Annotated in this window: 109 protein-coding genes and 1 tRNA gene (2 of these 110 running past the window's edge); 41 read left to right on the top strand and 69 right to left on the bottom strand. The window is 62.7% G+C overall.

Annotated elements, in window-relative coordinates; all coding sequences use genetic code 11:
* On the top strand, positions 1–5 hold the 3' end of the coding sequence (locus DCG74_RS21250) for an FAD-binding oxidoreductase (protein ID WP_172786340.1). 1,471 nt of this gene lie to the left of the window's left edge; only the last 5 of its 1,476 coding nucleotides appear in the window; the start codon falls outside the window, past its left edge; the stop codon is at positions 3–5.
* Positions 6–101: 96 nt separating this feature from the next.
* Here the strand turns inward: DCG74_RS21250 and DCG74_RS21245 are convergent, their stop codons facing one another.
* The 3 genes from DCG74_RS21245 to DCG74_RS21235 form a co-directional block, all read right to left on the bottom strand.
* Positions 102–695: a hypothetical protein gene (locus DCG74_RS21245; protein WP_172786339.1), complete on the bottom strand. Its 594-nt coding sequence runs from the start codon at positions 693–695 to the stop codon at positions 102–104.
* Between the two features lie 217 nt (positions 696–912).
* Positions 913–2,472: an acyl-CoA carboxylase subunit beta gene (locus tag DCG74_RS21240; RefSeq protein ID WP_172786338.1), complete on the bottom strand. Its 1,560-nt coding sequence runs from the start codon at positions 2,470–2,472 to the stop codon at positions 913–915.
* Entirely contained in the window at positions 2,402–3,376 is a 975-nt protein-coding gene (locus tag DCG74_RS21235) for an IclR family transcriptional regulator (protein WP_172786337.1), read from the bottom strand. Before DCG74_RS21235 ends, DCG74_RS21240 begins: the two co-directional genes overlap by 71 nt.
* 95 nt (positions 3,377–3,471) lie before the next feature.
* Here DCG74_RS21235 and DCG74_RS21230 point away from each other — a divergent pair, with 95 nt between their 5' ends.
* From DCG74_RS21230 to glsA, 4 genes are all read left to right on the top strand, one after another.
* Positions 3,472–3,693 (top strand): biotin/lipoyl-containing protein, encoded by a 222-nt coding sequence (locus tag DCG74_RS21230; protein ID WP_036001120.1) that lies wholly within the window; start codon positions 3,472–3,474, stop codon positions 3,691–3,693.
* A gap of 167 nt (positions 3,694–3,860) precedes the next feature.
* Positions 3,861–5,027, top strand: a complete 1,167-nt coding sequence (locus DCG74_RS21225; protein WP_172786336.1) for a TAXI family TRAP transporter solute-binding subunit — start codon at positions 3,861–3,863, stop codon at positions 5,025–5,027.
* A gap of 243 nt (positions 5,028–5,270) precedes the next feature.
* The gene (locus DCG74_RS21220) at positions 5,271–7,481 is read left to right on the top strand and encodes a TRAP transporter permease (protein WP_172786335.1); all 2,211 of its coding nucleotides are present in this window, start codon (positions 5,271–5,273) and stop codon (positions 7,479–7,481) included.
* Between the two features lie 21 nt (positions 7,482–7,502).
* Positions 7,503–9,350, top strand: a complete 1,848-nt coding sequence (gene glsA, locus DCG74_RS21215) for a glutaminase A (protein WP_172786334.1) — start codon at positions 7,503–7,505, stop codon at positions 9,348–9,350.
* Positions 9,351–9,484: 134 nt separating this feature from the next.
* On the opposite strand, the gene DCG74_RS21210 is transcribed toward glsA, so the two are convergent.
* Together DCG74_RS21210 and DCG74_RS21205 are read right to left on the bottom strand one after the other, a co-directional pair.
* Positions 9,485–9,787 (bottom strand): nucleoside triphosphate pyrophosphohydrolase family protein, encoded by a 303-nt coding sequence (locus DCG74_RS21210; RefSeq protein ID WP_172786333.1) that lies wholly within the window; start codon positions 9,785–9,787, stop codon positions 9,485–9,487.
* 26 nt (positions 9,788–9,813) lie between these two features.
* Positions 9,814–10,341, bottom strand: a complete 528-nt coding sequence (locus tag DCG74_RS21205) for a carboxymuconolactone decarboxylase family protein (RefSeq protein WP_172786332.1) — start codon at positions 10,339–10,341, stop codon at positions 9,814–9,816.
* A 30-nt stretch (positions 10,342–10,371) separates the two neighbouring features.
* Here DCG74_RS21205 and DCG74_RS21200 point away from each other — a divergent pair, with 30 nt between their 5' ends.
* Positions 10,372–10,569, top strand: a complete 198-nt coding sequence (locus tag DCG74_RS21200) for a hypothetical protein (RefSeq protein WP_172786331.1) — start codon at positions 10,372–10,374, stop codon at positions 10,567–10,569.
* Positions 10,570–10,846: 277 nt separating this feature from the next.
* Here the strand turns inward: DCG74_RS21200 and DCG74_RS21195 are convergent, their stop codons facing one another.
* The 12 genes from DCG74_RS21195 to DCG74_RS21140 form a co-directional block, all read right to left on the bottom strand.
* Positions 10,847–11,206: a Zn-ribbon domain-containing OB-fold protein gene (locus DCG74_RS21195; RefSeq protein ID WP_172786330.1), complete on the bottom strand. Its 360-nt coding sequence runs from the start codon at positions 11,204–11,206 to the stop codon at positions 10,847–10,849.
* Positions 11,203–12,339: a thiolase family protein gene (locus DCG74_RS21190; protein ID WP_172786329.1), complete on the bottom strand. Its 1,137-nt coding sequence runs from the start codon at positions 12,337–12,339 to the stop codon at positions 11,203–11,205. Before DCG74_RS21190 ends, DCG74_RS21195 begins: the two co-directional genes overlap by 4 nt.
* Positions 12,340–12,527: 188 nt before the next feature.
* Positions 12,528–13,727, bottom strand: a complete 1,200-nt coding sequence (locus tag DCG74_RS21185) for a CaiB/BaiF CoA-transferase family protein (RefSeq protein WP_172786328.1) — start codon at positions 13,725–13,727, stop codon at positions 12,528–12,530.
* A gap of 123 nt (positions 13,728–13,850) precedes the next feature.
* Entirely contained in the window at positions 13,851–14,057 is a 207-nt protein-coding gene (locus tag DCG74_RS21180; RefSeq protein WP_018645722.1) for a hypothetical protein, read from the bottom strand.
* Positions 14,058–14,181: 124 nt separating this feature from the next.
* Positions 14,182–15,351 (bottom strand): acetyl-CoA acetyltransferase, encoded by a 1,170-nt coding sequence (locus tag DCG74_RS21175; RefSeq protein WP_172786327.1) that lies wholly within the window; start codon positions 15,349–15,351, stop codon positions 14,182–14,184.
* 60 nt (positions 15,352–15,411) lie between these two features.
* Positions 15,412–16,062: a bifunctional 4-hydroxy-2-oxoglutarate aldolase/2-dehydro-3-deoxy-phosphogluconate aldolase gene (gene eda, locus DCG74_RS21170; RefSeq protein ID WP_172786326.1), complete on the bottom strand. Its 651-nt coding sequence runs from the start codon at positions 16,060–16,062 to the stop codon at positions 15,412–15,414.
* A gap of 25 nt (positions 16,063–16,087) precedes the next feature.
* A complete protein-coding gene (locus DCG74_RS21165) occupies positions 16,088–17,056 on the bottom strand; it encodes a sugar kinase (protein WP_172786509.1) in 969 nt (322 codons plus the stop codon).
* 24 nt (positions 17,057–17,080) lie between these two features.
* Entirely contained in the window at positions 17,081–18,067 is a 987-nt protein-coding gene (gene denD / locus DCG74_RS21160) for a D-erythronate dehydrogenase (protein ID WP_172786325.1), read from the bottom strand.
* A 75-nt stretch (positions 18,068–18,142) separates the two neighbouring features.
* Positions 18,143–19,069, bottom strand: a complete 927-nt coding sequence (locus DCG74_RS21155) for a carbohydrate ABC transporter permease (protein ID WP_172786324.1) — start codon at positions 19,067–19,069, stop codon at positions 18,143–18,145.
* A complete protein-coding gene (locus tag DCG74_RS21150) occupies positions 19,062–20,015 on the bottom strand; it encodes a carbohydrate ABC transporter permease (RefSeq protein ID WP_172786323.1) in 954 nt (317 codons plus the stop codon). Before DCG74_RS21150 ends, DCG74_RS21155 begins: the two co-directional genes overlap by 8 nt.
* 65 nt (positions 20,016–20,080) lie before the next feature.
* Positions 20,081–21,400 (bottom strand): ABC transporter substrate-binding protein, encoded by a 1,320-nt coding sequence (locus DCG74_RS21145; RefSeq protein WP_172786322.1) that lies wholly within the window; start codon positions 21,398–21,400, stop codon positions 20,081–20,083.
* A 52-nt stretch (positions 21,401–21,452) separates the two neighbouring features.
* On the bottom strand, positions 21,453–22,520 hold the full coding sequence (locus DCG74_RS21140) for an ABC transporter ATP-binding protein (RefSeq protein ID WP_145658713.1): 1,068 nt from the start codon (positions 22,518–22,520) through the stop codon (positions 21,453–21,455).
* A 201-nt stretch (positions 22,521–22,721) separates the two neighbouring features.
* Here DCG74_RS21140 and DCG74_RS21135 point away from each other — a divergent pair, with 201 nt between their 5' ends.
* From DCG74_RS21135 to DCG74_RS21100, 8 genes are all read left to right on the top strand, one after another.
* On the top strand, positions 22,722–23,822 hold the full coding sequence (locus tag DCG74_RS21135; RefSeq protein WP_172786321.1) for a LacI family DNA-binding transcriptional regulator: 1,101 nt from the start codon (positions 22,722–22,724) through the stop codon (positions 23,820–23,822).
* A 123-nt stretch (positions 23,823–23,945) separates the two neighbouring features.
* Positions 23,946–25,775 carry an IlvD/Edd family dehydratase gene (locus DCG74_RS21130; RefSeq protein ID WP_172786320.1) on the top strand — a complete coding sequence of 610 codons (1,830 nt, stop codon included), beginning with the start codon at positions 23,946–23,948 and terminating at the stop codon, positions 25,773–25,775.
* Positions 25,776–25,907: 132 nt separating this feature from the next.
* The gene (locus DCG74_RS21125) at positions 25,908–26,639 is read left to right on the top strand and encodes an SDR family oxidoreductase (protein WP_172786319.1); all 732 of its coding nucleotides are present in this window, start codon (positions 25,908–25,910) and stop codon (positions 26,637–26,639) included.
* A gap of 18 nt (positions 26,640–26,657) precedes the next feature.
* Positions 26,658–27,404 (top strand): SDR family NAD(P)-dependent oxidoreductase, encoded by a 747-nt coding sequence (locus tag DCG74_RS21120; protein ID WP_172786318.1) that lies wholly within the window; start codon positions 26,658–26,660, stop codon positions 27,402–27,404.
* 7 nt (positions 27,405–27,411) lie between these two features.
* Positions 27,412–27,804, top strand: a complete 393-nt coding sequence (locus tag DCG74_RS21115; RefSeq protein ID WP_172786317.1) for a GFA family protein — start codon at positions 27,412–27,414, stop codon at positions 27,802–27,804.
* 213 nt (positions 27,805–28,017) lie between these two features.
* Entirely contained in the window at positions 28,018–30,045 is a 2,028-nt protein-coding gene (locus DCG74_RS21110; protein WP_172786316.1) for a hypothetical protein, read from the top strand.
* A 133-nt stretch (positions 30,046–30,178) separates the two neighbouring features.
* The gene (locus DCG74_RS21105) at positions 30,179–30,853 is read left to right on the top strand and encodes a site-2 protease family protein (protein ID WP_172786315.1); all 675 of its coding nucleotides are present in this window, start codon (positions 30,179–30,181) and stop codon (positions 30,851–30,853) included.
* Positions 30,854–30,915: 62 nt separating this feature from the next.
* Positions 30,916–31,338, top strand: coding sequence for a hypothetical protein (locus DCG74_RS21100; protein WP_172786508.1), 423 nt, complete (start codon positions 30,916–30,918; stop codon positions 31,336–31,338).
* Here DCG74_RS21100 and DCG74_RS21095 read toward each other — a convergent pair.
* From DCG74_RS21095 to DCG74_RS21070, 6 genes are all read right to left on the bottom strand, one after another.
* Complete coding sequence (locus DCG74_RS21095) at positions 31,326–32,138, bottom strand: energy transducer TonB (protein WP_172786314.1); 813 nt, start codon at positions 32,136–32,138, stop codon at positions 31,326–31,328. The two genes, DCG74_RS21100 and DCG74_RS21095, sit on opposite strands and share 13 nt — an antisense overlap.
* 9 nt (positions 32,139–32,147) lie before the next feature.
* Positions 32,148–32,603 carry a TonB system transport protein ExbD gene (gene exbD / locus DCG74_RS21090; protein WP_025035680.1) on the bottom strand — a complete coding sequence of 152 codons (456 nt, stop codon included), beginning with the start codon at positions 32,601–32,603 and terminating at the stop codon, positions 32,148–32,150.
* Positions 32,604–32,606: 3 nt separating this feature from the next.
* Complete coding sequence (gene exbB, locus DCG74_RS21085; protein ID WP_172786313.1) at positions 32,607–33,560, bottom strand: tonB-system energizer ExbB; 954 nt, start codon at positions 33,558–33,560, stop codon at positions 32,607–32,609.
* Complete coding sequence (locus tag DCG74_RS21080) at positions 33,557–34,246, bottom strand: Fe2+-dependent dioxygenase (RefSeq protein ID WP_172786312.1); 690 nt, start codon at positions 34,244–34,246, stop codon at positions 33,557–33,559. Before DCG74_RS21080 ends, exbB begins: the two co-directional genes overlap by 4 nt.
* Before the next feature lie 2 nt (positions 34,247–34,248).
* On the bottom strand, positions 34,249–36,645 hold the full coding sequence (locus DCG74_RS21075; RefSeq protein ID WP_172786507.1) for a TonB-dependent siderophore receptor: 2,397 nt from the start codon (positions 36,643–36,645) through the stop codon (positions 34,249–34,251).
* A gap of 204 nt (positions 36,646–36,849) precedes the next feature.
* On the bottom strand, positions 36,850–37,089 hold the full coding sequence (locus DCG74_RS21070; RefSeq protein WP_128916226.1) for a hypothetical protein: 240 nt from the start codon (positions 37,087–37,089) through the stop codon (positions 36,850–36,852).
* 34 nt (positions 37,090–37,123) lie between these two features.
* On the opposite strand from DCG74_RS21070, the gene DCG74_RS21065 reads away from it, so the two are divergent.
* The 4 genes from DCG74_RS21065 (at position 37,124) to DCG74_RS21050 (ending at position 42,411) form a co-directional block, all read left to right on the top strand.
* On the top strand, positions 37,124–37,345 hold the full coding sequence (locus DCG74_RS21065; RefSeq protein ID WP_172786311.1) for a hypothetical protein: 222 nt from the start codon (positions 37,124–37,126) through the stop codon (positions 37,343–37,345).
* Positions 37,346–37,462: 117 nt separating this feature from the next.
* Positions 37,463–38,644 carry an efflux RND transporter periplasmic adaptor subunit gene (locus DCG74_RS21060; RefSeq protein ID WP_172786310.1) on the top strand — a complete coding sequence of 394 codons (1,182 nt, stop codon included), beginning with the start codon at positions 37,463–37,465 and terminating at the stop codon, positions 38,642–38,644.
* Entirely contained in the window at positions 38,641–41,784 is a 3,144-nt protein-coding gene (locus DCG74_RS21055; protein ID WP_172786309.1) for a multidrug efflux RND transporter permease subunit, read from the top strand. The genes DCG74_RS21060 and DCG74_RS21055 overlap by 4 nt, the downstream gene beginning before the upstream one ends.
* Positions 41,785–41,844: 60 nt before the next feature.
* Positions 41,845–42,411 (top strand): invasion associated locus B family protein, encoded by a 567-nt coding sequence (locus DCG74_RS21050; protein ID WP_172786308.1) that lies wholly within the window; start codon positions 41,845–41,847, stop codon positions 42,409–42,411.
* A 10-nt stretch (positions 42,412–42,421) separates the two neighbouring features.
* Here the strand turns inward: DCG74_RS21050 and DCG74_RS21045 are convergent, their stop codons facing one another.
* A complete protein-coding gene (locus tag DCG74_RS21045; protein WP_172786307.1) occupies positions 42,422–42,784 on the bottom strand; it encodes a DUF1428 domain-containing protein in 363 nt (120 codons plus the stop codon).
* A gap of 270 nt (positions 42,785–43,054) precedes the next feature.
* On the opposite strand from DCG74_RS21045, the gene DCG74_RS21040 reads away from it, so the two are divergent.
* From DCG74_RS21040 to DCG74_RS21005, 8 genes are all read left to right on the top strand, one after another.
* A complete protein-coding gene (locus DCG74_RS21040; protein WP_172786306.1) occupies positions 43,055–44,443 on the top strand; it encodes a tyrosine-type recombinase/integrase in 1,389 nt (462 codons plus the stop codon).
* Positions 44,444–44,545: 102 nt separating this feature from the next.
* Positions 44,546–46,669, top strand: a complete 2,124-nt coding sequence (locus tag DCG74_RS21035; RefSeq protein ID WP_172786305.1) for a DEAD/DEAH box helicase — start codon at positions 44,546–44,548, stop codon at positions 46,667–46,669.
* On the top strand, positions 46,656–47,363 hold the full coding sequence (locus tag DCG74_RS21030) for a DUF2290 domain-containing protein (protein WP_172786304.1): 708 nt from the start codon (positions 46,656–46,658) through the stop codon (positions 47,361–47,363). The genes DCG74_RS21035 and DCG74_RS21030 overlap by 14 nt, the downstream gene beginning before the upstream one ends.
* 550 nt (positions 47,364–47,913) lie before the next feature.
* The gene (locus DCG74_RS21025; protein WP_172786303.1) at positions 47,914–48,558 is read left to right on the top strand and encodes an AbiV family abortive infection protein; all 645 of its coding nucleotides are present in this window, start codon (positions 47,914–47,916) and stop codon (positions 48,556–48,558) included.
* 657 nt (positions 48,559–49,215) lie between these two features.
* Positions 49,216–49,929: a recombinase family protein gene (locus DCG74_RS21020; RefSeq protein ID WP_172786506.1), complete on the top strand. Its 714-nt coding sequence runs from the start codon at positions 49,216–49,218 to the stop codon at positions 49,927–49,929.
* A 108-nt stretch (positions 49,930–50,037) separates the two neighbouring features.
* Entirely contained in the window at positions 50,038–50,556 is a 519-nt protein-coding gene (locus DCG74_RS21015; RefSeq protein WP_172786302.1) for a hypothetical protein, read from the top strand.
* A 211-nt stretch (positions 50,557–50,767) separates the two neighbouring features.
* On the top strand, positions 50,768–51,268 hold the full coding sequence (locus tag DCG74_RS21010; protein ID WP_172786301.1) for a hypothetical protein: 501 nt from the start codon (positions 50,768–50,770) through the stop codon (positions 51,266–51,268).
* A 628-nt stretch (positions 51,269–51,896) separates the two neighbouring features.
* Positions 51,897–52,652 carry a hypothetical protein gene (locus DCG74_RS21005; RefSeq protein ID WP_172786300.1) on the top strand — a complete coding sequence of 252 codons (756 nt, stop codon included), beginning with the start codon at positions 51,897–51,899 and terminating at the stop codon, positions 52,650–52,652.
* Between the two features lie 1,008 nt (positions 52,653–53,660).
* Here the strand turns inward: DCG74_RS21005 and DCG74_RS21000 are convergent.
* The 4 genes from DCG74_RS21000 to hsdR are packed head-to-tail and all read right to left on the bottom strand — an operon-like array spanning position 53,661 to position 60,640.
* Positions 53,661–55,076: a restriction endonuclease subunit S gene (locus DCG74_RS21000; protein ID WP_172786299.1), complete on the bottom strand. Its 1,416-nt coding sequence runs from the start codon at positions 55,074–55,076 to the stop codon at positions 53,661–53,663.
* Positions 55,073–56,560: an N-6 DNA methylase gene (locus DCG74_RS20995; protein ID WP_172786298.1), complete on the bottom strand. Its 1,488-nt coding sequence runs from the start codon at positions 56,558–56,560 to the stop codon at positions 55,073–55,075. Before DCG74_RS20995 ends, DCG74_RS21000 begins: the two co-directional genes overlap by 4 nt.
* A gap of 1 nt (position 56,561) precedes the next feature.
* On the bottom strand, positions 56,562–57,152 hold the full coding sequence (locus DCG74_RS20990) for a hypothetical protein (protein ID WP_246708870.1): 591 nt from the start codon (positions 57,150–57,152) through the stop codon (positions 56,562–56,564).
* Positions 57,149–60,640, bottom strand: coding sequence for a type I restriction-modification system endonuclease (hsdR, locus tag DCG74_RS20985; RefSeq protein ID WP_257187363.1), 3,492 nt, complete (start codon positions 60,638–60,640; stop codon positions 57,149–57,151). Before hsdR ends, DCG74_RS20990 begins: the two co-directional genes overlap by 4 nt.
* A gap of 231 nt (positions 60,641–60,871) precedes the next feature.
* Here hsdR and DCG74_RS20980 point away from each other — a divergent pair, with 231 nt between their 5' ends.
* The 5 genes from DCG74_RS20980 (at position 60,872) to DCG74_RS20960 (ending at position 64,706) form a co-directional block, all read left to right on the top strand.
* Positions 60,872–62,482, top strand: coding sequence for a tetratricopeptide repeat protein (locus DCG74_RS20980; RefSeq protein WP_172786297.1), 1,611 nt, complete (start codon positions 60,872–60,874; stop codon positions 62,480–62,482).
* Positions 62,479–62,793, top strand: coding sequence for a hypothetical protein (locus tag DCG74_RS20975; RefSeq protein WP_172786296.1), 315 nt, complete (start codon positions 62,479–62,481; stop codon positions 62,791–62,793). Before DCG74_RS20980 ends, DCG74_RS20975 begins: the two co-directional genes overlap by 4 nt.
* A gap of 18 nt (positions 62,794–62,811) precedes the next feature.
* Complete coding sequence (locus DCG74_RS20970; RefSeq protein ID WP_172786295.1) at positions 62,812–63,435, top strand: DUF1353 domain-containing protein; 624 nt, start codon at positions 62,812–62,814, stop codon at positions 63,433–63,435.
* Between the two features lie 62 nt (positions 63,436–63,497).
* Positions 63,498–64,232: a hypothetical protein gene (locus tag DCG74_RS20965; protein WP_172786294.1), complete on the top strand. Its 735-nt coding sequence runs from the start codon at positions 63,498–63,500 to the stop codon at positions 64,230–64,232.
* A gap of 171 nt (positions 64,233–64,403) precedes the next feature.
* On the top strand, positions 64,404–64,706 hold the full coding sequence (locus DCG74_RS20960; protein WP_172786293.1) for a hypothetical protein: 303 nt from the start codon (positions 64,404–64,406) through the stop codon (positions 64,704–64,706).
* Between the two features lie 113 nt (positions 64,707–64,819).
* Here the strand turns inward: DCG74_RS20960 and DCG74_RS20955 are convergent.
* The 6 genes from DCG74_RS20955 to DCG74_RS20930 form a co-directional block, all read right to left on the bottom strand.
* Positions 64,820–64,893: transfer RNA gene (locus DCG74_RS20955), tRNA-Gln, on the bottom strand.
* 154 nt (positions 64,894–65,047) lie between these two features.
* Complete coding sequence (gene rnz / locus DCG74_RS20950; protein ID WP_172786292.1) at positions 65,048–65,950, bottom strand: ribonuclease Z; 903 nt, start codon at positions 65,948–65,950, stop codon at positions 65,048–65,050.
* A gap of 52 nt (positions 65,951–66,002) precedes the next feature.
* A complete protein-coding gene (locus tag DCG74_RS20945) occupies positions 66,003–66,986 on the bottom strand; it encodes an antibiotic biosynthesis monooxygenase (RefSeq protein ID WP_172786291.1) in 984 nt (327 codons plus the stop codon).
* Between the two features lie 11 nt (positions 66,987–66,997).
* On the bottom strand, positions 66,998–68,395 hold the full coding sequence (gene guaD, locus DCG74_RS20940) for a guanine deaminase (RefSeq protein WP_172786290.1): 1,398 nt from the start codon (positions 68,393–68,395) through the stop codon (positions 66,998–67,000).
* 15 nt (positions 68,396–68,410) lie between these two features.
* Positions 68,411–69,628 carry a multidrug effflux MFS transporter gene (locus DCG74_RS20935; protein ID WP_172786289.1) on the bottom strand — a complete coding sequence of 406 codons (1,218 nt, stop codon included), beginning with the start codon at positions 69,626–69,628 and terminating at the stop codon, positions 68,411–68,413.
* A 436-nt stretch (positions 69,629–70,064) separates the two neighbouring features.
* The gene (locus DCG74_RS20930; RefSeq protein ID WP_172786288.1) at positions 70,065–70,670 is read right to left on the bottom strand and encodes a TetR/AcrR family transcriptional regulator; all 606 of its coding nucleotides are present in this window, start codon (positions 70,668–70,670) and stop codon (positions 70,065–70,067) included.
* Positions 70,671–70,868: 198 nt separating this feature from the next.
* Between DCG74_RS20930 and DCG74_RS20925 the strand changes: the two genes are divergently transcribed.
* Positions 70,869–72,113 carry an efflux RND transporter periplasmic adaptor subunit gene (locus DCG74_RS20925; protein ID WP_172786287.1) on the top strand — a complete coding sequence of 415 codons (1,245 nt, stop codon included), beginning with the start codon at positions 70,869–70,871 and terminating at the stop codon, positions 72,111–72,113.
* Positions 72,114–72,233: 120 nt separating this feature from the next.
* Entirely contained in the window at positions 72,234–75,422 is a 3,189-nt protein-coding gene (locus tag DCG74_RS20920) for an efflux RND transporter permease subunit (RefSeq protein WP_172786286.1), read from the top strand.
* Between the two features lie 50 nt (positions 75,423–75,472).
* Here DCG74_RS20920 and DCG74_RS20915 read toward each other — a convergent pair whose 3' ends face one another.
* The 7 genes from DCG74_RS20915 to DCG74_RS20885 form a co-directional block, all read right to left on the bottom strand.
* Entirely contained in the window at positions 75,473–75,985 is a 513-nt protein-coding gene (locus tag DCG74_RS20915) for a hypothetical protein (RefSeq protein ID WP_172786285.1), read from the bottom strand.
* A gap of 86 nt (positions 75,986–76,071) precedes the next feature.
* Positions 76,072–76,518 carry a MaoC family dehydratase gene (locus DCG74_RS20910; RefSeq protein WP_172786284.1) on the bottom strand — a complete coding sequence of 149 codons (447 nt, stop codon included), beginning with the start codon at positions 76,516–76,518 and terminating at the stop codon, positions 76,072–76,074.
* Positions 76,519–76,907: 389 nt separating this feature from the next.
* Positions 76,908–77,330 carry a hypothetical protein gene (locus DCG74_RS20905; protein WP_172786283.1) on the bottom strand — a complete coding sequence of 141 codons (423 nt, stop codon included), beginning with the start codon at positions 77,328–77,330 and terminating at the stop codon, positions 76,908–76,910.
* Positions 77,331–77,342: 12 nt separating this feature from the next.
* The gene (locus DCG74_RS20900) at positions 77,343–77,564 is read right to left on the bottom strand and encodes a hypothetical protein (RefSeq protein WP_007592399.1); all 222 of its coding nucleotides are present in this window, start codon (positions 77,562–77,564) and stop codon (positions 77,343–77,345) included.
* A gap of 113 nt (positions 77,565–77,677) precedes the next feature.
* Positions 77,678–78,493: a lytic transglycosylase domain-containing protein gene (locus DCG74_RS20895; protein WP_172786282.1), complete on the bottom strand. Its 816-nt coding sequence runs from the start codon at positions 78,491–78,493 to the stop codon at positions 77,678–77,680.
* Between the two features lie 121 nt (positions 78,494–78,614).
* Positions 78,615–79,418, bottom strand: coding sequence for a shikimate dehydrogenase (locus DCG74_RS20890; RefSeq protein WP_172786281.1), 804 nt, complete (start codon positions 79,416–79,418; stop codon positions 78,615–78,617).
* 5 nt (positions 79,419–79,423) lie between these two features.
* Positions 79,424–81,268 (bottom strand): NAD(P)/FAD-dependent oxidoreductase, encoded by a 1,845-nt coding sequence (locus DCG74_RS20885; RefSeq protein WP_172786280.1) that lies wholly within the window; start codon positions 81,266–81,268, stop codon positions 79,424–79,426.
* 201 nt (positions 81,269–81,469) lie between these two features.
* Between DCG74_RS20885 and DCG74_RS20880 the strand changes: the two genes are divergently transcribed.
* Positions 81,470–83,095: a long-chain fatty acid--CoA ligase gene (locus DCG74_RS20880; RefSeq protein WP_172786279.1), complete on the top strand. Its 1,626-nt coding sequence runs from the start codon at positions 81,470–81,472 to the stop codon at positions 83,093–83,095.
* A 23-nt stretch (positions 83,096–83,118) separates the two neighbouring features.
* Here the strand turns inward: DCG74_RS20880 and DCG74_RS20875 are convergent, their stop codons facing one another.
* From DCG74_RS20875 to DCG74_RS20855, 5 genes are all read right to left on the bottom strand, one after another.
* Complete coding sequence (locus DCG74_RS20875) at positions 83,119–84,027, bottom strand: amino acid ABC transporter substrate-binding protein (RefSeq protein ID WP_172786278.1); 909 nt, start codon at positions 84,025–84,027, stop codon at positions 83,119–83,121.
* Between the two features lie 134 nt (positions 84,028–84,161).
* Positions 84,162–85,595 carry an amidohydrolase family protein gene (locus DCG74_RS20870; RefSeq protein ID WP_172786277.1) on the bottom strand — a complete coding sequence of 478 codons (1,434 nt, stop codon included), beginning with the start codon at positions 85,593–85,595 and terminating at the stop codon, positions 84,162–84,164.
* Between the two features lie 16 nt (positions 85,596–85,611).
* The gene (locus tag DCG74_RS20865) at positions 85,612–86,637 is read right to left on the bottom strand and encodes an ABC transporter substrate-binding protein (RefSeq protein WP_172786276.1); all 1,026 of its coding nucleotides are present in this window, start codon (positions 86,635–86,637) and stop codon (positions 85,612–85,614) included.
* A 39-nt stretch (positions 86,638–86,676) separates the two neighbouring features.
* Complete coding sequence (locus tag DCG74_RS20860; RefSeq protein ID WP_172786275.1) at positions 86,677–87,453, bottom strand: ABC transporter permease; 777 nt, start codon at positions 87,451–87,453, stop codon at positions 86,677–86,679.
* Positions 87,453–88,316: an ABC transporter ATP-binding protein gene (locus DCG74_RS20855; RefSeq protein ID WP_172786274.1), complete on the bottom strand. Its 864-nt coding sequence runs from the start codon at positions 88,314–88,316 to the stop codon at positions 87,453–87,455. Before DCG74_RS20855 ends, DCG74_RS20860 begins: the two co-directional genes overlap by 1 nt.
* A 188-nt stretch (positions 88,317–88,504) precedes the next feature.
* On the opposite strand from DCG74_RS20855, the gene DCG74_RS20850 reads away from it, so the two are divergent.
* Positions 88,505–89,263: a GntR family transcriptional regulator gene (locus DCG74_RS20850; RefSeq protein WP_172786273.1), complete on the top strand. Its 759-nt coding sequence runs from the start codon at positions 88,505–88,507 to the stop codon at positions 89,261–89,263.
* On the opposite strand, the gene DCG74_RS20845 is transcribed toward DCG74_RS20850, so the two are convergent.
* On the bottom strand, positions 89,260–89,676 hold the full coding sequence (locus DCG74_RS20845; protein WP_172786272.1) for a nuclear transport factor 2 family protein: 417 nt from the start codon (positions 89,674–89,676) through the stop codon (positions 89,260–89,262). The genes DCG74_RS20850 and DCG74_RS20845 overlap by 4 nt on opposite strands.
* A gap of 148 nt (positions 89,677–89,824) precedes the next feature.
* On the opposite strand from DCG74_RS20845, the gene DCG74_RS20840 reads away from it, so the two are divergent.
* Positions 89,825–91,060, top strand: a complete 1,236-nt coding sequence (locus DCG74_RS20840) for an amidohydrolase family protein (RefSeq protein ID WP_172786271.1) — start codon at positions 89,825–89,827, stop codon at positions 91,058–91,060.
* A 197-nt stretch (positions 91,061–91,257) separates the two neighbouring features.
* Entirely contained in the window at positions 91,258–91,581 is a 324-nt protein-coding gene (locus DCG74_RS20835; protein WP_373569491.1) for a hypothetical protein, read from the top strand.
* On the opposite strand, the gene DCG74_RS20830 is transcribed toward DCG74_RS20835, so the two are convergent.
* The 6 genes from DCG74_RS20830 to DCG74_RS20805 form a co-directional block, all read right to left on the bottom strand.
* The gene (locus DCG74_RS20830) at positions 91,582–92,505 is read right to left on the bottom strand and encodes an NAD(P)-dependent oxidoreductase (RefSeq protein ID WP_172786270.1); all 924 of its coding nucleotides are present in this window, start codon (positions 92,503–92,505) and stop codon (positions 91,582–91,584) included.
* Complete coding sequence (locus DCG74_RS20825; protein ID WP_172786269.1) at positions 92,505–93,374, bottom strand: hypothetical protein; 870 nt, start codon at positions 93,372–93,374, stop codon at positions 92,505–92,507. Before DCG74_RS20825 ends, DCG74_RS20830 begins: the two co-directional genes overlap by 1 nt.
* A 24-nt stretch (positions 93,375–93,398) precedes the next feature.
* Positions 93,399–94,082 (bottom strand): 4-carboxy-4-hydroxy-2-oxoadipate aldolase/oxaloacetate decarboxylase, encoded by a 684-nt coding sequence (locus DCG74_RS20820; protein ID WP_172786268.1) that lies wholly within the window; start codon positions 94,080–94,082, stop codon positions 93,399–93,401.
* Entirely contained in the window at positions 94,079–94,792 is a 714-nt protein-coding gene (locus DCG74_RS20815; RefSeq protein WP_172786267.1) for a PIG-L deacetylase family protein, read from the bottom strand. The genes DCG74_RS20820 and DCG74_RS20815 overlap by 4 nt, the downstream gene beginning before the upstream one ends.
* 73 nt (positions 94,793–94,865) lie before the next feature.
* Positions 94,866–95,750, bottom strand: coding sequence for an amidohydrolase (locus DCG74_RS20810; protein WP_172786266.1), 885 nt, complete (start codon positions 95,748–95,750; stop codon positions 94,866–94,868).
* Between the two features lie 31 nt (positions 95,751–95,781).
* A complete protein-coding gene (locus DCG74_RS20805; protein ID WP_172786265.1) occupies positions 95,782–96,492 on the bottom strand; it encodes a TetR/AcrR family transcriptional regulator in 711 nt (236 codons plus the stop codon).
* A gap of 113 nt (positions 96,493–96,605) precedes the next feature.
* Here DCG74_RS20805 and DCG74_RS20800 point away from each other — a divergent pair, with 113 nt between their 5' ends.
* Positions 96,606–97,583: a tripartite tricarboxylate transporter substrate binding protein gene (locus DCG74_RS20800; RefSeq protein ID WP_172786264.1), complete on the top strand. Its 978-nt coding sequence runs from the start codon at positions 96,606–96,608 to the stop codon at positions 97,581–97,583.
* Positions 97,584–97,617: 34 nt separating this feature from the next.
* Here DCG74_RS20800 and DCG74_RS20795 read toward each other — a convergent pair whose 3' ends face one another.
* A complete protein-coding gene (locus tag DCG74_RS20795; protein ID WP_172786263.1) occupies positions 97,618–98,760 on the bottom strand; it encodes a mechanosensitive ion channel family protein in 1,143 nt (380 codons plus the stop codon).
* Positions 98,761–98,886: 126 nt separating this feature from the next.
* Here DCG74_RS20795 and DCG74_RS20790 point away from each other — a divergent pair, with 126 nt between their 5' ends.
* Positions 98,887–100,137, top strand: coding sequence for a DUF763 domain-containing protein (locus tag DCG74_RS20790; RefSeq protein WP_172786262.1), 1,251 nt, complete (start codon positions 98,887–98,889; stop codon positions 100,135–100,137).
* Between the two features lie 36 nt (positions 100,138–100,173).
* Here the strand turns inward: DCG74_RS20790 and DCG74_RS20785 are convergent, their stop codons facing one another.
* The 7 genes from DCG74_RS20785 to DCG74_RS20755 form a co-directional block, all read right to left on the bottom strand.
* Positions 100,174–100,416 (bottom strand): hypothetical protein, encoded by a 243-nt coding sequence (locus tag DCG74_RS20785; protein ID WP_172786261.1) that lies wholly within the window; start codon positions 100,414–100,416, stop codon positions 100,174–100,176.
* 45 nt (positions 100,417–100,461) lie between these two features.
* On the bottom strand, positions 100,462–100,725 hold the full coding sequence (locus DCG74_RS20780; protein ID WP_172786260.1) for a hypothetical protein: 264 nt from the start codon (positions 100,723–100,725) through the stop codon (positions 100,462–100,464).
* A 15-nt stretch (positions 100,726–100,740) separates the two neighbouring features.
* Positions 100,741–100,941, bottom strand: a complete 201-nt coding sequence (locus DCG74_RS20775; RefSeq protein WP_172786259.1) for a hypothetical protein — start codon at positions 100,939–100,941, stop codon at positions 100,741–100,743.
* A gap of 10 nt (positions 100,942–100,951) precedes the next feature.
* Positions 100,952–101,137 carry a hypothetical protein gene (locus tag DCG74_RS20770; protein WP_172786502.1) on the bottom strand — a complete coding sequence of 62 codons (186 nt, stop codon included), beginning with the start codon at positions 101,135–101,137 and terminating at the stop codon, positions 100,952–100,954.
* 147 nt (positions 101,138–101,284) lie between these two features.
* A complete protein-coding gene (locus tag DCG74_RS20765) occupies positions 101,285–102,556 on the bottom strand; it encodes a cytochrome P450 (protein ID WP_172786258.1) in 1,272 nt (423 codons plus the stop codon).
* A gap of 97 nt (positions 102,557–102,653) precedes the next feature.
* On the bottom strand, positions 102,654–102,977 hold the full coding sequence (locus DCG74_RS20760; protein WP_172786257.1) for a hypothetical protein: 324 nt from the start codon (positions 102,975–102,977) through the stop codon (positions 102,654–102,656).
* Positions 102,978–103,168: 191 nt separating this feature from the next.
* Entirely contained in the window at positions 103,169–103,942 is a 774-nt protein-coding gene (locus DCG74_RS20755; protein WP_172786256.1) for a ferredoxin--NADP reductase, read from the bottom strand.
* A 157-nt stretch (positions 103,943–104,099) separates the two neighbouring features.
* On the opposite strand from DCG74_RS20755, the gene DCG74_RS20750 reads away from it, so the two are divergent.
* Both DCG74_RS20750 and DCG74_RS20745 read left to right on the top strand, forming a co-directional pair.
* Positions 104,100–105,296 carry an amidohydrolase family protein gene (locus DCG74_RS20750; RefSeq protein WP_172786255.1) on the top strand — a complete coding sequence of 399 codons (1,197 nt, stop codon included), beginning with the start codon at positions 104,100–104,102 and terminating at the stop codon, positions 105,294–105,296.
* A 124-nt stretch (positions 105,297–105,420) separates the two neighbouring features.
* Positions 105,421–106,122: a hypothetical protein gene (locus DCG74_RS20745; RefSeq protein WP_172786254.1), complete on the top strand. Its 702-nt coding sequence runs from the start codon at positions 105,421–105,423 to the stop codon at positions 106,120–106,122.
* 4 nt (positions 106,123–106,126) lie between these two features.
* Here DCG74_RS20745 and DCG74_RS20740 read toward each other — a convergent pair whose 3' ends face one another.
* The 8 genes from DCG74_RS20740 to DCG74_RS20705 form a co-directional block, all read right to left on the bottom strand.
* On the bottom strand, positions 106,127–106,516 hold the full coding sequence (locus tag DCG74_RS20740) for a hypothetical protein (protein ID WP_172786501.1): 390 nt from the start codon (positions 106,514–106,516) through the stop codon (positions 106,127–106,129).
* Between the two features lie 161 nt (positions 106,517–106,677).
* On the bottom strand, positions 106,678–107,133 hold the full coding sequence (locus tag DCG74_RS20735; protein WP_172786253.1) for a MarR family winged helix-turn-helix transcriptional regulator: 456 nt from the start codon (positions 107,131–107,133) through the stop codon (positions 106,678–106,680).
* Positions 107,134–107,147: 14 nt separating this feature from the next.
* Positions 107,148–107,852: an ABC transporter ATP-binding protein gene (locus DCG74_RS20730; protein WP_172786252.1), complete on the bottom strand. Its 705-nt coding sequence runs from the start codon at positions 107,850–107,852 to the stop codon at positions 107,148–107,150.
* Positions 107,849–108,640 carry an ABC transporter ATP-binding protein gene (locus DCG74_RS20725; protein WP_172786251.1) on the bottom strand — a complete coding sequence of 264 codons (792 nt, stop codon included), beginning with the start codon at positions 108,638–108,640 and terminating at the stop codon, positions 107,849–107,851. Before DCG74_RS20725 ends, DCG74_RS20730 begins: the two co-directional genes overlap by 4 nt.
* Positions 108,637–110,526: an ABC transporter permease gene (locus tag DCG74_RS20720; RefSeq protein ID WP_172786250.1), complete on the bottom strand. Its 1,890-nt coding sequence runs from the start codon at positions 110,524–110,526 to the stop codon at positions 108,637–108,639. The genes DCG74_RS20725 and DCG74_RS20720 overlap by 4 nt, the downstream gene beginning before the upstream one ends.
* A gap of 175 nt (positions 110,527–110,701) precedes the next feature.
* Positions 110,702–111,904 carry an ABC transporter substrate-binding protein gene (locus DCG74_RS20715; protein ID WP_172786249.1) on the bottom strand — a complete coding sequence of 401 codons (1,203 nt, stop codon included), beginning with the start codon at positions 111,902–111,904 and terminating at the stop codon, positions 110,702–110,704.
* Between the two features lie 32 nt (positions 111,905–111,936).
* The gene (locus DCG74_RS20710) at positions 111,937–112,521 is read right to left on the bottom strand and encodes an amino acid synthesis family protein (RefSeq protein ID WP_172786248.1); all 585 of its coding nucleotides are present in this window, start codon (positions 112,519–112,521) and stop codon (positions 111,937–111,939) included.
* 27 nt (positions 112,522–112,548) lie between these two features.
* On the bottom strand, positions 112,549–112,838 hold the 3' portion of the coding sequence (locus DCG74_RS20705; protein WP_172786247.1) for a UPF0280 family protein. It continues 607 nt past the right edge of the window; only the last 290 of its 897 coding nucleotides appear in the window; the start codon falls outside the window, past its right edge — the gene reads right to left on this strand; it ends in the stop codon at positions 112,549–112,551.

The following is a 112,838-nucleotide window of genomic DNA, read 5'->3' as shown; positions in this document are numbered from 1 at the left end:
TGTGATCGAGTGCGAGCCCGGCGCCAACAATTGGTTCGGCGTTGGCGGGTCGCAAAGATGTTGCGACCCGCCCGCGATTCCCGGAATGCTATCCGCTGTCCTCAAGCTACCGAGCCGCCGCGCGGATTGACAACCGTGTACCCTCGCAACGAGCGCGCGTGGATTCGCGTCGTGCGCCCGCCCGAGTTGGCGTCATAGGCCATCCAGACGTCGCCTCCGAGGTGCTGCTCAAGGACGAAAACGTGTCCTCGTCGCGCAGCAACCATTCCCGGTGCGGGTGATGTCCTGGGAAAGCGGAGCCAGTTGGACGCAAGATTCAATTCCGGCACGATGCGGCCGAACACGCGCAGAGCCGCGCCGCAGCCGCAGAACGAGGAAGGGCAACCGGCCGGACGGCCGCCGACGACGCGAGCGCCGTGAGCACCGGAGACCGTCGCCGGCGTGGTCGTGCCCCCAGCATCAGTCACTGTCAGTTGTGCGGAGCGGTACGCTTGCAGCGTGGGGCTGGAAACCGGCGAAGATCTGGAAGCCAGTGAGGGCCTGGAAGCCCGCTCGCGTCGCGTCTGCGAAAACGAGAAGTCGCAGGGCATGGTGACGTTGCATTCAGGAGCTTGATGAGTTCGATAAGGGCGCGCTTCCGAAGCGACAGAACCCAAGGCAACGAAGACGCACGCAGAAAATACTCGCTTGAACATTGCAGGACTCCAAATGAGAGACCCTGCCCCGGGCAACGAGAAACCAATAACAGTTTGGCTGAAATGGGCCTAAACAGCGGCTGAAAGTGGTTGCGCTTGCGCGCAACAACTGCAAGATTTCATAGCCTACACGTAGCGCTGGGGATGATTAACTCGCAGCGCACGAATGCTCGATCAGCGCGTCAAGCTCGCGGCATGCAACCAATTCGGATCAATGCTACGGCCGGATCGTCATGTTCTCCGGCGGCCCCACTTTGCGTAGCGGCTCGGCGAGGCGGGCGAACTCGCACAACAGCGCACGCGTCTTCCTGGGATCAATGATCTCCTCGACCCAGAATTTTTCGGCCGAGCGGAACGGCGAGCGGAGCTTGTTGAGGCGCTCCTCGATCTCCTTCAGCTTGGCCGCCTTGTCCTCGGCGGCGTCGATGTCGGCGCGGTAGGCGGCTTCGATGCCGCCTTCGAGCGGGAGCGAGCCCCAATAGGCCGACGGCCATGCGTAGCGGATCGAGAAGCGGTCTGCCGGCTGATGCACGACGCCGGCAACGCCGAAGGCATTGCGCAGGATCACGGTACACCAGGGCACGGTGGTCTGGTTCACCGCCGCCATGGCGCGCACGCCGTGGCGGATGGTGGCCGCCTTCTCCGCATCGAGACCGATCATGAAGCCCGGGCAGTCCATGAGATAGACCACCGGCAGGTGGAAGGTCTCGGCGAAGTCGACCCAGCGCACCACCTTCTGGCAGGCATCGGCCGTCCAGGAGCCGCCATAGTGGAAGCTGTCGCTGGCGAGCAGCAGCACCGCCCGGCCCTCGAGCCGCGCGAGGCCCACGATGATCGGCTTGCCGAAGTTCTTCCCGACCTCGAAGAACGAGCCCTTGTCGACGACGGACTCGATGATGGGCCGCATCTTGTAGACCTGCTTGCGGTTGCGCGGCACCGCGTTCATCAACGCTTCGTCGCTACGCTCGGGGTTGTCGGTGCAGGGCAAGGTCGGCGGCAGCTCGTAGACCGATGACGGCAGGTAGGAGAGGAAGCGCCGCGCGCAGGCGAACGCTTCTTCTTCGGTGTCGACGGCGTGATCGACCGCGCCGGCGCGGGTCTGGATGTCGGCGCCGCCGAGCTCCTCCTTGGTAAGATCCTGTCCCAGCGCCTTCACCACCGGCGGGCCTGCGACGAACATCGCGGACTTCCGCGTCATGATGGAATAGTGGCTGGCGGCAAGACGCGCGGCCCCCAAGCCCGCCACCGAGCCGAGGCCGAGCGCGACCACCGGCACGCGCGAGAGGTTCTCCGTCGTGAAGCGATACCAGCGGGTGCCGCCAATGCCGCCCGGCAGATTGGCCGCGCCCTTGGTCTCGATGGTCTTGACCGAGCCGCCGCCGCCGGAGCCCTCGATGATGCGGACGATGGGCAGGCGGAAATCGTGCGCCATCTCCTCCGCCATGAGCGGCTTGGCCGAGATCGACGCATCGGCCGAGCCGCCGCGCACGGTGAAGTCGTCGCCGACCACGACCACGGTGCGGCCGTCGACGCGCGCTCGGCCGAACACGCAATTGGCCGGCGTGAGCTTCTTCAGATCGCCGCTGGAATCGTACTCGCCGATGCCGGAGACGGCACCGATCTCGTGAAAGCTGCCTTTGTCGATCAGCTTGTCGATACGCTCCCGAACAGTCAGCCGGCCCTGGTCATGCTGTCGCTTGACCTTGTCAACGCCGCCCATCTCCCGCGCGAAGGCTTCGCGCCGGGCGAGCTCGTCGAGTTCCGGCTTCCAGTTCATTCACTCCCTCCGAATGGATCGGCTTGTTATTGTTGTGCACGGCCATGGCGACCGGCTTACGCGAGATACGGTTGTTGAAGGCGTCGCCTTCCGCCCCTTCCATCAGGCTGCCGAGCGAGCGGCCAAGCTGGAGCATCAGCGGCGCGACTTCGTCGTGCAGACGCTGCTCGTCATACATCGCCGACAGAAGGCCGATCGTGATGACGACGAAGGTCTGGTACTGCGGCGACCAGATCGGCACCGCGAGGCCGTTGATGTGCGGGCTCCAGAGGCCGCAGGCCACGACATAGCCGCGCTCGCGCAACATCTGCCGGTTGGCCTCGATGCGGGGCTTGAGAATCTTGGCAGCCTCGGGAGCTTCGCGCTCCATGTCTGCGACGAAGGCATCGCCGACTTCCGGCGCCAGGGCCGCGGTGTAGGCCGCGCCTGCGGCGGTCGAGGCCATCGAGATGCGGCTGCCGGTGCCTTCGTGCAAGCCGAGCGCGGTCGGCGAACGCGCGAATTGGAGATAGACGAGATGGAAGCGGTCGGGGACGACGAATCCGACCGTGCCCGGCAGCTGCTCGGCGACTTCCTGCAGCCGCTGGCGAATCATGCTGCGCAGCTGCGCGCCCTTCATCATCGATGCGCTCATCGCCACCGCGCTCGGGCCGATGCGATACTTCTGATCGCGCGGGAGATACACGAGCTGACCCATGCGGGTCAGCGTGTGCGTGAGCCGCGAAACCGTCGAGCGCGGCAGACCGCAGCGATTTGAAATCTCGAGATTGCCGAGTCGCGCCTCGTGGCCCTCGAAGCATCGCAACACGTCGAACGCGCGCGACACCACCTGGATCACATCACCCTCACCGGCTTCACCAGCGAGCGCACCTTGCCTGCTCAACCGCTCCGAACGTCGTCCCATGATCCCTACCGTTATGTTCCGCTCTGCGGAATTAAATTCCACTTGCAGACGACGCTACCTCAGGCATTTTGCGACGACAACAAAAAGGCGATGGCATGCCAGAAATTAAGATCGTCACGGAGGTCGCGGGACGCATCTGCGCAACTCCCGTGCAAGTTGGAGGAACCGTCGCGGATGGCGATGACGTTGTGGTGGTCGAAGCGATGAAGATGGAGATCCCGGTGCCCTCACCCGCGAACGGCACGATCACATCGCTTCTGGTCAAGGTCGACGACGTCGTTGCCGAGGGACAGGCGATCGCGATCGTCGCGAGTTAAACACGTTGTCCGTTCGTTTCCGCGACAATCTGTCAGTCGCTATCCTGCGTGCGCGGTGCGGCGTTGCCATCGCTTGATCGCGGTGACATGATCGGTTTCAAACAAAACGTTGTTTCAAACAAAGAACGAAAATCCTCGCGCCAAAGCGAGGATCATTGGAGGGAAACATGCTTCGTGGGCTGCTCGTGCTCGCACCTGCCTTGGTGGCGGGCATTTCTTTTGCGTCTACACGCTATTCGTTTGCCGAAGACACCAAGCTGCCGGCGACATTGACGTTCACCGCCTATGACACCGGCACCGCCGGCTTCAACATCGCGGTCGGTGTCGGCAAGATGATGAAGGACAAATACGGCACCGACGTGCGCGTGCTGCCCGCAGGCAACGACGTTGCCCGCCTCGCGCCGCTGCGCGCCAAGCGCGCGGCTTCCGCAGCGATGGGATCGGGCACCTATTTCGCGCAGGAAGGCGTGTTCGAGTTCGGCTCGAAGGAATGGGGGCCGCAGCCGCTGCAGATCCTGCTCTCGTCCGTCGACTGCAATTGCGGCTCGCTCGCGGTCGCCGCCGACACCGGCGTGAAGGAGCTGAAGGACCTCAAGGGCAAGCGCGTCGGCTTCGTGGTCGGCTCGCCTGCGCTGAACCAGAACTCGCTCGCGGTGCTCGCCTTCGCCGGGCTGACCAAGAACGACGTCAAGGCCGTCGAGTTCGCGAGCTACGGGGCGATGTGGAAGGGCCTGATCAACAACGACGTCGATGCCGCCTTCGGCACCACCATCACCGGTCCGGCCAAGGAGGCCGAGACCTCGCCGCGCGGGCTGATCTGGCCGCCGCTGCCCGCCAAGGACAAGGAAGGCTGGGCGCGGATGCAGAAGGTCGGCTCGTTCTTCTTCCCGCAGCTTGCCACCTGCGGCGCCGGCATCTCGCCGGAGAAGCCGGTCGAGCTTGGCAATTATCCCTACCCGATCTTCGTCGCCTATGCCTCGCAACCGGCCGACCAGGTCTACGCCATCACCAAGGCGATGATCGTCAACTACGACGCCTACAAGGATTCCGCGCCCGGCGCCGGCGGGCTCGCGGCCGACCGCCAGACCAAGAACTGGGTGGTGCCGGTGCATCCCGGTGCGGTGAAAGCGCTGAAGGAAGCCGGACAATGGAGCGATGCGCAGGAGGCGCACAACAACCAGCTGATCAAGCGCCAGGAAGTGCTCGGCGCAGCCTGGACCGAATACGGCAAGTCCAATCCGCCGTCGGACGACAAGGCGTTCCTCGACGGCTGGATGAAGGCCCGCGCCGCGGCGCTGGCGAAAGCCGGCAAGCCGAATGGGTTCGAGGAATAGAGCGAGATGCTGTCGGGCTTGATCGCTGCCCCGCTAGAAGTGCGCTCCTTCTCCCGCGTGCGAGAGAGGGTTGGGGAAAGGGTGTCTCCACGGTGGGATTCCCCCAGAGGAGAAAGCCCTCACCCGGCGCTGCGCGCCAACCTCTCCCGCACGCGGGAGAGGTTGAGGAGCCTGCGGCGCGACCGCTTCAACCAACAATCGTTCGCCTAGTCGCGACTTTGCAGCCCACGTCCGGGATCGATCATGTCTGCTTCAATCTCCAGCGGCCCCCAGGACGAAGCCAGGCGCGTCGAATTCGCAGATCCGCATCTCGGCGCCGCCGCTGACTTGCAGGAGGCTGAGGTCACGCGCGTGCGCACCCTGAAGGGCGCGTGGCGCTGGGTGCTGATGGCGGCCACGGCGGCCACCATTCTGTTGTGTGTGAACCAGCAATTCTCGCTGCGGTTCTTCATCGACTACACCCAGCTCAACACCGAATATTTCTATCTGTTGATCGCGTTGATGCTGCCGTTCACCTTCCTGATCTTCCCGGGGTCGGACAAGGCGCCGCTCGACCGCATCCCCTGGCATGACCTTGCGCTGTTCGCGGCGACCTTCGGCTCGGCGATCTGGCTGATGCTCAATATCCGCAAGGCGGCGCAGCTCGGCTGGGAGTTCGACGGCGCGCCCACCAACGTCATCGCGGCCGGGCTCGTGATGTGGTTCGTGCTGATGGAGGCGCTGCGGCGCACCGGCGGCTGGAGCCTGCTGCTCAGCGTGCTGCCCTTCACGCTCTATCCGCTGTTTGCGGATTCGAGCTGGCTCGGGCCGTTCCGCGGCACGCAATCGACGCTGCAGCAGACGACCTCCTATCACATGCTCTCCGGCGAGAGCCTGCTCGGCATTCCCATTCAGGCCTTCGCCGATACCGTGATCGGCTTTTTGGTGTTCGGCACCGCGCTGATGATGACGGGCGCCGGAAAATTCTTCATCAATATCGCGTTCGCGATGTGCGGCACCTTCCGCGGCGGCGCGGCAAAGGTCTGTGTGTTCGCATCCGGCCTGCTCGGCACCGTCGGCGGCAGCATCGTCTCCAACGTGCTGACCGCCGGCACGATGACGATCCCCGCGATGAAGAAGACCGGCTTCACGCCGTCCTATTCCGGCGCGATCGAGGCCTGTGCCTCGACCGGCGCGGTGCTGGCGCCACCGGTGCTGGGCGCCACGGCTTTCGTCATGGCGCAGTTCATGAACACAGGCTATGCCGACGTCGCGCTCGCCGCGACCATTCCCTCGATCCTCTATTATGTCGGCCTGTTCGCGCAGGTCGACGCCTATGCCGCCCGCCACAAGCTGAAGGGCCTGCCGCGCGCCGAGCTGCCGCGGTTCTGGGATGCGTTCAAGGAGGGCTGGTACTATCTCTTCGTGATCGTCGTGCTCGTGGTGATGCTGCTCTACTTCAAGCGCGAGAGCCATGCGCCGTTCTATGCCTCCGTGCTGCTGGTGATCCTGCACCAATGGTCGGGTCCGGCGCGCTGGAAGCTCGGAAACACGCTCGTCCTCGCCGGCTCGATCGCGGCGACGGCCGCAATGTTCTGGTATGGCGTGCTCAACGCTGCGCTGTGGGGCATGTGCCTGCTGGCGGCGCTGAACGAATTCTTCCCCGGCAAGAATTGGGGCGGCGCGCGCTGGTTGCAATTCCTCGAGCTCAACGGCAAGACGTTCGTCGAGCTGATCGCGATCCTCGCCGGCTGCGGCCTGTTGATCGGCGCCTTCTCGCTGACCGGCGTGATCGCGAGCCTTGCCAACGATTTGCTCAGCATCGCGGGCGGCGATGCCTTCCTGCTGCTGATCATGTGCGCAATCACCAGCCTGATCCTCGGGCTCGGGCTGACCACGACCTCCTGCTACATCTTCCTCGCCATCCTGGTCGCGCCCGCACTGGAGAAGCTCGGGCTGAACAAGATGGCGGTGCACATGTTCATCTTCTACTGGGGCATGCTGTCCTCGATCACCCCGCCGGTGGCGATCGCCTCTTTCGCCGCGGCCGGCATCGCCGGTGCGCCGGCGATGAAGACGGGCTGGGAGAGCATGTGGGTGGGCAGCATCATCTACTTCATCCCGTTCTTCTTCGTGCTCAACCCGGCGCTGCTGCTCCAGGGCAGCAATCCTTATCTGGAGGCGCTTGGACTCACGGGACTTGCCTGTTTCGGCATCCTCTTCATCTGCGGCGGCATCCAGGGCTACCAGTCCTTCGTCGGCGACTTGCGCCGCGCCGGGATGCTGGAATGGCCGATCCGCGTGCTGCTCGTGATCGGCGGCTTCGTGGTCGCCACACCCGGCGGCGGCATCATGCCGTTGTCGCAGATGCAGGTGACGCTGCTGGGCCTTGGCATCCTGCTGCCGACGATCCTGATCGCGCTTCTCCTGGTCCGGCGCCAGCCTGTGATGCCGGACGGGTTGCGCGTGCCCTGATTGCGTTGCACAAGGGAGGCGATGAAACCGCTCTCGCCTCTCGCCACCGCCTGGACCCGTTCGAAGCCGCCCTTGCTGCGGTTTCTGGACAATTGCCTTAGCGAATTCTCGGCCGAGACGTCAGGCCATGTCGCCGATTACATCCCCGAGCTCGGCAAGGCCGATCCTGCCTATTTCGGCATCAGCCTGGCGACGCTGGACGGCCACGTCTATGAAGTCGGCGACAGCCGGGTGCCCTTCACCATCCAGTCGATGTCGAAGCCCTTCGTGTTCGCGCTGGCGCTGGACCTGCTCGGCGCCGGCAAGGTCGAAGGCGCGATCGGCGTCGAGCCCTCCGGCGATCCCTTCAACTCGATCCGGCTGAATTCCGAGAACCATCCGTTCAATCCGATGGTCAATGCCGGCGCGATCGCCTGCACCGGGCTGATCTACGACAGCAAGGGTACCGACGCTTTCGAGCAGATCCGCCTTGCGCTCAGCCGTTTTGCGGGACGCGATCTCTCTGTCGACGAAGCGGTCTATGCTTCCGAAAGCCAGACCGGCGACCGTAACCGAGCCATCGGCTATCTGCTCAAGACCAACGCGGTGATCTCGGACAATGTCGCGGGCGTGCTCGACGTCTATTTCCGCCAATGCGCCGTGCTGGTCACCGCGCGCGACATCGCGGTGATGGCGGCGACGCTCGCCAATCGCGGCATCAATCCCGTCACCGGCGAGCAGGTGCTGAGCGCTTACGCGATCTCGCGTACCCTTTCCGTGATGACGTCCTCGGGCATGTACGACTATGCCGGCGAATGGATCTACCGCATCGGCATCCCCGCCAAGAGCGGCGTCGGCGGCGGCATCCTGGCGGCGCTCCCTGCCCGCCTCGGCCTCGGCAGCTATTCACCGAAGCTCGACAAGCACGGCAACAGCGTGCGCGGCATCAAGGTCTGCGAGGCGCTGTCATCGCACTACGACCTGCACATGCTCAACCGCAGCGACGACGCGCGCAACGCCGTCATCGCGGATTACGATATCGGCAGGAGCCCCTCTCGCCGCGTGCGCCGCCCGCAGGAGCGCGAGATCCTGGCGGCCCACGAGCAGGAGGTGCGGATCATCGAGCTGGTCGGCACGCTGTCGCTGTCGGCGGTCGATTACGTCTCGCGCCGGCTTGCCGGACGACCGCGGCCGCAATTCGTGATCTTCGATCTCCACCGCGTGACCTCAACTACACGCGCCGGCGCACGGCTGGTGGCCGAAGCGTTCGAGGAGCTTGCGGCACTGAACGTGACCGTCGTGCTGTCAGGCGTCCGGCGCGCCTCCAAGGAATGGAACAGCTTGCGGGAATGGACCGCCGAGCTGAAGAACGTCCGCGACTTCTATTTGCTCGACACGGCGATCGAATGGGCCGAAGACCAGATCGTCTATCGCTACGGCGGCTCGATCGATTTTCACGAGACCACCGAGCTTGCCGAGCAGCCCCTGTTGACCGGGCTGAGCGAGGAAGAGCTGACCGATCTCGCCTCGCTCTGCACCATCAGGACCTATCAATCCGGCGCGAAGATTCTCACGGCCGGCGAACCCGCCGATGCCCTTTACTTCCTGCGCAGCGGCGCCGTGCATGTCACGCTGCCCGACGGCGTCAGGCTGGCGACGCTCACCGCCGGCATGGCGTTCGGCGAGATGGCGCTGCTGGAGCAGACCCGCTCCGCCGACGTGTTCGCCGACATGGCCGCGACGGCCTGCGAGGTGCCGCTGAAGGATTTCGAGCGCTTCCGCAAGCAGCACCCCCGCGCCAGCGAATGTATCATGCGCAACCTGGCCCAGCTCCTGGCCGACCGCCTGATCGTCGCCAACGCCAAGGTGGATATTCTGACCTCGACGTAATGAACGCCGACGTTGCTCCCCAAGAAGTCGTCATGCCCGGGCTTGTCCCGGGCATCCACGTTCTGCGTACCGCTTGGCAAGACGTGGATGGCCGGGACAAGCCCGGCCATGACGCCGGAGTTCCCAGCTCACGCTTACCGGCTCGCGGCTTCGCTGATACGTCGCTTGATCTTGGCGGCACTGGCATCGAGCAGCGCCGATGGCTGCTGGCCGGTGGCGGCGCACAGGCAGGCCCAATAGTAGACGACATCGCCGAGCTCTTCGACGAGACCCGCCTTGTCGAGCCAATCGTCACGCAAGAGCTTCTTGATGTGCTCGGCGACTTCGCCCGCCTCACCGGCAAGGCCGAGGCCGAGGTAGGACAGCCGCTCGTTGGACGGATGCTCTTCGACTTTGGCAATGGTTGCGGCCCAGGCCGCATATTCATCGATCGTCATCGGCATTCCCCGCCGCTTGCGTCGATTCAGCCCACCACTTCGGTGACGGGCTGAAGATCGATCTCGAAGGTCTCCAGGAACTTTGACGTCATGATGTAGAAGCCGACCGAGAGCTGGAGCTCGACCAGCGCGGCTGGCGTCAGCTTCGATGCGATCGCCCTGAAGGTCGCATCCGTCGGCTTCTTAAGATTCACGATCTCGTCGGTGAAGGCGAGCGCGGCGCGCTGCACCTCGTTGAAGCAGGATGCGGCCTGCCAGTTCTCGAGCGCCTCGTTCTGCTCGTCGGTGACGCCGACATTTTTGCCGATGCGCTTATGCGCGACGATCTCATAGGGTGCCTCGCACAGGATGCCGGTGCGGGTGATCGCAAGCTCGCGCACGATCGGATCGAGCTCGCCCTTGTGGCGGATGGCGCCGCCGAGGCGGCAATATTGCTCAAAGTAGCTCGGCGAATGCGCCATCATCCGGAAGATGTTGGCATGACGGTTCTTGTCGAGGATTTCGCGGGTGCGGTCGGATGCCTTGGACGGGTCGCTGTACTGAATGCGGGCCATGATTTTCCTGAAGTTTTCCCTGATCTTTTGATGCTTCTTGTCGCCATCGGCGCAGGTTTCCGCAGACTCTATTCGCGGGTGGACGCAGGAGCAACATCATCGAGTCAAATTGCCGCCGCATTGCTGATCGACCCTGACACAGTCGATATTCGCCGCGTGGGGACAAATCGCGGCGGATACTCGCAAGGGGTGTTCCGAGTAAAAACAATTGGCCGTCGTGTGCGCTAACCGCGCCACGATGAGTCACGCCCAAGTCTAGGGAGAAAACGGCATGAAGGAAGCCACCAAGGGGGCGGCCTCGGGAGCGCTCGCGCATATGCTGGCGGTGACGGCGATGCTCGTCATCGCCAGCATCTTGTTCTACGGGCGTTAGTTCGCGTTTTAAGAGTTTTCGTCATTCCGGGGTGGCTCTCCCTGGACCGCGCAACGCGCGGCCCTAGCAAGCCAAGCCCAGAATACCCGTTCCAGGCTCGGTCGTATGACCGCCCTCGAATGACGAATCCCACTATTTTTGTTTGGCGAAGAACGGCACCAGCCTGCCGGCAAAGGGCTTGAAGCACGCAACGACCGAATCGCCAATGGCGAGGTCGTTCTCGCCATGGGCCATCATGCGAAAACCCTCGGCGCAATCGACCAACAGGATATTGTAAGGCACGTGCGCGCGCATTTCCGGCGTTGCCGCGCGGCAGACCAGCGAGGTCGCGTACACCCTGCCCTTGCCGCTGGCGCGCGCCTCGCGCGGGTCCGCTTCGCCACAAGCCGCGCAGAAGGCGCGGTAGAAATACTGTACATGCCCGCATGAGACACAGGTCTGGTAGGTGATGGCCTCTTCGCCCGTGGTCCAGTCCGCCACACGCTCGCTCATCGCACCCGCTCCAGGAACATGCTCACGTGAGACGACAGCACGCCGCCGTCGCCATGCAGCAGCGCGATCGAGGCATCGCGCACCTGGCGGGTCGCCGCCCGCCCCGTCATCTGCAAATGCGCCTCGACCAGGTGCGCCATGGCGCCGCCGACGCCACAATGGCCGTAACTGAGCAGGCCGCCATGGGTGTTCAGCGGCATCGCGCCGTCGCGGCCGAAAAGGCCGGCGCGCACGCGCGCGGCCGCCTCGCCGCGGCCGGCGAGCCCGAGGTCTTCCAGCAGCATCGCGAGCGTGATCGTAAAGCTGTCGTAGATCGCGGCATAGCGCACGTCGGAAATCGCCAGACCCGTGGCCTGCTTCGCGCGGGCGATGGATATCTCGGCGCCGAGCTCGCTGAGGACGGGCGCTGCCGTGACATGCTGATGCGTGTGCGCCTGGGCGCAGCCGCGGATTCGCACGCCGGCCTCGCCCGTCCGCTCGCGGCTGACGACGAAGGCCGCGCCGCCGTCGGAGACCGGGCAGCAATCGAGCAGCTTGAGCGGCAGCGCCACCGGTTTCGAGGCCATGACGTCGGCGACCGTGATGGGATCGTGGAATTGCGCGCCGGAATGGCTGCAAGCGTGAGCACGCATCAGCACCGCAAACTCCGCGAGGTCCTCTTCGGTCACGCCGTATTCGTGCATGTAGCGCGTGGCGACCAGGCCGTAATAGGCCGGGATGGTCGGTCCCAGCGGCACCTCGTAGTCGGGATGACCAACCTGCGCCAGCGCCTGGATCGAGGCATCGCGGCTCTGCCCGGTGAGCCGGTTCTCGCCGGCGACGACGAGCACGTGTTTTGCGACGCCTGCTTCCACGAGATGATGGGCGAGCATGGTCATGGCGAGGCCGGTGGCGCCACCGACCTGCACGGCGTGGGCGTAGGACGGGCGGATGCCAAAATGCTCGGCGAAGACGGTGGCGAGCATGATGTGCGGGGAGACGGTGGAATAGCCGCAGAGGATGCCGTCGATGTCGGTACGCTTGAGGCCGGCATCGTCGAGCGCAAGTTGGGCGGCCTTGCTCATCAGGTCCAGCGAGGAGGAGCCCTCGTGCTTGCCGAAAGATGTGAGGCCGACGCCGGTGATGAAGCTCATGGCGGGCCTTCTCCTCTGTCATTCCGGGGCGCGCCCCTTGGCGCGAGCCCTGGTGCGCAGTTGCGCACCTGAGAATCCATACTCCCGATCGTGGTTATGGATTCTCAGGTGCGCAACTGCGCACCAGAGCTCGCGACTTCGTCGCGCCCCGGAATGACGGATGAGAGATTGCGCGCCATACCTTCCCCCTACTCCGGCGCTCCGCGCGTAACGCCGCCGCGCACCATGGCGGCGATCTCGTCGGCCGAGTATCCGATCTCGCGCAAGATCTCGGCGCCGTGCTCGTTGAGCCGCGGCGCCAGGCGTACCGGCTCTGCCTCTGTCTCCGACCAGGTCGCCGTCACCTTCATGCTGCGGATCGGGCCTTCGGTCGGATGAGTGACCACCGGGAAGAAGCCGGTCGCCTCCAGATGCTCGTCGTGCAGGATCGAGGCGAGATCGTGCATCGGCATGACCGGCACGTCGGCCTTCGTCAGCAGATCGATCCACTCCGCCGTGGTGCGCGTCTCGAAGATGCGGGCGAGCTCGGCATAGACGATGTCGATATTGGCGGCGCGGCCGGCAAAGGTTGCAAATTTGGGATCGGCGCGCAGGTCGTCGCGTCCCGTGGCCTTGAAAAAATTCTCCCATTGCTTGTCGTTGTAGACGATGACGCTGAGATAGCCGTCAGAGGTCTTGTACGGCCTGCGGTCGCGCGAGAGATGGCGGGCATAGCCGCCCTTGTCGAGCGGCGGCTCATAGGTCAGCCCGCCCATGTGATCGCCCATGACGAAGCCGGCCATGGTCTCGAACATCGGAATGTCGACGCGCTGGCCGCGGCCGGTGCGGTCGCGGTGCACAAGGCTGGCGCAGATCGCGCCGACCGCGGTGATGCCAACGATGCGGTCCACGAGCGCGTTCGGCACATAGCGCGGCACGCCGTCCCCGGTCTGCGCCATCAGCGCCGGCAACGCGGTGGCGCCCTGGATCAGGTCGTCGTAAGCGGGTTTTGCAGCATAAGGGCCGTCCTGGCCGAAGCCGAACACGCCGGCATAGACGAGGCGCGGGTTGATGGCGGAGACGACGTCGTAGCCGAGCTGCAGCCGCGCCATGGCCTGCGGGCGGACGTTGTAGACCAAGACGTCGGCGTCCTTCAGAAGCCGCAGCACGGCTTCGCGCCCCGCAGGCTTCTTCAGATCGAGGCAGATCGAGCGCTTGCTGCGGTTGGTGTTGAGGAACACCGGACCCATGCCGGCGTGACGCATCGGTCCGATCAGACGGGTGACGTCGCCGTCCAGCGACTCCACCTTGATGACGTCGGCACCGTAGTCCCCGAGCATCTGGGTCGCATAGGGCCCCATCAGCACGGTGGTCATGTCGATGACCTTGATGCCCTTCAGCGGCCCCATCGTTCGCTCCCGATTGCGCCGGGCTCAAATGCCCGGCGATTTCGGTCCAGCTAACGGCAGTGGCGCCGCGCGCGCAAGGGCGGCCGGCGTATGGCGGCATGCGCCGCGGAGCGACATCGGCCGCTATTTCTTCTGACGGGATTCCCGGATCTTCAGGAGCCGCTCGAGCTCGTCGTTCTGCTGGTTGATGCGGTCGGCGATGCGCGACTCGTTCTGCTCGCCGGAAGCGGCAGCGGCCTGCTCGATGAGCTGGCGGATATTGTCCTCGAGGATCGCGATACGATCGTTGAGTGCTTCGAGGGAGAGAGAGTCTTCGTAGGCATTGCTCATGATGCGCGTCTCGTCTTTCAATCAGGAGCCGTAGGGTGGGCAAAGCGCAGCGTGCCCACCATGATCTAGCGCAAGGAAAAAGGTGGGCATGGCGCTTTCGCGCCCTTGCCCACCCTACGAGAGCCTACTTGAGCGGCTCGAGCACCGAAACGTAGTTGGCGACGGCCGCCCCGCCCATGTTGAAGATGCCGCCGAGCTTGGCGTTCTTGAGCTGCATGCCCTCGGGCGCCTGGCCTGCGAGCTGCATCGCGGTCATCACATGCATGGAGACGCCGGTGGCGCCGATCGGATGGCCCTTGGCCTTCAGGCCGCCGGACGGATTGACCGGCAGCTTGCCGTCCTTCAGCGTCCAGCCTTCCTTGATGGCACGGGCACCCTGCCCCTTCGGCGTCAGGCCCATGGCTTCGTACTCGATCAGCTCGGCAACCGTGAAGCAGTCATGGGTCTCGACGAAGGAGAGATCGGACAGCGTGACACCGGCCTTCTCCAGCGCGCGCTGCCAGGCTACGGTGCAGCCCTCGAACTGCAGGATGTCGCGCTTGGACATCGGCAGGAAGTCCTGGGCATGCGCGGTGGCGCGGAAGCCGATCGACTTGGTCATGCCCTTGGCCGTCTCGGCATCGGCCAGCACCAGGGCGGCGGCACCGTCGGAGACCAGCGAGCAGTCGGTGCGCTTCAGGGGGCCGGCGACGTAAGGGTTCTTCTCGCTCTCGGCGCGGCAGAAGTCGAAGCCAAAGTCCTTGCGCATCTGGGCGAAGGGATTGGCGACGCCGTTCTTGTGGTTCTTGGCCGCGATCAGCGCCAGCGCATCGGACTGGTCGCCATATTTCTGGAAATAGGAGCTGGCGATCTTGCCAAACACGCCGGCGAAGCCGCCGACCGTGTCGCCGTCTTCGGGCAGGTAGGACGCCTTGAGCAGATTCTTGCCGATCTCCGGGCCCGGCGTGCGCGTCATCTGCTCGACGCCGACGACCAACACGATCTTGGCAGCCCCTGCGGCAATCGCGCGCAGGCCCTGGTGCACGGCGGCAGATCCCGTGGCGCAGGCGTTCTCGACGCGGGTCGCCGGCTTGAAGCGCAGCTTGGGGTCGGCCTGCAGCACCAGCGACGCGGTGAAATCCTGGGGCGAGAAGCCGGCGTTGAAGTGGCCGAGCACGATCTCGTCGACGTCGGAGGCCGAAATGCCGGCATCGGCGAGCGCCTCATTGGCGACGCGGGTGACGAGGCTTTCGACGGTTTCAGTGTCGAACTTGCCGAACGGCGTATGCGCCCATCCGACGATGCTGGCGGTCATGGTCGTCTCTCCCTGCAGGTCTTGTCCTGAGCTAAGTCTTAGCCCAGGGATGACAAGACTTCACGCGGCTTTCAGCGCCTTGAGGGTCCGCTCGCAGATGGCAGTTATGCCGGCCCAGTTCCCGGCCCGGATCTCCCCTGTCGGGCACAGCCAGGACCCGCCGACCGCAACGACATTGGGTTCGGCCAGCCAGGTCGCGGCATTGGCCTCGCCCACCCCGCCGGTCGGGCAGAACCGCACGTTCGGGAATGGCCCGCCGAGGGCACGCAAGCCCTTGATGCCGCCGGCCTGCTCCGCCGGGAAGAACTTTGCGACGTCGAAACCGTACGACAGCGCCATCATCAGCTCGGATGCCGTGGCAATGCCCGGCGCGAAGGGCAAGGAGCTGTCGGTCGCGGCCTTGAGGAGATCGGGGGTCAGGCCCGGGCTGATGCCGAACGCGACGCCAAGCTTCTCGACCCGGCTGAAGTCGGCCGGATTGAGAATGGTGCCGATGCCGACGACCGCCTCAGGGACCTCGTTCATCACCGCGCGCGCCGCCTCGATCGCAACGGGCGTGCGCAAGGTCACCTCCAGCGTGCGGACACCGCCGGCAACCAGCGCGCGCGCCAGCGGCACGGCGTCCTGGATGCGCTCGATGGTGAGGACGGGAATGACTGTCGCAGCCTTGAACAGCGCGACGAGATGGTTCTGTTGGGCAGCCGTGGTCATAGCTCTCGACTCATTTGGTCGCTGTTTACTTGCTGGCCTGGCGGGAGGCCGCCGGCCGGTGCCGCTTCTTCGGCGGCATGGCATAGCCCGGAATGATGGCGCCGGGATAGCAGATCACGAGGCTGGCGAGGCGATGTCCGGCCTCGGCCGCCTCGACCGGCTCGGCGCCGGCGAGCCGGGCCGCGATATAGGCGGCGGCGAAGCTGTCGCCGGCGGCGGTGGTATCGACCACGGGCTTGGTCATCGGCTCGGCGCGGACCTCGCTGGCGCCGCCGGGGTAGCGCAACAGGCTCACCGGCTCGGGCAGACGGAACACCAGCTCCGGGGTCGGGATGCGCGCCATCAGCTGGTCCTGACTTTCTCCGGGGTGCAGCGCGAGCAGGTCCTCGGTCGAGGTCAGCACGATGTCGGCGGCCGCGAAGGCGGTGGCAAACACCTCCCGCGCGATATCGCGGTCCGGCCAGCCGCGCGCGCGGAAATTGGTGTCGAACACGAAGCGGGTGCCGAGCAGGCGCGCGCGCTTGATCGCGCCGAACAGCCGATCGCGCCCGGCCGCGTCGTAGATCGAGAGCGTGATGGCGGAGAGATAGACGATGTCGTAGCTCATCAGCGAGTTGAGCAGCTCGTCGGTCTCCGGCAGGCTCATCAGCTGCCGCGCCGCCGCGCTGTCGCGCCAGTGGAAGAACTGGCGCTCGCCCCTGCCATCCGTCTGGATGATATAGAGGCCGGGCAGCTTGCCCGCGAGCCGCACGACACGCCGCGTGCCGACGCCTTCCGCATTCCAGGCCGCGACCATCTCATCGCTCAGGGCATCGTCGCCAAGCGCGGTGAGATAGTCGACCTTGACGTCCAGCCGGGCCAGATACACGGCCGTGTTGAGGGTGTCGCCGCCGAAGCCGCGTGAGTAGAGACCACCGCCCTGCCCGGCAGACGCGCCGCCTTGGGCCTGCCGGAGCTCGACCATGCATTCACCGATGCAAGCAGCGCTCGCCATCATCAGGGCCCGCTCTGTCGGAGGTCAGGCGACGAAATTGCCGCCGAGCTCGTCTTCGATGTGAATGCGGATGATATCGTCGAACGTCTTCTCGGCGGTGGTGAAGCCGAGCTCGCGCGACCGCCTGGCGTCGAAATTGCGCGGCCAGCCGCCGACGATGCCGACGATGAAGGGATCGGGCTCGCGCTTGATGCGCGCGGCGACCTTCTCGCCCGCAACCCGCTTCAAGGCGGCGATCTGCTCGCCGACCGTCGCCGACAGGCCGGGCATGGTCAGGTTGCGGCGCGGGCCGACGGTGGCGAGATCCATGGTGCCGGCGTGAAGCAGGAAGCCGACGGCCGAGCGCGGCGTGGCGTGCCAGTGGCGGACGTCCTCGGATACGGGAAGGACCGCTTCCTTGCCGGCCAGCGGCTCACGCAGGATGTTGGAGAAGAAGCCCGAGGCCGCCTTGTTGGGCAGGCCCGGCCGGATGCAGATGGTCGGCAGGCGGATGCCGATGCCGTCGAGGAAGCCGCGGCGGGAATAGTCGGCGAGCAGCAACTCTCCGATCGCCTTCTGGGTGCCGTAGCTGAGCAGCGGGGTATGGAAGAACTCATCGCCGATCGCATCGGGAAACGGCGCGCCGAACACCGCGATCGAGGACGTGAACACCACGCGCGGCTTGTAGCCGCCGCCCGCAAGGCGGATCGCATCGAGCAGCATCCGCGTGCCGTCGAGATTGATGCGATAGCCCTTGTCGAAATCGAGCTCGGCCTCGCCGGAGACGATCGCGGCGAGATGGAAGATCACGTCGGGGCGGCCTGCGATCAGCTTCTCGGCGGCGCCCGGGACGGCGAAATCGCCCGACACGGTCTCGACCGGGAAACCGGCCTTCTCCGGCTTCTTCGGCTCGACCACGTCGTGCATGGTCAATTTCGTGATGTCGCTCTTGCCGAGCCGGCCGTCGCGCAGCAGCCGTTCACAGAGTTTGCGGCCGACCATGCCGGCGGCGCCGAGAACCAGAATGTGCAAGAGCTCAACTCCTTCTTATTGGCCGGAGCGCGCCGCTCTTGAAACCCATTGGCGCACCCCCGGCAGGCCCCGCGATCATTCCTTCACGGCGCCGGTCATCGCCGACACATAATGCTCCACGAAGAAGGCGTAAAGGATCACGAGCGGCAACGAGCCGGCCAGCGCGCCCGCCATCAGCGAACCCCAGCGGTAGATGTCGCCGTCCACGAACTCGTTGACGATCGCGACCGGCACGGTCTTGTTGCTGGTCGATTGCAGGAACGTCAGAGCGTAGATGAACTCGTTCCAGCACAGCGTGAAGCAGAAGATGAAGGCCGAGATCAGGCCGGGAATTGCGAGCGGCAGCACGATCTTGATCAGGATTTGCCAGCGGCTCGCCCCGTCGATCAGCGCGCATTCCTCGAGCTCGAACGGGATGGTCTTGAAATAGCCCATCAACAGCCAGGTCGAGAACGGGATCAGGATGGTCGGATAGGTCAGGATCAGCGCCAGCGGCGAGTCGAACAGGCCGTACTGAAACACGACGGTGGCCAGCGGAATGAACAGGATCGACGGCGGCACCAGATAGGCGAGGAAGATCAGGCCGCCGACGAGATTGGCGCCCTTGTAACGCAAGCGCACGATGGCGTAGGCCGCGAGCACCGATGCGATGATCGACAGGATCGTGGCGCAAACCGCGACGTACATCGTGTTCCAGAGCCAGTGCGGATAATAGCTCTCGAACAGCAGCTTGTAGAAATGCTTGAACGTCGGGCTCCAGGTCCAGAACGGGTTGTACTTGTCGAGATCGAGCAGCTGCTCGTCGGGCTTCACTGAGGTCAGCGCCATCCAGTAGAACGGGAACAGCAGGACGACGACGATGATCGTGAGCGGCAGATACAGCGTCACGAGCCTGCGCGGCACCGACTGCAGATAGCTCATGCCCTCGCTGTGATCGGCCGTAGGCGCCGAGCCCGACAGCACATTCTTGAGATCGATGGATCTGGTGGGCAGGTCAGTCATTGCTCTCTCCCTGCTGCCACTTCCGGCGCTGCAATCCGAACCACGAGACCATGATGGCGGCGAGCAGGAACGGAATCATCGCGCTGGAGATCGCGGCGCCCTCGCCGAGCTGCCCGGCGATGATCGCGCGCTGATAGGACAGGGTCGCCATCAGGTGAGTGGCGTTGACCGGGCCGCCACGCGTCATCGCCCAGATCAGCTGGAAATCGGTGAAGGTGAAGAGCACGGAGAAGGTCATCACCACGGCGATGATCGGCGTCAGCAGCGGATAGGTGATGTAGCGGAAATTCTGCCAGCGCGTGGCGCCGTCGAGCGTCGCCGCTTCATAGAGCGAGGGCGAGACGGTCTGCAGCCCTGCGAGCAGCGTGATCGCCACGAAGGGCACGCCGCGCCAGATATTGGCGAAGATCACGCAAATGCGTGCCCAGGTCGTGTCGCCGAGGAAGTTGATGTTCTGGTTGATCAGGCCGAGATGCTTCAGCGACCAGGAGATGATGGAGAATTGCGAGTCGAAGATCCACCAGAACGCCAGCGCCGAGAGCACCGTCGGCACGATGAAGGGAATCAGGACCATCGCGCGCAGCATCGCCTTGAACGGCATGTTCTCGTTCAGCAGCAGCGCGAGGTAGAGGCCGATCGCGAATTTGAGGGCGCTGGCGACGAAGGTGTAGAGCAGCGTGTTGAACACCGACAGCCAGAAGATGGAATCGTCCCACAACCACTCATAGTTCTCGGTGGCGACGAAGTGCCCGACCCTGCCGATACGCGTGTCCGTGAAGGACAGCCAGATGCCGAGCCCGAGCGGATAGGCCAGGAAGAAGATCAGGAAGGCCATGGCCGGCACCATGAACCAGAAGCCCAGCCAGTTGCGATTGTGTTTGAGCTGGGTCCAGACGCTGTCCTCGCTCAACTGAGGCTTGGCCCGGGGAATTGCGACATCAGCCATGCCCGATATCCCTGATCGAAATGTTGACGAGCGGGCGGCCCAAGAGCCGCCCGCCCCGTGACCGTTCAGCGATAGATGCGCTTCAGCTGGCGCTCGGCTTCGGCCATCGCGCCCTTCGCATCCTTGGCGCCGGTGCAGTAATTGGCGAACATGTCGACGACGATGAAATCGGCGATCGCGGTCGCCGCCTTCTCGCCGACGGTGCCGATGCCGGACGCCGGCAGCGTGCGCTTGGAGGCCTGCGAGTACACGGCGTTCTTGGGATCGGCCGTCCAGACCGACGCCGATTCATAGGCGTTCAAGGTCTGCTGCAGATAGCCTTGCGCGCCGTCCAGCCACTTCTCGTAGTTCTCCTTCTCCAGCATGAAGGCGACGAAGGCCTTCGCCGCGTTCGGATATTTGGTGAAGTTGAAGGCGAGGATCGGCAGCGTAAGCTGCAGCTCGGTCGGCTTGCCGATCGGTCCGACCGGGTGCAGCGCGTGATAGGTATCTTCCGCCAGTTCCTTCTTGGTAGGATCGGTCTTGGCGGCAACATAGATCGAAATGCCGTTGAGGGTGCAATAGAGTTCACCGGCCAGGTACGCCTTATTATTGGATGAGTCGTTCCAGGAAGGCGTGCCTGGGATGAAAGTCTCGTAAAGCGCTTTGCAATACTCTAGCGCCTTTGCGGTCTCGGGCGAATTGATGCTGACCTGATCCTTCTCATTGACAGTCCACGCATTGTGGCCCCAGAGGATCCAGTGCAGCCAGCCGTTGGCATCGCCGCTCGCATGTCCGAGGGCAAAGCCGGCCGGCGTGTTGTTCGCCTTGAGCGCTTTGCACATCTCCAGGAAGCTTGGGAAATCTTTCGGGAATTCCTTGAAGCCCGCTTTGTCCGTCGCCGACTTCCGGTAGGTCATATAGCCGCCGTTGGTCGCGACAGGGATGCCCAGCCAGTCTTCGCCAAGCTTGCAGGTCTTTGCTGCAGCGTCCGTCCAGCCGCCATATTTCTTGCCGAGATAGTCGGCGACATCGTTCATTTTCAGGACTTTGGTCGGGAACAGCTGCGGCAATGTGTGCAGGCCCCAGGCGACGTCGAGGCCGGAGCCCGTGTTGGCTGCAACGGATGCCTTCGGCTGCACGTCCTCGAAGGACTCGCTGAATACGTTCATCTCGGTGCCGGTCGCGGCCTTGAATGCCGCCACCATCGCGTTGAACGCGTCGTCCTCCGCCGGCACGAAGCGCTTCCAGCGCATCACGGTCAGCTTGGCGCCGGGCTCGGCCTTCCAGGGCGCGCTCTGCGCCCAGGCCCTGGCGAAGTCGAACAGTGCCGGCCCCGTCAGCATGCCGGTTGCGGCCAGAGCGGTGCCGCCTTGGAGCAGAGACCGGCGGGTAAAGTCTTGCATGTTGTCCTCCCTGTGATGCTTTTTGTTGTCTTATGCCTTGTGGTCTGATGCGCTAGGCGTTCATGCGCTTGCCCGTCGCATCGTCGAACAGATGGACCAGCGACGGATCGGGCTTCAGCCGCACCTTGTCGCCCGGATTGAACTGGTGACGCTCGCGGAAGACCGCGACGACCTGCTCGCCGCCGACCTTGGCGAACACTTGCGTTTCCGAGCCGGTCGGCTCGACGACGATGATCTCGGCCTCGGCACCATCATCGGCGATGGTGAAGTGCTCCGGCCGCACGCCGTAGACCGCAGGACGGCCGTCGGAGCCGGCCGGCGCGCTCTTGAGCGGGAGCTTGACGCCGTTCGGCCCTTCGAAGGTCGCAACACCGTTGACGCGCACATGGCCTTTCAGGAAGTTCATCGCGGGCGAGCCGATGAAGCCGGCGACGAACTGGTTGTCGGGCTTGTCGTAGAGCTCGAGCGGCGTGCCCATCTGCTCGACGATGCCGTCATGCATGACGACGATCTTGTCGGCCATGGTCATGGCCTCGATCTGGTCGTGGGTGACATAGACGGTCGTCGTCTTCAGGCGCTGATGCAGCTCCTTGATTTCGGTGCGCATGGCGACGCGCAGCTTGGCGTCCAGGTTCGACAACGGCTCGTCGAACAGGAAGACCTGCGGATCGCGCACGATGGCGCGGCCCATGGCGACGCGCTGGCGCTGGCCGCCGGAGAGCTGGCGCGGGTAGCGGTCGAGCAGCGGCGACAGTGCGAGGATCTCAGCGGCGCGCTTGACGCGCTTGTTGATCTCGTCCGAGCCGGCATTCCGCAGCTTGAGCGAGAAGCCCATGTTGTCGGCGACCGTCATGTGCGGATAGAGCGCGTAGTTCTGGAAGACCATCGCAATGTCCCGCTCCTTGGGCTGGACATTGTTGACGACGCGGTCGCCGATCGAGATCGTGCCGGAGGTGATGTTCTCGAGGCCTGCGAGCATGCGCAGAAGCGTCGACTTGCCGCAGCCGGAGGGGCCGACCAGGACGACGAACTGACCGTCCTCGATCGGGATCGTGACGCCGTGCAGGACTTCAAAATTGCCGAACGATTTCCGCACGTCGCGGATTTGCACAGACGACATCTAGCTCCCTCCTCGAAAGTCCACGGCGCCTCTCGCGCCGCGACCGTCTTGTTTTTCGGACTTCACCGAACGAAGCCCGAGCTTAGCGGGCGACATTGTCGGTAGTTTGTGCGGTTTTGGCAATTTGTCTTTGGTTAGTCGTTGCTGGTAGCGCTGTCAACGTTCCTTTGTTTGCGGGACTGACTGTGTTAAGAGCAGCAAATGGGTCGAAAACGCACCAAGTCAGGCAAAATCCGGCTGGCCGAAGTGGCCGAGCTCGCCGGCGTCAGCCCGATTACCGCGTCGCGCTTTTTCCGCAATCCGGAGGCCCTGTCGGTCGCCAAGCGGACACGGGTCGAGAGCGCCGCCAAGGAGCTCGGCTATGTGCCCAATCTTGCCGCACGCGCCCTCGCCTCGCAACGCACCGAGGTCATCGGTGTCTTGATCCCATCGCTCACCAATAACGTGTTCTCGGACGTGCTGCGCGGCATCTACGACTCGTCCGAAGGCAGCCGCTACTCGATCCAATTGTCCAACACGCGCTACAGCATTCTCCAGGAAGAGAAGTTGCTGCGTCTGTTCCTGGCGCAGAAGCCGGCCGGGCTGATCGTCACCGGCATCGATCAGACGACGGAGTCCCGCGCGATGCTTCGAGCCGCGGACTGCCCGATCGTGCAGATCATGGAGATCGGCCCGGACCCCGTCGACATGATGATCGGCTTTTCACACTATGATGCGGCCCGCGCGGCGATCGCGCACCTGTTCGAGCAAGGTCACCGCAAGGTCGGCTTCGTTGGCGCGCGGATGGATCCCAGGGTGCAGCGGCGGCTGGACGGATATGTCTCGGCCATGAAGGACGCCGGATTGTTCGACCAGCGCCTGGTGGTCACGACGGCGACACCGACCTCGGTGACGCTTGGCGGCGCCCTGTTCACCGATCTGCTGGCGCGCGAGCCCGACATCGACGCGGTGTTCTGCGCCAATGACGACCTCGCGCTCGGCGTGCTGTTCGAATGCCGGCGCCGGGAGATCGCAGTGCCCGGGCAGATCGCCATCGTCGGCTTCAACGACCTCGAGTTCATGGCCTCCGCCGTCCCCACCCTCACCAGCGTCCGCACCAATCGCTACGAGATGGGGAAGACGGCCGCCACCATGCTGATCAACGCGATCGAGGGCCGGCGCCCGGAGCAGCCGGTGCTCGATCTCGGCTTCAAGGTGATCGAGCGGCAAAGCTCGTCGGCCCGGCGTTCGGAGAGCAGGCCACCCGTACCAGGCGGGGCTGCGGCGAACATAATGGTAGCGTTACCAAGCAGCCACGACTAGTATCGGAATTGTGAGGAAACGACCCGCCAGCGGGAAGGCAGATCCATCGCGCGCGCCGTTGGGCACCGCACATGCGGCCACCATGAGACGGACGCCAGTGCGTTTGCATTGCAGGAGAAACCAATGACAAAGAAACCAACCAACGGGCACGCCGCCGGCAGTAACGGTACCCGCCGCCATCTTCGCTCGCAGGAATGGTTCAACAACCCGCACAATCCGGGCATGACCGCGCTCTATATGGAGCGCTATTTGAACTTCGGCCTCACCCGCGCCGAGCTGCAATCCGGCAAGCCGATCATCGGCATCGCCCAGACCGGCAACGACCTGTCTCCCTGCAACCGCCATCATCTCGAGCTCGCGCACCGCGTTCGCGAAGGCATCCGCGAGGCCGGCGGCATTGCGATGGAATTCCCCACCCATCCGATCCAGGAGACTGGCAAGCGCCCGACTGCGGCGCTCGACCGCAACCTCGCTTATCTCGGCCTGGTCGAGATCCTCTACGGCTATCCACTCGACGGCGTGGTGCTGACCACCGGCTGCGACAAGACCACGCCGGCCTGCATGATGGCGGCGGCGACGGTCAACCTGCCCGCGATCGTGCTGTCGGGCGGCCCGATGCTGAACGGCTGGCACAATGGCGAGCGCACCGGCTCCGGCACCATCGTCTGGAAATCGCGCGAGCGGCTCGCCGCCGGCGAGATCGACTATGAAGAATTCATGGAGATCGTGGCCTCCTCGGCGCCCTCGGTCGGCCATTGCAACACCATGGGCACGGCCTCGACCATGAATGGGCTTGCCGAAGCGCTCGGCTTCTCGCTGCCGGGCTGCGCGGCGATCCCGGCCCCCTATCGCGAGCGCGGCCAGATCGCCTACGAGACCGGAAAACGCATCGTCGAGATGGTCTGGGAGGACCTGAAGCCCTCGGACATCCTGACCCGCAAGGCGTTCGAGAATTGCATCGTGATCAATTCGGCGATCGGCGGCTCGACCAATGCGCCGATCCACATCAACGCCCTCGCCCGCCATATCGGCGTCGAGCTGTCGATCGACGACTGGCAGAAGTTCGGCCACGACGTGCCGCTCCTGGTCAACATGCAGCCGGCCGGCTTCTATCTCGGCGAGGAATTCCACCGCGCCGGCGGCGTGCCTGCCGTGGTGCGCGAACTGATGAAGCACAAGCGCATCCATGAGGACGCGATCACTGTCAACGGCCGCGGCATCGGCGAGAACTGCAAGAACGCGCCCGCACCCGACAACGACGTGATCTGGGCTTACGACAAGCCGCTGGTGAAGGACGCCGGCTTCCTGGTGCTGAAGGGCAATCTGTTCGACTCCGCGATCATGAAGACCAGCGTGATCTCCAAGGAATTCCGCGACCGCTACCTCAGCAATCCGAAGGACCTCAATGCTTTCGAGGGCCGCGCCATCGTGTTCGAGGGCCCGGAAGATTACCACGAGCGGATCGACGATCCCTCGCTCGACATCGACGAGCGCTGCGTGCTGTTCATCCGCGGCACCGGCCCGATCGGCTACCCCGGTGGCGCCGAGGTCGTGAACATGCAGCCGCCGGCGGCGCTGATCAAACGCGGCATCCTGTCCCTGCCCTGCATCGGCGATGGCCGCCAGTCCGGCACCTCGGGCTCGCCCTCGATCCTCAACGCCTCGCCGGAAGCCGCCGCCAATGGCGGGCTTGCCGTCCTCAAGACCGGCGACAAGGTGCGCATCGACCTCAACAAGGGCAGCGCCAACATCCTGATCTCGGATGAGGAGCTGAAGAAGCGCCACGCCGAGCTCAAGGCCAGCGGCGGCTTCAAGCATCCGCCGAACCAGACGCCGTGGCAGGAGATCTACCGCAACACCGTCGGCCAGCAATCGACCGGCGCCTGCATGGAGCTCGCGACGCGTTATCAGAACGTCGCCGGCACGTTCGGTGTGGCGCGGGACAATCACTGACAGCCACACCGTCATTGCGAGCGAAGCGAAGCAATCCAGTCTGCCTCCGCGGAGAGCCCCTGGATTGCGTCGTCGCAAGAGCTCCTCGCAATGACGAACTAACAAACAGATCTTGGTGAGGAGAACAACAACATGGCAGACCGCCTCAAAGGAAAGCGCGCCGTCGTCACGGCTGCAGCCGCTGGCATCGGGCGCGCCTGCGCCATCGCATTCGCGCGTGAAGGCGCAACCGTCATCGCCACCGACATCAACGAGGCCGGCATCGCTAGCCTAACCAAGGAAGGCATCGCCGAGGTCGCCAAGCTCGACGTCCGCAACACCGCCGACGTCAACGCCTTTGCCAAGCGCATCGGCAAGATCGACATCCTGCTCAACGCCGCCGGCTTCGTGCATCACGGCACCATCCTGGACTGCTCGGAGGAGGATTTCGATTTCTCGTTCGACCTGAACGTCAAGTCGATGCACCGGACCATCAAGGCCTTCCTGCCCGACATGATCGCGGGGGGCGGCGGCAGCATCGTCAACATCTCGTCCTGCGCGGCCTTGCGGCCGCCGGCGAACCGCTACGTCTACAGCTCGTCGAAGGCGGCAGTGTCGCTGCTGTCCCGCGCGGTCGCGCTCGACTTCATCACCAAGGGCATCCGTTGCAACTCGATCTGCCCCGGCACCGTCGAGACGCCCTCGATGCTCGACCGCGCCGCCGCGCAAGGACCGCAGGGCAAGGAGATGTTCATCTCCCGCCAGAAGATGGGCCGGCTCGGCACCGCCGAGGAGATCGCGGCGATGGCGGTCTATCTCGGCAGCGACGAGAGCGCCTTCACCACCGGCGTCGACCTCGTCGTCGACGGCGGCTACATGCTCTGACGCGAGAAGGCCGCCGGCATGAACAAGATCGATCTCAACGGCCGCATCGCCATCGTCACCGGCGGTGCGCAGGGCTTTGGCCGCGCCATTGCCGAGCGCTTCGTCGCCTCCGGCGCCAAAGTCGCGATCTGGGACTTCGACGCCGCGCTGGCGGAGAAGACCGCAAAGGAGATCGGCGGCGAGACAAAAGTCTTCAAGGTCGACGTCACCGACACGGCCGCCGTCGAGCAGGCACGCGATGCGACGCTCAAGGCCTTCGGCAAGATCGACATCCTCGTCAACAATGCCGGCATCGCCGGGGTCAATAAGCCGGTCTGGGAGACCGACCTCGATGAATGGCGCAAGGTGCTGCGCATCAATCTCGACGGCCCCTTCATCGTCAGTAAGGCGATCGTGCCCGAAATGCTCAAGCAGAAATACGGGCGGATCGTGAACATCGCCTCGATCGCCGGCAAGGAAGGCAATCCGAACGCCGCGCATTATTCGGCCTCCAAGGCCGGCCTGATCGCGCTGACGAAGTCGCTCGGCAAGGAGCTCGCCGCCCACGACATCCTCGTCAACGCGGTGACACCGGCCGCGGCGAAGACCGCGATCTTCGACCAGATGACGCAGCAGCATATCGACTTCATGCTGTCGAAGATCCCGAAGGCACGCTTCGTCCTCGTGGAAGAACTCGCCGCGATGGTGGCCTGGCTCGCATCCGAGGATTGCGCCTTCTCGACCGGCGCTGTGTTCGACATCTCGGGCGGGCGCGCAACCTATTGAGGACATCATGATCCGGGAAGGTGGATGCCTGTGCGGCGCGGTGCGGTTCAAGGCGGAGGGCGAGCCGCTCAACGTCCGCATCTGCCATTGCCGCATCTGCCAGAAGGCGATGGGCTCGCCCTACTTCGCGCGCGCGCAGTTCGACCAGCGTGCGCTCAGCGTCGAGGGCGAGATCGCACGCTACGCCTCGTCCGCAAACATCGACCGCGTGTTCTGCAAGCAGTGCGGCACGCGGCTGTTTGCCTGGCGCCGCAACGGCACGCTGGCGGGCGTGGCGCTGGCCACTTTCGACGATCGCAATGCCTTCGCCCCGACCGAGCACATCTGGGTCAGCGAGAAGCTCGCCTGGGTGAAGCTCGACGACGGCTTGACTCAATACGAGACGACGATTCCGGCGTGACGTCAGGCGCTCGGGGCCGAACCTGCAGACCCCCTCGTCATCGCAATCTCTATCCTGCCAATGCCTCAGCTACTCCGAGAAGCGCCGGCTGCTAGGACAGATCTGTTGCGTCGTCGCATGACGCCTCGATCCAGGGATGACCGGTTTTCCGTCTTGCGCGGCTAGCCAGCAGATTTCGTTTGCCTTACGTTCCTTCCGGATAGCCTGCGGGGAATGCTGTTGCGTCTCATTAAGCCGATAACAGAATCAGAACTTGGACTTTGCCGGTTTCAGAGTTTGGCGATGTGGGGGGCATGCATCGGCGCTGTTGCGGCCGGTATCGTTGCCTATCTCATCTTGAACGCCACCAAGTTGCGCCTGGGCGTAAATCTCGCGCAGGACTTTCCCGTCATCGAGGCACATGTCACGGGCGATGCGGCAATCAAGCGTGCCGAGAAGATCTTCTATCTGCTGTTCTACGTGTTCGGCGCTGTCTTGGCCTTCGCTGCGCTCAGGCTCCGGAGACCGTTCGAAGGGCGGTCGCTCGTTCTGTTTTACGTTTCGATGCTGACGATGGTCCTGTCCCTGGAGACATTCCTCCGGGACGCATTCCAGCAAGAACTTCACATTGTGGCGTTGACCGTCGCGGTCCTCGCGATCTTCGTACCCTTCGTGAAGCAAATCCGGCCCCACGGAAGCATCGAGGGTGCGCCAGAACTCAGGCCGATCACCTTTTTTGAATTTGGGCGGATCGACGCTGCGCTGATCGCGGCACTGCTGGCCCTGACACTGCCCTTGAGCGTACAACGTTTGGCCGGCCAGGCTGCAACCAATCCTCACGCGGTATCGTTCCTCGTCGGACCGGCCCTCTATCAATTTAGCGATGGCATGGTGCCGGGCCGGGACTTCCTGTCCTTCTATGGATACGGACCGTCCCATTTGTTCGGAATGCTCCTGCCCCCCGACCCGAACGTTCTATATTTGCGTTACGTCGGTTTCGTTGCCGCCTGCATCGCAATCTATCACCTGTCGGCCTATTGGGTGCTGCGCGACTTCTTCCAGAGCAAGGCGCTGCCCTTCGTGCTGACGGCCGTATTTCTTGCACTCTGCCAGTTCGGCGAGGCCGAAGGATTCTCCGGACCATCCGCTCTCGCAATCAGGTACATGTTCGTGTTCATCGCCACGGGCATCCTCGCGCACCTCATGGTCCAGCCTTCGGGTTGGTCGTTGGCGGCGCTATCCGCCGTCTGCGCGATCTCGATATTCTGGAACACCGAGACCGGAATCTATACCTGGGTCGTGGGGTGCGCGGTGTTGTCGGCACGGATCCTCGAAAGACGCTGGCCCTGGGAGGTCGCGGCATTCACCGGACTGTCTGCCGTAATGTTGCTCGCGTTGTTCGGCGCGGCCTACGGTCCTGCCGTTCTCACGATGGACTTCCTGCGCGTCCTGCTTGCGCCGATCGCCCTGCACAGCGTCTCGAACTGGGTCGGCGTGCCGATCAAGTGGGAGCCCGGCTTCGGGACATTCTATCAGTTGATCTTTCCGGCGATGGCTATCGGCACGGCTATCAGCGTTGCCGCAACATGGGCAGGATCTCGCTCGATCGAACGGGCCTATCTTCTCGTCCTCTCGATCGTCGCACTGGTCTTCATGGCCAAATGGATGAATCGGTCGCTTGACGCGGTGTGGCAGCAAAACGCCTTTGCCTTTCTTGCCATTGGCGCGTGGTGGTGCCGGGCGGCATTCCGCGCAGTCCTCGGCCGCCAGACGTCGCAAACCATCCCTGCCGTTTCGCTGACGGCAACGGCCGTGCTCTCGTTCGCCGTGCTCTTCAATGCGAGGGATCGTCAACAGAACGTGACGATCGGGCTGCCGTCCTATCTGCAGTATCCGAGCATCGCCAGCCTGAAGTTGGGACGCGGAGCGGGAAAGGTCAACTTGCACCTCGATCCCAGCGACATCGACTTGATCAACAAGGCCGTGCCGCCCCACGGTCGCCTGTTGTTGCTGTCGGACCGTGATTGGCTCGTTCTCGCAACCGCCGGCAGAGCGCCCAAGAGCTACTTTCTTCCGTTCCGGGATACGTTCAGCCCCGAACATGTCACTCGCAGCTTTGCCGGGTCCGATCACTTCATTTTGGAGCGCGGCGCAACATACGAGTATGACTGGCTCAAGACGATAACGGAGCAAATCCTATCGTCAGAGTTTGAACGCACCGAAGAATCAGCCAGCTTCATTCTCTACCGCAGGAAGACGTGAACGGGGCATCGCGGCATTGCCCGACCACCGTTTGCGCCTTTCTTCTGCTCCGCAACTCGCGTCCGGCGCTCTTGGCAGATCATCGCCGGCGCACTATTTCGGCTAAGAACAAGACTGACGGAGCGGACGCGCTTTGAACATTTATGACCTCTCCGTCTGGGTGCTGCCCCTGGTGTTCGCCATCACCTTCCACGAGGCTGCGCACGCCTTCGTCGCGGACCGGCTCGGGGACAACACGGCCTCGCAGCTCGGCCGCGTCAGCTTCAACCCACTGAGGCATATCGACCCGTTCGGCACCCTGATCCTGCCGGCGATGCTGCTGTTCGCGCATTCGCCGTTCCTGTTCGGCTATGCCAAGCCGGTGCCGGTGAACTTTCGCAAGCTCAACAACCCTAGGCTCGACATGGTCTGGGTGGCGCTGGCCGGGCCCGTCACAAACATCCTGCTGGCGCTCGCCGCGGCCGTCGCCTTCCACGCCCTGCCCCTGGTGCCCGCAGGCTCGGCAAAGTGGGTTGCCGACAATCTCAAGAATGCGCTCATCATCAACGCCATCCTGGCGGTCTTCAACATGATGCCGATCCCGCCGCTGGACGGCGGCCGCGTCGCGGTCGGCTTGCTGCCGCGGGCCCTCGCCTTGCCGTTGGCCCGGCTCGAGCCGTTCGGTATGCTGATCCTGATCGGGCTCTTGATCCTGCTGCCGCTCGCGGGCTCGCAGTTCGGTCTAAATCTTGATGTTATTTCAGCAATACTGGGAACGTTGACCGGTCATGTGATTAAGGCTGTTCTCTTCCTAACCGGCAACGCGTAGTTGAACCTGAGATCCGAACCCATGCCGAAGGGCCAGAGGCCGACTTGGTCAAAGCTGCCGATATGCTGATCGCGCGACGCGCCGACACCCGCGCCCGCGCCGATTTCGCCACCTGGAAGATGATGGCCAAGCTCAACGGGGCGTCCGCGCTGCCTCCGGAGGCCCAGGAGTTCCTGGCAAGCTATCAAAACCTGCTGGCGCAGATGAGCGAGGGCGAAGCGACCGAGGCCACGATCGGTGCGATCTACAAGGCCTATTACGTCGAGATGGGCGGTGCTGGAACCCCGCCCGACGTCCGTCCCCGCCAGGCCAAGCCGGCAGCGGACAATGTTACCGCCTTCCGGCGCCCGGCGCCGAAGCCGAAGAGCGCTGGCTTCTTCGCGGCAGGCGCGGCCAGCGGGGCCCAGAAACGGCCCCTCCCCGTGGCGCTGATCTTCGCATGCCTGGTCGTGGTCTATGTCGGGATCCGGCTCTACTGGCGCTGAGCCGTCTTTTTCTTCTTCGCATCCGGCGGCGTGAAAATGATGTCCACGGTCCGTTCGAACCGGTCGTCGGTCAGTCCGGCAGGCGGCTGCGGGATCGGATCGGACTTGCGGACAATTGACAGCGCCGCAGCATCGTAGGCTGCATCTCCCGACGATTCCGCGACTTCGACCGACAGCACGTTGCCTTTTCGGTTGATCGCAAAGCTCACCTTGACCTTCTGGTTATTGGGCTGCTTGCCCTCCGGATTGACCTTGTGAGCCGCGAGATGCGCGCTGATCTTGCGGTTCCAGTCGGCCGTGATCTTCAGGATGTCCTTGCCAAGCCCCAGGACGGGTGCCAGGGCCTTCTCGGCTTCGCGCGCGTCCTCGTCGAGCGTCTGCCGCGCACTTGCTACCGACTTCGGTGATGCCTCGGCCGCGGGCGTTTCGACCGCCTGAATCTTCGGATCGTCTTCCGTTGGCTTCTTCGTGTTGTTCTCGGTCACGACGCGATCAGGATCCTCGACCTCCTGCGACTGGTCCTTCGGAAGCTCCGTCTCCTTGGTCTCGGCCTTCTGCTCGGGAAGCGCCTGCTGCTCCTGCATCGCTTCGCTGTCAGGCCCAGGCGGCAGATCGGTATCGGGCACCTTGGGCGAAGCCATCTCGACCGCGAACTCCGCACCGGCCGCACCAAGACCATCGCCGTCGTCGTCGGCGCGCAAATGCGCCAGCGCGAGCGCAGCACCACCGAGATGGAGCGCGAGCGCGGCGACCGCCGCCACGATCCAGAGCTTTCGGGATGGTCTCGGTTCGTCCGACATGGCTGGCCCTTAAGGCTGAGCGGCGCCTGCCGCAGGCGCCCCCGGCGCGCCTTCCAGCGCGACCAGCTTCACCCGCGTATAGCCGCCCGAGCGCAACAGCTCCATCACACCCATCAACTCGCCATATGGCACCGAGCGATCGGCGCGCAGGAAAACATACTTGTCCTTGCTCATGTCGGAAAGGCCGTCGAGGGTCCCGATCAACTCGGCCCGGTGAACAGGGTTCTCTCCGATCGCGAGCGTCAGGTCGGGCTTGATGCTGAGATAGGTCGGCTTGTCCGGCTTCTTCTGCGGCGTCGCACTCGACGTCGGCAGATCGATCGGCAGGTCGACGGTGGACAGCGGCGCGGCGACCATGAAGATGATCAGCAGCACCAGGATGACGTCGATGAACGGCGTGACGTTGATGTCATGCGTTTCCGAGAAATCGTCGTCGTCGTCGTTGTCTGCGAGCGAAACGGCCATGGTCTACTCCGCCGCGCGCGAATGCACGCTGCCGTGGCTGCGGTCGAGATCGCGCGAGAGCAGCCGCCCTGCCGCGCCCGAGGCGCGGCTGACGAGCTCGAGATAGCCCTTCGTCACGCGCGAGAAGTGGTTGTAGATGATGACGGCGGGAATGGCGGCCACGAGGCCGATCGCGGTGGCGAGCAGCGCCTCGGCGATACCGGGCGCGACCACGGCAAGGTTCGTGGTCTGCGACTTCGAAATGCCGATGAAGCTGTTCATGATGCCCCAGACCGTGCCGAACAGGCCGACGAAGGGCGAGGTCGAGCCGATCGTGGCGAGCACGCCCATGCCGATCCGGATGCGCCGCTGCTCCGCCCGCACGATCTCGGCAAAGCTGGAGGCGGCGCGCTCCTTGATGCCGGTATCGCTGGACAGGCCGGCCGACATCCGCGCCTCGCGCAGCGCCGCCGCCAGGAACGACGGCAGGATGCCCTCCTTGGTGCCGAGCGCCATCTGCGCTTCAGCGAGCGAGCGCGCCTCCGCGATCTTCTTCAACGCCGAACGCAGCTTGCCGGAGGCGACCGACAGCTCGATCGACTTGGCGATGAAGACGGTCCAGGTCATCAGCGAGGCGAAGGCGAGCCCGATCATCACCGCCTTCACGATGACGTCCGCCGACATGAACATCACCCAGGGCGACAATTCCTTCATGGCCGGCGCGATGGCCGCCGCCTCGGGCTTCGCACTCGCGGAATTGGCGGCCACGGGGGCGGCGCCGGCAACGGCGGGAGCCGTCGAGGCCGCAGGCGCAGCCGGCGCGGCTGCCGGCGGAACGGTTCCGGCCGTGGACGGCTGAGCCGCCGATTGGGCCGTTGCCGGCGGGCTTTGTGTCTGGGCAGAAACGGGGGACGCGAACCAGGCGGCCGCCAGCATCAAGGCTGCGGCAAGGCTTGCTTGGAAGGACATGGTCTTCATACTTCGGCCCAGTAGCGAATGAGGTTGTGATAGATACCCGTCAATTTGACCGTTTCGGGATCGTCACGCCCGAGCCGTTCCACCAGCGCCTGTATCGCGGTGTCGAGGTCAAAGATCATGCTCCGGGCTTGATCGTCCCGTATCATGCTCTGAAGCCAGAAGAAAGACGCAACCCGCGTTCCCCTGGTCACCGGCGTGACGAGGTGGAGGCTGGTCGAGGGATAGAGCACGCAGTCCCCGGCTGGCAACTTGACTTCATGGGAGCCGTAGGTGTCCTCGATCACAAGTTCGCCACCGTCGTAATCCTCCGGCTCGGCGAGGAACAGCGTGACCGACAGGTCCGTGCGGATGCGAAGGCCGGTCAGGCGGTCGCCGCGGATCGCATTGTCGACGTGCAGGCCGAAATGGTGGCCGCTGTCGGCCGCATAGCGGTTGAACAGCGGCGGGAAGATCTGCAGCGGGATCGCCGCCGCTATGAAGCGCGGGTTGGACGTCAGCGCCGAGATGATCCGGTTGCCGAGTTTTCGCGCGACCTCGCCGTCCGGTGGCAGCTGTTCGTTGCGCTTGACCATCGCCGATTGCGCGCCGGCGGTGGAGCGGCCGTCCTCCCATTCGCTGGCGTCCATGATGCGGCGGAAATCCGCCACATCATCCTTGCTGAGAACGCCAGGCAAGCACGTCAACATGATCAGAACTTCGCTGTGGTCACGACGTAGAACGCCCGTCCCGGCGCGACCGCAACGAACGGGACGTTGCTGCGATAGAACGAGTCGTAATAGAGCTTGTTGGTCAGGTTCTGCGCGTAGAACTTCATGCTCCAGTTCTGGTCGATCTTCTTCTCGACGAACGCGTCGAAGCGCCAATAGCTCGGCAGCTCGTTGGTGTTGGCCGCGAACGTGCCGCCATAGACCTTGGAGCGATACACTGCCTGGCCGCCAAGCTCCCAACCGCCGTCGAACTTGTACTTGGTGAGCATGCTGAACGACTGGTGCGCGATGTTGGCGAGTTGCAGCCCGAGATTCGAAGCAACGCCGCTCTGCGTGACCTTCGACTGCATCAGCACCAGGCCGCCGAAGATGCTCCAGCGGTCGGTGATCTTGCCCTCCGCTTCGATGTCGATGCCTTGGATCCTGTAGGCTGCACCCGATGTGAGCAGGTTGTTGACGGTCTCGCGCGCGTTGTCCTTGGTGGTCTGGAACAGCGCGCCGGTCACCAGCAGGTGGCGATCCGCAAGCTCCCATTTGGTGCCGACCTCGATCGCCTTGTTGCGCTCGGGCCCGAGCAACAAGGTCGAGTTGGGAGGAACACCGCCGTAGTCGGTGCCGGTCGCGTCCAGCTCCGACCCGAACGGATTGGCCGAAGTCGCATAGGCTGCATAGACGCTGCCGATCGACATCGGCTTGTAGACCACACCGACATTGTAGTTCACCAGATCGGCGTTCTGCTTCACATAGCTCGAATTGTTGGATGCGCTCTGGCTGTAGCCGTCGTAGCGCACACCGCCGTTGACGATGATCGTGTCCTGCCAGTTCGCGGTGTCCATAACATACACGCTGCTGGTGTTGACGCCGTAGCGGGTCGGATTGCCGACGAGTGACGGAATGCCGAAGGGAATGTTGGTGTATTGCGGGGAGTAGAGATTGACACCCGTCACCGCGCCCGTGCTGGTGAAGGGCGAACCGGCCAGTTCGGACGCGAGACCGGCATAACGATCGATCGAGATGTTCTCGTTCGAATATTCGACGCCGAACACCGCCGTGTGCTTGACCCCGCCGGTGTCGAGCTTGAACGTGGCCTCGTTCTGGTTGGCCCATACGTCGACGTTCTGGTAACGGCTCTGCGCGCTCGCCGTCGTGGTCCAGAGCAGCGGGTTGGGGCTTGTCGTATTCGGGTTCTGCGGCAGCGTGCCGATGTAGTTGAGCAGCGAGTGCTCGCCACGCACCTTGCTGGTCAGCGTGATCGCCTCGTTGACCTTGTACTCGATGGTACCGGTGCCGAAATCCTGCCGCGCGGTCTGGAAGTCGCGGTTGAGGAAGCCGTACCAATTGCCACGCGGAATGCCCGCCGACGTCACCGGCACGTTGCCCTGCTTGTAATAGGGCACGCCGAAATCGGGATAGCCGCTGAGGTCGGTATGGACGTAGTTCGTCGTGATCTTGATGTCGTTGGTCGGGGTGTACTTGGTCGAGATGAAGCTGCCCCAGCGGTTGTCGGTCACGTAGTTGCGCCCGGCGACGTTGGCGTCCTGGAACAGGCCGCCGGCGCGCACCGAGAAGGTGGGATCGATGACCTGGTTGACGTCGAGCGTTACGCGCTTGGTCATGTCGGTGCCAAACTCGCTGTCGATGCGCTTGAAGTTGACGTCGCCGGCCTGCTTGGTGACGATGTTGATGGCGCCGCCGGCAGTGCCGCGGCCGGCATAGGAGGATGCCGGTCCGCGCAGAATCTCGATCTGCTCGGTGAAGAAGTTCTCGCGGATGGAAACGGCGGGATCGCGGATGCCGTCGATGAAGACGTCGTTGCGCGCGTCGAAGCCGCGGATGAAGAAACGGTCGCCGAACGCGTTGCCGCCCTCGCCCGTGCCGAGCGTCACGCCTGCGGTCGAGCGCCCGATCTCCTTCAGCGTCGTGGCGTTCTTGTCCTCGAGCACCTCCTTGCTGAGCACGGTAATGGTCTTCGGCGTGTTCAGCATCTTCTCGGGAAACTTGCCCGAAGCCTGGACGTGATCGACCTTGTACGGCGCAGCCGGATCCGCGTACGGATTGCTGTCGGGAGCGCCGGACGGCGTGGCGGGCGCCGCCTGCTGCACCGGCTGGCGCTGCGCGGCACGGCGAAGCGCGTTGCGGGCACGGACCTGCTCGGGCGAAGGCTTCGAGGCCGTCGGACGCGGACGCTCGACCGGAGCATCGACCGTCACCGGCGGCAGATTCGACTGCTGCGCCTGCGCGCCGCTCGACACCGACGCCACCGCGATCAAGCTCGCGACCGCTGAAACTTTCTTGCCGGAAACGCCCGCGGACCTCTCATCCATCGGATCGAACGCTACGACCGAACGCAACGACTTCGGTGCGACCACCTGCCCCATTACCAAACGCCCCATCTTCCTGTTCGCTCATTCACTTCGAACGAGCGATGGGCTGTTGGTATCGGCCGCAAAATAGCGGGTCAATGCGAGCCGTTCGCGAGAACCTTTGAATTGGTCCAGATCAAAACGATTCTAAACTGCAGTTTGAAATCGTTCTAAGACGAGACTGGACTCGTTCTAAACAGCGGCGATCGCGCATCGCTCTCAGTCGCTGCTCGGCGGCTTCATCAGCGAGAACAATTCGTCGACAGTCTTCTGCGCAACGGCGCGCACGCGATCGGTGCTGTCCATGCCGGCGATGTTGACGCCGCTGACGACGGCTTTGATCTCGTCGCGAAAGTCGGTGAGGAAGCGCAAGGGATCGCGCTGCTCGTTGGCGACACGCGCGATCAATCCCGTGATCAGAATCTGGCACGCGATCAGCTTGCCGTTCAGCTCGTCCATGCTTCGCTCCGTTGATGCGGCGCCGATATGGACGATGCCGAAATCCCTGACAACCGAAACGGCCACGACGCAACTTAGAACCGTTCTTGCGGTTGATCCGAACCACGGCCCGGCGCGAAGCCGATCGGCCCTGAGCACACCGCTGCGCGTGCTGCGCAAGCATGGCACGCCGAACGCTCGCGGCGCGAAAATGCAGCCCTGCACACCGGCGCGCCAGCGAGCTGCCTACACGGTGCAAAGCTTTCCAATTGTTTAGGATTCTCAACTGATAGTGCTGTTTACACTGGAAGTTGGCGTGTATTATACATCATATGGAACCGTACGATTGCCCCGATATTCGTAGCCGAGGGCATGCGAGCCGATACGAGACGACATGAAAAAGTCCCGGCCGATCCTTTGGCTTCTGATCATCGCGGCCGTGGCCTCCGCGGGTTATTATAGTTGGCAGAAATTCGGCTCGTCCGAGGCTGGAAAAGTCCAGACCGCACAAACCGCTCAAAAAGGCCCGCCTCGCCCCTCCGCCGTCCCCGTCAGCGTTGCGCCGGTCCAGAAGACCGACTTTCCGGTCTATTTGACCGGGCTCGGTACGGTTCAGGGCTTCAACACGGTCCAGGTCCGAACCCGCGTGGATGGCCAGATCGACAAGCTCGAATTCAGGGAAGGCCAGATCGTCAAGCAGGGCGATCTCCTGGTCTCGATCGATCCCCGCCCCTATCAGGCCACGCTTGACCAGGCCAAGGCCAAGAAGGCGCAGGACGAGGCCAGTCTCGCCAACGCCAATCTCGAGCTCCAGCGCGCCACGAAGCTCGGCGAATTTGCCACCGCCCAGCGCGTCGACACCCAGCGCACCACCGTGGCTCAGCTCACCGCGCAGATCGCCGCCGATGATGCCGCGATCTCCAACGCCCAGACCCAGCTCGATTACACCCAGATCAAGGCACCGATCACCGGCGTTGCGGGCCTGCGTCAGGTCGACATCGGCAACATCGTCAACGCCTCCTCGCAGACCGCCATCGTCACGATCTCGCAGGTCGAGCCGATCGCGGTGATCTTCACCGCGCCGGAAGACCAGCTCCCCTATATCAGCGAGGGCCAGAAGGCCGGCGCGCTCAAGGTGATCGCCCTCACCACCGACGGCAAGAAGACGCTGGCCGAGGGCAAGCTCGCTGTGATCAACAACCAGGTCGACACGAGCAGCGGCACGATCCGGCTCAAGGCGGTGTTCGACAACAAGGAAAACACGCTGTGGCCGGGCCAATCGGTCTCGACGCGGCTCCTGGTGCGAACGCTGAAGGATGCGACCGTCGTTCCGGATGACGCGGTCCAGCACTCCACCAACGGGCTCTACGCCTACACGGTCAATCAGGACAACAAGGCCGAACTGCACAAGGTCAAGGTCAGCTATGGCATCGACGGGCGTTCGGTCATCGAGGAAGGCTTGAGCCCCGGCCAACAGGTGATCGTCGGCGGTCAGTTCAAGGTCCAGCCCGGAAGCCTGGTGTCGACCGCGGTGGCAAGCTCGGATCCGGCCCAGAACAAGGTACGACAGCAATGACCGAGGGCGGGATTTCGGCACCTTTTATCCGATATCCCATCGGCACCTCGCTGCTGATGGCCGGCATTCTCTTCGTCGGCTTGGTCGCCTATCCCCTGCTTCCGGTCGCGCCGCTGCCGCAGGTGGACTTTCCGACCATCCAGATCACCGCCAACCTGCCCGGCGGCAGCCCTGAAACGATGGCTTCGTCCGTGGCGCAGCCGCTCGAGCGGCAATTCGCCCAGATCCCGGGCATCGCGCAGATGACCTCGACGAGCTATCTGGGCACGGCGTCGATCACCATCCAGTTCGATCTCAACCGCAACATTGACGGCGCCGCCAACGACGTGCAGGGCGCCATCAACGCGGCCAGCGGCCAGTTGCCGAAAAACCTGCCGTCGCCCCCGACCTACCGCAAGGTCAACCCCGCCGACGCGCCGATCCTGCTGCTGTCGGCGACATCGGAGACGCTGCCGCTGACGACCGTCAGCGACTCGGTCGACGCCCAGCTCGCCCAGCAGATCAGCCAGCTCTCAGGGGTCGCCCAGGTCTTCATCGGCGGCCAGCAGAAACCTTCCATCCGCATCCAGGTCGATCCCGCAAAGCTGGTCGCCAAGGGCCTGTCGATGGAGGACATCCGCAGCCAGATCGCGATCACCACGGTCGACAGCCCCAAGGGCAATATCGACGGCGAGAAGCGCGCCTATACGATCTACGCCAACGACCAGCTCACGCACGCGAAGGACTGGAACGACGTCATCATCGCCTATCGCAACGGCGCTCCGCTGCGGATTCGCGACATCGGCCAGGCGGTCAGCGCCGCCGAAGACGCCAAGCAGGCGGCCTGGGCGAACGGCAAGCGCGGCGTGTTCCTGGTGATCTTCAAGCAGCCGGGCGCCAACGTCATCGAGACCGTGGACCGGATCAAGGCGACCCTGCCCCGCCTCGTGGCGGCGATTCCGCCCGCGATCAAGATCGAGCTCATCAGCGACCGAACCACCACCATCCGCGCCGCGGTCGAGGACGTCCAGTTCACGCTGCTGCTGACCATCGCCCTCGTGGTCATGGTCATCTTCATGTTCCTGCGAAGCTTCTGGGCGACGGTCATACCGACGGTCACGGTGCCATTGGCGCTGCTGGGTGCCTGCGCCTTGATGTGGGTGGCCGGCTATTCGCTCGACAATCTGTCGCTGATGGCGCTCACCATCGCGGTCGGCTTCGTCGTCGACGACGCCATCGTGATGCTCGAGAACATCACGCGCTACATCGAGGAAGGCGACTCTCCGATGGAGGCCGCCTTCAAAGGCTCCAAGGAAATCGGCTTCACCATCGTCTCCATCAGCATCTCGCTGGTCGCGGTGCTGATCCCCCTGCTGTTGATGGGCGGCATCATCGGGCGCCTGTTCCGCGAATTCGCCGTCGTGCTGGCGATGACGATCTTCGTCTCGATGTTCGTGTCGCTGACGCTGACGCCGATGATGGCCTCGCGCTTCCTGCGCGCCCATGGCGAGGTCACCCACGGCAAGCTCTATCAGTGGAGCGAGCGCGCCTTCGACGGCATGCTGCGCGGCTACGAATACGTGCTCGACCACGCCCTGGCCTGGCGGCGCACCACGCTCGCGATTTTCTTCGTCACGCTCGGCCTGTCGGTCTACCTGTTCGTGCTGATCCCCAAGGGCTTCTTCCCGCAGCAGGACGTCGGCCTGATCACGGCCACGTCTGAAGCCTCGCAGGACATTTCGTTCAAGGAGATGCAGCGCCGCCAGGTCGAGCTCGGCAAGATCGTGATGGACGACCCCGACGTCGCAACGATCGCCATGAACATCGGCGGCAGCGGCCGTGCCGGCAACAACGGCAACATGTTCATCACGCTCAAGCCGCGCAACGAGCGGGAGGCGTCCGCTCAGCAGATCATCGCACGGCTGCGTCCGAAGCTCGAGAAAGTGCCGGGCGCGCGCCTCTATATGCAGGCGGCCCAGGACGTCCGGCTCGGTGGCCGGCCGACGCGCACGCAGTTCGAGTTCACCCTGCAGGACGCAGATCTCGCCGAGCTCAACGAATGGGCGCCGAAGATCCTCGCCAAGATGCAGACGCTGCCGGAGTTGCGCGACGTCGCGACCGACCAGCAGACGCAGGGCACGACGGTCCAGCTCAAGATCAACCGCGACACCGCTGCCCGCTACGGCATCCAACCCCAGTTGATCGACGACACGCTGTATGATGCGTTCGGACAGCGGCAGGTCACGCAATATTTCACGCAGCTCAATACCTACAAGGTAATCCTGGAAGTCCTGCCGGAAATGCAGGGCGATCTCGAGACGCTGAACAAATTGTATCTGAGATCGCCGCTGACCGGCGACCAGGTGCCGCTATCGACCTTCGCCAGCTGGACCACTGATCCGGTCCGCCCGCTCTCGATCAGCCATCAAGGCCAGTTCCCGTCGATCACGATCAGCTTCAATCTCGCGCAAGGCGTCGCGCTCGGCCAGGCCACCGAGGCCGTGCAGCGGGCGATGGCCGAGCTCGGCGCACCGGCGACGCTGAATTCGAGCTTCCAGGGCACCGCGCAGGCCTTCCAGCAGTCGCTCGGCACCGTGCCGCTCTTGATCCTCGCCGCGCTCGTCGTGGTCTATCTGATCCTCGGCATTCTCTACGAGAGCTACATCCATCCGATCACGATCCTGTCGACGCTGCCTTCGGCCGGCGTCGGCGCGCTCGCGATCCTGATGGCGGCCGGCTTCGACTTCAGCCTGATCGCGCTGATCGGCATCATCCTCCTGATCGGCATCGTGAAGAAGAACGGCATCATGATGGTCGACTTCGCGATTGCCGCCGAGCGCGACGAGCACAAGACGCCGGAGGAATCGATCCGCCAGGCCGCGCTGCTGCGCTTCCGCCCGATCATGATGACGACGATGGCGGCCCTGCTCGGCGGCGTGCCCCTCATGCTCGGCCACGGCACCGGCGCCGAAATCCGGCAGCCGCTCGGCTACGCCATGGTCGGCGGCCTGATCGTCAGCCAGGCACTGACGCTGTTCACCACGCCGGTGGTCTATCTCTATCTCGACAAGCTCAACAACTGGTTCTCGACCTGGGGCCGCTCGGGCGACGAGGGCCAGGTGGCGCCCGAGCACGGCAGCGTCAAGGAAGCCGCCGAGTAAGCTTGCGCCGCGCCTGCCGCGACGCTACAGCGAGACCCCTGTTCGCAAATGCGGTTTCCCATGCCTATGCAATCCAGACTTGTCGCCCTTGCCGCTGTGGTCCTGTTGTCCGCAGGCGTCGCACATGCCCAGCAGGGCGCCAAGAAGAACGCCGCGCCCGCCCCGGCCGCGCAGCCCGCGCCCGCCCCGACGCAGGCGCAGGCTGACGGGTCTTCCGGACAGCCCGGTTGGATCGTCCGCTGCACCAGCGCAAGTCGTGACGCGGCGCTCGAATGTGCGATGGAGCAGAACGCGGTGCTGACCAAGACCGGCCAGACCGTCGTCCTGATCAACATCCGCATCGCGCCCGACACCCGCACGCCGATCGCGCTATTGCAATTGCCGCTCGGCCTCAACCTTCCCGTCGGGGCCAAGCTCCAGGTCGACGAAGGCAAGATGTTCGACCTCCAGATCCAGACCTGCGAGAACCGCGGCTGCTACGCCTCGACGCCGATGGCACCGGACCTGCTCGCCGCCTTTCGCTCGGGCAAGCAGCTGAAGGTCTCGTTCCAGAACATGGCCAAGGAGACGATCGCGATCCCGATGCCGCTCGGCGATTTCGCGGCCGCTTACGACAAGATCAAGTAGCGGGCGCACCTTACGTCGCGATGTCGCCCGCCCGCAGCAGCGTCGTGAAGCCGCCATAGATCATGCGCTTGCCGTCAAAGGGCATGCCTTCCATTTTTAGCCGCGGATCCGCCATCACCTTCTTGTTGACGGCATCGCGGCTCTCCCGGTCCCGATAAACGATCCAGGCGAACACCACGATCTCGTCTTCCTTCGCCATCACCGCGCGCGGAAACGAGGTGAGCTCGCCATAGGGAACGTCGTCACCGATACATTCGACATAGTCGAGCGCGCCGTGCTCCATCCAGATCGCGCAGGCGGTCGTCGCCAGCGCCTTGTAGGCCTCGATGTTGTCCTTCGGCACGGCGAGAATGAAACCATCGACATAGGGCATTTTGCGGATCTCCTTGGGTTGTCCAGCCCAAGGACGATGGAGCGTGCCGCGATCCGACTTGGACATGCGAATGTCAGGTGAGGCAAACCGCCGCGTGACTGTCTACGCCGGAGCGCTTCGGAATCATGTCCTCTAAAACCGCCCGGAGCTGGCTGGGGAACCTGGACCCTACGCGAGTGCGTCAGGAGGCCTAGAAATACTGCGAAATTAGCTCTATATCAATGCCTGCGTTGGGGGCGACCCGTTGGGGGCACCGCTAGGAACAGGCTAGTGAACGTTAATTTGCGAGCGGAAAAAGGTGGCGGTGATCGGCGCTACCTGACGCAGCCCCGGGGCGAAGGAACGACTTGGTATGCCGTCGCTGAGGTCCCTCGGACGCTACGGCGGGCCGTCGGCAAGAAGCGGCTCCTGAAGTCCCTAGAGACCACGGACCTCCGGGTGGCCCGTATAGCTCGCTGGAACGCCGTCGCGGATCTGAAGTCCGAAATCGCCAAACACCGGACGCCCGGCCCCGAGGATCAAGACCCGCTTCTCCTGGAGGCCATGGCCCTCCGGGAGGAATTCGTCCGGGCCGATGCGGCGCGGCGCAATGACCTCATGTATCAGATCACGGACCGGGCCGAAGAAATCGATCTGGCAACTGGCGGGACCCGGGACGACTACGAGCCTTTTGCAGAGCCCCGGGCGGCCACCAAGCAGGCCTCTCAATTCGTCCAACTAGCGTCCGCAAAGGTGACCCCTGTCGGCCTCTACATCGAACGGTGGCTTGCGGCCTCCACCTATAGCGAGCGCACCAAGGCCGACGCCCGCACGGCACTAGCGCAGTTCAAGGATTGGTGCAGAACGGCCAGCCAAGGTTTCTTCATCGAGACCACGACCGATCGGGTTGCCGCCGATTTCCGTGATGAGGCCTTCGTCAAGGCTGGCGTGCACTTCAAGACGGCCAACAAGAAGCTATCCGCCTTGCGACAATATTGGACGTGGCTAGAGAAGAGCTTCGGCGTGAAGTCGAACCCGTGGATGCGCAAGTCGCTACCCAAGGCCAAGTCACACCGGATCGCCCCGGACGGCCCGATGGGCCCCGAACGTCCATTTACGGATGACGAGATTCGCATCCTTCTCGCAGGCCCGGCAGATTCCGACATGGCCGACGTTATGAGGATTTCAGCCTTGTCGGGAATGCGCCTTGATGAGATCGGACAGCTGCGCGTCGGTGATTGTCGCGATGACACCTTTAGCGTCACTCGCAGCAAGTCTGCCGCTGGGGTTCGCACCATACCGATCCATTCAACGTTGCGGCCGCAGATAGCAAAGCTAATGGGCAGACGCGATGCGTCCGCCTATCTATTTCCCGACTTTCAAGACACCGGCTGGGACGGTAACCGGACCATGGCTCTCTCGAAGAGGTTCACCTACTATCGCAAGAAGCTAGGCGTACACGACAAGAGGCCCGGTGCGAGACGCTCGAAGGTAAATTTCCATAGCTTTAGGCGCTGGTTTGCTACGAAGGCTGAAGATGCCGGACACCGGGAGAACGTTGTTGCCGACATTATGGGCCATGAAAGCGAGGTGGGAATCACCTTTGGACTTTATTCGAACGCCCAGTTAAAGCGCCTAAAGAAAGCGTGCGTAGAATCTGTTAAGCTGCCAGCTTCCTAGTGTCCGGGCCTTAGGCCGATCGGGCCCGGGCGCTCAGCATTTTGCCGAGTCAAATCGGGCTCGCGGTCGCCCCATCAAGAGGCGGCGTTCCTTGGAGGCTCAATGCCAATAGAATTCATTCCGGCTCGCGTAAGCCGCACTCCAAATGGAGCGACCCAACATCTTATAACCCGACTACGCGGCGAGTCCGATGCGCTCGGCTTGGCTGGCGGCATCATGTACTATGGCTGGCCAAAGTTTACTGATTATGACGCCAACCGGCATTACGTCGATCTGGCGATCATTACGCCGAACACTGGCGTCACCTTTGTCCGCGTATTGCCATCGGCTACCCAGAAGCAGGTCCTAGAGGCGACGGAGAGTATTTCTCAGGCAACCGCGACCGCTATGTCGCAACTGATGCGAAGTCCGGTCCTACGAACGCGGGGCAGACAACTAAAAGTCGCAGTGGTTCCGGCGATCTTCGCACCCGGCTTCAATCCGGCAGCACCAACGGATGTGGACACATTTGATTCCGAAAACTCTTTAGTTCGATTTCTAGCAGAGCCCGGCCCTGTTCAGCTTTCTGACGTCGAATACACCGAGGTCCGCTCCATTCTAGAAGGCGCAAAGGCGCTCGTTAGGCCAAACCGGCGCGTTGTTGCAGACCCACAGTCTCAGCAAGCTGCCCAGGCGCTGAGCGCACTTGAAGACGAAATCGCAAGCTTCGACCAACGACAAAGACATGTCGCATTGTCTACGCTCGGGGGCCCCGAAAGAATCCGCGGCCTAGCAGGCTCGGGCAAGACTGTTATTCTTGCGATGAAGGCCGCGTTGGCGCATCTTGATAACCCACAGGCCAATATTCTCATCACTTACTATACCAGGGCCTTAAAAGATCACCTGACGCGACTTGTAACGAGATTCCATCGGCACTTTGGCGAAGGTGAGCCCGATTGGAAGAGAATTCATATCCATCACGGCTGGGGACGAAAGGACCTTCCCGGTGTTCACAGGCAAGCAAGCCTTCGAGCCGGCATTAGCCCAATCACATACACCATCGCCGCGCAAGCGTCTGCAAAAGGACAAAGCGCATTTGACTATGCATGCCGCACGCTACTCGATTCAGCAACTATCGAGCAGTTCTATGATTTGATCCTGATCGACGAAGGTCAGGATTTTCCTAGCAGCTTCTATGAACTTTGCTTTCATCTTGCGAAAGGCAATAGAGACGAGAAGCAGATAGTATGGGCCTATGACGAGCTTCAGAACATATTTGACGTCAAAGTCAGAACGCCCACTGAGCTGTTTGGAACCGACGATGACGGGGAAGCGCGCATTGATCTAGAGCGATCCCTTCCTGCCTATGCCGAGACAAACGATTTCGTTCTACCGAAGTGCTACCGGAATCAACGCAGCGTGCTTGTGTTAGCCCACGCTGCTGGCTTCGGAATCTATGGGCAGCCTGTCCAGATGCTTCAAGACAAGGCCCATTGGGAAGACGTTGGCTACGACGTAAAGAAAGGCAACATGCGGCCCGGCCAAGACATCGTGATTGAGCGGCCCGAGCACAACAGCCCCACGCAATTGCATACGCCGGCCGCTCTCCCGTTAGTCGAGGTGAAGGCGTTTGCAAACGTGAACGAGGAAGTCGCCTATTGCGCCAACGAATTCGCAAACTTTATTAGAGGCGGCCTGCTGCCCGAAGACATGATGGCCATCGCCATCGACGACAGGGCTGCGAAGTTATACTTATCCAAACTCGCTGAAGCCCTTGCAGAACGCGGCATTGCATCGAACAACATGAGCGCTGACCGGTACAGCGAGCCGGCTTTCCTGATAGAGGGAAAATGCACGCTAAGCACTGTCTACAAGGCGAAAGGAAATGAAGCAGCCGTGGTTGCAGTCTTTGGCTGCGACGCCGTGACGCTGCATTCGCGCTCAGGTCGAAATCGGCTGTTCACTGCATTCACTCGCACCAAAGGTTGGCTTCGCATCTCGGGTATCCGACCGACTTTCGATGCTCTGCATACAGAAATCAACAAAGCGCTTTCGCTTTCACCCACCATGCAATTTGTGATGCCCGATCCGGCTGCGATCGAACTGATACAACGCGACTTGTCTGAGAAGGACGCTAGAATTCAGCGAGCGCGTGAAGAGGTGGAGCGACTAAAGGACACCTGGGGCCTTTCGGACGACGACCTCAGGCAAGTATTTCTTGATCGAGGACGCAATGGACGATCGTGAATTTGCGTCGGAGATACGGGCGGCGTGGCAAATCTTTAAATCGCTTGGGCTAGAACGCCTCATCAGCTCCGATTGGTCTCTGCCGGTTGACGAAATCTTCCGAGACGTCGCGCTGGATTCGGATGCGACTTACGACGCCATCTACCGAACTGGTCTTAGTCGATCTCACTACAATATTCTGCTATTCGATTACGCGTACTTTCAGTTCAGCAGAGACAATGATGTAACGTGGAGGTTGGCATTTTTTCCGAATCCGTGGGTTAGCGGCTCCCCGAACGCGGTGGAACGCGTTAGACAATGGGAGGCCCAAGAAGATGATGGTCTTATAGATCACGAAGAGGCCAGCAATTTGATCGCGGAAATGCCTTACATTGGCGCTGTGCCGTGCATTCGGTTCGAGAGCGCTCCGGCACAATATCGAGAGATGGCCCATCCTTCGGCCCACTTCCATATCGGCCGACATGATCAAAACCGGTGGCCATCTACAATACTACTTGGACCCAAGGCCTTCGCGATGATCATTGCCAAGATGTACTACCCAGATTTCTGGGCGAGAAAGAGTCGCTTTCATAACGCTGAAGTCGAGGCGTGCTGCGATCAAACTCTTCTAACGGCCATGGGAGATGCTAGATTCGTTCACGATTTCTCTGCCGTGGAGCAACAGAGCTTCCATTTTGGGAAGAACCTCCGCTGAGACGCCGTCCCGCTGCGTTCCATTCCTTCGCGTTCTTCATTAGAGCAAGTAAGCCCGCATAAGGCTCGTTAATGTGTTCGGACTTGTAGAGGTCTAACTCGCTGTTTTCTAAGAACTTGATATGCACATTATTCCGATGATCCCACAATCGCCGAAGGGCTGTGCATTGGGCGTCCGTGATCCCGTCCCGGCTCTTTGTTTCGTCCAGTCGAGGCTTCAGGTTCAAACTCTTCGCAGCAAACAGTTTGAAGGCAGCCGCGTAGGAATTGCTCTTTCAAGCCTCCAGATTGAGAGTGCCGCCTAGATGGCGGAAGCTGTGAAGGTTGCCCAAACCTATCTTTCCGAGTTTCAAAGGCTTCCCAAAGGCCCCCGGCTATCAACGCTACCTACATCACTCGTAGAGAAGCTGGCCGCGCCCTCCTCGCCAGCCAAGAGGAAGTGCGGCGGTAAAAGAGAACTTTGGAAGACATTGCAGGCGCGGGCAGCCCTCTCTGCAAAGAAGCCGGAGAAGCGAGATGCCGAGAGCATCGTTACCTGATATACCAGGTGCATGGACGAGGTTGTCGAAGAGATAGTCGCGAACGCGCGACGTTTATTGAGCGATGCGAAGCTACTCGCGGCGAATGGCTCGTATCCAACCGCGGTGTCGCTTTCCGTTCTATCTATCGAGGAAAGCGGCAAAGCCTGCTTGGTCAGATGGAAGCGGGGTGGCTACCTGACCCGCGACATTACCAGGGATTTGCGAGCCGGGCATATCCCAAAGCAGCGGATACTCGGGGCTTACCTGTTTGCCAAGGGTGTGTTTGCGGCGACCGACGACGTGGCGGACATTACCCCGGAGGTGGTGCGTAGGGCTTCAGTTGCCGGATACCATGCCGGGGGCCTGATGAGCTTCTATGCCGATAGCGGCGCGCTCGACTTCATGAAGATGACCGGCTTCTACCTCGACGTTGACGAGAACCTAGAACCTATGAGGTGGGCCACTAGCATCCGGCTGCTCGACGCAGAGCAGCATATCAGCGACGCCGAAATGGCGATCGTGATGGCGACTGGCGAAGACCGGCTGCATCGGGCGATGGCGCTTGCCTACGAGCAGATTGGGCAGCTTCATAAGGGACTGAACACCACTGGCAGAAAGTTTCAGGAGAACTTATGGAAGACGATGAAGGAGCTGCAGGAAGGCAAGCTTGAGTAGGTTATCCGATGCCCGACTGCTACGCAGTCTCCCCACGGCCTCCCGCCCTTAGGGCTATAATGCCGCTTGCAGACACGTTGGCGATACGGAGAGTCTGGAGGATGGGCGCCTCACCATCCCAATGAAGCCGAGGAGAATGGAATTCTCAAATTCGCGATAGGTGGCCCGCAACTGGCTCGGACACCATGCCCCGGGAGTGCCCTTCAGTGCCTTCTGACGCCGCCCGCGAACCGCCTAAGTCATTCAATGGACTCACGTGCAGTCGCTGAGTTGTGGTTTTGCAAACCAACGGTCGAGGACGAATTCCCTGATTTCACAGACGTTCCGCAGACCTAGATGATCTGAAGATGCGAGAAGCAATCAGAAAGCCCGGCCGGCATTGCAGGAAGGGTGCCGCATCTCAGAGGTGACCATGTGGCAACAACTCGCCGGTTCCCCCCGTGCCCCCTTCGGAAAGTTGAAATCTTCGTTCAAAGCAAGAACGCAGCCGCTGCTCATCTGCCAATCGCCGTGCGTGCGTGATCGATTATGCCGGTGCGCGTGAGTCAATAAGCCGCATTGATCTTGATTTGTTGGAGGCTCCCAACGTCACTAACAATGGTGGCAACGCTCGTTGGCTAAGTTGTCATGAGTGAGTTCAAGATGGATCGAAGCCCCATGAAGGCAAAGTTCGTAGCCTACTACCGTGTATCCACCCGCAAGCAGGGAGCTTCGGGGTTGGGCATAGAAGCGCAAAGGGCTGCCGTAGCGAACTACCTTGGTGGAGGACCGGCAACGGTCGTTGCAGAATTTACCGAGGTGGAGAGCGGCAGACGTAGCAACAGGCCGGCGCTGGACGCAGCCCTCACTGCGGCACGGGTGCACCGAGCAGCTTTGGTAGTGGCTAAAGTAGATCGCCTCACGCGGTCCGTTGGCTTTCTCGCGCGACTGCTTGAAGCAGGTGTTGACGTCCGGTTTGCAGACCTACCAATGATCGAGGGACCTACAGGCCGGTTCATGCTGCAACAGATGGCAGCGGTTGCCGAGCTAGAGGCTGGGCTAATCTCTTCACGTACCAAGGCGGCGCTCGCCGCAGCAAAGGCTAGAGGTCAACGGCTCGGGGGCAATCGTGGGGGCACACTGTCCGGCAAGGCCAGAGCCAAGGGCAGAGAAGCCCAGGCGATGCTTGCCAAACGTCGAGCGTCTGACCTGGCACCTCTGCTAGCGGAGCTTCAGGCCGCGGGCACTCAATCGCCCTCTGCGATAGCCAAAGCCCTCACCGCACGCGGCATCCCAACAGCGCGAGGCTACACCACGTGGTCAGCGCCCCAAGTCATCCGCATGCGGCAGCGCCTAAGCAAGACGTCAACAGAGCAAACCAACGAAATCTAGCTGTTATATCAATCTGTTGAGTACATTGTCGGCATTTTATGACCCTCTAATATTGCAAAATGCGGCTTCAATATTAGATAATTTAGCGGGCCATAATGAGGTCGAATTATGCAAGTCTCGTACTCTTCAAGCACCGAAAACCTTGGATTTCAAAACACCGTAGTCGCCTTCAAAGTGAACGACGGCGAGCTGGAGGACTTTCGACAAGACGCCAGCGAGCAACTCAGTCTCTATCTTTTCTTCACCATGATAGCGGAGCGCTGTCCGAGCGGCGAACACCTAACTTTCTTCTCCGTTCCCACATCGGCGACAGGCGTGGTGGGGCGCATTGAAGAGTATGAAGCTGACAACTTTTGCAAGAAGCCGAAGACACATCGCGCAGAACTTATCGAACTCAGCAAGGTTCGAAGGTTGAGGGGAATTCAGTGGACGTTTCAGCGCATCTCGGACGAGCTTAAGCGGGCTCTCGACGGCCACATCAAGTTCATACGCACCGGCCGCAGGAAGGATTCTCCTCTGGTACTTAGACCAGGCGACCCCAGAGAGACCCCCTGGATTCGCGACCGGGAGAGCATTGACGATCAAATGAAACGCGCCATGGCCAAGGATCGACGTGGCGATGCCTAAATCACAGCACACTCGGGCATTCTTACGTCGGATTTCTACGCCTAACGATGGTGCCTTTAGGGTTTGTCCCATTCCAGGCTGCGGCCGGCCGCCGCAAGCCCGTGCAGGAAGGGGAGCTTCGCTCATCCACTGCGATCGATGCTGCCGCAGACGAAACCGACACGGCGATCTGATCAAAACGACTTATCGGGCCGCACAGCTGCGTCCCTACATGCAAACCGTGGAGCGTTACATCAAAAGCTTACCAGAAGACGTCGCCTTGAAAACGGCCGAGCGGCGACTTGCGTTGCTTTTGGAATGCGCCGGCCCAACGCAGCGGATAGCTGATCTACCTTACTTACATCCGCGTGTGAAAGCTGAGGCGGCACTGGCGAGAATGCGAAAAGGAGATGTGCCGCCGAGGAAGCTATTGTTAATCTATCTGGCTGTGTCCGCAGCTGTACTTGACGATCCTATTCGCCCTATCGGGGTTCCAGACGAATTCAGGATAACTCAACTAGCCAAGCGGGCTCTCCGCACAGCCTCGGGATATCATGCGGTCTATGGGCCGAATTCCCGATATGATCGCTATCCCCGATCTGCTGGCGTAATGCTTCGCCGTCTGGGCAAGCTGATCGATGAAGCATCCGAGCCCGCGAGTCGGCATCTCGAAAATATTCTTCGCCTCAAACACGAGCTGTTTGGTCCCGCCTCGCTTCCTAACATCATTTGAAGAGGTCACGTTGCAACAGCCTAGACGCTCTATCCGTTCCAAAAAGGCTAACACAAGGCGAGCGCTAACGCGTGATCAGGTGACATCTGCGAGGGTGTCAGAGTTTAAGCCCGCAGTGCTCCTTGAGCCACATACGTTTCGGCCATTCGATCCCTGGCTCACGACAAACCGGCGGTTTCTGCACGTGGTTGCCGAAAATGTGACAGCAAGTTACGAGGAGAGCGCGCCTCGCAAGCGCAGGATGAAGGCGCAAGACCGAGCGAACCTTGAGACAATCATCAAAACATTGCTAGCTAATGTCGCCTTCGGAATCGCTATGGGAAATGATTGCCCAAACATTACAGTTAGTCTCCGTGCACCTAAGCGAAAGATTAGCCGTTATGACCGAAGGGGATTTGCATTACTCCCACGAGTGCTGGAGGGACTCGCCTCTAGAGGTAGCCTGATTGAACTGCGCAAATCTCATCAACGGGGAATAGCGAGTTCTTTCACCCCGGCCACTTCATTGGCTTCGGAAATAAAGCGCTTTCGGCTCGGGCCCGAACACTTCGCGTGGGAGAGAGGGACGGAAACGATTCGATTGAGCGTGAGTCGGCGCAATTTTGCTAGAAAGAGCAAAGACGTTGAATTGATCGACTATGAAGATACTGAAGAAACCGTCGCCTTGCGTGAGGAAATGGAGCGGCTGAACGGCTTTTTGAGAACTGCCAAACTCACCTTCGAGCCTGATGGTGGGTCACCGGTTCTCACGACCCATCGTGATCTCGTTAGACATTTCAAAATGAGCGAGCACGATCAACCGCGATTTGACCTCGGAGGCCGGATGTTTAATGGCTGGTGGCAAGAGCTCCCCTCCAATCGTCGACACGCGATCAGGATCAACGGTGAACCAATTGCTGATTTGGACTTTTCTTCTGCCTTTTTGCGCCTCGCCTTTATCGAGGCTGGCATTGAACCACCCGCTGGCGATCTCTACGCAAGAATTCCTAAAATCGATGCAGGGCTATACCGCGATGGCATTAAACAAATCGTCAGTGCGATGCTCTTCAGAGAAACGCCTCTGAGTCGCATTCCATCTGATTTGAAGGACAGGTTGCCGCGCGGCATGAGTGGTGTTGAGATCCGCGACGCAGTGTTGGCAGCGTTCCCGGAGCTGTCCGACGTCTTCGAGACCGGCATTGGCCTTCGCTTAATGTTGCGGGAATCGCAGATCATGCTCCGTAGCTTGCTTCGACTGGCGGAGCTCAATGTCGCCGCCATGAATATGCACGATGGACTAATGGTCCAGCGATCAAAAGCAGATGTCGCAGCCCGCGAGATGACTAATGCCGCTCTGGAAACGGTCGGCACTCCACTGCCTATCGTATTGAAATCGCAGTATTAATTACGACCCTCATTAAGGCCTGGGGGGGCGCCTTGGAGCCCTTCTTTGTGAGCGCCGAAAAGGCACTACAAAGGCACATCTCCGCCGCCTCTAGATCTCTCCTTCGTAGCTGCCTTCAAGGAAGGGAGAGTGATCGCTACCTGCGCCAAGTCCCACCACCGAGTGCCTCGCGCAGGCTCTCCACGCCTTAACCTAGATCGATTGCCAAGGCTGGCGACGCGGCCTTTCTCACGCCCGGGCAGTTGTAGAGGTTAGTTGCCCCCAAGGACCACCTACACAGCCGGCACAATACAGCATGGACCTATAGTCAGCTTAGGTCGTAGAGACCCAAGAAGGCCCACCTCGCCGCTTAAAGACATTGAGGACGAGAGCCGCGACTGTAGCTAGATGGACTTACCTCGAGCATGGTTGAGGTAGAATCCACGGTAGGCAGCGAAGAGATAGTGGCTGGCAGCCCCGAACACTAAGGCCGCAACTAACATTCCGCCTATAAAAAACAGGGCTGCCTGCCACGAAAAGAAACCCGGCCTTGTCGGTGGTCCCGAAATAGTAGATACCGGTCGCAATCCACAGCAGCGAGGCAGTGCGCCCGGCCGCCTCCTTCTTGACCTCAGCGATCGACGATGCTGCAGCGTCCATCATTCCAACTCCCGGGAAGCTCGCCTACGGTGCGCCCCCGCAAGCTTAGTCCTTCTTGACCCCTGGTGATCGGGAAGTTGGAAACCGGGCTAGCCGGCCCTACGACCTTTAGTTCGGGAGAACCTGGACATACGTCGCGGGCACCCCGACCATATCGTCAAGGAGATCGTGTCCATTCCGGCGGACACATACCGCAAGCACGAGGTTTCCAGCGGGGCATTGTCGCGCCCACGCCTTGCTTCAGTGTTGTCGCGCAGGCAGTAAATGGGCAGCGGCCTGCGGTGCTTCTTCGCGGAAACAGGATCGCCTCCAGACCACCGCCGCGAGCCATCAGCCGACCTCCTCGATTCTCGTCCCATCTTATCAATCTTAGAGATCACTCCCGAGCTCGTCGTTGTGGTCCTGCGGCACCAGCTCCCCGCGAAATGCCTTTGCGAGGACAGCTTCGTTTAGGCGGTTGCATAGCTTGCGAGCGCTCGCGGCTTCGTACAAAAGACGATCTATCCATGCGAAGGCTGTTTCGATGCGGTTGATAATTTCAGATTGCTCCGCGAGTGATGAAACAGCAATGGGTGTCGAACGAATTGCACCCATGGAGAGTGAGGGTTGCGCAACGGCTTTCGATGTCGCCAAGAGTAGTTGTCGACCTTGATGATAGCGGAAAAACAGCTCCATAAATCTTGCAGTAATTTCGGACGTTGGCCTGACCATTCCAACATTCGGCCCGAGGAAAAAGGCATCGCTCGGGGGGACCACGGCGACGTTGCCCGTTCCTGCGCCAACGAAAACGACAAGGAGCTCTCCCCCGCTCAAACGCGATCGTTCAAGCTGTTCGACGGTTTCGGATCGAACACGAGAATATGCCGTCGGTCGAAAGCCGTTCGGTCCTGCGTTCTCTGCTTTTAGAACCCTCAAATCTCCGTCCGGATCGTATTGAACATATTTGGTGTATTCGAACCCGGCCAATTTCGTTACAAATCCAACTTCGCCAACCTGTCTCCAACGCCAGCTCTTTGGTATGCTCCACATGCCGCGTCTTTGCTCGGCTGTTGGGGCGGCGATTGCCCTTGGTTTTTTCGGAGTCTTCGTCCTTGCTAAAAGATCTTCTCTGCTAATTTGTGCGTTCGCATCAGGATGGACGTCTCGCCATTCCCGCGTTAGCTCCCCGCGGAACGCCGCAGCCAGGATCGCCTGCTTGTACTTCTCTACCAGCCGAGGGATGTGATCGAGGTGATCGCTAGCACGTCTGGATTTCGCGGACAGGCTCTCGACCTTCGCCACGATCCGGCGTTGCTCGGGCAGAGAAGGGAATGGAAGTGGAATTTCGCAAAGCGTCTTAGACGACAGGTGCTTTACGGTGGTCGAATGCGTTTCACTGTTGATTAATTTCAAGTATCCAGGAAGGACAATTGCGAGAAACGCCTTGAGATATACGTTTTCGTCCGGAGCAATTCGGCAAACTCGCTGGTTCAACAGCGCTCTTCCAGCCATCCAAATACGCGAATTGAAGTCACCATCCATGCCAACAAGCAGGTCGCCGTCTTCAATCCAAAAGCCCTCCTCAACCGGTCCACTGTAGAGGGTCTCGGTCGCTCCGGAAGTCACGTCCCGGATGCGTACAACAGGGACGCCCTGTTGACCGTTGAAAAAAGTGGACTTCCACGGATAACCATTCAGTATTTTTGCTATTTCACCGAGCGGGATTCGCTCCCAATAAGGCGCTTTGCCAAGTAGACCTGATTGTGACTTTTCGACCAGCTCAGAAACAGAGGCGGAGAAACTCATTCGGCGGCCTCTGCAATGTCGCTAAGCCCAGCGCCTTCTGGCTCTAGCTCCTCAGCTAGCGCCTCAATGTCTGCGAGAGCCGCCTTGAGGTGCCCAATGATGGCTGCCGAAATATCATCCGGCTCGGTCAGTTGCTCCTCGGCTTCTGTTTCGGTGTCGCGAAGCCATGAGATATCAAGATTATCATTGCGGGCCGCGATTTGCTCGCGCGTGAAACGACGCCAGCGGCCATCCTCGCCCTGATCCGTGCGCTTTTCGTCGCAGTTCGGATCATCGCCATAAGCCTTCTCGAATTCCGCAAAGTCCTCAACTGTAAGCGGACGGGTCTTCCCGAAAGCTGGCATGTTGGCTCGCAGGTCATAAACCCATACCGCCTTTGTATTGGCTTTATCGGTGGTCCCGCGCTGGAGAAACAGCACGTTAGTCTTGACCCCTTGTGCGTAGAAGATGCCGGTCGGCAGACGCAGGATGGTGTGCAGGTTGCACAGCTCCATCAGCCATGAGCGCAGCCGCCGCCCAGTGTTGTCCTCGAACAGCACGTTGTCCGGGACTACCATCGCGGCCCGACCGCCTGGCTTGAGAGCACGGACAATGTGCTCGACAAAGGCAAGCTGCTTGTTGGACGTGTCGGCGGTGACGGAGAAGTCGGAGCGAGTTGGCCGCCCTCCGCCTTTCTTTGTACCGAACGGAGGGTTGGTCAGGAGAACATCGGCCTTAGGAAGGCGCTCGCCGTCGGGCGAGAGCGTGTCGGCCAATTCCACCCCACCCTCGATACCGTGCAGCAGTAGGTTCATCAGGCAAAGCCGATGTGTGTCCGGGACAAGCTCCGCGCCAACATACGCACTGTGCCGCTGGAAGTGCGCCTTGTCTGGCGGCAGCTTGTAGAGTTCGTCGGTGCAATCCTTTATGTAACGATCTGCCGCCACCAGAAAGCCAGCGGTGCCGGCAGCCGGGTCCTGGATGGTTTCACCCGGTTGCGGCTTCATAAGGCGAACGATGCAGTCGATCAGCGGGCGAGGCGTAAAGTATTGACCGGCGCCGGATTTTTTGTCGGCCGCGTTTTTCTCTAACAGGCCCTCATAAAGGTTGCCCAGGCCTTCCTCCCGAGCCGAAAACCAATCGAGCTGGTCGATACTAGATGTGAGCGACTTGAGGTTTGTTGGCTTGCGTAGCTTTGTCTGAGCGTCTGTGAAAATGGTTCGTACCAGAGCATCCTTCGTGCCGGGCTTGCCGAGGTCAAGTAAGAGTTGCTTGTAGTAGTCGAGCTGATCGAGCCCCTCGCGCTTCGCCAGTTCACCCCAGCGATATTGATTCGGCAGCCGGTCCTCTCGCAGGCCCCCGCTGTGGTCGGGCACCTCGGCGAGCATTTTGAGGAAGAGCAGATAGGTCAGCTCCGTGACGTACTCGTTGTAGGTAACTCCATCATCGCGAAGCACGTGGCATAGCGACCACAGTTTGGCGACAATATCGATTGTGCTAGCCATTCTATTCAACCATGTCTCGCACCACACCCTGAACATTCAGAAGCGCATGCTTGCCAAGAAACTTGATCAAGATCATTTCAATCTTTTCGCACATCGCGGGGTCATCAATTGCGAGAAATGAACCGCGAACAACCAGCGGAGGCTTGAACCAAAAACGGGTTTGATGGTCCTTCACTCTGGCTCGAACGCTCTTCGCCGATTTGCCGACATACACAGGGCGATCGGTGACATCATAAAATACGTACACGCCAGCCTTGTCGGGAATTGTTCCTATGTCGGAGGGAGTGAAATCCGTCCACGTATATCCTGAGATCTCGGACTCTTGCTCTATTTCCTTTTGGACCTCTGTCGGTACCGGCTGATTCAACGCAGCTGATAGCTTCGCCCTTGTTTCGTCCGTTGGATAGACGGTGTTCCCCTTCACGATATTCCAGATTCCCGTATATGAAATCTTGGTTTTAGCTGCGAGTTGCGGGATGGTGAGACCTTGCTTCGTCATCTCGCTGCTTACCCATTCTCCGAAACTCTGCTGCGTTGAAACAGCGGTTTCCTCGGCCTGTGGCATAGCAAGCGCATCGTCCTGATCAGTCATCCGACGTTCCTCCAAAGCTCCTCGTGGATTCCGGTGAGCACAACCTCAAGATCGCCTCCGAATACCTTGTTGAGACGGGTGAACCCGCCGTCCGCGGCGAAGGGCTCTCGATCGATTGCCTCGCGGTCCACCACGATCTCCTTTTCAACCTGTTCCCCGATGCGCTTGAGCCAGCGCTTCTGTGGGTCCGTCCAGGACCGATTCGTCAAGACCTTTTGCATTGCGGCTCTTACACGATCCGCATAAGGGGTCAAAGGATCGCCTAGTGCGGCTTGGCGCACAAATCCGATGATAGAGGCAGCGATATCCTCGTTCTTGGCGTCGGCCCAAGCGCGGCGCAGGTTGGCCTCCGAATATCCTTTGAGGTCGAGTGCCCTTCTTAGCTCCTGCAGATCAGCGCGAGTGAGATCGCGGGGACGTTGCACAACGAGTTTAAGAGCAGCAATCGCGTTGATGTTGTCCCGCACGAACGCCGAGAAGCCGTCAAGAAAGTCTTCGGGCTTTGTCGCTGCGCCATATCCCCGAGTGACCGCGACCACTTCATCGCTGTGGTTCGAAATCGGCATGAATCGGGGAGTACCGCCGTCATTCTGCCAATCCAGAATGGGGCCAATAGCTGCACGGTCTGAGAACCACTCGGACACCTCGGCCGGACTGCTCTGCAGGAGCCGCCTCAAGGTCTGCTCCGGTTCTTCACCGGCAACGGCCTCAAACCTTTCTCGGACATCGGAGGGGAGCTTACCAAGTCGCCGACGAAGTTTCACCGCAAGCTGTTGGCGAATTGTATCGCGGTGGCCATCATCATCTGCCGATATGAGTTCCTTGACCAACTGTTCGAACCCAATGGAGGGGTTGACCACAACCGGTTTCATCTCGGTGAGGTTCTGCAGGTTCGGATAGAGGTCCACGGCGTCAAAGATGCGGAATACGTCCTTGTTAATCTCGGGACATTTCCGGGTGGCTCGGCCGATCATTTGCTCATACAGAATTCGGCTATTCACCCGCCGCAGAAAGACAAGGTTCGTAATTAAGGGCACGTCGATGCCTGTGGTCAACAGGTCCACGGTAACTGCGATCTTCGGGCTGGCATCGTTTCGGAATGAACGGATTAGATTTTGCACCTTATCTACGCTTCCAGTGATTTTCTTGACCGCTGCATCATCTATCTCCCCATAGGCTGCAGCGAACGCGTCCTTAATCTTGGACACCACGATATCAGCATGGGCATCAGTGGCCGCAAAGATTAGCGTCTTGCCGGGAAGCGCAGGATCGATGTGCTTGGCAAGTTCTTCCGCTACCACCCGGTTGAATTCGGGGGTCACCACTTTCTTGTTAAATTGCTCGACCTCGAACCGAATCTCGTCAGGCGCATGAGTGAGGTTTACTTCGCCGGTGCGCGTGTTGAGGACGTCCAACGCTTCACCTTTCTCGAAGAGTATTCCCGCCCGAGCGAGGGCGGTTTCGATCCTTATAGGCGGCTCATGGTCGATGAGGTGCCCCTCGATTACCGCATCCCTGTAGGAGTACTTGAAGATGGGATCACCGAATATTTCTGTGGTGTGAAGGGCTGGCGTAGCGGTCAAACCGATCTTCACTGCATCAAAATACTCTAGGACGCGGCGATACTTGGAAACGTAATCATCCTGACCGCGGAAGCTCAGTTCGGCGTCCGACATTTCGCGGTCGAGCAGATAGCCGCGATGGCATTCGTCGACCACTATAAGATCATACTGGTCGATGGGCGGGGCTTCGGAGCCGTCCGCAGTGTAGAGAACGCGCTTCACTAAGCCCTGAATCGTACAGATATGCACCTTCGTCTCAGTTTCCGGCGCAACATCATCAAGCCCCTTGAGGCCAAAGATGTCCGCAAATGCTTTGCCCGAGACGACCCTAGTCGTAGTGAATTCATCTGCAGCTTGTTTGCCGAGGGCTGACCGGTCCACAACAAAGCAGATGCGCCGGAAGCGCTTGGTGCTCAAAAGTCGATAGAGCATCGCGATGGCAAGTTTGGTCTTGCCTGTGCCGGTAGCCATCGCAACAAGCATTGTGCGCTGTTCAGCCTCCAGTGCTTTCTCCACCGCCTTGATGGCGCTCTCCTGATAATCTCGGAGCGGAAAGCCAAACTCAAAAGGTAACGCCTTGAGCGCCGCAGTCGCCGCGTCTTGGTTGACTTCGAGGAGTCCAGAGAGCCCTTCGGGGGTTGGCCAATCAACGAGGGCGCGACGATGATTGCCAGTGCGGCGCGTATCGCGGAACCAGATGCCGCTCTCGGTCTCGATCTGCTTTAGATACGATCGGCCATTGGCTGCAAAGACGAACGGGACGCAATGATCGGTCCAAGGGCCACCCGCGAACACAAAGTCATGCCCTTCAGTGAAACCGAGCGAGTACCGCTCCGCTTGATCTATCGCAGCGGAAACGTTCTTGCGTCGGCGCTTGGCCTCAACGACCCCAAGTAACGTTAGTCCATTGAACAAAGCGTAGTCAGCGGGGCCGTTCGTTGTAGGCCATTCGGCAATGGCGAGGCTGCGCCCCTTTGTTGGGCGGGAGCCGGCCCCGTAGCGAAGGATTTTTGTATCTGCCTCCCATCCGGCATCGCGGAGTTGTTGATCGATTAATGCGCGTGTGGCCGCTTCGTCGAGATCGATCTTGCGGGCGGCCTCTTCACCTCGGACGATGAGGTCGTGCATCTCAGACTTCGAAGCTTGCTGGGCCGCGGCCTGGATCTCGTCAAGATGGGCCGTATCCGTCGGGGCATCAGCCTCAAGCCGAAATGTAGGCTCCGCAAGGCCTGAGGCGAGGGTCTGTTCATTCAGCGCCGCGAGAAGTTTGAGCTTCTCCGCTTCTGCATCCTGAGCCAATTGCTCCCAAAGCAGCCTGTCCTCAATCTCCTTTTTTGAGCGCTCCTCCGCGTCAGTGCGCGCTTGACGATGCGCCTTGACGTCGGCCAGTGCCTTGGCGGCAGCCTCTTCGGTTTCCGTCACGCGCTTCCGGAGTACTTCAATTTCTCGGCGTAAAGCTATGGCGGGGTCTGGTTCGTCGACCGGTATGACGAAGGGGCCAGGATTGAAGTTCGGTTGCCTTCCGTAGGTACGGTGAAACCAAACACCAAGCTGGCGGGCAAACTTTAAGGCAGCGAGCGCATCGGCGTGAGTGCCAGAAGCCTCGTGAACGGCGCTATTACCTGCCTTGCGGAGTGCATGAAATACGTCGGCAGCTTCCTTTGGAATGATCCGTTCAAAGGAAAGGCGGCGAAGGGTGCCCTCAAAAGTCTCGCGCTCGCCTTCGTAGACTGCGTGACGGGCCGCGATAAGTTTAGCCAACAACTCCGCAAACTGGCGAAGCTTGATGATCGCGGTCGCAGGATCGTAGGAGAAATAGTCCTCAGCCCGCGCCCCAAGCTCTACCAGCTTGACGTCGTGAACGCCCAAAAAACCGAAGTTAATCGAAAGTTGCATCCCCAGCCCTTGCGGCAGGAAGGATTGCACAAGCAAGCATCAAATGCGACCCCGACGATGGATGGCATCTGTGGTCGGCGGGGATACCGGTTCAGCGATGAATGGGACGGTTTAAGGTATTGATTTAATTTACAATCACTTGAGAATGGGTGGCGGGACCTGAGCCAGCCGCCTTCCCGGCGCGGCAGGCCAAATCGATTACAGGCAATCCCACGCCGCGGTTCAGGGCCCACCCGAAGAACTACTGGAAGCGCCAACGCGTTGGCCGGTCCTGTTGGGCTCAACACCTCGACGAAAGCAGTCCGCCACACCCCGTTGGAAGACTGGCTGAATTCCATCGAGCGCGGCGCCGATCTGAGAAGGCCGGCCAGCTTACGCGGCCGTAGGGACTCGACCTACAGTAGTAGATTTGGTATTTTTTTATTTGTTAAAGCTCAAGAGCCTGGCATGTTGGACGCGCCTTCCAACCAGCGTGATGCGAGTGCCATTCCTAGAGACGTCGTGGTCTTGCTCCACGGGATTCGGACTCGTGCTCTTTGGTATGACACGGCAAAGAACCTGCTAAGTCGTATCACCGCGATTGAAGTGCGAACGATTGGATACGGCCGCTTCGACGTGGTGAGATTTCTTTTGCCGTTCACGCGAACATCGGCAAGAAGGCTCGTACTGAAAGAGCTCCGAGCCATAAAGTGGCACTATGAGAAACAATCGCTTCCTATCCGCATGTCGGTGATAGCTCATAGTTTCGGGACTTATACAATTGTCAAAATTCTTGAAGAGGAAGACGACATTGATCTCGACACGCTTGTATTGTGCGGGTCGGTTCTCCCATCAAACTATGATTTCGGCGCGATAAGCCGCAAAGTCTCCGGATTGATTGTCAACGATGCAGGAAGTCGCGACATTTGGCCTGTTTTGGCGCGTTTGGTGACGGTAGGATACGGCGATTCAGGTACGTTTGGCTTTTTGAAAGGGCTCTGTCGCGACCGCTTCTTCTACTTTACACACAGCGACTTCTTCACAGCAGATTTCATTTCGAAGTATTGGGTCACAATATTCTCAGAGAGACGGATCGAAGACCCAGGATCGGACCGGTCACTCTGGAAGTCGCCATTCGCCATTCGACTACTTTCAGTGCTGCCCGAAGCTCTATTGCCAAAGTTCATCTTGCCGGCACTAGCACTTTTTCTATTGCTTCCGGTTGCTATGGACTCGATCAGGCCGAGAGTGATGCCACTACTTTCCTCACAAGCGATGATCCAAAGCGATCGCGAGGGCGTTTGCAAGCAAGCGGTTGGACAGGCTAGTCCTGAAAGCCTTGCGACCGCCTTGGTAAGTCCGTCTACGAATACGTCGGTGAAGGCCGAAATTCTTTGCGAACTTGCGCGTGAAGGAAATTCAAACGACCTACAGCTACTATCTCTATACGCACGAGCCTTAGTCTCGTCCGGCAAGATAGAGAGGGCAGTTTCCTTGTTCTCAGAGGCGGCCGAGAAAGGCGACCCAACTTCGCTAGAGGTTTTGGCGAACTATTACTCGCATTACATCGAGCCAAATGAAGATAAGTGCGTTCGATACTATAAAGTACTGCTTGGAATGGGCGATGCCAATGCCGCACTTGCGCTTGGGGTTTTGTACGAGACCGGCGTTTTTGCGAAGTACAACTACTCAATGGCCGCTGATTATTACAGAATAGCTGCTGAGAAGAATAACACGTCTGCAATGTATCGCTTGGGTCAGCTGAACGAATTTGGTCTTGGCATCGCGATTAACCTTGGCACTGCGCGGGATCTTTATCAGAGGGCCGCGGCCAAAGGCGACGTCGACGCGGTTGACGCGCTAAAACAGTTGAATCGAAGGAAGCCATTATGACGCGCCTCCTCCTCGCACTGTCTATTGCTTTTGGTCTGCTCAATTCAGCATACGCCGGATTCGTAAGAACTATACCCGAGGACGTTGCTATTGCGGTTGAGTTGGCGCCCGCCCGGAAAGCCTTTCCTGCTGGCAGAATTCTGAAGGTGCTGCGCAAGGGCGATGCCTTGAAAGTTATAAAAGCCTGGGAAACTCCCGAAGGAGTGTGGTTAGAAGTCAAGCTGACTGTTGGAGACCAAGAGCAGACAGGATTTGTTTCTATGGATCAAACCAACTTCAACGAAAAGTCTATGGCGAGCAACACGCGCTAATCAAACCAACGGGCTGCCATGACGATCTTTACCCGCCGCAAGGTTCTCTTGGACGCAATCGCATACACGGCGTTGTCTGCCATATTACGCCGATCTCTATCGCATGCAGTTGCACAAGAGTTGCCTGAGAATGGAGTGATAATTAGAGATTGGATCGATCAACAGCAAAGAAGCGGCAGGAAAGCATATGGTGATGTCATCGTCGGGCGATTTGCGGACTCAATGTACTTTCTTCTTCGGCCCGTTACGTGGGAGCCGAGTGTTGATGGAAGACTTCCTCGGGTGACTGTCCCAGTCGGATTCGTGACAGATTTTTCGAGCGTGCCAAGGGTATTCTGGTCAGCGGTCCGCCCTGATCCGATCTTGATCTTTCCCGCCGTTCTCCATGACTTTCTCTACTGGGAGCAGACCACAACCAGGGATAAGGCGGATGAGGTATTTAGAGTTTCAATGCAAGAAGTGGATATCGCCGAGTCAACGGCAAAGCTAATTGTTACGGCCTTGCGCTTGTATGGTCAGCAGGTTTGGGAGAGAAATGCGCGCCTGCGGGCTAGTGGCGAAAGGAGGATTCTTCGCCGCTTTCCAGATGATCCTAGGGTAACGTGGGATGAATGGAAGAAGCGATCAGACGTTTTCCAATAAACTTGGGCCACCAAGCGTCTGTAAGATGTAAGTCTAGTCTCAAATAGAATAGATATTGAGTGATGAAACCAGGATGGGGAGCGGTGCTTCGTGGCGAACCAAGCGACCTTGATGCTTGGAGGCACGTGCTAGGCAATGAGTTCGACCCGAAGACCGAGCTGCATGGGGAGGAAACCATCCTGCGGTCTGCGAGCTTCGATGTCCTGACGAACGCCGATGAGGTTCGCGCCAAAGCTCTCGACATTATTGATTATCTTAACGGTGCCTTGGCGATTTCGCAGGGAACGAAGCCAGTAGCCTTTGGTGGTACAGTTGAGATTACTGAAGATGGTCGCCTTCACAGAACGGTGTTCTTGGAAGGGGTCATGAGTCTTGGAGTGACATTGAGGGGCAGGATTGAAGTATTTGATAAAGACGGAAACCCTATTCCTTCTGTGCCCCGCGAGAGTGAGGTTCAGCTTTGGGCCGGCATAGCCGAAGCTGACGATCTTCTCGAAGAAGTGCTGATGTACGTCGGCAAGGAGCCCACATGGTTCAACATCTTCAAAGCGATTGAGTGCCTTGAGTTGCGATTTGGCGGCGGAACCGAGGAGGGATTCCTGCGGCTTGGCTGGGCCACGGCATCGCAAGTCAAACTTATGAAAAGGTCTGCGAACACACTCCGACATGCAAAACAGAAGTTTGCCCCTCCAGAGAAGCCGATGTCGCTTCGGGACGCGACCTCGCTACTGCACTCACTGTTGCGCAGGGGTCTTCAAGAAGCGGCGGCGGAACAAAGGCAAAGTGGTGGAGCTTAGGCGGGAAGCCGCAATGCCAATCCCGGCAAATCCACCAGGGCGTCTATCTGTGCCATGCCCGGTGAAGGCGCTAGTGGGGTTACCGGAGCGAGGTCGGCAGCGCGGGACGTTTGCGCTTGATTGCGCCCCCCAGGATGACTAGCTCCAGGCTACCGTTCTGGAGCAATCAATATGATCAATCTCAACAAGCCCGAGACTTTTACGATGGACGCAGTGAAAGAGCTGATTGCATCAAAGGATGATTCGCAACGTCGTCAGCTCCGTGTAGCGGAGGACGGCACCGTCTATCTGTCAGACGTAATCGGAAATCTCGAGCTTGATGGCGTGCGGTTCGCGCTTGCGACTTGGCTTCAGGGAAATGACTACGTCGGCGCCAACGCCGCCCGCGACCACTCTTGGGTGCGGAGCGTGCACGACACCGTCAAGTATCATTGGGAAAAGGGGACGAGAGGGGTCACTGACGAGATGGTGTGAGCCTCGACGCGTCTTGCGTTGGGGGCAGTTGTTGGGGGCAGCGTTAGGGTACAGCCGTTACCCAGCGTAAAAGACTTCAACAATTTCAACTACCTGCCGGGCGCAGCTGGAGCTGGCTGGGGAACCTGGATTCGAACCAAGACAAACAGAGTCAGAGTCTGTTGTGCTACCGTTACACCATTCCCCAACGGAATAGCCGAACAAATTCAAAGGCTTGCCTGACTTGCTCGACTGTGGCCGGAAGCGCAGCGCGCAAATCACGGCTCAGGCGTGGCAGCGTTCTACCCGCTCGCATCTGGGCTGGCAAGCGCTGCATGATGATCGGGTCAGGGGCCGTTTGATCAGACGACGATGTGGTCGAAGTCTGCGGCGATCCGGGTGTTCGGGAAGATTCCTGCCGCCTCGGCGAGAATCTCGGCGTCCTCGTAGCGTCCCGACATATGCGTCAGCACGAGTTGTCCGACCTTGTTCGTGGCCGCAAAGGAGGCCGCTTCTGCCGCGGTGAGATGGCCGTAATTCCGCGCGGTCGGCGCGTCGCGATCGAGGAACGTGGCCTCGATCACCAGCGTGTCGGCACCGGCCACGTATTGCGACAGCCCCTCGGTGGTCTCGGTGTCGCCGATCACGACGAGCTTGCTGCCGCCGCTCGGCGGACCGAGGACGTCTTCCGGATCGATGGTTCGGTTGGCAAGCACGATCGGTCGGCCAGCGGCCAACTCGCCGCGCAAGGGACCGTCGGGGACACCGAGCGCGATGAGGCGATCGGGCCGAAGATGACGGCGGGCGGGGCTTTTGAAAACGTAGCCAAAGCTATCGGTGTCGCGGTGGCGGACCGGAAAACAGCCGATGGTGAATTCACCGGCGTCGATGACTTGTCCCTCGGTCAGCACTGCGAACTCGACGGCGATCGGCGCCCTGCCCGGGCCCCACAGGCCGGCGAGCATGCGGACGACGAGGTCGAGCGTGCCTTCGCCGCCGTGAATGGTCATTGCCTCGGACGTCTGCCGCAAGCCAAGCGTCGAGAACAGTCCGGGGATGCCGAGCACGTGGTCGAGATGGGCGTGGGTGAGCAGGATGCGGTCGAGCCGCCGGAAGCCGGCGCCGCTGCGCAGCAGCTGGCGCTGCGTGCCCTCGCCGCAATCGACCAGGACGCGCTTGCCTGCGGCTTCCACGAGAAGCGCCGGATGGTTGCGCTCCGCTGAGGGAACGCTGGCCGATGTCCCGAGAAATGTCAGGGCGAACATGGTCGTCGATATCCAGCGACCGCCCTTGTCCGCGCCAAGACGGTCGACGGTCTCACCGTCCCCAATGCCACGCGAGCAGCAGCGCGTACAGGCCCATCGAGGCGGCATAGAGCACGGCGAGCAGCACGTAGCCGCCGATCTGGCGACTGATCGCAGCCTTCGGCGTCACCCACCAGTCGAGCGCCCTGAAGGCGGCGGGCACCAGCCACCAGCCGAGCAGCTGGGTGCTGACGAGATTGCCGACGAACAGCGACAGCCAGACCGGCACGCCGTGACTATCGATCAGCGGCCTGCTGATGAAAAAGCCCCAGAGGTACACCACGGGATAGAGAACCAGGAGAACGATCAGGTTGCTCTTCCAGATGAAACCGGGCCCTTGCTCGGGGGCCGACGTCTTGCCGGCCGGGAACCAGAAATTGAAGCCGTAGCTCGCCCGCTTCACGTGCATTCCGGCATTGAAGCGCTCGCCCTCCTCAAGGAGGGTCTGCCGCAAGGGCGAGTCGAGCCATGCATTGAGATTGGCATCGCTGTCGAACGACAGGATGATGATCCATTCGTCGTGCAGGCCCGGAATTGGCCGCTCGATCTTGTGGCGCAGAAATCCCTTGAACTCGGCCTCCGCCGCCTGGATGCGCTGCTGCCATTTCAGGAACGCATCCTCGAGCCCATCGGGGACCTTGAAGGAGATCACCGCCGAGACCGCGCTGTCGCGCTGGACGCCGGTGTCGGGCAGGATATGGACGTCCTCCGAACCGACGAAGAAGCGCTGCACCTCTGCGATGCGGCGCGCCCGTACATCGCTCTGGAGCCAGGCACGTGCTGCAGCCGGGCTGGCGAAACGCAGGATCGTCACCCAGTCCACATGCGCGGGGGGTTGCGGCGGCACCACCTCCTGGCTGAGAAAGCCGGGCCAGGCCTTGAGCACTTCGCCGACCTCACCGTTCCACCGTGCGAACGCGGCAAAGCCGTCGTCGGCGATGCGGCGCTGGATGACGAGGGCGACCGGCTGGCCGGCTGTTTCAGGAGATGCGCTCATCGGCGGCCGTCTCAGCTCTTCTTGTAGAGACGCTTGCCCATCACCCAGGTCTCGTCGACGCAGCGATCGTCGCCGACCATCATGACGGCGAACAGCATGCTCGCGGCCTCATCCATCGAGCGCGGGCCGGCGCCGTCGGCGATCAGCGATTGATGCCACGCTTGCGCGACCTGCCCGCCGTTCGGATCGAGCGCGACGAAATCGGCCTCCTTGCCGGGCTCGAAATTGCCGAGCTTGTCGTCGATGTAGAGGCCTTCGGCGCCGCCGAGCGTGATCGACCAGAAGCCGCGATAGGGCGAGAGCTTGTTGCGCTCGGCTTCCGCGAGGTCCTTGCGTGCGGGATCGATGCTGCCGTCAAGCAGGGTGTTGTTGCACATGCCGACCTTGTAGGCGTCATCTAGCACGGAGATCATCGAGAAGCGGTTGCCGCCGCCGACGTCGGTGCCGAACGACATCTTGACGCGATGCTCGGGATCGGTGGCGCGTCCGAGACGGAACAGGCCGCTGCCGAGGAACAGGTTCGAGCACGGGCAGAACACCACCGCCGCGCCCTTCTTCGACATGCGGCGGAACTCGTTGTTGGAGAGGTAGACGCCGTGGCCTCCGGAGAATTTCGGACCGACCAGGTCGAACTTCTCGTAGACGCCGAGATAATCCTGGCAGTCCGGATGCTCGACCAGCACGCCGGTGCATTCGGCCGGGTTCTCGGAGATGTGGGTGTTGACCCAGCAATCCGGATGCTCGTGCTTGAGGCGCTGACACGCCTTCAGCAGTTCCGGCGAAGCGCCGAAGGCGAAGCGCGGCGTGATGGCGTAGAGATTGCGGCCCTTGTTGTGGTACTGCGCGATCAGCCGCTTGCTGTCGCGATAGAAATTCTCGGGGGTATCGATGAAATCGGCCGGCGCATTGCGATCGATCCCGGTGAGGCCCGCGATGACGCGCATGTTGCGGCGAGCTGCTTCCTCGAACAATTCCTCAGTCGACACTGGCGAGGAGCTCGTGAAGGCCTGGCAGGTGGTGGTGCCGGAGGCGAGCAGCGCATCGAGGAAACGCTTTACGCCCTCGCGCGCGTAGTCGCGATCCCGGTATTTGAGCTCTTCCGGGTAGACCCATTTCTGCAGCCACGGCAAGAGCTGCTCGCCATACGCCCCTAACACGCGCGTCTGCGGCAGATGAATGTGGCCGTCGATGAAGCCGGGGACGATGATGCGGTCCTTGATGTGGGTGATCTCGACGCCCGGATGGGCGGCGGCGATCTTGTCATAGGGGCCGAAGGCCTTGATCACGCCGTCAGCGACGACCATGAGGCCATCCTGGTGAAAGCGCGCGGAGGCCTGCTCGTTGCCGACATGCTTCCAGGGATCGTCGACGAAGTCGAAGAACGTGCCGCGAATACCGACAGTGGTCATGATCGAGTTCCTTCCTTAAGGCTGTGTGGCCTGCCGCGCCGACGGCAGCGAGATCGCGAGCAGCGTACCGGCGAGGGCGCAGAGGCCGAGATAGAGCCATCCGATCGGCGCCTGCGTCGCTTCGGGCAACACCGCCGTGATCGCCATGGCGCCGCTGACGGCGAGATAGCAGAGCGCGCTGATCAGGCCGCCGATCAGGCCGTGGTCGCGCTCGAACAGGCCGAGCGCCATGCCGTACATCATCGGGCACAGCACGCCGCAGCCGCCGAGCACCAGCGCGCCGCCGATCGTGATCGACGCGAAATCGAGACCGAGGGTCATGCCTGTTGCAGTCAGGGCCGCGGCGCCGGCGAGGAACAGCGCGAAGGCGCCGAAGCCCAGCACGCGCGCCGGCATGAAGCGCGCGAAATGCGCGCAACCGAGCTCGCCGGCGAGATTGACCCCGCCGAGGCCGAGTGCGACGAGGCCGTAGATGGCCGCCGAATAGCCAAGACCAGTCTGGTAGAAGAACGGCGCTACCACGCCGAACGCCAGCTGCGCGCTGGCTGCGGCAGCAAAGACCAGCACGAAAGCGAGGAAGCCCGGCCGCACCAGCGCATCGCGCAAGATGCCGGCGGTGCGGCGCGGATCGAACGGCGCACGCCGCTCGGCCGGCAATGTTTCAGGCAGAAGGAATACGACGATCGTGGCAACGATCGCCGCGGCGAGGGCAATGACGACGAAGACACCGCGCCACGAGGTCAGCTCGACGATGAAGCCACCGGCCGCCGGCGCCAGCACCGGCGCAAGCCCCCAGGCTGCGCCAAGCAGGCCGGAGATCGCGGTGAGCTCGCGGCCGCGGAAACAATCAGCGGCGACCGCATAGGCGACAACGAGACAAGTGCAGCCGCCGATGCCTTGCAGGAAGCGCAAGCCCAGCAGCAGCGAGGCGCTGGTGGCGAGCGCACAGGCGATGCTCATCGCAATCAGCACCGACAGGCCCGCGAGCAGCACGTTGCGGCGGCCGATTGTGTCCGAGGCAATACCGACCGGCACCAGCGCCAGAGACATACCGAGCATGTAAGCGGTAACGGTGTTCTGCATCGAGGCGGGATCGGCGGCGAGATCCACCACCATCTGCGGCAGGCCTGGCGTATAGGCATCGAGCGGAATCTGGCTGAACGGCACGACACACAACAGGATCGGCACGATCCCGCTCCTGGCGCGACCGGCGTCCGAAGCAAGTGCAGTCATGGCTTACGCCCCCTCGATTCCCGCGGGTCCTGTCTTTTCGTGCGCGCAATGAGGGGCGCCGATGCAGGTTGCGGATATTGACGCGCGGGAAGCTGACACAACTGTGTGTAGAAACTCTTAGGAGCTTTCGTGTCGACCCGTTTCGGCGGTGGTGCCCTGGCCGTCACTCAAAACAAAAATGCGAAAACAACCCCATGCAAAGTAGAAATCGTTGAAGAATTCGCCTCGTGCGGTCGAGCCTAGTGGGGGCGCTTGATGCGTCGGGCAAAACAGCGGCACGATTGCATGACCGCCATCGCGTGTGGCTCACACCAAAGGCCGTTAACCGATCGGAAGGCATGGTTGCTTCTGCGCGAGCCGTGCGCGCGCCTCCTCGGAATGAGGCTAAGCGGCAGCAGCCGTACCTCGCTGCAATCAGGCCTGATCCCACCCTGGTCTAAGTTCGATCGACCGACTGCGCCTCGACGGCCTGCACGGCCACGCTCGCGACCTGCCGCAGCGCTTCGCGATCGGCACCCGAGGACGCCATCACGCCCATGCCGACCGACACCGCCGAGACATAGCGCGCGAGCGCAGCCGGATCGGCGCTTTCCTTGAGATCGCCCTCGGCCCTGGCGCGGACGAAACGGTCGCGAAGCTGGTCTTCGTTCTGGGCGCGGCGCGCGGCGAGCTCGAAGGGGACGTTCTCGGAGCCGGTACCGCAGGCAATGCCGCCTTGCACCAGCAGGCAGCCGGGCGGATTGGCGGGATCGGTCTGCCTGTCGGCAATGCCCATCAACATGCGCTCGGCCACGGCTCGGGCAGTGGGGGCTGCCACCACCTCGTCCATCCAGATGTTGCGCAGCCTGGTGTAGCGGTCGAGCGCGGCCCTCAGCAGCCCTTCCTTGTTGCCGAAGCAGGCGTAGAGACTGGGCGGATTGATGCCCATGGCCTCGGTGAGCTGGGCAATGGTCGCGCCCTCATAGCCATGGCGCCAAAACACTTCCATCGCCTGGTCCAACGCCATTTCGGCGTCGAATTCCCGGGGGCGTCCCATGCCCATGTGCCTGTCTCCTCGGATCGGCGTTTGTCCTCAGCCTAACGCAAGACCCTATCTATTTGTTCTAGCTTTCTTTTTCTTGTGTCTTCCAATCGTTGCGGTATCGGCGTACAATTTTCTTAGTGAATGGTACATAAGTATCTTGCACTGCGGTATCCAGCTCCACATCTGTAGTGAACACTACATATCTGGAGCGCGCAAATGCCCCCCTCCCAAAATACCTCCCGCACCGGCCGTTTCCGCCGCCTTCTGGGCGGCGTCGCCATCGTGGGCGCCCTCGCCGCGGCCGGCTCGGTCGTGACCGGCCGCTATTTTCATGCGGCGCAAGCCACCGCACCGGCGGCCGCAGCTGAACAGGCTGTTTCCGTCACGGTGGCGATGATCGAGCCGCGGCAGACCGTGCTGTGGGACGATTTCTCCGGCCGGCTCGAGGCGATCAACCGCGTCGAGCTCCGCCCGCGCGTCGCGGGCGCGATCCTGTCGGCGAACTTCACCGAAGGCGCGCTGGTGAAGGCCGGTGACGTGCTGTTCAAGATTGATCCAGCCCCCTATACGGCCGAGGTCGACAAGGCGGCCGCCCAGCTCGAGGCCACCAAAGCGCGCGTCGTCTTCACCCAGAGCGAGCTCGAGCGCGGCGCGCAGCTCGTCGGCAACGCCGTGGTCACCCGGCGCGACTACGACCAGCGCGACAACGCCAATCGCGAAGCGATCGCCAACGTCAAGGCGGCCGAGGCGACGCTGCAGACCGCAAAGCTCAATCTCGATTACACCGAGGTGCGCGCCCCCGTGGATGGCCGCGTCGGCAAGATCGAGGTCACCGTCGGCAATCTCGTCGCCGCCGGCACCGCCTCGCCGGTGCTGACCTCGCTGGTCTCGGTCAATCCGATCTACGCCTCGTTCGATGCGGACGAAGAGGTGGTGCTGCGCGCGCTGAACTCGATCGCAGATAGCACCGGCAGCCGCGGCAAGCTCGATCAGATCCCGGTCGAGATGACGACGTCGGGCGGCTTGTCCGCAAAGGGCCACATCCAGCTCATCGATAACCAGGTCAACGGCCAGAGCGGCACCATCCGTGTCCGCGCTGTATTCCGCAACGACGACGGACGCCTCATTCCCGGCCAGTTCGCGCGCGTGCGCATGGGCCAGCCGAAGCAACAGGCGCTGGTGATGATCGACGAGCGCGCCATCGGCACCGACCAGGACAAGAAGTTCGTGATGGCGGTCGGCGACGACAGCCGCGCCGTCTACCGGCCGGTCACCCTCGGCGGTGCCGTCGATGGACTTCGCATCGTCACCTCGGGCCTGAAGTCCGGCGACCGCATCGTCGTCAACGGTTTGCAACGCGTGCGTCCGGGCGCCCTCCTCAAGACGGAGGTGGCAGCGATGGGCGCGCGGGGGCCGCAGCAGGCGTCAAACCACAGCAACCAGGACGTGGTGCAGCGCTAGTTAGTTCATCCCGAGGCGGGCGAAGCCCGAACCCGGGATCTCGCAGTTACGAAACTCCGATTACTTCACTTCTGGATTCCGGGTTCGCGCGCGCCCCGGAATGACGGAGGGGGCAAGGCCATGAATCTCTCAAAGTTCTTCATCGACCGTCCGATTTTCGCCGGCGTGCTGTCGGTCCTGATCTTCCTCGCCGGGCTGATCTCGCTGTTCGCGATGCCGATCTCGGAATATCCGGACGTGGTGCCGCCCTCCGTCGTGGTGCGCGCAAGCTATCCCGGCGCCAACCCCAAGGTGATCGCGGAGACGGTGGCGACCCCGATCGAGGAGCAGATCAACGGCGTCGAAAACATGCTCTACATGTCGAGCCAGGCGACCACTGACGGCGCGATGACGCTGACGGTGACGTTCCGGCTCGGCACCGATCCCGACAAAGCGACGCAGCTGGTGCAGAACCGGGTGCAGCAGGCCGAGCCGCGCCTGCCCAACGTGGTGCGCCAGCTCGGCATCATCACCAAGAAGTCGTCGCCCGACCTCACCATGGTCGTGCATCTGTTGTCGCCGAACGGCCGCTACGACATGACGTACTTGCGCAATTACGCGGTGCTCAACGTCAAGGACCGGCTGGCGCGGATCGACGGCGTCGGCGACGTCCAGCTCTATGGCGCCGGCGACTATTCGATGCGGGTCTGGGTCGATCCGCAGAAGGCCGCCGAGCATGGGCTCACCGCGAGCGACATCGTGCGGGCGATCCAGGCGCAGAACGTCGAGGCCGCCGCCGGCGTGGTCGGCTCCTCCCCGAACGTCAAGGGCATCGATCTCCAACTCTCGGTCAATGCGGAAGGCCGGCTCGCTAACGAGGAGCAGTTCGGCGACATCGTGGTCAAGACCGGTACGCGCGGCGAGGTCGTGCGGTTGCGCGACGTCGCGCGCATCGAGCTTGGCGCTTCCGAATACGGACTGCGCTCGCTGCTCGACAACAAGCAGGCGGTGGCGATCCCGATCTTCCAGGCGCCCGGCTCCAACGCGCTGCAGATTTCCGACAATGTCCGCGCCACCATGGCGGAGATCAAGAAGAACATGCCGGAGGGCGTGTCCTACCAGATCGTCTACGATCCCACCCAATTCGTCCGCTCCTCGATCGAGGCCGTGATCCACACGCTCTTGGAGGCGATCGCGCTGGTGGTGCTGGTGGTGATCCTGTTCCTGCAGACCTGGCGGGCCTCGATCATTCCGCTGCTGGCCGTGCCGGTGTCGATCGTGGGCACGTTCGCGGTGATGCACGTGTTCGGCTTCTCCATCAACGCGCTCAGCCTGTTTGGTCTCGTGCTCGCCATCGGCATCGTCGTCGACGACGCCATCGTCGTGGTCGAGAACGTCGAGCGCAACATCGAAGCGGGGCTGTCGCCGCGGGATGCCACCTATCAAGCGATGCGCGAGGTCTCGGGCCCGATCATCGCGATCGCGCTGGTGCTGATCGCGGTGTTCGTGCCGCTCGCCTTCATCTCCGGTCTCACCGGGCAATTCTACAAGCAGTTCGCGCTGACGATCGCGATCTCGACCGTGATCTCCGCCATCAATTCGCTGACGCTGTCACCGGCATTGTCGGCGCTGCTGCTCAAGGGCCACAACGAACCGAAGGACCGGCTGACGCTGATCATGGAAAAGAGCCTCGGTTGGTTCTTCCGCGGCTTCAACAAGGCCTTCACGCGTTCCTCGGACAATTACAGCGGCACCGTCGGCAAGGTGATCTCGGGCAAGGCCGCGGTGATGGGCCTCTATGTGGTGCTGGTCGGGCTGACGGCGTTTCTGTTCCAGCAGGTGCCGAGCGGCTTCGTGCCGGGCCAGGACAAGCAGTACCTCGTCGGCTTCGCCCGCCTGCCCGATGGCGCCACGCTCGACCGCAGCGAGGAGGTGATCCGCAAGATGAGCGACATCGCGCTGACCCAGCCCGGTGTCGAGAGTTCGGTAGCCTTCCCGGGCCTGTCGATCTCCGGCTTCACCAACTCCTCCAACGCCGGCATCGTGTTCTCGACGCTGAAGCCGTTCGACGAGCGCAAGGATGCGGCCCTGAGCGGGAATGCGATTGCGGCCGAGCTGAACAAGAAATATGCCGGGATCCAGGAAGCCTTCATCGCCATGTTCCCGCCGCCGCCCGTCAACGGCCTCGGCACCATCGGCGGCTTCAAGCTGCAGATCGAGGACCGCGCCGGTCTCGGCTATGACGCCCTGAACGAGGCGACCAACGCCTTCATGGCTGCGATGCAGAAGGCGCCGGAGATCGCCGGCGTGTTCTCAAGCTTCCAGGTCAACGTGCCCCAGCTGTTCGCCGACATCGACCGCACCAAGGCGCTTCAGCTCGGCGTGCCCGTGACGGAGGTGTTCAACACGCTGCAGATCTACCTCGGCTCCTACTACGTTAACGACTTCAACAAGTTCGGCCGCACCTATTCCGTCCGCGTGCAGGCCGACGCGCCGTTCCGCGCCCGCGCCGACGACATCCGGCAATTGAAGGTGCGCTCGTCGTCCGGCGACATGGTGCCATTGTCGGCGCTGCTCAAGATCCGCCAGAGCGCGGGACCGGAGCGCGCGATCCGCTACAACGGCTTCCTGTCGTCCGACATCAACGCGGCGGCCGCGCCCGGCTTCTCGTCGGGACAGGCACAGGAGGCGGCGACGCGGATCGCCGCGGAGGTGCTGCCGCCGGGCTTTGCCTTCGAATGGACCGACCTGACCTATCAGGAGTTCATCGCCGGCAATTCCGGCATCTGGGTGTTTCCGCTGGCGATCCTGCTGGTGTTCCTGGTGCTGGCCGCGCTCTATGAGAGCCTGACCCTGCCGCTGTCGATCATCATGATCGTGCCGATGGGCTTGCTCGCCGCGATGTTCGGCGTCTGGATCTCCAAGGGCGACAACAACGTCTTCACCCAGATCGGCCTCATCGTGCTGGTCGGCCTCTCCGCCAAGAACGCGATCCTGATCGTCGAATTCGCGCGCGAACTCGAATTCGCCGGGCGCACGCCGATCCGGGCCGCGATCGAAGCCAGTCGCTTGCGGCTGCGCCCGATCCTGATGACGTCGATGGCGTTCATCATGGGCGTGCTGCCGCTGGTGCTCTCGACCGGTGCCGGCTCGGAGATGCGGCGCGCGATGGGCGTTGCCGTGTTCTCCGGGATGATCGGCGTCACCGTGTTCGGCCTGTTCCTGACGCCGGTGTTCTATGTGCTGCTCCGAACCGTCACGGGCATGAAGCCGCTGATCCATCACGGCAGCGACATCGGCGCGGCGCCGGTCCACGGGCCTGCCGAGTGAACAGCGTCCCGCCGCGGCACGCCCCCGGCGGGACCAACAAGGTAGATCGATTATTTCCGGTTCTCCTCGCAGAATTTCAGCGCCGCCAGCGCCTCGCCGGCTCGCGGGATCTGCATCTCGATGCTGTCATCGTCGTCGTCCTCGAAATCCAGCGTGAGGCGCTTGGCCTTCGCGAGGCGATCCATGATCGACTGGTCGTATGCGAAGATGCCGCGCACCGTGGTCTTGTCCATGACCTCCCACTTGGCCTTCTTCATGATGTCGGCATCGTCAGTGCCGACATCGGCCCGGAGGATCTCGCCGACCTTGTCCCATTCCCAACCGTCGTAGATCATCACGATCACGATCGCCTGCTCGGAATAGGTGATCACGATGACGTAGTCGCGGTTCTCGTCATCCTTGTCCTTGTAGCCGCGGCTGGCATTGCAGTGGGTGTCCTGCGTGCGCTTCTCGATGGTCCAGTCGCCGACCTTGGATTGTTGCGCAAGCGCAGCGCTTGGGCCCAACACGGTTGCGCTCAAGGCGCAAGCGAGAATTCCGGCGGCGAGAAGAGATCGTTTCATGTCGGCCTCCAGCGCGTTCCCCGCGCCGAGATGACCACCTCCGCCGGCGGCTCGCAAGAGGGCGAGGCGAATGGCCGGCGGCCGTCCTATCCCGACCGCGGCACGATCGCGATCGGAGTGAAGGTGTAAACCTCCTCGCCGTTCTGGTTGAACATGGTCCATTTCACCAGCGCGATCCCCTGCGGCTTCGATTTCGACGGCGTCAGGCTCATGACCTCGCCGACCAGATGCAGGCGGTCGTTGGGCCGCACCGGCATGGTCCAGCGCAGGCCGTCCACACCGGCGCCGATCAGCGGATGCGGGCCGAACGGACGGGTCTGGATCGCAAGGTTCATGGCGATCGCGGCGGTGTGCCATCCCGAGGCGGCAAGCCCCTTGAACAGGGTCTGCTTCGCCGCCTCGTGGTCGAGATGCATCGGCTGCGGATCGAACTCGGCAGCGAAGCGCTTGATGTCGGCCTCGGTGACCACGACTTCGGGGGATTTGAACCGCATTCCGATGGTGAGATCGTCGAACCACTCGACCTGCGCCATGATTTTGCCTCGCAATATGATGCGCCGCTCCCGAAGAGACGGCTCAAAATCGCCTGAGCCATGAGGGATATAGCGGGCCCGCAGCGCACAAACCAGCGCAAGGTTCCTCGTGAAACCCCTTTCCCTATGCGACGAAACACGCCTGAAACAGATCGCGGCTTAAGTGGTTGTCAAAATAAATACAGGGACGGCCACCATGCAGTTCATCCTCGACCTGATCTACGAATATTCGTGCTGCCAGAACCTCGTTGCCCAGCCGCTACGGGAGGACGAGCGATGATCGAGCTGATCTCAGCCCTGCTCGCACTGTGCAGCATCGGCGTCTTCGCGGCGCATGCGCTCGACGCCTACCGCACCACGCATTCCTGAAAGTTGCCCCCTTCCCGACGCTAGAAAGGCCGTCGGTAGAAGTGCTCGGAATGCGTCGCCGGCGGAAACCGGTTGGCGAGCGCAAGCGCCCCCTTCTCGTCCGTCTCGAGCGCGATCTTCTGCGCCAGCATCACGTCGCCCGGCACCAGGAAGCCTGACGGGACGAAGCACCACCCCATCGTCGCACGCCCGTCACTGTCGACCTCGTGGACGTTGGCGGCTGTGCCGTAGTGAATGCGATAGATCCTGCCGGTGTCGCAACCGACGACGTCGAAATACCGGTATTGCTCGAATTGCGCGCGCTGCGCCGGCGACAGCCATTCGGCCAGAAGCCGGCGGCCGCGGGCATCCGGCGTATTCTCGCCGAAGAAGCGGCGATAGAGTTCACGCAGCGCATGCAGACGCGCACGCGCTGGCGCGCGAAGCCAAACTGCCGCGATCATGAGCAGCTCAGATCAGCCGCCGACCAGGCGGGGATAGAACAGCGTTTCCTGCGCGGTCGGATCGAATGATCGGATCCGGGTCACTTCGCCGGGTCCGGTTCGAAGCGCGGCGGTGAAGCCGGCTCCGGTGAGCTCCCGAAAGCGCCGTTCGGCTCGCGCCAGCGCTTCGGCATTGCCAGGATCAAACTCGTGGCGCGTATCGCCAGTCTGGTCCATCACGATCTGGGTAGCCATGTTGAGTCTCCTCATGCCCAGCCCTGAACTTGATCAAAGCAAACCTCGTGCCGTCGGTTCCAGATAGCAACAACTTTCTCGCGCCGTCGCATCACACGTCGCTGAGCCAGAGCTCATCGCGAGGCCGCAGCACCCCCGCCCTCGTCGATCTGCCGGCCCATCAGCGCGATCGCCTTCTGATAGACGCCCGCAGCATTCCAGGCCTCGATCGCGGCGAAATTGGGCTCGCCCGGCTGGTATCCGGCTCCCGCGCGCCAACCATGGCCTTTGAGGAAATTCGCCGTCGAGTTCAGCGCATTGGCCGCAACTTCGAGATTGCCGGTGCCGTAGGCCAGAATGTTCTTGGGCATGAACTGGGTCTGGCCGACCTCGCCATGCATGGAGCCGCGGGTCGATCCCGACAGCGTACCACGGTCGATCAGCTTCAGGGCGGCATAGAGCTGGTCGGTGAAGAATTCGGGACGGCGGCAATCATATGCGAGGGTCGCGATCGACGACAGCATGTTCTGGTTGCCGCGCTGGCTGCCGAAGCCGGTCTCCATGCCCCAGATCGCGATCAGCGGCCCGGGCGGCACGCCATAACGCTGCTGGATCGAGGCGAACAAGGCGGCCTGTGACTGCTTGAGCTGCCGGCCCTTGGCGACGATGGTGGTGGCACCCCGCTTGGCCAGGAACTGGTCGAGCGTCAGCGAGAAGCTGCGCTGGCCGCGGTCAGCCGCGATGGTGGCGCTGGCATAGTTCGTCTGCATCAGCGCCGACAGCGCGGTGGGACCGATGCCCTTGCCCTGCGCCTCCGCGCTGAACTCGCGCTTCCAGGCCTCGAAGCCGGCCGGCGAGCTGCCGCATTGCGCGGCCTCGGCCACAGGCAGCGAGAGAAGCAGCGCGGTCGCGCCAATCACCGCGGTTGCGACTGTCCTGCCCTTCATCATTACGTGTCCTCTCTGGATGGCGCGACCGGCTCGCGCGAGATCGCATGATCCTACGCCAGTTGCACTCGCTCAAGTCCCGGATGCTACAATCAATACACGCAAAGCCCTTGACACCGGCGCCTTACGTCCCCTCCGCGCCCAGCAGAAAATCCACCATGATGCTCTGGTGCTGCTGGTACATATCGGTGCCGGTCCCGGTGACGCAGCCGATCCTGCGGGCCGCTGCGATAAAGGGCGATACTTCGGGCTTGGTGATGACGCAGCCGCAATAGGTCGACGGTACGAGCCGCGCCACATCGACCGGCAGCGGGTCGCCATCCTTCATTCCGGCGGGCGTGGCATTGGCGACGAAGTCGAAGCCGGCCGGATCCTCCGAGCCGACCCGGACCGGTGCCTTGCCTAGTCTGTTGAGCTGGCCGACCAGTACGTCGCGCCGCTCGGACAGACTGTCGTGGATCGCAAGCTCGCGAACGCCGGCCTCGAGCAGTTCGAGTGCGATCGCCGAGCCCGCCCCGCCCGCACCGACAAGCAGCGCCCGCATGCCCTTTGGATCGATGCCCGTCGCCCGCGCCGCACCGACGAAGCCGAGGCCGTCCACCATGTCGCCGTGCCAACCCCCGTCGGGACGCCGCCGCATCAGATTCACGGTCCGCAGGAAATGCGCGCGTGCCGTCGCGCTCGCACAGGCCTGGTAGCAGGCAAATTTGTGCGGGATGGTCACGACGATGCCGTCGAGGTTCTTCAGCCGCCCGGCCACCGAGAGAAAGTCAGGCAGATCCCCTGGCGTCACCTGGACAGGCACGAGCAGACCGTCGTGCCCGCGCGCGGCAAAGGCGGCCGATACGCCCGCCGGCGAGCGCACCTGCGCGATGGGATCGCCGACGATGACGTAGAGTCGCGTCGCACCTGTGGGGGCCGGGATCATGCCGCTCAAGCCTGGGCCGGCGCGGCGGTCCCATAGCTCAATTCCAGACCTTCCAGATTGCCCTCCTTGCGCCATTTCTCGAGCAGCCGCAGGAATGCCACCGGCCCGCGCCAATATTGGCTGTTTCTCGCCGCGATCGGATCGAACACGCCTTCGTTGTTGTAGTAGCCCGGCGTACATTCGGCGAGATAGGTCTGGCGGCCGAGCGCGGCCTTGACGACCTCCTCGACCCAGGCGTTCTCGGCGGCATGCGTCGGCTCCAGGGCGCGTGCCTTGCGCTCGCGCGCCTCCTTGACGACATAGGCGATGTGCTGCGACTGCTCGTCGATGATGTGCGGAAAGTTGGCGCTCTGTCCCGCCTGAACGGTGACGATCAGGAAGCAGTTCGGAAAGCCGCGGCTGTAGAAGCCGTGCAGCGTCTTGACGCCGTCCTGCCAGCGCTCGGACAGGCTCATGCCGTCGCGGCCGTAGACCTCGAAGCCCATGCGGCGCGCGTAATCGGTGTCGACCTCGAAGCCGCTGGCATAGATCAGGCAGTCGAGCTCGTAGGCCTTGCCATTGGCGACGACGGCGTTCTCGGTGATGCGTTCGACGCCCTTCCCCCCGGTATCGACCAGATGCACGTTGGGACGGTTGAACGTATCGAGATATTCGTCGTGGAAGCAGGGGCGCTTGCAGAACGCCTTGTACCAGGGCTTGAGCGCTGCCGCGGTCGCCTCATCCTTGACCACCGTGTCGACGCGCGCGCGGATCTCCTCCATCTTGCGGTAGTCGGCCTGCTCGATCACCTTCAGCGCCTCCTCCAGCGAGGTCACCGGCTGGGGTTGCCGGCGCGGCGCCAGCAGGATCTCGCCGAGCAGGCCAGTCCAGCCGTCCTGCACCAGATCCTGCTCGAACGGCTCGCCTGAAATCACGGCCGTGAAATTGTCCATGCGCTCGCGCTGCCAGCCTGGCTTGAGGCTCTGCGCCCAGTCCGGCTCCGTCGGACGATCGTCGCGAACGCCGATCGCGGACGGCGTGCGCTGGAATACATAGAGCTCCTTGGCCGAACAACCGAGATGCGGCACGCATTGCACGGCGGTGGCGCCGGTGCCGATGATGCCGACGCGCTTGTCGGCAAGGCCGGTCAGGCCACCGTCCGCATTGCCGCCGGTGTAGCCGTAGTCCCAGCGACTGGTATGAAAGCTGTGACCTCTGAACGTTTCGATTCCGGGAATGCCCGGCAGCTTCGGACGGCTGAGCGGTCCGCCGGCGAGGATGACGAAGCGCGCGGCGATCCGGTCGCCGCGATCGGTCTCGACCAGCCAACGCGCTTCCTGCTCCTGCCATGTCATCCGCGAGATCACGGTCTGAAACAGCGCGCGCTCGTACAGCCCGAAATGCCGGCCGATGCGGCGCGAATGCTCGTAGATCTCCGGCGCCCGGGCATATTTGCGCACCGGCATGTAGCCGGTCTCTTCCAGCAGCGGCAGATAGATATAGCTCTCGGTATCGCAGGCGGCGCCGGGATAACGATTCCAGTACCAGGTGCCGCCGAAGTCGGCGGCCTTTTCCACGATGCGAAAATTCGCGATGCCGGCCTCGCGCAACCGCGCGCCACACAGCAGGCCGCCGAAGCCACCGCCGACGATGAGCACTTCGGTCGCTTCACTGATCGCTGCGCGCGCAAAGCCGGGATCGGCCCAGGGATCGTCGAGATAACGGCCGAACTCGCCTGTCGCCTCGACATATTGCGCCTTGCCCTCGGCGCGCAGACGGCGGTCGCGCTCGTCGCGATAACGGGCACGCAGGGCGGAAATATCAACCGTAGATGCGCCGGCTGCATCGGTCTTGTGTCTTTCCGCTGACATTCGATTCCTCCCGCCCATGCTGCTTCGCCGGCAGCTCACCGCACGTTAGCGCCGAAAAAGCGCGGACACGTTAGCGCCGAAAAAGCGCGGCATGCAATCACGCTGATTGTTTTTTACGTGAACGCTGCGTGACGTTCCGCTAACCTCAAGCGCAAATCACAAGCCTACGCCATGCAACGACGTGGCAATCCGGAGGGAAACATGCAGGGATTGATGATGGACATGCCGCTGCTGATCAGCGGCCTGATCCAATATGCGGCCGACTATCATGGCGAAGCCGAGATCGTCGCACGCGAGATCGAGGGCGACATCCATCGCTACACCTATGCCGAGGCCCATCCGCGCATCAGGCGCATGGCGCTGGCGCTGAAGCGGCTCGGCATGAGGCAAGGCGACCGCGTCGGAACGCTGGCCTGGAACACGCACCGGCATTTCGAGATGTTCTATGCGGCGCCGGGCATGGGCTACGTGCTGCATACCGTTAATCCCAGGCTGTTTCCCGAGCAGCTCGTCTACATCATCAACCACGCCGAGGATCGCCTGCTCTTCATCGACCGCGCCACGCTGCCGATCGTGGAGGCGATCGCGCCGCAGCTGAAGACGGTCGAGGCTTATGTCGTGATGTCCTCGCGCGAGCGAATGCCCGAGACGAAGCTTACGAATGTGCATTGTTACGAAGAGCTTCTTGAGAAGGAGACCGATGCCGGCTTCGCCTGGCCGGAGTTCGACGAGAAATCCGCCTCGACGATCTGCTACACTTCGGGCACGACGGGCAATCCCAAGGGCGTGATCTATTCGCACCGCGCCGCGATCCTGCAGACCATGACCTGCTGCAATTTCGACTTCCTGTCCGGACATGTCGAAGGCGTGCGCGAGGTGATGATGCCGATGGCGCCGCTGTTTCACGGCAATGGCTGGAACATGCCGTTCAGCGCGCCCTATACAGGATCGAAGCTCGTGCTGCCCGGTCGCAACTACGAGCCGGACAAGCTCTACGAATTGCTGGAAGGCGAGAAGGTGACGCTGTCGGCGGGCGTGCCGAGCTTCTGGCTGATCCTGCTCGATTGGCTCGGGCGGACCGGCAACAGATTCTCGACCTTACGGGCGACGTTGTCGTCGGGCTCGGCCCCGCCGCGCGCGATGGTCGAGAAGCTCAAGCGCGAGTACAATGTCGATTACATCCAGGCCTGGGGCATGACCGAGGCGCTGGGCTGCTCGATGCCGGGGCTGCGGCCAGGCTCGGAGCATCTCAGCGAGACGGAGAAATTCGACCGCCGTCAGGTCTCCGGCCGCGCCTGCTTCGGCACGCATTTGCGCATCGTCGACGACGCCGGCATCGAGCTGCCGCGCGACGGCAAGACGGTCGGGCATCTGCGCGCCCGCGGCCCCTGGGTCGCCTCCGGCTACATGAAGCTGGACGAGGGCCTCGACCGCGACGGCTGGCTGATCACCGGCGACATGGCCGTGATCGACCCACAAGGCCACGTCACGCTGACCGACCGTTCCAAGGACGTGATCAAGTCCGGCGGCGAGTGGATCTCCTCGATCCAGCTCGAGGACATCGCCCTGTCCCACCCCGATGTGCTGCAAGCGGCCGTCGTCGCGATCAGCCACGAGAAATGGCAGGAGCGCCCCCTGCTCCTCGTCGTCCGCAAGAAGGGCGCGACGGTCGACGGCAAGACGCTGCTCGAGCACATGCGTCCGAAGCTCGCGAGCTGGTGGCTGCCGGACGCCGTCGAATTCCTGGACGAATTCCCGATGACCGGCACCGGCAAGGTGCTGAAATCGGCGCTGCGCGAGCGCTTCAGGGAGTACCGCGTCGGCTAACGCCCGTCAGCGCCCAGCTCGCCTCAGTTCACCGCGTACACGTCAGGATCGGCGCTCGAGCTCGGCTTCTTGAAGGCGTTGCGCAAGGCGGATGACATCGGGACGTTGTAGTTGAGGCCGTTCGGCGGCGTCGGCGATTGCAGCCACTTCTTGTAGAGCACCTCGATCTCCGGGCTGGCATAAAGCTCCGCGGTGGCGCGATCGGCGAGCGCCTTGAACGGCGCGTCCTCCCGCCGCAGCATGATGCCGTAAGGCTCGGGCTTGGAGAACGCTTCCTCGCTGATCATGTAGGCCTGCGGCTCCTTCGACCGCGCGATCGCGACCGCGAGCTGGACGTCGTCGAGCGCATAGGCCTGGGCGCGGTCGGTCTCCAGCAGCAGGAAGGCCTCGGCCTGGTCCTTGGCGGGCATGATGTTGATGCCGAGATTGCGCTCGGTGTTGACCTTGGCGAGCTGCGTCAGGTTCACAGATCCCGCCACCGCCGTGACCGCCTTGCCCTTGAGATCGTCGATGGTCTTGATGTTCGCCGCCTTCCTGGCCGCGAACCGCGTCGCGCTGAGAAAATGCGTGTTGGTGAAGGCGACCTGCTTCTGGCGGTCGGCATTGTTGGTGGTCGCCGAGCAATGCAGATCGAGCGTGCCGTTGACCATCAAGGGAATCCGGTTCGAGGACGTCACCGCGACGGTCTCGACCGAAATGTCGGGCATCCCGAGTTGCTTCTTCACGGCATCGACGATCCCAAGGCAGATGTCCATGGCAAAGCCGACCGGCTTCTGGTTGCCGTCGAGATAGCTGAACGGGACCGAGGCCTCCTGATAGCCCAGCGTGATCTTCTTGGTCTCCTTCACCTTCTGAAGCGTGCCCGTGAGGTCTTCGGCTGAAGCTGCGCCCGCAAGACATGTCAGGGCCAGGAGAACGGTCGGTAGGCGCATCAGGGGCTCCTCGAAGGGGATTGGCGTCGAGCTATCGAGGAGCTGATAGCCTACAGATCAGTCGAGCGCCAGACGCGGCTGCGTCTACCAGCTATCGCTGTTTGATATACATTCCGTCGCGGCCCATCGGCGCGTCACTCGCAGGTCAGCTGCTGCTCGAACCAGCCGCTCAGCCGATCCGACAGGGACGGCCACATCCGCCGGAAGCTGTCGAGCTTGCCGACATTGGCGCGGTACATCGCCCGCAATTCCTGCTCGACGGCTGGCAGGTCGATGCCGGCGCAGATCCCGTCCCGCACGATCGTCTTGCCGGCGACGACGACCTCCCTCACCAGCGACGCGTTGCCACGCGCAAACAGCAGCGCCATGGGATCGACCGGCATGATCTGGTCTCGATCGAGCCGATCGAGATCGATCACGACGTAGTCGGCCGGATTGCCGGCGGCGAGCTCCCCACTTCCAGGCGCGCCGGTTGCGCGGCGGCCGTTGCGGACGGCGAACGAAAACATCTCGGTCGGCGTCCACGTCGCCTTGAAGCCGACGCCGCCATGAACCATCTGCACCAGCCGCATCTCGCGCAAAATGTCGTCATCCTCGTCCAGCGCCAGGCCGTCGACGCCGACGGTGATGGCGCAGCCGCATCTGTGCGCGGCGGCAATCGGAGCAAGGCCCGAGCGCAGATGCATGTTCGAGCTGAAATTGGTGACGATGCGCGCGCCGGAGGCCGCGATCATCTCGAGCTCTTCGGGACGGGCGTGAATGCAATGCGCCAGCGTCAGCCGCTCCGAGAGAAAGCCGACATCGCGCAGCCAGCGCACCATGTCGGGAAAATGCCGGTCGGCCCAGGCGCGCTGGTACATTGTTTCCAGCAGATGCATGTGCATGCGGCGGCCGGTCCGCGCGGAGTTCTCCGCCACCGCCTCCAGCAGCGGCTTCGAGCACCATTGCACGCCGGCGGGCCCAAGCTGCACGTCGACCATCGGCCCGGCGATGGCTGCGGCAATCGCATCGGTCAGCTCGATATAGGCCTTCGGCGACATCGGCGCGCGAACGAAGAGATCCTCGATGGTCTTGCGATCGCTCCCGGGGAGCCCTGAAAGCACCGGCTCGGCATCACCGTAGACGATGGGGTTCTGGTCGCGCACCGCCAATGCAAACGCGATGCGGATGCCGACGTCGGATGCGGCTTTCGCAACGGCCTTGGCTTCGTCCACCAGCGGCATCGTCCCGCTCGGGCGCGTGTAGTGGACCATCATCGCCGCGCAGCCTGCCTTGGCGGAGCGGGCCAGCGCAGAGACGGCGGTCAGATAGGGATCAACGGGCGCGCCCAGCGCGGTACGCAGAATCCAGCTTTCCAGGGGCATGCCGACAGCGCCGAAGGACGAGGCGGTGGCGCGGGCATGATCATGGGCGTTGACGAAGGCGGGGATGACGAAGGAGCGCGGCCCCGGCCCCGCGCCTTCCGAGATATCGGTGATAACGCCGCCGTCGTGCTGCAGCACGACGTTGTCGCTGACGCCACGGTCAGGGCCACGGAACAGGCTGGTTGCCGAGATCTCCGTGGCCATCGCTGTCCCTCCAAGTTCAGTTGGCAGTATACACCAGCTCCCGCTCCGCGCGCGGCGGCAGGAATTCGCGCGAAAACACCTCCGCCGGCGTCGGGGCGCGGGCGAGCTGATAGCCCTCGACCACGATGCCGATGGCGCGGGTCATGCGGTCGTCCTTGATGTCGCCGATGCCGATCTCCTTCATCTCCGCCGAGACGATCAGCTTCTCGAAGGAATATTGCAGCCGGCGCTTCTCCACCTCGGCGTTGATGAGGTTGTCGTAGTTCAGCGCCGCCTTCATGCCGGCATTCTGGTCCCTGGCAACCGCGATCGCGCCCTTGTTGATGGCGCGCACGAGGCCCGCGACGGCCTTCGGGTTCGAGGCGATCAGCTTGCGGGAGACCATCACGCCGTTCGAATAGAGATCGAGACCATACTCGCCGAACGAGAACCATTTGAAGTCCTTGTCCGGATCCTGGCGGTTGAGCACCAGGTTGAAATAGCTGGTGATGTTGAAGACCAGGGCCGCATCGATGTCGCCCTTGATCAGCATCGGCTCCTGCAGGTTCGGCGCCATGTTGGAGATCTTGATCTTCTCGCCGTCGAGCCCGTTCTTGCGGGTGAACACCGGCAACAGGCGCGTCGTCGGCGTGCCCTGCGCACCGCCGAGCGTGTGGCCTTCGAAGTCCTTGATAGTGTTGATGCCGCTGGTCTTCTTGGCGACGATCGCGAATGGCGGCTGATTCCACATCATGTAGACCATGACGGGCGCCTCCTGCGGCTTGGTCGAGGCGTTCTGGATGATGGCGTTGACGTCGCCGAAGCCGGCGTCGTAGGCACCGGACATCACGCGCGTGACGGTGGCGCCGGAGCCCTCGCCCTGATCGATGACGACGTTGAGGCCTTCCTCTTTGAAGAAGCCGTTGTCCTTGGCATAGAAGAAGGCGGCATCGCTACCCTGGGTTTTCCAGCCCAGCGTGAACTTGATCGTGGTGTCCTGCGCCGTGGCGGCCCCTGCGGACAGCGCCAATCCCAGCAGCGCGGCGGTGACTTTCCTCAACATCGAGACCTCCTCAGCTTCGTTGCGTGACGGTTTAGGAAATCAGGTGGCGATCACGTCGTTCTTGCGGGTGGCCCAGCCGGTGACCTGCCCTTCGATCAGCGAGAACACGACGTAGAGCGCGACGCCGAGGCCGGCGAGCACGAACAGGCCGGCAAACACCAGCGGCACGTTGAAATTGGAGGACGCGGTCATCATGACGTTGCCGATGCCGCGGTTGGAGGCGACGGTCTCCGACAGCACCGCGCCGACGAAGGCATAGGAGATCGCGACCTTCAGCGAAGCAAAGAAGAACGGCATGGTGCGCGGCAAGCCGACGTTCCAGAGGATGTCGAGCTTGCTGGCGCCGAGCGCCTTCAACACGTCCTCGAGCTCGGGCTCGGTGGTGGCAAGGCCCGTAGCGATATTGACGACGATCGGGAAGAAGCAGATCGACAGTGCCGTCAGCACCGCCGGCACCGTGCCGGAGCCGAACCACAGCACGAAGATCGGCACCACCGCGACCTTCGGGATCGAGGAGAAGCCGATCAGCAGCGGATAGCAGGTGTCGTAGGCCGTCTTCGAGACGCCGATGATCGCGCCGAGGGCGACACCGAGCGCGACGCCAAGCACGAAGCCGAGCATGGTGGTGGCGAGCGTCTGCACGATATGCGGCCACAGCACCGGGAAGCGCTGGACCAGCGTCACGAACACCTGCGAGGGCCGCGGCAGCACCAGGTCGGACATGCCGGTCATCAGGCAGAACAGCTCCCAGGCGACGAAGAACAGCACGATCAGCCCCGCCGACCACGCCTTCTGCCTGATATCGATCCCGAACATCAGCCTGCTCCCTGCTGGGCCGCGCTGCGCGCATCCTCGATGAAGGCGCGCAGCTTCTGGTTCAGCGCGACGAAATGCGGCTCGAAGGTCATCGCAACGGTGCGCGGCCGCGCGAACTCGACGGAGCTGTCGTCGAGGATGCGGCCGGGACGCGCGCTCATCACGCAGATACGGCTGGCAAGAAAGCCCGCCTCGCGCAGGTCATGCGTCACCAGCAGCACGGTCGGCTTGTGTGTCATCCAGAGGTTCTGGAGGATCGCCCACAGCTCCTCGCGGGTGAACTGGTCGAGCGCGCCGAAGGGCTCGTCGAGCAGCAGCATGCGCGGCTCGTGGATCAGCGCGCGGCAGAGATTGGCGCGCTGGAGCATGCCGCCGGAGAGCTGCCAGGGATATCGATTGCCAAAGCCCTTGAGGCCGACCTGCTCCAGCAGGGCGTTGGCCTTGTCGCGAAACTCGGTCTTGCGGAGCTTCCGGAAATTCGAGCGGAACGGCTCGACGATCTTCAGCGGCAGCATGATGTTCCGCTCGATTGTCATCCAGGGCAGCATGGTCGGGTTCTGAAAGGCCATGCCAACCCGCATCGCCCGCGCCGCGACCTCGCGGCCGCCGACGATGACGACGCCGCTGGTCGGCTGCACCAGGCCGCTGACCAGACGCAAAATGGTCGATTTGCCGCATCCGGACGGGCCGACCAGTGCGACAAACTCGCCGTCGGCAATCTTGAGCGTGGTCTTCGACAAAGCAGGCACGGCGCGGTCGCCGCGCCCGAAGGTCACCGAGGCCTCGGACAGCTCGATGGCGGTCGTCGCAGAGCCTTCGGGAACGGGCTGGCCGTCGAACTGGGCGTTGGGTTGCATGCGCATCACAGGCAAAGTGCATGCAAACCGGATGCCAGCGGCCGCGGCCCGCGAAATCAACGACCTAGCCGAAACCCACGCCAGACCGCCGGATTCGATTTAGGCAGTTCGGGAACCGAACTGCATGCAATTGAAGCGCTGAATCGGCGCGAGCCTGTGCTAAAGAGAGATCTCACCTCCTATGGGATTCGCCGATGGCGGCGCGCGCCAGCAGCAAGACTTCGGAATCATCGGACAAGGTCAGCGTGATCTGCCGCGCGCTCCGGCGCGCGATCATCGAGCAGGCGCTGGAGCCCGGCGCCAAGCTGCCGGAAGATGCGCTCGGCGAACGTTTCGGCGTCAGCCGCACCATTGCCCGCCACGCGCTGGGCCAACTCGCCGCCGAAGGCCTGGTCGAACTCCGCCGCAACCGGATCGCGGTGGTGGCGACGCCGAGCTGGCAGGAGGCGCGCGATGCCTTCGACATCCGTATCGAGCTCGAACGCCTCGTCGTGCGCCAGCTCGCGGGCAAGCTGACCAAGGCGCAGATCGCCGAGCTGAACGCCCATGTCGATGCCGAGGATCGCGCCCGCGGCGGGACGGATGCGGTGTCGATCCGGCTCGCGACCGAATTCCACATTCTGCTCGCCCACATGACGAACAGCCCGATCCTGGTGCGCTATGTCAGCGAGGTCGCCTATCGCTGCTGCCTGACGCTGTCACTCTACAGCCGGCCGCATTCCACCGAATGCGCCATCAACGAGCACCGCGCCATCATCGCAGCGCTGGCGAAGGGCGACGCGGCCAAGGTGATGGAATTGATGCATCATCACCTGGATTCCGTGGCCAATCGCGCACTGGTCGCCCCCACTCCGCAGCGCGGCCGCGATCTGCTCGACATCCTCGCACCCTACGCGGACGAGGTGACGAGCAATCGGGTGATCAAGCTGCCGAAGGTGGCTCGAAGAAGTTAGGCCTCGATCCCGCGCTGGACGAGGATGCGCTCGGCGCTGTCATTCCAGACGTCCATCTTCACGATCTGCCCACCCCTCACCACGAAGCGATCGACATAGCGGTTGCCCTCGAACGGCGTGCCGTCCATCCACTCGCCATAGAGCGTGCCGACGCTGTAGACGACGGTCTCGTCCGGGCCCGGACAGACGTCGAACCGGTCCATCTTCTTCTTGACCCAGCGATAGCGCTTCGCGTTGAAGCCGGTCGGCCCGCGCGGATGGTCGAACGTTCGACCGCCGGTGAACGTGATCACCGTGCCCGGCTTCATATAGGTCGCAGCGGCGTCGGGATCCGGTATCATCGAAGCGGTGAGATAGGCTTCGACAATCTCTGCGTCAGTCATCGGGCTTTCGGCTTTTGCGGGAGTGGACATCGCGGGGTTCTCCGGATGCCGCCATTCTACAATCAGGGCCTAAAAGTGCATGCACATTTTTTGGACAATCTGACCCGAGCCTTGCACACAATCTGGAGCTGCCCGCTCCAACGGCTTGCGCTAGGCTGCGCCGGCTGAATCCAACGCCATGACCACCCAAACCGCCTTCGACCTGATCTTCCGCAACGCGCTGTTGCGCTCTTCCGCCGCACCCGTCGATATCGGCGTGAAGGACGGCCGTTTCGCCGCGGTCGCGCCAAAGCTGGCCTGCGAGGCCGCCGAGGTCGATCTCGGCGGCCTCCTCGCCCTGCCCGGCTTCGTCGACACCCACATCCATCTCGACAAGGCCTGCCTGCTCGGCCGCTGCGGCCACGATCACGGCAGCGTCTCGGACGCGATCCGCGCCGTCGCCGGGATGAAGAAGGACTTCACAATCGAGGACGTCTACGCGCGCGGCGCCAGAGTGCTCGAACGCGCCATCGTCAACGGCACGACGCGCATGCGCACGCATGTCGAGATCGACCCGCGCATCGGCCTCCGCGGCTTCGAGGCGGTCAAGGCGCTGAAGCGCGATTACGCGTGGGCGATTGATCTCGAGCTCTGCGTCTTCCCGCAGGAAGGCCTGACCAACGATCCCGGAGCCGAGGAGCTGCTGGCCCAGGCGCTGCGCGACGGCGGCGAGGTCATCGGCGGCTGTCCCTACATGGACACCGACCCGAACGCCCATCTCGCGCGCATCTTCGATCTCGCCGAGGAATTCGACGTCGACGTCGACCTCCATCTCGATTTCGACCTCGATCCCTCCTGGTGGCATCTCGACGAGGTCTGCCGCCAGACCGAGCAGCGCAACTACGGCGGACGCGTCGCGATAGGCCATGCGACAAAACTGTCGGCATTGCCGCCGGACCGGATGAAGGCGGCCACTGCGCAACTGGCAAGATCGGGCGTTGCGGTCACGGTGCTGCCCGCGACCGATCTCTATCTGATGGGGCGCGAGGCCACGCACAACGCGCCGCGCGGGCTGACCCTCGCCCACAAGCTTGCCGGCGATGGCGTGCTCTGCTCGGTCGCCACCAACAACGTGCTCAACCCCTTCACGCCGTTCGGCGATGCCTCGCTGCTGCGGATGGCGAACTTCTACGCCAATGTCGCGCACGCCTCGGTCAGCGACTTCGACACGTGCCTAGACCTCGTGACCGAGCTGCCAGCCCGGCTGATGAACCTCGCCGACTACGGCATCAAGGTCGGCAATCCCGCCGATCTGATCGTGCTGGATACGAAGGACAGCCGATTCCCTATCGCCGAGCTGCCTGACGTCCTGATGGGCTTCAAGGAGGGCCGGCAGACATTTGCGCGGGCGCGGCCGACCCTGTTCAAGAGCTGACCGCGGTTCGGCGCCCGATATCCCGTGAATCGCGCGCCGAACCCATTGGCGGCGGAGCCACTGCAGTTCGATTTTACCGCCGGTTGGCGCCCACCCGAGTTCGGTAGAATCCCGGACCGTAGCCCAACGCATTGCGAGGCAGGCCACGCCCGCCATAACTAGGACGTGCACTGACCATCTGCGTTCAGTGGGGAAGTATGAGTCTGTTCAGCGCATTCAGCAGCATCGATCATTCCGTCCAGGCCCGAACGCCGACCGATACGGCGGTGAAGCGGCTCGACGGCATCGGCCACGTTCTCTCGGGTCTCGATATCTCGGCTATCCAGACCCAGGCCGACGTGAACCGTACGCTCTGGACGCTCGATGCCGCCAGCAAGTGCGTTCGCGCCGTGCTGGCGGAGTTCCGCACTCAGCCGGCCACGGAGCAGCTCGTCCGTAAATCCCGCAATCTGATCGACCTGATCGAACGCGCGCGTGACCAGGTCGGGAGCTTCGAAGCCAGCGACCCGGTCCTGAGCTGACTATTTCGTCCGATTGATCCTGGTAAGTATCCGGTCGGCCTCGGTGCGCCAATCCGCACTGCGGGCGAACTCGCTGCTGCCCCTCAACCCGAACAGCCCCTCATCGGCGAGATCGGCCATCCAGGCCTGCCGCTCGGCCGTGCCTTGCGCCGACCACGGCGTCAGCCCCGCCTCGCGCACGGTCTCGGCAACCTCCCGCACCTCCTCGGCCCGGCGGCGGCCGTGCTCGATCACCCGCTGGAAGCAGTAGGCACCCTGCTTCTCCCAGTCGATGCTGGGAAACGTTTCCGCAAGCGAAGCCAGCACCGCATCCTCGACACCATAGGCGCGCGCGGTCGTAAAACTCTCGATGACCATGGCCTCGAGGCCCTTGATCATGATGCTGCGGCACATTTTGACGGCCGAGGACACGCCGAGCTTGTCACTGGCCACCTTGGCCGCGAAGCCGATCACGTTCAGAAGCGGCTCGAGCTCTCTGGCGCCGGGCCCGCCGAGCAAGAGCGGCACCTTGATGCGATAAGGCGGCACCGAGGTCATCACCGCGCCCTCGACATAACGCCCGGCTGCACCATCGATCAGCGCCGCCGCGCGCTGCTTGGCGCCGGGAGAGGCCGAGTTGAAATCGAGAAACCAGGTGCCCTGGTTGATCGCCGGGGCACAGGCCTTTGCCACCGGAACGGCCTGGCTCGCCGTGACCGCTGAGATGATGAAATCGGATTTTGCGGTCAGCTCCGCGTGAGAGGTTGCGAGAGCGACACCGAATTTCGCCGCATGCTCCTTCAGCGGCACACCCTGCTCGCCTCCGAGCTTGATGTCGTAGGCCGAGACATTGATATCCTGCTGGCGCAAATCCTCGGCCAGAATCCGGCCGACCTCGCCATAGCCGACCAGCCCGATCTGCCAGCGCCTGGGATCACCTGCCATCAGTTCAGTCCTCGTGTGGTTTCGTCGAAGAGATCCTCGACCGCATAGCGGCGCGGGATCAGCGCCTGCTGGAATGCATAGTCGATGATCAGCTCGAGCGGCTTCCTGTTGGCCTCGATCCCGAACGGAACGAGGTCGGGCGTTGCCGCGGGCCCTGCCTGCGCCTTGCTCCGCTTCAACAGATCATAAACGCCCGCGATCACGTCGGGGCGCGATTTCGCTAGGCTCTCGGTCACGACCACGAGATGGTTGACCGGGACCACGCCGCGCCGCGCGTACCATCTGGCCGCTTCTGCGGCCGGATCAGGAAACAGCGGCTTCAGCTTGGGGTCATCGGAGGTCTCGCCGAGGACGGCATCGAGCTCGCCGTCGAGCAGCATCTGCAGGATCTTCTTGTCCTTCGGCGCGCGCTCAGTGGTGTCGACATATTCGGCGACGTGCGGATCCTCGAAGGTGATCCAGCGAATCCTGTCGAGATGGACGCCGTAGTCGTTGGCGAGGATGCCTCTGATCCAGGCGCCGGTCGTGGTCGTGAAGGAGCGGATACCGACGCGCTTGCCTTCGAGATCGGACGGCCCGAGCGTCCCATGCGCCGGATTATAGAGAGCATATGAATGCTGGAAGCGGCCGAGCATGGTTGCTGGCAACAGCACCAGCGGCTTGCCGTGCGCTTTCGCCATCAGATAGGTGACGATCGCCATCTCGCAGACGTCGAAGGCCTGCTCGCGCACCATCGGCTTGAATGCCATATTGGTCGGCGTGTACGCGATGAAGTCGAGTTCGAACAGGTCGGAGCGGAGCTCGCCGCTCTTCACCGCCTTGACGTGAGGGTGGCTGCCGAGCACGGCTTTCAGCTTGAGACGATCCATCCGCCCGCTCCGCTTCTTGTACCTTTAGGCTTCCTCGGGATTGTCGACATAGACGAGGCCCGCTTTCGCCAGGGCCTCGCGCATGTTGTACATGTCGAGGCCGAGCTCGCCCGCGGCGAGGCGCTTGCGCTTGCCGCCCTCATCCGCGTTGCGCTTCTTCGCCTTCTCCGCGACTTCGGCCGCATAGCGCTTCGGCACCACCACAACCCCGTCATCATCGGCCACAACGATGTCGCCGGGATCGACATTGACGCCGGCGCAGACCACGGGGACGTTGACCGAGCCGAGCGTCGCCTTGACCGTGCCCTTGGCCGAAACCGCGCGCGACCACACCGGAAATTTCATCTCGTGCAGCGCTTTGACGTCGCGGCAGCCGGCATCGATGATCAGCCCCTGCACGCCGCGCGCCTGAAGCGAGGTCGCGAGCAATTCGCCGAACATACCGTCAGTATTATCAGTGGTGCAGCCGACGACCAGAATGTCGCCCTTCCGGCACTGCTCGACGGCGACATGGATCATCCAGTTGTCGCCGGGCTGCGCCAGCACCGTGACCGCAGGACCGGCGATCGACGCGCCCGCCCAGACCGGACGCAAGTAAGGCTTCATCAGGCCGATGCGGCCGTAAACCTCGTGCACGGTGGAGACGCCGTACTCCGCCATACCGGCGGGATCGGCCCGCTTGATGTTGCGAACGACGACCGGCTTCACGCGAGTTCCTCCGCCACGGTCGGAAACAGGCGCTGATAGGCCTCACCATATGTCATGGGAACGCCGGTGTTACGGCTGCCCTGGATGCCGCGGTTGAGCGCGACACGCTCGTAATAGCCCCAGAGATGTTTCTGCGCGGCGAGGATCTGGAACGCCTCGTACTTCTCCTTCCAGACCTCGTCGATCTTGAGGATCGTGTCGGGCTTGTAGTTGCATTGCTCGGGCTGATGCGGCTCGAACAGGAAAACCGGCGGCGCCGCATATTTGTACTGCGCGCCGGGCTTGTGGCCCATGGCCTGCGCGACCACGCGGGTCTCCTGTGCGAAATGCGCCGCGTTCGGATGGTCGAAATTGTAGGGGTCTTCCAGCGCATGCGTCAGCACGAAGCTCGGATTGAGCTCGCGGTAGATGTCGACCATCCGGTCGAAATGCGCTTCCGTCAGCTTCAGCGGATAGTCGCCGCAGTCGAAGAACTCGATCTCGGCGCCAAGCAGCCTGGCCGCCCGCTCCGCCTCGTCCTTGCGGCCGGCCTTCACCGATTCCAGCGTCGCGCCCTTCTCCTTCCAGGCGAACTGGCTCTCGCCGCGCTCGCCGAAGGACAGGCACACGATCTTCATCCGATAGCCCTTCTTCGCATGCAGCGCGATGGCGCCGCCGGCGCGCCAGACGAAATCGCCGGGATGGGCTGTGACGACGAGGCCTGTTTTCATGGGCTACTCCTTTTCGTTCGTATGCATGCGGCCACAGTGCATGTCCGCACAGCGTGCCGGTCGCGAAGGCGCGTCACGCCTCGAACTCGAACAGGCGCGCGGGATTGTCGACCAGAATCTTGGTCTGGAGCTCCGGCTCCGGCGCAAACAGCGGGATCAAATCGACGAGATCGCCGTCATTCGGCATCACCTTGACGTTGGGATGCGGCCAGTCCGTGCCCCAGATGACGCGATCCGGCGCGGTCTCGACGATCTTTCGCGCGAACGGCACCGCATCGGTGAACGGCGGACCGGCCGAGGAGACCCGCTCCGAACCGCAGATCTTCACCCAGCACTTCTCGTCGCGCTGCATCAGCTCGATTAGGATCCTGAACGGCAGCTGGTCGAGCCCGTCCGCCGCCTTGACTCGGCCCATATGGTCGATGGTGTAGTTCAGCGGCAGCCTCGTCAGCATGTCGGCATATTCGGGCAGATCGATCGCATCAAAATGCAGATCGACGTGCCAGCCGAGCGGCGTGACCATCGCGACGATGCGGTCGAATGCGCGCTTGTCGGGAACGCCGCCGAGATGGCGGACGAAATTGAAGCGGCAGCCGCGAAAACCGCCCTCGTGCAGCACGCGCAGCTCGCGCTCGGTGATGGTGTCGTCGATGTTGGCGACGGCACGGTAGGCGCCATTGCTCTCAGCGATGGCATCGAGCGCCACCCTGTTGTCGGTGCCGTGCACGCTGGCATTGACGATGACGGCGCGCTCCACGCCGAGCTTGGCGTGCAGCGCGCGAAAATCCTCCAGCGGCGCATCCGGCGGCGTGTAGGAACGCTCCGGCGCGTAAGGATATTTCGCGCCGGGCCCGAAGATATGGCAATGCGCATCACATGACAGCTTCGGCAGCCTGAACTTCGGCGTGCGCGTGTTCGGATCGGGCGGTGGAATGGTCGGCGTATACATCATCGTCATCACGTAAACCGCCGAAGCGAGCCCGCTCGCTTCACGTCTTGCTGGCGACGATCGGCCGCCGCCGCGCCGGCGCGGCCTGGTCCAGCGCCGGCGCCTGGAACGCGGCGACGGTGGCCTGCACCAATTGCTCGATGGCGGCCGCGGCATCGCTGCCGTCCGCCTCGCCGCGCGAAAGGCGCGACACACGCTCCGGCGTCACCAGCGAATAATAGAGAGCGCCGAGCAGGAAATGGCTGCGCCAGACGATGTCCGTGCGCGGAATGTGCGGCAGGCTCTCGTGGACCGCGTCGATGAAGGCGTGGCTGGTGTCGTCGAAGGTCTGTGCGATGATCTTTCGCGCGACCTCGTTGCCTTCCGCCGACATCACCGCGCGCAGCCGCGTGAAACGCGCCCCGCCGCCGGCGAGATCGCTGCCCGAGGTGAAGGCCGGGACCACATAGGCGCGCACGATCGCCTCCAGCCGGTCCTGGAGATCGCGCACGCGCCTTGCGGCCGCGAGCAGCTCGGAGCGGCGCAGGTTCATCGGCCCGCAATGGCGCCGGTAGATCTCCAGCAGCAAACCGTCCTTGGTCTTGAAATGATAGGTCACGCTGCCCGGATTCGCTCCGGCGGCTTGCGCGATGTCGCGCACCGACACGGCATTGAAGCCGTTGGTGGCGAACAGCTCCTCCGCGGCGGCGAGGATCGCCTCGCGCATGTTCGGCTTGCGGGCCGCTTCTTTGCTGGTGGGCTTGCGTACCATGTGATTTGTACTATCGTACAAAAGATCAGGTCTCGTCAACAAGAACGTGGTGATGGCGGGACCGCGTGGAGACCATCGATGGACGCGAATGCCTTCGAGGAGTGCTGGGACATATGCTGGGTTTGAACGAGAAGATCGGCGGCTTGATGCTGGGTGCCGGCTTGCTGCTGGCCGGGAGCGCCGCGCAGGCCGAAAATTATCCGAGCAAGCCGGTCCACATTCTGGTCCCCTACGCCGCCGGCGGCGCGGTCGACGTGCTCGCGCGCACGCTGGGCCAGGCGCTGGCCAAGACCTGGGGGCAGCAGCCGGTGATCGACAACCGTCCCGGCGCGGGCGGCATCGTCGCCTCGCAAGCCCTGACGCAAGCCGCGCCTGACGGTTACACGCTGATCCTGGTCGCCAGCGGTCATCCGCTCAACCAGTTCATCTATCCGAGCGTGCCCTACGACACGTTCAAGGATTTCACCGCCATTACCGAGGTCGCCTCCTCGCCACTGGCGATCGTGGTGGCGAAGGACAGCCCCTACAAGACACTTGGCGATCTCCTTGCCGCGGCCAAGAAGGAGCCGGACAAGCTCTCCTATGGCATGTCCGGCAACGGCACCTCGGCGCATCTCGCCGGCGAGCTATTGAAGCACATGTCCGGCACCAAGATCGTCGCGATCCCCTACAAGGGCGGCGCACCGGCGCTGACGGCCGTCATCGCCGGCGAGATCCCGCTCAGCATCAATCCGCTCGCGGAAGCAATCGGCCAGCTCGAAGGCGGCCCGGTCCGCGCGCTCGCCGTGACCTCGGCCGAACGCTCCAAGGCGCTGCCAAACGTGCCGACGATCGCCGAGGCCGGCGTGCCCGGCTACGACGTCTCGGTCTGGTGGGGCGTGCTTGGTCCTGCAAAGATGCCGCCGGAGATCGTTGCGAAGCTCGAGACCGATCTCAAGGCGGCGCTGCAAGATCCGAGCGTGCTGTCGACGCTCGGCAAGATCGGCGCCACCCCGGTCGGCTCATCGCCCAAGGAGTTTGATGCCTATATGCGTGCGGAGGCGGCCAAATGGGAGCCCGTGCTGAAGGCCGCCAACATCCGCGCGCAATGAGGCAAGGCGCGCCCTGGCAAGAGATCGGCGCTGTTCAGCTGGTGGCGTTCGCCCGCATCTTCTCCGGCGGTGCGAAGCGCCGCGCGAAATCGCCGTCTTCGTCTCCCGACGGGATCAGGATGGCGCGGTCGCGCGGCAGCGCCTCTGGCATCTCGTCGCGGATGAAGGCGATGAGCTTTTCCCTGATCTCGCAGCGCAGGTCCCACGATTGCGGTGCATTCCTGGCGCTGACCAGCGCCCGAAGTTCGATGGTGCGCGAATCGGCATCGATCACCTGCAGATTCACCACCTCCCCGTCCCACAGCTTTGACGCCTTCACCGCCTCCTCCAGCCAGCGCCGGATGCGCGGGACGTCGGCGCGATAGTCGACATGCAGCGCGACGACGCCGATGAGGGATGCGGTGTCGCGCGTCCAGTTCTGGAACGGCTTCTCGATGAAATAGGACAGCGGAACCACCATGCGGCGCCAGTCCCACAACCGGATCACGACATAGGTCGAGGCGATGTCCTCGACCCAGCCCCATTCGTTCTCGATGATCACGGCATCCTCGATGCGGATCGGCTGGGTGATCGCGATCTGCAGGCCCGCGATCAGATTGCTCAGCAGCGGGCGCGCGGCAAGACCGACGATGATACCGGCCGCTCCTGCGGAGGCGAACAGGCTGACGCCGTATTGCTTCACGGAGTCGAACGTCATCAGCGCGGCGGAGACCGTGATGATGACGATAATGGTGTCGGTGACGCGCTTGAACACGCGCACCTGCGTCACATGCTTGCGCGCGACGAAATTCTCGGTAACATCGCGAAAGTTCTGCAAGTAGCGCGCCGCACTCATGTCGACGATCCGGATCGAAATCCATCCGATCAACGCGATGAAGGCCACCACGAACAGCCGCGTCAGGGGGTTGCGGATCGTGTCGTCCAGCGGCGCCAGCGGCAGCACCATTGCGACCGCGGCAAGACAGAGCGCCATTTGCGCCGGGCCAGCGGTCCGCTCGATGAACACGCTCAGCAGCGGAAGGCGCGTTGCGAAAGCGCGCGTGAGCACCCACGTGGCGATCCGGTAGGCCACCAAGGCCAGAAGGATCGCACCGCCAACCAGGCTGAGCCCGATGAACCATGACGGTATCCAGCCGAACATCGCGTCGATTTCGGCCGTAAGGGCCTGCCAATCCATGGATCGTCCCCATCATTGCATTCACGCAACCCGCACAACGCCTCCTGGCCGGCTTCGCTCCCCCGCTCCGTGCAATGCAGCATCCCGCAGGTGCAACCGTCGCTGAGCTGCGCTAGGCTTGTCGGCATGACTCGACGTACCGGCAGCGCCGATCTTCCTCTTCACACCGGGCGGGTTCCGCCCTGGCTGGCAAGCCGCATGTCCTCCCTGGGGGCGATCGTCACCCAGGCGATCGTGCATCATTACGGCCGCGACGCGTTTCTGCAGCGGCTGTCGCATCCATTCTGGTTCCAGTCGTTTGGCGCCGTGATGGGGATGGACTGGCACTCCTCCGGCATCACCACCTCGGTGATCGGCGCGCTGAAGCGCGGGCTCGGACCGCTCCAGGACGAGCTCGGGATTTACGTCTGCGGCGGCCGCGGTCAGCATTCGCGCAAGACGCCGGACGAGCTGTTGCAACTCGGCGAGCGCGTCGGATTCGACGGCATCGAGCTGACGCGTGCCAGCCGTCTGGTCGCCAAGGTCGACAGTGCCGCGGTCCAGGACGGCTTTGACCTTTACCTGCACGGCTTCTTCGTCACCGCTGAGGGCAAATGGACGGTGGTTCAGCAGGGCATGAACGGCGACAAGCGGCAGGCGCGGCGCTATCACTGGCATTCCGAGGCACTGAAGAGCTTTGTCGATACGCCGCATAGCGCAATCGACGGGCCGCAGCAGGGAGAGATCGTCAATCTCACCGATCATCGCGCCGATATGTCTCGGACGGCGCAGCTCGAGCTGCTCTCCGATCTCGGTCCGGATCGCATCGTCTCAGAATTCGAACGGCTCGCGGGGACCGCGTCCACACCGGCGCAAGGCATGCTGCCGCATCTGATCATGCCGGCACATCATGATGTGCGGCCGAAGGACGTGTTCGCACGCCGTCTGCACGGCACGCTGGCCGCGGCGGCCGAGCGCGGCCCGGCGGATTTTCCGGAACTGCTGCTGACGCCGGGCGTCGGCGCGCGCACCGTGCGCTCGCTGGCGATGGTCGCAGAGATCGTGCACGGTGCGCCCTATCGTTTCACCGACCCCGCGCGTTTCTCGCTCGCCCATGGCGGCAAGGACCGGCATCCCTACCCCGTTCCGATCAAGGTCTATGACGAGACCATCCGGGTGCTGAAAGGCGCGATCCAGAACGCGAAGCTCGGACGCGAGGAGGAGATGCAGGCGATCAAGCGCCTCGACGACCAGGCGCGGCGGCTGGAGCGAACCGCGCGCGGCCCCTCGGTCGCGGCTTTCATCGCCGGTGAGCGTGCGGCCTCACCGGATCTCGATGGCCGCTCGGTGTTCGGCTGGGAGCGCGATCTTGCGTCTACAAAAAAGCGGACCGGCTGAACGCCGGTCCGCAAGCTGGCGGGGGGAACGCCCCTCTCAGGTCTCGTCGGCGTCCGGCTCCCGTTCGAGCCGGTTGGCCGCGTGATCCTGATACTGCTCGGTCTGAATGGCCTTGCTGTCCATGCCGCGGATGTCCGAATGCTGTTTCTTGTCTCGGTTGGACAGGACCATGTTGTCGCCGATCATCTCCTTCGGCACGTCGGTCAACGCGCCGGTGCCGTCGCCCTTGCCATGCATGCCCGATCTGAAATGCGTCTTGCTGCCGTGGCCACCTGGCATCAGTCTCTCCTCTTGCAGTGATCTCTTGCAGTCGTCTTGCGAAGATTAGTGCTTCTGTTGTGCCGTCGTCGGCTTGGGCGGCTTGTGGCCGCTCTGGCCGGGATCGTTGTGCTTGTTGTGATCGCTTTCCTGGTTGAGGCCGCCGCGGCTCACCGGAAACTCGCTGTGACGCACCCCCGGGTTGGCACGATGGACGCGCGTGTCTTGCGGGCTATGGCCGGCGGCCTGCTCGAGCTCTCGCGCATCCGGAACATCGGGCTTCCGCTCGAGGATGCGCACCTGCTGTTCGTGAGTCTTCTTGCCCTGCATATTGATCTCCAATCGTCACCTGCCTCCGCCCTTTCCGGCCTCGTCGTGCCTGTGATGGGAATCGTGCTCGCCACCGCCGCCGGAAACCCGGCTGTGGCTGCGCTGCCGATCATCCGCCGGCGGTTTCTTCACCTCAAGCGGCGCCTTCGCGTTCTCGTGCGAGGCGCCGGGTCCGCCCTGACGAATGCTGTTCGGTGTCTTCGTGGATGTCGACAATGTCGCCTCCTCAGCGATCTTGCTGATAGCCTTGATTGGTCGTGTTCTGCTTGATGTTGCCTTGCTGTCCCTGCTGATCCGGATTCTGCGCACGTTGCTGACCGTGCGGGATCTGATCGGCGGGCGTTTGCTTGCGATCTCCAGTTCCCTTGTGGCTCTGATTGTCCGGTGGAACAGGTGGCATCTTGCTGGCCATGATCTTGTCTCCTGTTAAGACGTCGATCTGCGACATGCGCTCAAGGAACTCTCCTCCGTGTCATGTCGGGATAACAACAGCACGATCGGCACACCGTTCCTGATCGTTCACATCCGGCAAAGATTTTCCGAAAGGGCGTTGCCGACGTCAGTTCGCCGCGGTGAGGGAACGATCGTCTCTCGTTCCCGTGCGTGACGTCGTCTCTGTTCCGCGGCCCTCTGGCGCGACAGGAAGCTTCGCGATCGCGCGCAGGCCCGGCCGCTTGCGCCAGCGGACCTCGGCGGAATCGACGGCCAGACTCAATTTCGGCCAGCGCACGAACAGCGCCTGCAGCGCACAGGCCGCCTCGATCCGCGCAAGCTGATGGCCGAGGCAGAAGTGGATTCCCGTGCCGAAGGAGATATGGCGGTTCGGCTTGCGTTCGAGATCGAGGGTCTCGGGACGATCATGAACCGTGGGATCCATGTTCGCGGCGGCAAGCATCACCATGACGCGATCGCCCTTCTTCAGGCGCACGCCTTCGACCTCGACATCGCGCCGCACATAGCGCGGCTTGGAGAATTGCACCGGCGAGACGAAGCGCAGGAACTCCTCGACCGCGAGCCCGACACGGCTCCAGTCCTGTTCCAGCCAGTCGCGCAGCTCGGGATTCCTGAGCAGCTCGTAGACGGAACCGCTGATGAGATGGGTGGTGGTTTCCGATCCCGCGGCGAGCAGCAGAAACACCATCGAAACCATTTCATCCGGCGTGATCTGACCGCCTTCGCGCTCGACCTGAATCAACTCGGCAATCAGGCCCTCGCCGCCCTGCACGCGCGCGGTCTGCAACTGCTGCTCGAGGTAGGAGCGCATCTTGCGGAACGCGAACAGCAGGGACAAGAAGCTGACGACGTTCGTCAACGAGGACATCGCGTTGGCCCAGGCGATGAACTTTGGACGATCTGCCAGCGGCAGGCCGAGCAGCTCCGAGATCACCGCGAGCGGCAGGATGCGCGCATAGCGCTGGACCAGATCGGCCGGGCATTCCTCCGCGAACAGCTCATCGGCCAGACCGTCGGCGATGGCCCGGATGCGCGGCTCCATCGCGACGATCGCGCGGCGGCGAAACGCTTCGTCCACGATGCTGCGCAGCCGCGTGTGATCCGGCTCGTCCATCGTCAGCATGCTGTTGGCGATAGTCCTGACGAACCTCGGCATCCACCAGCGCAAGCCCGCGACGTCGCCATCGTCCTTGCGCAACGTGAAGGTCGCGCCGTCCTTCAGCACCTGCGCGGTGGCGTCATGGGTCGTGGTGATCCAGACATTGCCGACGAGAGGAAACCGCGTCGCGACCACAGGGCCTGACATGCGCAAGTTCGCGATCGCCTTGGGCGGATCGCGAAAGAAGGCCTCGCTGGTGAAATCGAGGCGCGCTGTCATGGGATCACCGGAGCGATTGGTGGCGTATCACCGAGATGGTGCACGGCGCGGCCGGCGCAAGGGCGCGTCTGCGCGTCGGCCGCAGGCGTGGAGAGCTCTATCCGCGCCCGGAGGAGCGCTGGCCGCTCTTGCGCTGCTGTTGGGTGTAGGCGTCCCAATGGCTCCAACTGCCATTGCTGAGGCTCTGCAGGTCCGTTGCGAGGGGACGGCGCGTGCGCTTGTCGTGATCGGCAATCACCCGCTCCGACTGCGCGATCTTGCGCTTGAGTTCCGTGATCGTCTTCTGCGTCTGGCCATTGCGCTTCGAGGTGGCGATCTCGCCCATCGTGAAGCGCGCGGTCTCCAGCGCCTTCAACTCGGCGCGGTTCTTCTTCAACTGAACCCGGTGCCAGGCGATGTTGCTGTCGCTGTCCGCAACCATGTGGGAACTCCGCTGATTCGGTCCCACATAGTATCGTGCGCCGAATCGGCGCCGCAACGCCCCGGCGGTGGCGAAAATGCGATCTTCTCGCGCAGAAATTCCGGGCCTAGCGCCCCGGGAACGGGGCTCTAGGTTCTTATTTGGACGCGTTTTCTTGACGCGAACCGGTATCCACTTCGCTCGAAAACGCTTTAACGCTCGGCGAACGCCTTCTCGACCACGAACTGGGCCGGCTCGCCGTGATTGCCCTCGACGAAGCCGCGCTCGCCCAAGAGGACGCGGGTGTCCGCCACCAGCGCCGGGCTGCCGCAGATCATGACGCGATCATGGGCGGCTTCCAGTGCCGGCAGGCCGATGTCGGCGAAGAGCTTGCCCGAGGTGATGAGGTCGGTGATGCGGCCGCGGTTGCGGAAGGGATCGCGCGTCACGGTCGGATAGTAGATCAGCTGGTTTTGGATGTACTCGCCGAGCAGCTCGTCCTTCGGCAGGTGCTCGGTGATCATCTCGCCATAGGCGAGCTCCTTGACGTGCCGGCAGCCGTGCAGAAGCACCACCTTCTCGAACCGCTCGTAGGTCTCGGGATCCTTGATCACGCTCAGGAACGGCGCAAGGCCGGTGCCGGTACCGATCAGGTAGAGGTTGCGGCCCTCTTCCAGATTGTCGATCACCAGCGTGCCGGTGGCCTTGCGGCTGACGATGATCTCGTCGCCTTCCTTCAAATGCTGGAGCCGCGAGGTCAGCGGTCCATCAGGCACCTTGATCGAGAAGAACTCCAGCGTGTCCTCGTAATTGGCGCTGGCGACGCTGTAGGCCCGCAGCAGCGGCTTCTCGCCGACCTTGAGCCCGATCATGGTGAATTCGCCGTTACGGAAGCGGAAGGTCGGGCTGCGGGTGGTCTTGAAGGAGAACAGCGTGTCGGTCCAGTGGTGGACGCTCAAAACGCTTTCCTGATTGAAATTGCTCATCTCACCTTCCCTGTCGCGTCAATTGCGGTTCCGAGGCCGGCAGCTATGCGTCGTTTGTACACGATCATTCGTATACTAATGAATAATCCGGCTTGATCCCGCGGTCAAGGCTGCCCAAGATCGGAAGCGTTGCAGTTACGAATAAGGAGCCCCTTCCATGGCGCATGACGCACCCCAGGCCACCGGACCCTCGAAGCTGGTGATCCGCAATATCGGCCTGATCCTGTCCGGCGCTTTGGAAAAGCCGATCCTGGACGGCGACACCATCGTCGCCGAGAACGGCAAGATCACCGCGATCGGCCGCTTCAAGGACGTCGACATCGAAGGCGCCACCACCATCGTCGACGCCAACGGCACCACGGTGGCGCCGGGTCTGATCGACAGCCACGTCCACCCTGTCGCCGGTGACTGGACGCCGCGCCAGAACCAGATCAACTGGATCGACAGCTACCTCCACGGCGGCGTCACCACCATGATCTCCGCCGGCGAAGTCCACATGCCCGGCCGGCCCCGCGACGTCGTCGGACTCAAGGCGATGGCCGTGTTCGCCCAGCGCGCGTTCTGGACCCTGCGGCCCGGCGGCGTGAAGGTTCACGCCGGCGCGCCGGTGATCGAATGCGAGATGGTGGAAGAAGACTTCAAGGAGATGGCCGCCAACGGCGTCAAGCTGCTCGGCGAGGTCGGCCTCGGCGGCGTCAAGGACGGCCCGACCGCGCGCAAGATGGTCGGCTGGGCGCGCAAATACGGCATCCAGAGCACCATCCACACCGGCGGCCCGTCGATCCCCGGCTCCGGCCTGATCGACAAGGACGTGGTGCTGGAGGCCGATACCGACGTGGTCGGCCACATCAACGGCGGCCACACCGCCCTGCCCGACGACCAGATCCGCTGCATCTGCGAGGGCTGCAAGCGCGGCCTCGAGCTCGTGCACAACGGCAACGAGCGCTCGGCCCTGTTCACGCTGCGCACCGCGCGCGAGATGGGCGACCTGCACCGCGTCATCCTCGGCACCGACGCGCCCGCCGGCTCCGGCGTGCAGCCGCTCGGCATCCTGCGCATGGTCTCGATGCTGTCCTCGCTCGGCGACCTCCCGGCCGAGATCGCGTTCTGCCTTGCCACCGGCAACACCGCCCGGATGCGGCAGCTCGACTGCGGCCTGATCGAGGTCGGCCGCTCCGCCGACTTCGTCATCATGGACAAGGCGCAGCACTCGCCGGGCAAGAACATCCTGGAGAGCGTGCAGCTCGGCGACCTCCCCGGCATCGGCATGACCATCATCGACGGCATCGTGCGCACCCAGCGCAGCCGCAACACGCCGCCGGCCGGCAAGGTGCCGGAGGTGGTGGCGAAGTGACGCAGCCGGAGCGGCCCGCCGCTCCGCATCGTCCCTCGAAGGCATTGAACAAGTCGCAAGCCTGTTGCGTCTAACGCAGGCAGCCCTCGGCGGCGGCAGCGCATTGTTCCACCATCGAGGAGACATGAAGAACTCATCACGGATAGCCGCCGGCGTTGCTGGCGCGGTGGCGGGCTATATCGCGATCTTCGTGCTGTTCTCCCTGCTCGGTGTCGGCAACCGGGCGGACCCGATCGCATCGGGTCTGCTGGGACTGTTCGTCTACTCACCCATGGGTGCAATCGCCGGCGCGGTCCTCGCCAATTGGCTCGTGACGCGTTCGGGCAAAGATACAGGGCAGGACGCAGGCATCGGCGGCGTCGCGCGGAACAGCTTGAAGTCGCTCGGCATCGTCGCCCTGCTCTGCACCGCCGGGATCGGCGCCTACATCGCCTACGCTTACGCGACCGCCACGCCCTGGCTCAACCGCAACGGCGCCAATCCCCTGCTCGTGTTCGAGGTCCGCTTTCCGGCGGGGGTCACGGTGCCGACATCAGCGCAGGGCATCGCCATCGAACTGCAGACCGACCTCAACACCATGCCGGGCGAAGTCAGGGTGGCCGCGTTCTATCGCGACGGCGATCAGGCCGTTATCGCCGGCGAAGTCGAGCTGGCGTTTCGAACCTCGTACCGGCAGCTCGCCGTCAACATCCAGGGCCAGCCGAGCCGGATCTATCCGATCGATTTGACGGCCCGGGCGCCGCATACGCCGGAATTCGGAACGTGGCGGCGGCTTGGTGACGGCAGCGAGATCTGCTACCGCGCCAAATGGCCGGGAAAGACGTAAGAGATCAGCGCTTCTTTGCGATCTCACAGCGCACATAGGTCTGGCGCTTGACCTGCCCAACTGGACCATTGTCCATCACCAATCTGCCATCCGCAGCGATGGAGATGCGAGGGTTGGAGCGAAATTTTTCGCCCTCGCCTTCGCAGGCGAGCTTCATTTTCCAACCGAGGCTTCCGTCGGCCGTGATTGCGCTGGCGCGGCACCGCGTCTCGTACCAGTACAGGCGATTGCCGCCCTCGATGCTCATGCGGTTGGGACTATCCTCGTTGCGACAGTCCTTTTTGGTCGAGGCCCAGAAGCCTTCGTAACGCTCCGCGGCAAGGGCAGGAGCGCATTGGCCGGCGAGCACGGCACCAAGACTCAAGACAACCGCAAAGCGCATCGCAACTCTCATGACCAAAACCTCGATAAATCCTTCATCGAGGTTAGTCGCCAGTTCCGGCACCTTGTTCAACTGCCGTAGGGTGGGCAAAGGCGCGAAGCGCCGTGCCCACGATTTTTGCGATTCGGGAAAGGATGGTGGGCACGCTTCGCTTTGCCCACCCTACGGCACCTTCATCTGAGCTTGTTCAGCAGCGCCATCAGCGTGTCGCGCTCTTTCGCGTCGAGCGGCGCCAGCGTCTCGCGGGTGATCGCCAGCGCATTCGGCGCGAGCTTTTCGGCAAGCTGCTGACCGGCGCGGGTCAGGCTCACCAGCAGGCGCCGGCCGTCCTCGGGATCCTGGCTCGTTTCGGTCAGGCCGCGCGCGGTGAGACGATCGATCACGCCCTTGATGGTCGCGACGTCCATCGCCGTGAGGCGCCCGAGCTGATTCTGCGAGCACGGCCCGGTCTCGGCCAGTTTCGACAGCGCCGCCCATTGCGTCGGCGTCAGGTTGGTGCCGATATCGCGGGTGAAGATCGAGCTGTGGCGCTGCCAGACCTGGCGCAGGATGAAGCCGACCTGTTCGTCGAGCACGTAAGGCGGTTTCGCCGGTTTGACGCTCTTCTTTGCCGTAACACTTCTCGCCATCCGCTGCGCGCCCCTCACAACGACAGATGCGCGTCGCGGATATCCGGGCGCGCGTCGAGCTCGGCCATGGTGCCGCCGAAGCAGATCCGGCCGCGCTCGATAATGTAGGCGCGATCCGAAATCAGCCGCGCGAAATGCAGATTCTGCTCGGAGACGACGATGCTGACGCCTTCCTTCTTCATGGTCAGGATGGCATCGACCATCTGCTCCACGATCTTCGGCGACAGGCCCTCCGACGGCTCGTCCAGCAGCACCAGCGAGGGATTGCCCATCAGCGTACGCGCGATGGTGAGCATCTGCTGCTCGCCGCCGCTCATGCGTCCGCCCGGGCGGTTCTTCATCTCGCCCAGGTTCGGAAACAGCGCGAACAGCTTTTCGCGCGTCCAGTGCGGCGCGTTCGGACGCTTCGGCTGGCGGCCGACTTCGAGGTTTTCCTCGACGGTCAGGTCCGTGAAGATGCGCCGCTCCTCCGGCACGTAGCCGAGGCCCTCCCGCACGATCTCGTGCGTCGGCTTCGACGAGACGTCCTTGCCCTCGAACGTGATGCGGCCGGAGCGCTGCGCGACGAGGCCGACGATCGAGCGGAACGTCGTCGACTTGCCGGCGCCGTTGCGCCCCAACAGCGCCACCACCTCGCCCTCGCCGACTTCGAAGCCGATGTCGAACAGGATATGCGCCGGACCGTAATGGCTGTTGAGGTCTTGCACCGTGAGCTTCATGTCGATGCCCCCTCGCGGTGGCGGGCATCGTAGACAAGGCCCTCGCCGAGATAGACCGCTTGCACCTGGGGATTGCCGCGCACGTCCGCCGGCGAGCCCTCCGCGATCAACGTCCCCCGGTTTAGGACGATGATGCGGTCGGCATGCTCGAACACCACGTCCATGTCATGCTCGGTGAAGAGCACGCCGATGGATTTTTCCCGGGCAATGCCCGCGGTCAGCCGCATCAACTCGACGCGCTCGCGCGGTGCCATGCCGGCCGTCGGCTCGTCCATCAGCAGCAGTTTGGGCTGGTTGGCGAGTGCGACTGCAAGCTCGAGTCGCTTGAGATCGCCATAGGCAAGCTCGCCGCAGGGCCGGTCCGCATAACCGCCCATGCCGACCAGCTCGAGCAGGCGGCCGGCCTCGGCGCGGTCGAACTTCGGCGCCGAGCCGAACAGATTGAACAGTTGCTTCCCATGCGAGATCAGCGCGACCTGCACGTTCTCGCGCACGGTCATGGTGGCGAAGGTCGCGGTGATCTGGAACGTGCGGCCGACGCCGAGCCGCCAGACCTCACGCGGCTTCCGGCCCGTGATCTCTTCGCCGAGCAGGCGGACGTGCCCGCTATCAGGCTTGTTCTGGCCGTTGAGCATGTCGAAGCAGGTGCTTTTTCCCGCCCCGTTCGGCCCGATCAGCGCCAGGATCTCGCCGGCCCGCAGCGAGAACGACACGCCGCGCACGGCATGGATGCCGCCATAGGATTTGGTCAGGCCTTCGACCGCGAGAAGTGGGGGTGCAACGCTCATTCGGCAGACTCGATCGGCTTGGCGAGCAAGGGGGATCCCGGCGGCGATGCTTTCTTCCGGCGCTGCGCCAGCATCTCAAGCGTGCCGACGATGCCCTTGGGGAAGACGACGACGATCAGCATGATGAAGCCGCCGAGCACGAGCTTCGACAGATCGGTCTGGCTCACCAGCCAGATGTTCAAAGCCTTGTAGACGATGGCGCCGATCACCGCGCCCGACACCGTCTCGACGCCGCCGAGCAGCACCATGACCAGCGCGTCGACCGACAGCGAGATGCCGAGATTGTCGGGGAACACGCTGCCCTTGAGATAGGCGAACAATGCGCCGCCGATGCCGGCGGTCGTGCCTGCGATCACGAAGGCGGTCCACTGGATGCGCTTGGCATCGATGCCGATGGCTTCGCTGCGCAGGCCTGAGTCGCGCGTGGCGCGAAGCGCGTAGCCGAACGGCGAGAACACCATGGCTCGCAGCGCGACGGTCACCAGCGCCGCGACGCCGAGCGCAAGCCAGTAGAAGCGCGACGGGCTTGCCGCCCAGCTCGAGGGCCAGAGGCCGAGAATGCCGTTGTCACCGCCGGTCACGTTCACCCACTGGAACGCGATCGACCACACGATCTGCGCAAAGGCGAGCGTCAGCATCGCGAAATAGACGCCGGAGAGCTGCACCGCGAAGAAGCCGAACACCGCCGCGCCCATGCAGCCGAGCAGCGGGCCGAGCAGCAGGCAGACGATCATCGGCAGTCCCGCCATCTTGGCGAGAAAGGCGATGCCATAGGCGCCCAGGCCGAAATAGGCGGCGTGACCGAACGAGGCGAGGCCGCCGACCGACATCAGGAAGTGCAGGCTGACGGCGAAGATCACGAAGATCGCGATCTCCGAGCCCACGGTCAGCAGATAATTGCCGGCGAACAGCGGCAGCATCGCTGCGATCACGAGCGCCGCAAGCGCCATCAGCCGCTCGCTCGAGGTCAGCGGCCGCCAGGGATTGACGGTGAGGCCCGGCGTCTTGCGCGCGGCCGCTTCCGGCTTGCCGAACAGGCCCCAGGGACGCACGATCAGCACCACCGCCATCACCAGGAAGACCAGGATGATGGAGATCTTCGGGAAGATCAGGATGCCGAAGGCATTCAGCTCGGAGACCAGCACCGCCGCGACGAAAGCGCCGACGATGCTGCCGAGGCCGCCGATCACGACCACGACGAACACCTCGACGATGATGCGCAGATCCATGGCGTGATGCACGGCATCGCGCGGTATCTGAAGCGCGCCGCCGAGCGCTGCGAGGAAGACGCCGACGGCGAACACGCTCGTGAACAGCCATTTCTGATTGACGCCGAGGGCTGCCACCATGTCGCGGTCCTGCGTCGCCGCGCGCACCAGCACGCCCCAGCGCGTGCGCTGGAACAGCAGCCAGAGAATGCCGAGCACGACGGGGCCGAGCACGATCAGAAACAGATCGTAGCTCGGAATGTTCTGGCCGAAGAAATCGATCGCGCCCTTGAACCCCGGCGCGCGGCGGCCGACGAGGTCGTCAGGCCCCCAGATCAGCACGACCAGATCCTCGACCATCAAGGTCAGACCGAAGGTCGCGAGCAGCTGGAACAGCTCGGGCGCATGATAGATGCGCCGGAGCAGCACCATCTCGACGATGACGCCGATCAGCGCCACCGCGAACGCGGCCAGCACGATGCCGCCCCAGAAGCCGAATGCGCCGGACAGGCGCTCGGTCAGCGTGAAGGCGATGTAGGCGCCGATCATGTAGAAGGCGCCATGCGCGAAATTCACGATCCGCGTCACGCCGAAGATGATCGACAGGCCCGATGCCACCAGGAACAGCGACGCCGCGCTGGCGAGACCGGTCAGAAACTGTACGACGTAAAAGGCCATCGGCGGTCCGGGTTCGTTGAAATCGTAGGGTGGGTTAGCCCTGCAGATGCGCAGAGCGCATCTGCTCGGCGTAACCCACCGCCTTTTCTCGTGTGGCACCGAAAGTGGTGGGTTACGCCGAGCGGTCTGCGCTACGCGCAGTCCGCAGGGCTAACCCACCCTACGGCAGCAGAACTCAATCCTTCGGACGCAGCTTCTCGACTTCGGCATCGCCAGGCAGATAGTCCGCGCCCTTCTTGTAGGACGACTCCACCATCACGCCCTTGCCGTCCTTCAGCGCGGTCTTGCCGACGTAAGCGCCGAGCGTCGACTGGTGGTCGATCTTGCGGAAGGTGATCTCGCCGAACGGCGACGGCGTCGTCAGCCCCTCCGCAGCGGCAATCAGCTTCTCCGGATCAGTCGAGCCGGCCTTCGCCAGAATCGCGGCGGCCGACTTGATGGTCTGGTAACCGACGATCGAGCCGAGGCGCGGATAGTCGTTGTACTTGGCCTGATACGCCTTCAGGAACGCATCATGCTCGGGAGTCTTGATCGAGTACCAGGGATAGCCGGTGACGATCCAGCCCTCCGGCGTCTCGTCCTTGAGCGGGTCGAGATATTCGGGCTCGCCGGTCAGGAAGGAGACCACCTCGCGCCCCTTAAACAGGCCACGCGTGTTGCCTTCACGCACGAGCTTGACGAGGTCCGCGCCGAACGTCACGTTGAGGATCGCTTCCGGATTTGCCGCGGCAACCGCCTGCACCACCGGGCCGGCGTCGATCTTGCCCTGCGGCGGCCATTGCTCGTCGACCCACTGGATGTCGGGGCGCTTCTCCGACATCAGCTTCTTGAACACCGCGACCGCCGACTGGCCGTACTCGTAGTTCGGCGCAATCGTCGCCCAGCGTTTTGCGGGCAGCTTGCTGGCGGCTTCCACCAGCATCGCAGCCTGCATGTAGTTGGAGGGGCGCAGGCGGAAGGTGTACCTGTTGCCCTTGGACCAGGTGATGGCGTCCGTGAGCGGCTCGGCCGCGAGGAAGAACACCTTCTTCTGGTTGGCGAAATCAGAGACCGCAAGACCGATGTTCGACAGGAACGTGCCGGCGAGCATCGCGACGCCCTCGCTCGAGACGAGCTCGTTGGCCGCGGTCTGCGCGTCCGCCGGCTTGCCGCCGTCGTCCTTGGAGATGACGACGAGCTTCTTGCCATTGATGCCGCCGGCCGCGTTGACTTCCTCGACCGCAAGCTGCCAGCCCTTGCGATAGGGCTCGGTGAACGCCGGCAGCAGCGAATAGCTGTTGATCTCGCCGATCTTGATGTCCTGCGCCAGGGCCGAATGAGCCATGCCGCTCGCCAGAAGCGCGAAGGCCGCGCCGACGAAGTAATTTCTTGCTCGCATCCCAACCTCCAGTTTGAACTCGCTTATGACTTCTATCTCAGACCGTCTTCGCCCTTGATCTCCGCAACCGTCAGCCCGCCGACCCGCGGCAGCGGACGGCCGCTGTCGGTGACGGCGACCGCGACCATGATCTCGTTGGCACGCGGCGCGTCGTTGATCTGCACTTCCATACCGTCGAAATGACTGCGCACGAAGGCCGCGTCCTTGTGCCCGAGCGGGATGTCCAGCGTCGTGCCCGGACCGCTGCGCTTCTTCGACGAGGGGATCAGCGCCGCGCCCTTGCCCAGAACCTTGCGCACCGGCGCGCCCATCTTGGGGTGGAGGATCGCGGCGGCATGCTCCAGCTCGCCGTTCTCGCCGACCGCCGCGGCCTTGCCGTAGCTGTGCGCCTTGGCGCCATCGATGCCGAGCGCCGCCACCGCGCGTTTCGACAAGAGCTCGCCCAGCTCCTCGCCGATCGCGATCAGCGGCGAAAGATCCTCGACGTATCTTCCGGCAAACGGATTCTCGATGACGGCAATCGCCGCAGCACGCCGGGTCGGCGGTGATACCTGTCGGCCCATCTCCATCTGCGTCTCTTCGACGACAGTGACGATCTTGCGGATGATCGCGCTCATGGCTGCTTCCTCTGGACACTTCCCTGCTCAGGCATGAACCGCGTTCTCCAGCTGACGCGGGCGCGATTCCAGCCGCTCAATATCTTTCGGTCCGATGACAAGCATATCACCACAAAGCTGCAGCACGGCACCCTCGATCAGCCGACGATCGAATAAATGCCGTGCACATTCTGCGCCAGATTCGAGCGCGGCGGCGATCTCATGGTGAGACAGCTCGCCGACATCGCACGTCACGAGGCGTCCGCCCAGATCGCTGTCGGGCTGAAGCTCGTTCGCAGGCTTGCGGATGATGGCGGGATGTCCGGGAAGATCGACGG

Source organism: Bradyrhizobium sp. WBAH42, assembly GCF_024585265.1.
In the GTDB taxonomy this organism is placed as follows: domain Bacteria; phylum Pseudomonadota; class Alphaproteobacteria; order Rhizobiales; family Xanthobacteraceae; genus Bradyrhizobium.
Note: the sequence above shows the minus strand (reverse complement) of the source record. Positions and strands in the feature narration are given on the sequence as shown.

Excerpts from the sequence above, each read along its gene's own strand:
- DCG74_RS21245 (WP_172786339.1), bottom strand. The coding sequence starts at position 695 with ATGTTCAAGCGAGTATTTTCTGCGTGCGTCTTCGTTGCCTTGGGTTCT.
- DCG74_RS21240 (WP_172786338.1), bottom strand. The coding sequence starts at position 2,472 with ATGAACTGGAAGCCGGAACTCGACGAGCTCGCCCGGCGCGAAGCCTTC.
- DCG74_RS21235 (WP_172786337.1), bottom strand. The coding sequence starts at position 3,376 with ATGGGACGACGTTCGGAGCGGTTGAGCAGGCAAGGTGCGCTCGCTGGT.
- DCG74_RS21230 (WP_036001120.1), top strand. The coding sequence starts at position 3,472 with ATGCCAGAAATTAAGATCGTCACGGAGGTCGCGGGACGCATCTGCGCA.
- DCG74_RS21225 (WP_172786336.1), top strand. The coding sequence starts at position 3,861 with ATGCTTCGTGGGCTGCTCGTGCTCGCACCTGCCTTGGTGGCGGGCATT.
- DCG74_RS21220 (WP_172786335.1), top strand. The coding sequence starts at position 5,271 with ATGTCTGCTTCAATCTCCAGCGGCCCCCAGGACGAAGCCAGGCGCGTC.
- glsA (WP_172786334.1), top strand. The coding sequence starts at position 7,503 with ATGAAACCGCTCTCGCCTCTCGCCACCGCCTGGACCCGTTCGAAGCCG.
- DCG74_RS21210 (WP_172786333.1), bottom strand. The coding sequence starts at position 9,787 with ATGACGATCGATGAATATGCGGCCTGGGCCGCAACCATTGCCAAAGTC.
- DCG74_RS21205 (WP_172786332.1), bottom strand. The coding sequence starts at position 10,341 with ATGGCCCGCATTCAGTACAGCGACCCGTCCAAGGCATCCGACCGCACC.
- DCG74_RS21200 (WP_172786331.1), top strand. The coding sequence starts at position 10,372 with ATGCTTCTTGTCGCCATCGGCGCAGGTTTCCGCAGACTCTATTCGCGG.
- DCG74_RS21195 (WP_172786330.1), bottom strand. The coding sequence starts at position 11,206 with ATGAGCGAGCGTGTGGCGGACTGGACCACGGGCGAAGAGGCCATCACC.
- DCG74_RS21190 (WP_172786329.1), bottom strand. The coding sequence starts at position 12,339 with ATGAGCTTCATCACCGGCGTCGGCCTCACATCTTTCGGCAAGCACGAG.
- DCG74_RS21185 (WP_172786328.1), bottom strand. The coding sequence starts at position 13,727 with ATGGGGCCGCTGAAGGGCATCAAGGTCATCGACATGACCACCGTGCTG.
- DCG74_RS21180 (WP_018645722.1), bottom strand. The coding sequence starts at position 14,057 with ATGAGCAATGCCTACGAAGACTCTCTCTCCCTCGAAGCACTCAACGAT.
- DCG74_RS21175 (WP_172786327.1), bottom strand. The coding sequence starts at position 15,351 with ATGACCGCCAGCATCGTCGGATGGGCGCATACGCCGTTCGGCAAGTTC.
- eda (WP_172786326.1), bottom strand. The coding sequence starts at position 16,062 with ATGACCACGGCTGCCCAACAGAACCATCTCGTCGCGCTGTTCAAGGCT.
- DCG74_RS21165 (WP_172786509.1), bottom strand. The coding sequence starts at position 17,056 with ATGGCGAGCGCTGCTTGCATCGGTGAATGCATGGTCGAGCTCCGGCAG.
- DCG74_RS21155 (WP_172786324.1), bottom strand. The coding sequence starts at position 19,069 with ATGACTGACCTGCCCACCAGATCCATCGATCTCAAGAATGTGCTGTCG.
- DCG74_RS21150 (WP_172786323.1), bottom strand. The coding sequence starts at position 20,015 with ATGGCTGATGTCGCAATTCCCCGGGCCAAGCCTCAGTTGAGCGAGGAC.
- DCG74_RS21145 (WP_172786322.1), bottom strand. The coding sequence starts at position 21,400 with ATGCAAGACTTTACCCGCCGGTCTCTGCTCCAAGGCGGCACCGCTCTG.
- DCG74_RS21140 (WP_145658713.1), bottom strand. The coding sequence starts at position 22,520 with ATGTCGTCTGTGCAAATCCGCGACGTGCGGAAATCGTTCGGCAATTTT.
- DCG74_RS21135 (WP_172786321.1), top strand. The coding sequence starts at position 22,722 with ATGGGTCGAAAACGCACCAAGTCAGGCAAAATCCGGCTGGCCGAAGTG.
- DCG74_RS21130 (WP_172786320.1), top strand. The coding sequence starts at position 23,946 with ATGACAAAGAAACCAACCAACGGGCACGCCGCCGGCAGTAACGGTACC.
- DCG74_RS21125 (WP_172786319.1), top strand. The coding sequence starts at position 25,908 with ATGGCAGACCGCCTCAAAGGAAAGCGCGCCGTCGTCACGGCTGCAGCC.
- DCG74_RS21120 (WP_172786318.1), top strand. The coding sequence starts at position 26,658 with ATGAACAAGATCGATCTCAACGGCCGCATCGCCATCGTCACCGGCGGT.
- DCG74_RS21115 (WP_172786317.1), top strand. The coding sequence starts at position 27,412 with ATGATCCGGGAAGGTGGATGCCTGTGCGGCGCGGTGCGGTTCAAGGCG.
- DCG74_RS21110 (WP_172786316.1), top strand. The coding sequence starts at position 28,018 with ATGCTGTTGCGTCTCATTAAGCCGATAACAGAATCAGAACTTGGACTT.
- DCG74_RS21100 (WP_172786508.1), top strand. The coding sequence starts at position 30,916 with ATGCTGATCGCGCGACGCGCCGACACCCGCGCCCGCGCCGATTTCGCC.
- DCG74_RS21095 (WP_172786314.1), bottom strand. The coding sequence starts at position 32,138 with ATGTCGGACGAACCGAGACCATCCCGAAAGCTCTGGATCGTGGCGGCG.
- exbD (WP_025035680.1), bottom strand. The coding sequence starts at position 32,603 with ATGGCCGTTTCGCTCGCAGACAACGACGACGACGACGATTTCTCGGAA.
- exbB (WP_172786313.1), bottom strand. The coding sequence starts at position 33,560 with ATGAAGACCATGTCCTTCCAAGCAAGCCTTGCCGCAGCCTTGATGCTG.
- DCG74_RS21080 (WP_172786312.1), bottom strand. The coding sequence starts at position 34,246 with ATGTTGACGTGCTTGCCTGGCGTTCTCAGCAAGGATGATGTGGCGGAT.
- DCG74_RS21075 (WP_172786507.1), bottom strand. The coding sequence starts at position 36,645 with ATGGGGCAGGTGGTCGCACCGAAGTCGTTGCGTTCGGTCGTAGCGTTC.
- DCG74_RS21070 (WP_128916226.1), bottom strand. The coding sequence starts at position 37,089 with ATGGACGAGCTGAACGGCAAGCTGATCGCGTGCCAGATTCTGATCACG.
- DCG74_RS21065 (WP_172786311.1), top strand. The coding sequence starts at position 37,124 with ATGCCGAAATCCCTGACAACCGAAACGGCCACGACGCAACTTAGAACC.
- DCG74_RS21060 (WP_172786310.1), top strand. The coding sequence starts at position 37,463 with ATGAAAAAGTCCCGGCCGATCCTTTGGCTTCTGATCATCGCGGCCGTG.
- DCG74_RS21055 (WP_172786309.1), top strand. The coding sequence starts at position 38,641 with ATGACCGAGGGCGGGATTTCGGCACCTTTTATCCGATATCCCATCGGC.
- DCG74_RS21050 (WP_172786308.1), top strand. The coding sequence starts at position 41,845 with ATGCCTATGCAATCCAGACTTGTCGCCCTTGCCGCTGTGGTCCTGTTG.
- DCG74_RS21045 (WP_172786307.1), bottom strand. The coding sequence starts at position 42,784 with ATGCCCTATGTCGATGGTTTCATTCTCGCCGTGCCGAAGGACAACATC.
- DCG74_RS21035 (WP_172786305.1), top strand. The coding sequence starts at position 44,546 with ATGCCAATAGAATTCATTCCGGCTCGCGTAAGCCGCACTCCAAATGGA.
- DCG74_RS21030 (WP_172786304.1), top strand. The coding sequence starts at position 46,656 with ATGGACGATCGTGAATTTGCGTCGGAGATACGGGCGGCGTGGCAAATC.
- DCG74_RS21025 (WP_172786303.1), top strand. The coding sequence starts at position 47,914 with ATGGACGAGGTTGTCGAAGAGATAGTCGCGAACGCGCGACGTTTATTG.
- DCG74_RS21020 (WP_172786506.1), top strand. The coding sequence starts at position 49,216 with ATGAAGGCAAAGTTCGTAGCCTACTACCGTGTATCCACCCGCAAGCAG.
- DCG74_RS21015 (WP_172786302.1), top strand. The coding sequence starts at position 50,038 with ATGCAAGTCTCGTACTCTTCAAGCACCGAAAACCTTGGATTTCAAAAC.
- DCG74_RS21010 (WP_172786301.1), top strand. The coding sequence starts at position 50,768 with ATGCAAACCGTGGAGCGTTACATCAAAAGCTTACCAGAAGACGTCGCC.
- DCG74_RS21000 (WP_172786299.1), bottom strand. The coding sequence starts at position 55,076 with ATGAGTTTCTCCGCCTCTGTTTCTGAGCTGGTCGAAAAGTCACAATCA.
- DCG74_RS20995 (WP_172786298.1), bottom strand. The coding sequence starts at position 56,560 with ATGGCTAGCACAATCGATATTGTCGCCAAACTGTGGTCGCTATGCCAC.
- DCG74_RS20990 (WP_246708870.1), bottom strand. The coding sequence starts at position 57,152 with ATGACTGATCAGGACGATGCGCTTGCTATGCCACAGGCCGAGGAAACC.
- DCG74_RS20975 (WP_172786296.1), top strand. The coding sequence starts at position 62,479 with ATGACGCGCCTCCTCCTCGCACTGTCTATTGCTTTTGGTCTGCTCAAT.
- DCG74_RS20970 (WP_172786295.1), top strand. The coding sequence starts at position 62,812 with ATGACGATCTTTACCCGCCGCAAGGTTCTCTTGGACGCAATCGCATAC.
- DCG74_RS20965 (WP_172786294.1), top strand. The coding sequence starts at position 63,498 with ATGAAACCAGGATGGGGAGCGGTGCTTCGTGGCGAACCAAGCGACCTT.
- DCG74_RS20960 (WP_172786293.1), top strand. The coding sequence starts at position 64,404 with ATGATCAATCTCAACAAGCCCGAGACTTTTACGATGGACGCAGTGAAA.
- rnz (WP_172786292.1), bottom strand. The coding sequence starts at position 65,950 with ATGTTCGCCCTGACATTTCTCGGGACATCGGCCAGCGTTCCCTCAGCG.
- DCG74_RS20945 (WP_172786291.1), bottom strand. The coding sequence starts at position 66,986 with ATGAGCGCATCTCCTGAAACAGCCGGCCAGCCGGTCGCCCTCGTCATC.
- guaD (WP_172786290.1), bottom strand. The coding sequence starts at position 68,395 with ATGACCACTGTCGGTATTCGCGGCACGTTCTTCGACTTCGTCGACGAT.
- DCG74_RS20935 (WP_172786289.1), bottom strand. The coding sequence starts at position 69,628 with ATGACTGCACTTGCTTCGGACGCCGGTCGCGCCAGGAGCGGGATCGTG.
- DCG74_RS20930 (WP_172786288.1), bottom strand. The coding sequence starts at position 70,670 with ATGGGCATGGGACGCCCCCGGGAATTCGACGCCGAAATGGCGTTGGAC.
- DCG74_RS20925 (WP_172786287.1), top strand. The coding sequence starts at position 70,869 with ATGCCCCCCTCCCAAAATACCTCCCGCACCGGCCGTTTCCGCCGCCTT.
- DCG74_RS20920 (WP_172786286.1), top strand. The coding sequence starts at position 72,234 with ATGAATCTCTCAAAGTTCTTCATCGACCGTCCGATTTTCGCCGGCGTG.
- DCG74_RS20915 (WP_172786285.1), bottom strand. The coding sequence starts at position 75,985 with ATGAAACGATCTCTTCTCGCCGCCGGAATTCTCGCTTGCGCCTTGAGC.
- DCG74_RS20910 (WP_172786284.1), bottom strand. The coding sequence starts at position 76,518 with ATGGCGCAGGTCGAGTGGTTCGACGATCTCACCATCGGAATGCGGTTC.
- DCG74_RS20905 (WP_172786283.1), bottom strand. The coding sequence starts at position 77,330 with ATGATCGCGGCAGTTTGGCTTCGCGCGCCAGCGCGTGCGCGTCTGCAT.
- DCG74_RS20900 (WP_007592399.1), bottom strand. The coding sequence starts at position 77,564 with ATGGCTACCCAGATCGTGATGGACCAGACTGGCGATACGCGCCACGAG.
- DCG74_RS20895 (WP_172786282.1), bottom strand. The coding sequence starts at position 78,493 with ATGATGAAGGGCAGGACAGTCGCAACCGCGGTGATTGGCGCGACCGCG.
- DCG74_RS20890 (WP_172786281.1), bottom strand. The coding sequence starts at position 79,418 with ATGATCCCGGCCCCCACAGGTGCGACGCGACTCTACGTCATCGTCGGC.
- DCG74_RS20885 (WP_172786280.1), bottom strand. The coding sequence starts at position 81,268 with ATGTCAGCGGAAAGACACAAGACCGATGCAGCCGGCGCATCTACGGTT.
- DCG74_RS20880 (WP_172786279.1), top strand. The coding sequence starts at position 81,470 with ATGCAGGGATTGATGATGGACATGCCGCTGCTGATCAGCGGCCTGATC.
- DCG74_RS20875 (WP_172786278.1), bottom strand. The coding sequence starts at position 84,027 with ATGCGCCTACCGACCGTTCTCCTGGCCCTGACATGTCTTGCGGGCGCA.
- DCG74_RS20870 (WP_172786277.1), bottom strand. The coding sequence starts at position 85,595 with ATGGCCACGGAGATCTCGGCAACCAGCCTGTTCCGTGGCCCTGACCGT.
- DCG74_RS20865 (WP_172786276.1), bottom strand. The coding sequence starts at position 86,637 with ATGTTGAGGAAAGTCACCGCCGCGCTGCTGGGATTGGCGCTGTCCGCA.
- DCG74_RS20860 (WP_172786275.1), bottom strand. The coding sequence starts at position 87,453 with ATGTTCGGGATCGATATCAGGCAGAAGGCGTGGTCGGCGGGGCTGATC.
- DCG74_RS20855 (WP_172786274.1), bottom strand. The coding sequence starts at position 88,316 with ATGCGCATGCAACCCAACGCCCAGTTCGACGGCCAGCCCGTTCCCGAA.
- DCG74_RS20850 (WP_172786273.1), top strand. The coding sequence starts at position 88,505 with ATGGCGGCGCGCGCCAGCAGCAAGACTTCGGAATCATCGGACAAGGTC.
- DCG74_RS20845 (WP_172786272.1), bottom strand. The coding sequence starts at position 89,676 with ATGTCCACTCCCGCAAAAGCCGAAAGCCCGATGACTGACGCAGAGATT.
- DCG74_RS20840 (WP_172786271.1), top strand. The coding sequence starts at position 89,825 with ATGACCACCCAAACCGCCTTCGACCTGATCTTCCGCAACGCGCTGTTG.
- DCG74_RS20835 (WP_373569491.1), top strand. The coding sequence starts at position 91,258 with ATGAGTCTGTTCAGCGCATTCAGCAGCATCGATCATTCCGTCCAGGCC.
- DCG74_RS20830 (WP_172786270.1), bottom strand. The coding sequence starts at position 92,505 with ATGGCAGGTGATCCCAGGCGCTGGCAGATCGGGCTGGTCGGCTATGGC.
- DCG74_RS20825 (WP_172786269.1), bottom strand. The coding sequence starts at position 93,374 with ATGGATCGTCTCAAGCTGAAAGCCGTGCTCGGCAGCCACCCTCACGTC.
- DCG74_RS20815 (WP_172786267.1), bottom strand. The coding sequence starts at position 94,792 with ATGAAAACAGGCCTCGTCGTCACAGCCCATCCCGGCGATTTCGTCTGG.
- DCG74_RS20810 (WP_172786266.1), bottom strand. The coding sequence starts at position 95,750 with ATGACGATGATGTATACGCCGACCATTCCACCGCCCGATCCGAACACG.
- DCG74_RS20805 (WP_172786265.1), bottom strand. The coding sequence starts at position 96,492 with ATGGTACGCAAGCCCACCAGCAAAGAAGCGGCCCGCAAGCCGAACATG.
- DCG74_RS20800 (WP_172786264.1), top strand. The coding sequence starts at position 96,606 with ATGCTGGGTTTGAACGAGAAGATCGGCGGCTTGATGCTGGGTGCCGGC.
- DCG74_RS20795 (WP_172786263.1), bottom strand. The coding sequence starts at position 98,760 with ATGGATTGGCAGGCCCTTACGGCCGAAATCGACGCGATGTTCGGCTGG.
- DCG74_RS20790 (WP_172786262.1), top strand. The coding sequence starts at position 98,887 with ATGACTCGACGTACCGGCAGCGCCGATCTTCCTCTTCACACCGGGCGG.
- DCG74_RS20785 (WP_172786261.1), bottom strand. The coding sequence starts at position 100,416 with ATGCCAGGTGGCCACGGCAGCAAGACGCATTTCAGATCGGGCATGCAT.
- DCG74_RS20780 (WP_172786260.1), bottom strand. The coding sequence starts at position 100,725 with ATGCAGGGCAAGAAGACTCACGAACAGCAGGTGCGCATCCTCGAGCGG.
- DCG74_RS20770 (WP_172786502.1), bottom strand. The coding sequence starts at position 101,137 with ATGGCCAGCAAGATGCCACCTGTTCCACCGGACAATCAGAGCCACAAG.
- DCG74_RS20765 (WP_172786258.1), bottom strand. The coding sequence starts at position 102,556 with ATGACAGCGCGCCTCGATTTCACCAGCGAGGCCTTCTTTCGCGATCCG.
- DCG74_RS20760 (WP_172786257.1), bottom strand. The coding sequence starts at position 102,977 with ATGGTTGCGGACAGCGACAGCAACATCGCCTGGCACCGGGTTCAGTTG.
- DCG74_RS20755 (WP_172786256.1), bottom strand. The coding sequence starts at position 103,942 with ATGAGCAATTTCAATCAGGAAAGCGTTTTGAGCGTCCACCACTGGACC.
- DCG74_RS20750 (WP_172786255.1), top strand. The coding sequence starts at position 104,100 with ATGGCGCATGACGCACCCCAGGCCACCGGACCCTCGAAGCTGGTGATC.
- DCG74_RS20745 (WP_172786254.1), top strand. The coding sequence starts at position 105,421 with ATGAAGAACTCATCACGGATAGCCGCCGGCGTTGCTGGCGCGGTGGCG.
- DCG74_RS20740 (WP_172786501.1), bottom strand. The coding sequence starts at position 106,516 with ATGAGAGTTGCGATGCGCTTTGCGGTTGTCTTGAGTCTTGGTGCCGTG.
- DCG74_RS20735 (WP_172786253.1), bottom strand. The coding sequence starts at position 107,133 with ATGGCGAGAAGTGTTACGGCAAAGAAGAGCGTCAAACCGGCGAAACCG.
- DCG74_RS20730 (WP_172786252.1), bottom strand. The coding sequence starts at position 107,852 with ATGAAGCTCACGGTGCAAGACCTCAACAGCCATTACGGTCCGGCGCAT.
- DCG74_RS20725 (WP_172786251.1), bottom strand. The coding sequence starts at position 108,640 with ATGAGCGTTGCACCCCCACTTCTCGCGGTCGAAGGCCTGACCAAATCC.
- DCG74_RS20720 (WP_172786250.1), bottom strand. The coding sequence starts at position 110,526 with ATGGCCTTTTACGTCGTACAGTTTCTGACCGGTCTCGCCAGCGCGGCG.
- DCG74_RS20715 (WP_172786249.1), bottom strand. The coding sequence starts at position 111,904 with ATGCGAGCAAGAAATTACTTCGTCGGCGCGGCCTTCGCGCTTCTGGCG.
- DCG74_RS20710 (WP_172786248.1), bottom strand. The coding sequence starts at position 112,521 with ATGAGCGCGATCATCCGCAAGATCGTCACTGTCGTCGAAGAGACGCAG.